General features: G+C 70.4%; 109 protein-coding genes, 1 tRNA gene, 1 pseudogene and 1 riboswitch (1 of these 112 cut by a window edge). Of the genes and pseudogenes, 70 read left to right on the top strand and 41 right to left on the bottom strand.

Going from position 1 to position 111,570, the window contains the following annotated elements; genetic code table 11:
* Positions 1 to 249 precede the first annotated feature (249 nt).
* The 7 genes from ssd to ACFVW6_RS08175 all read left to right on the top strand — a co-directional run bounded on the left by ssd (position 250) and on the right by ACFVW6_RS08175 (position 7,318).
* Positions 250 to 1,350 (top strand): septum site-determining protein Ssd, encoded by a 1,101-nt coding sequence (gene ssd, locus ACFVW6_RS08205; protein WP_378824994.1) that lies wholly within the window; start codon positions 250 to 252, stop codon positions 1,348 to 1,350.
* Positions 1,347 to 2,528 (top strand): TadA family conjugal transfer-associated ATPase, encoded by a 1,182-nt coding sequence (locus tag ACFVW6_RS08200; RefSeq protein ID WP_378824996.1) that lies wholly within the window; start codon positions 1,347 to 1,349, stop codon positions 2,526 to 2,528. The genes ssd and ACFVW6_RS08200 overlap by 4 nt, the downstream gene beginning before the upstream one ends.
* 1,853 nt (positions 2,529 to 4,381) lie before the next feature.
* The gene (locus tag ACFVW6_RS08195; protein ID WP_378824999.1) at positions 4,382 to 4,924 is read left to right on the top strand and encodes a type II secretion system F family protein; all 543 of its coding nucleotides are present in this window, start codon (positions 4,382 to 4,384) and stop codon (positions 4,922 to 4,924) included.
* A gap of 797 nt (positions 4,925 to 5,721) precedes the next feature.
* Entirely contained in the window at positions 5,722 to 6,306 is a 585-nt protein-coding gene (locus ACFVW6_RS08190; protein ID WP_378825702.1) for a type II secretion system F family protein, read from the top strand.
* A 72-nt stretch (positions 6,307 to 6,378) separates the two neighbouring features.
* Positions 6,379 to 6,588, top strand: coding sequence for a DUF4244 domain-containing protein (locus ACFVW6_RS08185; RefSeq protein WP_355280889.1), 210 nt, complete (start codon positions 6,379 to 6,381; stop codon positions 6,586 to 6,588).
* A gap of 41 nt (positions 6,589 to 6,629) precedes the next feature.
* Complete coding sequence (locus ACFVW6_RS08180) at positions 6,630 to 6,944, top strand: TadE family type IV pilus minor pilin (RefSeq protein ID WP_378825002.1); 315 nt, start codon at positions 6,630 to 6,632, stop codon at positions 6,942 to 6,944.
* Positions 6,941 to 7,318, top strand: coding sequence for an Rv3654c family TadE-like protein (locus ACFVW6_RS08175; protein ID WP_378825004.1), 378 nt, complete (start codon positions 6,941 to 6,943; stop codon positions 7,316 to 7,318). Before ACFVW6_RS08180 ends, ACFVW6_RS08175 begins: the two co-directional genes overlap by 4 nt.
* Positions 7,319 to 7,617: 299 nt before the next feature.
* On the opposite strand, the gene ACFVW6_RS08170 is transcribed toward ACFVW6_RS08175, so the two are convergent.
* Positions 7,618 to 10,008, bottom strand: a complete 2,391-nt coding sequence (locus ACFVW6_RS08170; protein WP_378825006.1) for a DEAD/DEAH box helicase — start codon at positions 10,006 to 10,008, stop codon at positions 7,618 to 7,620.
* A 434-nt stretch (positions 10,009 to 10,442) separates the two neighbouring features.
* Between ACFVW6_RS08170 and ACFVW6_RS08165 the strand changes: the two genes are divergently transcribed.
* From ACFVW6_RS08165 to ACFVW6_RS08145, 5 genes are all read left to right on the top strand, one after another.
* A complete protein-coding gene (locus ACFVW6_RS08165; protein WP_019044597.1) occupies positions 10,443 to 10,649 on the top strand; it encodes a cold-shock protein in 207 nt (68 codons plus the stop codon).
* A 312-nt stretch (positions 10,650 to 10,961) separates the two neighbouring features.
* Positions 10,962 to 13,847, top strand: a complete 2,886-nt coding sequence (topA, locus tag ACFVW6_RS08160; RefSeq protein WP_378825704.1) for a type I DNA topoisomerase — start codon at positions 10,962 to 10,964, stop codon at positions 13,845 to 13,847.
* A 240-nt stretch (positions 13,848 to 14,087) separates the two neighbouring features.
* Positions 14,088 to 15,287, top strand: coding sequence for a DNA polymerase III subunit delta' (locus ACFVW6_RS08155; RefSeq protein WP_378825008.1), 1,200 nt, complete (start codon positions 14,088 to 14,090; stop codon positions 15,285 to 15,287).
* A gap of 57 nt (positions 15,288 to 15,344) precedes the next feature.
* A tRNA-Thr gene (locus ACFVW6_RS08150) sits at positions 15,345 to 15,417 on the top strand.
* 40 nt (positions 15,418 to 15,457) lie between these two features.
* On the top strand, positions 15,458 to 15,904 hold the full coding sequence (locus tag ACFVW6_RS08145) for a hypothetical protein (protein ID WP_378825010.1): 447 nt from the start codon (positions 15,458 to 15,460) through the stop codon (positions 15,902 to 15,904).
* A 56-nt stretch (positions 15,905 to 15,960) separates the two neighbouring features.
* Here ACFVW6_RS08145 and ACFVW6_RS08140 read toward each other — a convergent pair whose 3' ends face one another.
* Positions 15,961 to 16,773: a hypothetical protein gene (locus tag ACFVW6_RS08140; RefSeq protein WP_378825012.1), complete on the bottom strand. Its 813-nt coding sequence runs from the start codon at positions 16,771 to 16,773 to the stop codon at positions 15,961 to 15,963.
* 164 nt (positions 16,774 to 16,937) lie between these two features.
* Here ACFVW6_RS08140 and ACFVW6_RS08135 point away from each other — a divergent pair, with 164 nt between their 5' ends.
* Together ACFVW6_RS08135 and ACFVW6_RS08130 are read left to right on the top strand one after the other, a co-directional pair.
* Entirely contained in the window at positions 16,938 to 17,519 is a 582-nt protein-coding gene (locus tag ACFVW6_RS08135; RefSeq protein ID WP_378825014.1) for an ArsR/SmtB family transcription factor, read from the top strand.
* Between the two features lie 9 nt (positions 17,520 to 17,528).
* Positions 17,529 to 18,893 (top strand): alpha/beta hydrolase family protein, encoded by a 1,365-nt coding sequence (locus ACFVW6_RS08130; RefSeq protein WP_378825016.1) that lies wholly within the window; start codon positions 17,529 to 17,531, stop codon positions 18,891 to 18,893.
* Positions 18,894 to 18,942: 49 nt separating this feature from the next.
* Here ACFVW6_RS08130 and ACFVW6_RS08125 read toward each other — a convergent pair whose 3' ends face one another.
* The 5 genes from ACFVW6_RS08125 to ACFVW6_RS08105 form a co-directional block, all read right to left on the bottom strand.
* Positions 18,943 to 19,305 carry a DUF1036 domain-containing protein gene (locus tag ACFVW6_RS08125; RefSeq protein ID WP_355280876.1) on the bottom strand — a complete coding sequence of 121 codons (363 nt, stop codon included), beginning with the start codon at positions 19,303 to 19,305 and terminating at the stop codon, positions 18,943 to 18,945.
* 4 nt (positions 19,306 to 19,309) lie between these two features.
* The gene (locus tag ACFVW6_RS08120) at positions 19,310 to 19,495 is read right to left on the bottom strand and encodes a hypothetical protein (protein ID WP_378825020.1); all 186 of its coding nucleotides are present in this window, start codon (positions 19,493 to 19,495) and stop codon (positions 19,310 to 19,312) included.
* Between the two features lie 43 nt (positions 19,496 to 19,538).
* Positions 19,539 to 19,799 carry a hypothetical protein gene (locus tag ACFVW6_RS08115; protein WP_355280873.1) on the bottom strand — a complete coding sequence of 87 codons (261 nt, stop codon included), beginning with the start codon at positions 19,797 to 19,799 and terminating at the stop codon, positions 19,539 to 19,541.
* Positions 19,800 to 19,827: 28 nt separating this feature from the next.
* Positions 19,828 to 20,733, bottom strand: a complete 906-nt coding sequence (locus tag ACFVW6_RS08110) for a peptidase M12 (RefSeq protein ID WP_378825022.1) — start codon at positions 20,731 to 20,733, stop codon at positions 19,828 to 19,830.
* A 185-nt stretch (positions 20,734 to 20,918) separates the two neighbouring features.
* Positions 20,919 to 21,971 (bottom strand): alpha/beta fold hydrolase, encoded by a 1,053-nt coding sequence (locus ACFVW6_RS08105; RefSeq protein ID WP_378825024.1) that lies wholly within the window; start codon positions 21,969 to 21,971, stop codon positions 20,919 to 20,921.
* A 208-nt stretch (positions 21,972 to 22,179) separates the two neighbouring features.
* Here ACFVW6_RS08105 and ACFVW6_RS08100 point away from each other — a divergent pair, with 208 nt between their 5' ends.
* Together ACFVW6_RS08100 and ACFVW6_RS08095 are read left to right on the top strand one after the other, a co-directional pair.
* Positions 22,180 to 22,641 carry a DUF2752 domain-containing protein gene (locus tag ACFVW6_RS08100; protein ID WP_355280870.1) on the top strand — a complete coding sequence of 154 codons (462 nt, stop codon included), beginning with the start codon at positions 22,180 to 22,182 and terminating at the stop codon, positions 22,639 to 22,641.
* Positions 22,642 to 22,679: 38 nt separating this feature from the next.
* Positions 22,680 to 22,865: a hypothetical protein gene (locus ACFVW6_RS08095; RefSeq protein ID WP_355280869.1), complete on the top strand. Its 186-nt coding sequence runs from the start codon at positions 22,680 to 22,682 to the stop codon at positions 22,863 to 22,865.
* Here the strand turns inward: ACFVW6_RS08095 and ACFVW6_RS08090 are convergent.
* From ACFVW6_RS08090 to ACFVW6_RS08080, 3 genes are all read right to left on the bottom strand, one after another.
* Positions 22,850 to 24,205 (bottom strand): M1 family metallopeptidase, encoded by a 1,356-nt coding sequence (locus ACFVW6_RS08090; protein ID WP_378825027.1) that lies wholly within the window; start codon positions 24,203 to 24,205, stop codon positions 22,850 to 22,852. The two genes, ACFVW6_RS08095 and ACFVW6_RS08090, sit on opposite strands and share 16 nt — an antisense overlap.
* A complete protein-coding gene (locus tag ACFVW6_RS08085; protein WP_378825029.1) occupies positions 24,205 to 28,131 on the bottom strand; it encodes a Pls/PosA family non-ribosomal peptide synthetase in 3,927 nt (1,308 codons plus the stop codon). Before ACFVW6_RS08085 ends, ACFVW6_RS08090 begins: the two co-directional genes overlap by 1 nt.
* Positions 28,132 to 28,287: 156 nt before the next feature.
* Positions 28,288 to 28,722 carry a MarR family transcriptional regulator gene (locus ACFVW6_RS08080; protein WP_355280866.1) on the bottom strand — a complete coding sequence of 145 codons (435 nt, stop codon included), beginning with the start codon at positions 28,720 to 28,722 and terminating at the stop codon, positions 28,288 to 28,290.
* A gap of 227 nt (positions 28,723 to 28,949) precedes the next feature.
* A riboswitch (SAM riboswitch) is annotated at positions 28,950 to 29,064 on the top strand.
* A 47-nt stretch (positions 29,065 to 29,111) separates the two neighbouring features.
* On the opposite strand from ACFVW6_RS08080, the gene ACFVW6_RS08075 reads away from it, so the two are divergent.
* Positions 29,112 to 30,428, top strand: coding sequence for an aminotransferase class V-fold PLP-dependent enzyme (locus ACFVW6_RS08075; protein ID WP_378825032.1), 1,317 nt, complete (start codon positions 29,112 to 29,114; stop codon positions 30,426 to 30,428).
* Between the two features lie 60 nt (positions 30,429 to 30,488).
* Here the strand turns inward: ACFVW6_RS08075 and ACFVW6_RS08070 are convergent, their stop codons facing one another.
* Together ACFVW6_RS08070 and ACFVW6_RS08065 are read right to left on the bottom strand one after the other, a co-directional pair.
* Positions 30,489 to 30,956 carry a flavin reductase family protein gene (locus tag ACFVW6_RS08070; protein ID WP_378825706.1) on the bottom strand — a complete coding sequence of 156 codons (468 nt, stop codon included), beginning with the start codon at positions 30,954 to 30,956 and terminating at the stop codon, positions 30,489 to 30,491.
* Positions 30,957 to 31,119: 163 nt separating this feature from the next.
* Entirely contained in the window at positions 31,120 to 31,596 is a 477-nt protein-coding gene (locus ACFVW6_RS08065) for a YbaK/EbsC family protein (RefSeq protein ID WP_355280861.1), read from the bottom strand.
* A gap of 107 nt (positions 31,597 to 31,703) precedes the next feature.
* Between ACFVW6_RS08065 and ACFVW6_RS08060 the strand changes: the two genes are divergently transcribed.
* The 5 genes from ACFVW6_RS08060 to ACFVW6_RS08040 all read left to right on the top strand — a co-directional run bounded on the left by ACFVW6_RS08060 (position 31,704) and on the right by ACFVW6_RS08040 (position 36,784).
* Positions 31,704 to 32,525, top strand: a complete 822-nt coding sequence (locus ACFVW6_RS08060; RefSeq protein WP_355280860.1) for a crotonase/enoyl-CoA hydratase family protein — start codon at positions 31,704 to 31,706, stop codon at positions 32,523 to 32,525.
* A 93-nt stretch (positions 32,526 to 32,618) separates the two neighbouring features.
* Positions 32,619 to 33,113, top strand: coding sequence for a MarR family winged helix-turn-helix transcriptional regulator (locus tag ACFVW6_RS08055; protein ID WP_378825035.1), 495 nt, complete (start codon positions 32,619 to 32,621; stop codon positions 33,111 to 33,113).
* Positions 33,110 to 34,879 carry an MDR family MFS transporter gene (locus ACFVW6_RS08050; RefSeq protein ID WP_378825038.1) on the top strand — a complete coding sequence of 590 codons (1,770 nt, stop codon included), beginning with the start codon at positions 33,110 to 33,112 and terminating at the stop codon, positions 34,877 to 34,879. Before ACFVW6_RS08055 ends, ACFVW6_RS08050 begins: the two co-directional genes overlap by 4 nt.
* A gap of 7 nt (positions 34,880 to 34,886) precedes the next feature.
* Positions 34,887 to 36,137, top strand: a complete 1,251-nt coding sequence (locus tag ACFVW6_RS08045; protein ID WP_378825040.1) for a sensor histidine kinase — start codon at positions 34,887 to 34,889, stop codon at positions 36,135 to 36,137.
* Positions 36,125 to 36,784: a response regulator gene (locus tag ACFVW6_RS08040; RefSeq protein WP_378825043.1), complete on the top strand. Its 660-nt coding sequence runs from the start codon at positions 36,125 to 36,127 to the stop codon at positions 36,782 to 36,784. The genes ACFVW6_RS08045 and ACFVW6_RS08040 overlap by 13 nt, the downstream gene beginning before the upstream one ends.
* A gap of 4 nt (positions 36,785 to 36,788) precedes the next feature.
* Here ACFVW6_RS08040 and ACFVW6_RS08035 read toward each other — a convergent pair whose 3' ends face one another.
* Together ACFVW6_RS08035 and ACFVW6_RS08030 are read right to left on the bottom strand one after the other, a co-directional pair.
* Entirely contained in the window at positions 36,789 to 38,294 is a 1,506-nt protein-coding gene (locus ACFVW6_RS08035) for an alpha/beta hydrolase (protein WP_378825047.1), read from the bottom strand.
* Positions 38,291 to 39,463, bottom strand: coding sequence for a serine hydrolase domain-containing protein (locus ACFVW6_RS08030; RefSeq protein WP_378825050.1), 1,173 nt, complete (start codon positions 39,461 to 39,463; stop codon positions 38,291 to 38,293). Before ACFVW6_RS08030 ends, ACFVW6_RS08035 begins: the two co-directional genes overlap by 4 nt.
* A gap of 243 nt (positions 39,464 to 39,706) precedes the next feature.
* Between ACFVW6_RS08030 and ACFVW6_RS08025 the strand changes: the two genes are divergently transcribed.
* Complete coding sequence (locus ACFVW6_RS08025; protein ID WP_218720726.1) at positions 39,707 to 39,934, top strand: hypothetical protein; 228 nt, start codon at positions 39,707 to 39,709, stop codon at positions 39,932 to 39,934.
* 108 nt (positions 39,935 to 40,042) lie between these two features.
* Positions 40,043 to 43,012: a BTAD domain-containing putative transcriptional regulator gene (locus ACFVW6_RS08020; RefSeq protein ID WP_378825053.1), complete on the top strand. Its 2,970-nt coding sequence runs from the start codon at positions 40,043 to 40,045 to the stop codon at positions 43,010 to 43,012.
* A 192-nt stretch (positions 43,013 to 43,204) separates the two neighbouring features.
* Here ACFVW6_RS08020 and ACFVW6_RS08015 read toward each other — a convergent pair whose 3' ends face one another.
* On the bottom strand, positions 43,205 to 43,693 hold the full coding sequence (locus ACFVW6_RS08015; RefSeq protein ID WP_355280848.1) for an inorganic diphosphatase: 489 nt from the start codon (positions 43,691 to 43,693) through the stop codon (positions 43,205 to 43,207).
* Positions 43,694 to 43,898: 205 nt separating this feature from the next.
* Here ACFVW6_RS08015 and dacB point away from each other — a divergent pair, with 205 nt between their 5' ends.
* The 4 genes from dacB (at position 43,899) to hpt (ending at position 48,213) form a co-directional block, all read left to right on the top strand.
* Positions 43,899 to 45,404 (top strand): D-alanyl-D-alanine carboxypeptidase/D-alanyl-D-alanine-endopeptidase, encoded by a 1,506-nt coding sequence (gene dacB / locus ACFVW6_RS08010; protein WP_378825056.1) that lies wholly within the window; start codon positions 43,899 to 43,901, stop codon positions 45,402 to 45,404.
* Between the two features lie 12 nt (positions 45,405 to 45,416).
* Positions 45,417 to 46,481: a zinc-dependent metalloprotease gene (locus ACFVW6_RS08005; protein WP_355280845.1), complete on the top strand. Its 1,065-nt coding sequence runs from the start codon at positions 45,417 to 45,419 to the stop codon at positions 46,479 to 46,481.
* Positions 46,482 to 46,542: 61 nt separating this feature from the next.
* Positions 46,543 to 47,613, top strand: a complete 1,071-nt coding sequence (gene tilS / locus ACFVW6_RS08000; protein ID WP_378825059.1) for a tRNA lysidine(34) synthetase TilS — start codon at positions 46,543 to 46,545, stop codon at positions 47,611 to 47,613.
* 48 nt (positions 47,614 to 47,661) lie between these two features.
* A complete protein-coding gene (gene hpt, locus ACFVW6_RS07995; RefSeq protein ID WP_218720732.1) occupies positions 47,662 to 48,213 on the top strand; it encodes a hypoxanthine phosphoribosyltransferase in 552 nt (183 codons plus the stop codon).
* On the opposite strand, the gene ACFVW6_RS07990 is transcribed toward hpt, so the two are convergent.
* Entirely contained in the window at positions 48,210 to 48,809 is a 600-nt protein-coding gene (locus tag ACFVW6_RS07990) for a TetR/AcrR family transcriptional regulator (protein WP_355280841.1), read from the bottom strand. The genes hpt and ACFVW6_RS07990 overlap by 4 nt on opposite strands.
* Before the next feature lie 120 nt (positions 48,810 to 48,929).
* Between ACFVW6_RS07990 and ACFVW6_RS07985 the strand changes: the two genes are divergently transcribed.
* Positions 48,930 to 49,760: an SDR family NAD(P)-dependent oxidoreductase gene (locus ACFVW6_RS07985; protein ID WP_365009925.1), complete on the top strand. Its 831-nt coding sequence runs from the start codon at positions 48,930 to 48,932 to the stop codon at positions 49,758 to 49,760.
* Here ACFVW6_RS07985 and ACFVW6_RS07980 read toward each other — a convergent pair.
* From ACFVW6_RS07980 to ACFVW6_RS07970, 3 genes are read right to left on the bottom strand one after another with little or no spacing between them, the layout of a single operon-like run.
* The gene (locus ACFVW6_RS07980; protein WP_378825062.1) at positions 49,748 to 51,646 is read right to left on the bottom strand and encodes a serine/threonine-protein kinase; all 1,899 of its coding nucleotides are present in this window, start codon (positions 51,644 to 51,646) and stop codon (positions 49,748 to 49,750) included. The two genes, ACFVW6_RS07985 and ACFVW6_RS07980, sit on opposite strands and share 13 nt — an antisense overlap.
* A gap of 31 nt (positions 51,647 to 51,677) precedes the next feature.
* Complete coding sequence (locus ACFVW6_RS07975; RefSeq protein WP_378825064.1) at positions 51,678 to 53,576, bottom strand: serine/threonine-protein kinase; 1,899 nt, start codon at positions 53,574 to 53,576, stop codon at positions 51,678 to 51,680.
* Positions 53,577 to 53,621: 45 nt separating this feature from the next.
* Positions 53,622 to 56,027, bottom strand: a complete 2,406-nt coding sequence (locus ACFVW6_RS07970; protein ID WP_378825067.1) for a serine/threonine-protein kinase — start codon at positions 56,025 to 56,027, stop codon at positions 53,622 to 53,624.
* A gap of 225 nt (positions 56,028 to 56,252) precedes the next feature.
* Here ACFVW6_RS07970 and ACFVW6_RS07965 point away from each other — a divergent pair, with 225 nt between their 5' ends.
* Positions 56,253 to 57,602 (top strand): amidase, encoded by a 1,350-nt coding sequence (locus ACFVW6_RS07965; protein WP_378825069.1) that lies wholly within the window; start codon positions 56,253 to 56,255, stop codon positions 57,600 to 57,602.
* On the opposite strand, the gene ACFVW6_RS07960 is transcribed toward ACFVW6_RS07965, so the two are convergent.
* Positions 57,599 to 58,495 (bottom strand): LysR substrate-binding domain-containing protein, encoded by an 897-nt coding sequence (locus ACFVW6_RS07960; protein WP_355280830.1) that lies wholly within the window; start codon positions 58,493 to 58,495, stop codon positions 57,599 to 57,601. The genes ACFVW6_RS07965 and ACFVW6_RS07960 overlap by 4 nt on opposite strands.
* Positions 58,496 to 58,910: 415 nt before the next feature.
* Entirely contained in the window at positions 58,911 to 60,473 is a 1,563-nt protein-coding gene (locus ACFVW6_RS07955) for an aldehyde dehydrogenase family protein (RefSeq protein WP_378825071.1), read from the bottom strand.
* Between the two features lie 106 nt (positions 60,474 to 60,579).
* Between ACFVW6_RS07955 and ACFVW6_RS07950 the strand changes: the two genes are divergently transcribed.
* Entirely contained in the window at positions 60,580 to 61,803 is a 1,224-nt protein-coding gene (locus ACFVW6_RS07950) for a PucR family transcriptional regulator (RefSeq protein WP_378825073.1), read from the top strand.
* On the opposite strand, the gene ACFVW6_RS07945 is transcribed toward ACFVW6_RS07950, so the two are convergent.
* A complete protein-coding gene (locus tag ACFVW6_RS07945; RefSeq protein ID WP_189029638.1) occupies positions 61,788 to 62,060 on the bottom strand; it encodes a DUF2277 domain-containing protein in 273 nt (90 codons plus the stop codon). The two genes, ACFVW6_RS07950 and ACFVW6_RS07945, sit on opposite strands and share 16 nt — an antisense overlap.
* Before the next feature lie 97 nt (positions 62,061 to 62,157).
* On the opposite strand from ACFVW6_RS07945, the gene ACFVW6_RS07940 reads away from it, so the two are divergent.
* The gene (locus ACFVW6_RS07940) at positions 62,158 to 63,015 is read left to right on the top strand and encodes a DUF1266 domain-containing protein (RefSeq protein ID WP_355270661.1); all 858 of its coding nucleotides are present in this window, start codon (positions 62,158 to 62,160) and stop codon (positions 63,013 to 63,015) included.
* 22 nt (positions 63,016 to 63,037) lie between these two features.
* Here ACFVW6_RS07940 and ACFVW6_RS07935 read toward each other — a convergent pair whose 3' ends face one another.
* Positions 63,038 to 63,847, bottom strand: coding sequence for a hypothetical protein (locus ACFVW6_RS07935; protein WP_357346135.1), 810 nt, complete (start codon positions 63,845 to 63,847; stop codon positions 63,038 to 63,040).
* A 402-nt stretch (positions 63,848 to 64,249) separates the two neighbouring features.
* Here ACFVW6_RS07935 and ftsH point away from each other — a divergent pair, with 402 nt between their 5' ends.
* From ftsH to ACFVW6_RS07840, 19 genes are all read left to right on the top strand, one after another.
* The gene (gene ftsH, locus ACFVW6_RS07930) at positions 64,250 to 66,598 is read left to right on the top strand and encodes an ATP-dependent zinc metalloprotease FtsH (protein WP_355270664.1); all 2,349 of its coding nucleotides are present in this window, start codon (positions 64,250 to 64,252) and stop codon (positions 66,596 to 66,598) included.
* 71 nt (positions 66,599 to 66,669) lie between these two features.
* Positions 66,670 to 67,344: a GTP cyclohydrolase I FolE gene (gene folE, locus ACFVW6_RS07925; protein WP_355270666.1), complete on the top strand. Its 675-nt coding sequence runs from the start codon at positions 66,670 to 66,672 to the stop codon at positions 67,342 to 67,344.
* Positions 67,341 to 68,213, top strand: a complete 873-nt coding sequence (gene folP, locus ACFVW6_RS07920) for a dihydropteroate synthase (RefSeq protein WP_355270667.1) — start codon at positions 67,341 to 67,343, stop codon at positions 68,211 to 68,213. The genes folE and folP overlap by 4 nt, the downstream gene beginning before the upstream one ends.
* A complete protein-coding gene (gene folB / locus ACFVW6_RS07915; RefSeq protein WP_378825078.1) occupies positions 68,210 to 68,632 on the top strand; it encodes a dihydroneopterin aldolase in 423 nt (140 codons plus the stop codon). Before folP ends, folB begins: the two co-directional genes overlap by 4 nt.
* Positions 68,629 to 69,168, top strand: a complete 540-nt coding sequence (gene folK / locus ACFVW6_RS07910) for a 2-amino-4-hydroxy-6-hydroxymethyldihydropteridine diphosphokinase (protein WP_378825080.1) — start codon at positions 68,629 to 68,631, stop codon at positions 69,166 to 69,168. The genes folB and folK overlap by 4 nt, the downstream gene beginning before the upstream one ends.
* Entirely contained in the window at positions 69,162 to 69,635 is a 474-nt protein-coding gene (locus ACFVW6_RS07905) for a DUF3180 domain-containing protein (RefSeq protein WP_355270672.1), read from the top strand. The genes folK and ACFVW6_RS07905 overlap by 7 nt, the downstream gene beginning before the upstream one ends.
* Positions 69,636 to 69,703: 68 nt before the next feature.
* Positions 69,704 to 70,858 (top strand): DUF6779 domain-containing protein, encoded by a 1,155-nt coding sequence (locus ACFVW6_RS07900; RefSeq protein WP_378825082.1) that lies wholly within the window; start codon positions 69,704 to 69,706, stop codon positions 70,856 to 70,858.
* Positions 70,859 to 71,086: 228 nt separating this feature from the next.
* The gene (locus tag ACFVW6_RS07895; protein ID WP_378825084.1) at positions 71,087 to 72,001 is read left to right on the top strand and encodes a Rossmann-like and DUF2520 domain-containing protein; all 915 of its coding nucleotides are present in this window, start codon (positions 71,087 to 71,089) and stop codon (positions 71,999 to 72,001) included.
* Positions 72,001 to 72,957 carry a pantoate--beta-alanine ligase gene (gene panC / locus ACFVW6_RS07890; RefSeq protein WP_378825086.1) on the top strand — a complete coding sequence of 319 codons (957 nt, stop codon included), beginning with the start codon at positions 72,001 to 72,003 and terminating at the stop codon, positions 72,955 to 72,957. Before ACFVW6_RS07895 ends, panC begins: the two co-directional genes overlap by 1 nt.
* A 14-nt stretch (positions 72,958 to 72,971) precedes the next feature.
* Positions 72,972 to 73,391 carry an aspartate 1-decarboxylase gene (gene panD / locus ACFVW6_RS07885; RefSeq protein WP_110041391.1) on the top strand — a complete coding sequence of 140 codons (420 nt, stop codon included), beginning with the start codon at positions 72,972 to 72,974 and terminating at the stop codon, positions 73,389 to 73,391.
* Between the two features lie 19 nt (positions 73,392 to 73,410).
* The gene (locus tag ACFVW6_RS07880; RefSeq protein ID WP_378825089.1) at positions 73,411 to 74,193 is read left to right on the top strand and encodes a type III pantothenate kinase; all 783 of its coding nucleotides are present in this window, start codon (positions 73,411 to 73,413) and stop codon (positions 74,191 to 74,193) included.
* 162 nt (positions 74,194 to 74,355) lie between these two features.
* On the top strand, positions 74,356 to 74,952 hold the full coding sequence (locus tag ACFVW6_RS07875; RefSeq protein WP_355270681.1) for a cysteine dioxygenase family protein: 597 nt from the start codon (positions 74,356 to 74,358) through the stop codon (positions 74,950 to 74,952).
* An 8-nt stretch (positions 74,953 to 74,960) separates the two neighbouring features.
* Complete coding sequence (locus tag ACFVW6_RS07870) at positions 74,961 to 75,383, top strand: rhodanese-like domain-containing protein (protein WP_378825708.1); 423 nt, start codon at positions 74,961 to 74,963, stop codon at positions 75,381 to 75,383.
* Positions 75,384 to 75,638: 255 nt separating this feature from the next.
* Positions 75,639 to 77,105 (top strand): lysine--tRNA ligase, encoded by a 1,467-nt coding sequence (gene lysS, locus ACFVW6_RS07865; protein ID WP_355271703.1) that lies wholly within the window; start codon positions 75,639 to 75,641, stop codon positions 77,103 to 77,105.
* Positions 77,106 to 77,220: 115 nt separating this feature from the next.
* A complete protein-coding gene (locus ACFVW6_RS07860; protein WP_019044650.1) occupies positions 77,221 to 77,583 on the top strand; it encodes an Lsr2 family protein in 363 nt (120 codons plus the stop codon).
* A gap of 301 nt (positions 77,584 to 77,884) precedes the next feature.
* Entirely contained in the window at positions 77,885 to 78,499 is a 615-nt protein-coding gene (locus tag ACFVW6_RS07855; protein ID WP_355270683.1) for an FHA domain-containing protein, read from the top strand.
* A 126-nt stretch (positions 78,500 to 78,625) separates the two neighbouring features.
* A complete protein-coding gene (locus ACFVW6_RS07850; RefSeq protein ID WP_378825092.1) occupies positions 78,626 to 79,228 on the top strand; it encodes a DUF1772 domain-containing protein in 603 nt (200 codons plus the stop codon).
* Positions 79,229 to 79,309: 81 nt separating this feature from the next.
* Complete coding sequence (locus tag ACFVW6_RS07845; RefSeq protein ID WP_378825094.1) at positions 79,310 to 80,248, top strand: esterase/lipase family protein; 939 nt, start codon at positions 79,310 to 79,312, stop codon at positions 80,246 to 80,248.
* Positions 80,249 to 80,528: 280 nt separating this feature from the next.
* Complete coding sequence (locus ACFVW6_RS07840; RefSeq protein ID WP_355270689.1) at positions 80,529 to 83,096, top strand: ATP-dependent Clp protease ATP-binding subunit; 2,568 nt, start codon at positions 80,529 to 80,531, stop codon at positions 83,094 to 83,096.
* Between the two features lie 60 nt (positions 83,097 to 83,156).
* Here ACFVW6_RS07840 and ACFVW6_RS07835 read toward each other — a convergent pair whose 3' ends face one another.
* A complete protein-coding gene (locus ACFVW6_RS07835) occupies positions 83,157 to 83,621 on the bottom strand; it encodes a YfbM family protein (RefSeq protein WP_378825097.1) in 465 nt (154 codons plus the stop codon).
* Between the two features lie 154 nt (positions 83,622 to 83,775).
* On the opposite strand from ACFVW6_RS07835, the gene ACFVW6_RS07830 reads away from it, so the two are divergent.
* Positions 83,776 to 84,240, top strand: coding sequence for a hypothetical protein (locus ACFVW6_RS07830; RefSeq protein ID WP_378825099.1), 465 nt, complete (start codon positions 83,776 to 83,778; stop codon positions 84,238 to 84,240).
* Here ACFVW6_RS07830 and ACFVW6_RS07825 read toward each other — a convergent pair.
* Both ACFVW6_RS07825 and ACFVW6_RS07820 read right to left on the bottom strand, forming a co-directional pair.
* Entirely contained in the window at positions 84,230 to 85,024 is a 795-nt protein-coding gene (locus tag ACFVW6_RS07825; protein ID WP_378825101.1) for an LLM class flavin-dependent oxidoreductase, read from the bottom strand. The two genes, ACFVW6_RS07830 and ACFVW6_RS07825, sit on opposite strands and share 11 nt — an antisense overlap.
* A 9-nt stretch (positions 85,025 to 85,033) precedes the next feature.
* On the bottom strand, positions 85,034 to 85,300 hold the full coding sequence (locus tag ACFVW6_RS07820) for a hypothetical protein (RefSeq protein ID WP_365009963.1): 267 nt from the start codon (positions 85,298 to 85,300) through the stop codon (positions 85,034 to 85,036).
* Between the two features lie 161 nt (positions 85,301 to 85,461).
* Here ACFVW6_RS07820 and ACFVW6_RS07815 point away from each other — a divergent pair, with 161 nt between their 5' ends.
* Positions 85,462 to 86,316, top strand: coding sequence for a helix-turn-helix domain-containing protein (locus ACFVW6_RS07815; RefSeq protein ID WP_378825103.1), 855 nt, complete (start codon positions 85,462 to 85,464; stop codon positions 86,314 to 86,316).
* 10 nt (positions 86,317 to 86,326) lie between these two features.
* Here the strand turns inward: ACFVW6_RS07815 and ACFVW6_RS07810 are convergent, their stop codons facing one another.
* Complete coding sequence (locus ACFVW6_RS07810; RefSeq protein WP_378825105.1) at positions 86,327 to 87,517, bottom strand: MFS transporter; 1,191 nt, start codon at positions 87,515 to 87,517, stop codon at positions 86,327 to 86,329.
* Between the two features lie 72 nt (positions 87,518 to 87,589).
* On the bottom strand, positions 87,590 to 88,060 hold the full coding sequence (locus ACFVW6_RS07805) for a DUF1877 family protein (RefSeq protein ID WP_378825107.1): 471 nt from the start codon (positions 88,058 to 88,060) through the stop codon (positions 87,590 to 87,592).
* A gap of 183 nt (positions 88,061 to 88,243) precedes the next feature.
* Here ACFVW6_RS07805 and ACFVW6_RS07800 point away from each other — a divergent pair, with 183 nt between their 5' ends.
* Complete coding sequence (locus ACFVW6_RS07800; RefSeq protein ID WP_378825109.1) at positions 88,244 to 88,891, top strand: VWA domain-containing protein; 648 nt, start codon at positions 88,244 to 88,246, stop codon at positions 88,889 to 88,891.
* A 9-nt stretch (positions 88,892 to 88,900) separates the two neighbouring features.
* On the opposite strand, the gene ACFVW6_RS07795 is transcribed toward ACFVW6_RS07800, so the two are convergent.
* Together ACFVW6_RS07795 and ACFVW6_RS07790 are read right to left on the bottom strand one after the other, a co-directional pair.
* Complete coding sequence (locus ACFVW6_RS07795) at positions 88,901 to 89,584, bottom strand: response regulator (RefSeq protein WP_378825111.1); 684 nt, start codon at positions 89,582 to 89,584, stop codon at positions 88,901 to 88,903.
* Positions 89,581 to 90,867: a sensor histidine kinase gene (locus ACFVW6_RS07790; protein ID WP_378825114.1), complete on the bottom strand. Its 1,287-nt coding sequence runs from the start codon at positions 90,865 to 90,867 to the stop codon at positions 89,581 to 89,583. The genes ACFVW6_RS07795 and ACFVW6_RS07790 overlap by 4 nt, the downstream gene beginning before the upstream one ends.
* A gap of 213 nt (positions 90,868 to 91,080) precedes the next feature.
* On the opposite strand from ACFVW6_RS07790, the gene ACFVW6_RS07785 reads away from it, so the two are divergent.
* A complete protein-coding gene (locus tag ACFVW6_RS07785) occupies positions 91,081 to 91,974 on the top strand; it encodes an ABC transporter ATP-binding protein (RefSeq protein ID WP_378825116.1) in 894 nt (297 codons plus the stop codon).
* A gap of 5 nt (positions 91,975 to 91,979) precedes the next feature.
* Positions 91,980 to 92,831: an ABC transporter permease gene (locus ACFVW6_RS07780; RefSeq protein ID WP_378825119.1), complete on the top strand. Its 852-nt coding sequence runs from the start codon at positions 91,980 to 91,982 to the stop codon at positions 92,829 to 92,831.
* A gap of 3 nt (positions 92,832 to 92,834) precedes the next feature.
* Here ACFVW6_RS07780 and ACFVW6_RS07775 read toward each other — a convergent pair whose 3' ends face one another.
* On the bottom strand, positions 92,835 to 93,317 hold the full coding sequence (locus ACFVW6_RS07775; RefSeq protein WP_378825121.1) for a DUF4240 domain-containing protein: 483 nt from the start codon (positions 93,315 to 93,317) through the stop codon (positions 92,835 to 92,837).
* 31 nt (positions 93,318 to 93,348) lie between these two features.
* Entirely contained in the window at positions 93,349 to 93,957 is a 609-nt protein-coding gene (locus ACFVW6_RS07770; protein ID WP_378825123.1) for a TetR/AcrR family transcriptional regulator, read from the bottom strand.
* Positions 93,958 to 94,066: 109 nt separating this feature from the next.
* Here ACFVW6_RS07770 and ACFVW6_RS07765 point away from each other — a divergent pair, with 109 nt between their 5' ends.
* The 4 genes from ACFVW6_RS07765 to ACFVW6_RS07750 all read left to right on the top strand — a co-directional run bounded on the left by ACFVW6_RS07765 (position 94,067) and on the right by ACFVW6_RS07750 (position 96,060).
* Positions 94,067 to 94,720, top strand: coding sequence for an FMN-dependent NADH-azoreductase (locus tag ACFVW6_RS07765; protein ID WP_378825125.1), 654 nt, complete (start codon positions 94,067 to 94,069; stop codon positions 94,718 to 94,720).
* A complete protein-coding gene (locus ACFVW6_RS07760) occupies positions 94,717 to 95,037 on the top strand; it encodes a multidrug efflux SMR transporter (protein ID WP_355270715.1) in 321 nt (106 codons plus the stop codon). Before ACFVW6_RS07765 ends, ACFVW6_RS07760 begins: the two co-directional genes overlap by 4 nt.
* A 55-nt stretch (positions 95,038 to 95,092) precedes the next feature.
* Positions 95,093 to 95,539 (top strand): SRPBCC domain-containing protein, encoded by a 447-nt coding sequence (locus ACFVW6_RS07755; RefSeq protein ID WP_355270717.1) that lies wholly within the window; start codon positions 95,093 to 95,095, stop codon positions 95,537 to 95,539.
* A gap of 83 nt (positions 95,540 to 95,622) precedes the next feature.
* Entirely contained in the window at positions 95,623 to 96,060 is a 438-nt protein-coding gene (locus tag ACFVW6_RS07750) for an OsmC family peroxiredoxin (RefSeq protein ID WP_355270719.1), read from the top strand.
* A 15-nt stretch (positions 96,061 to 96,075) separates the two neighbouring features.
* Here ACFVW6_RS07750 and ACFVW6_RS07745 read toward each other — a convergent pair whose 3' ends face one another.
* Positions 96,076 to 96,534, bottom strand: coding sequence for a hypothetical protein (locus ACFVW6_RS07745; protein ID WP_378825128.1), 459 nt, complete (start codon positions 96,532 to 96,534; stop codon positions 96,076 to 96,078).
* A 79-nt stretch (positions 96,535 to 96,613) separates the two neighbouring features.
* On the opposite strand from ACFVW6_RS07745, the pseudogene ACFVW6_RS07740 reads away from it, so the two are divergent.
* A pseudogene (locus ACFVW6_RS07740) lies at positions 96,614 to 97,690 on the top strand (RNA-guided endonuclease InsQ/TnpB family protein); the annotation flags it as partial.
* Positions 97,691 to 97,875: 185 nt separating this feature from the next.
* Here ACFVW6_RS07740 and ACFVW6_RS07735 read toward each other — a convergent pair.
* The 3 genes from ACFVW6_RS07735 to ACFVW6_RS07725 all read right to left on the bottom strand — a co-directional run bounded on the left by ACFVW6_RS07735 (position 97,876) and on the right by ACFVW6_RS07725 (position 99,395).
* Positions 97,876 to 98,655, bottom strand: coding sequence for a CbtA family protein (locus ACFVW6_RS07735; protein ID WP_378825130.1), 780 nt, complete (start codon positions 98,653 to 98,655; stop codon positions 97,876 to 97,878).
* Entirely contained in the window at positions 98,646 to 98,846 is a 201-nt protein-coding gene (locus ACFVW6_RS07730; protein WP_355270724.1) for a CbtB-domain containing protein, read from the bottom strand. Before ACFVW6_RS07730 ends, ACFVW6_RS07735 begins: the two co-directional genes overlap by 10 nt.
* A 225-nt stretch (positions 98,847 to 99,071) precedes the next feature.
* Positions 99,072 to 99,395: an antibiotic biosynthesis monooxygenase gene (locus ACFVW6_RS07725; protein ID WP_355270725.1), complete on the bottom strand. Its 324-nt coding sequence runs from the start codon at positions 99,393 to 99,395 to the stop codon at positions 99,072 to 99,074.
* 55 nt (positions 99,396 to 99,450) lie between these two features.
* Between ACFVW6_RS07725 and ACFVW6_RS07720 the strand changes: the two genes are divergently transcribed.
* Positions 99,451 to 100,194, top strand: coding sequence for an alpha/beta fold hydrolase (locus ACFVW6_RS07720; RefSeq protein WP_378825133.1), 744 nt, complete (start codon positions 99,451 to 99,453; stop codon positions 100,192 to 100,194).
* Between the two features lie 48 nt (positions 100,195 to 100,242).
* Here ACFVW6_RS07720 and ACFVW6_RS07715 read toward each other — a convergent pair whose 3' ends face one another.
* Positions 100,243 to 101,121, bottom strand: a complete 879-nt coding sequence (locus ACFVW6_RS07715; protein ID WP_378825136.1) for an A/G-specific adenine glycosylase — start codon at positions 101,119 to 101,121, stop codon at positions 100,243 to 100,245.
* Positions 101,122 to 101,211: 90 nt separating this feature from the next.
* Between ACFVW6_RS07715 and ACFVW6_RS07710 the strand changes: the two genes are divergently transcribed.
* The gene (locus ACFVW6_RS07710; protein WP_355270729.1) at positions 101,212 to 101,835 is read left to right on the top strand and encodes a carbonic anhydrase; all 624 of its coding nucleotides are present in this window, start codon (positions 101,212 to 101,214) and stop codon (positions 101,833 to 101,835) included.
* 81 nt (positions 101,836 to 101,916) lie between these two features.
* Positions 101,917 to 102,597: a hypothetical protein gene (locus ACFVW6_RS07705; RefSeq protein WP_378825138.1), complete on the top strand. Its 681-nt coding sequence runs from the start codon at positions 101,917 to 101,919 to the stop codon at positions 102,595 to 102,597.
* 155 nt (positions 102,598 to 102,752) lie between these two features.
* On the opposite strand, the gene radA is transcribed toward ACFVW6_RS07705, so the two are convergent.
* Positions 102,753 to 104,153, bottom strand: coding sequence for a DNA repair protein RadA (gene radA, locus ACFVW6_RS07700; protein ID WP_378825140.1), 1,401 nt, complete (start codon positions 104,151 to 104,153; stop codon positions 102,753 to 102,755).
* Between the two features lie 80 nt (positions 104,154 to 104,233).
* The gene (locus ACFVW6_RS07695) at positions 104,234 to 104,974 is read right to left on the bottom strand and encodes a hypothetical protein (RefSeq protein ID WP_378825142.1); all 741 of its coding nucleotides are present in this window, start codon (positions 104,972 to 104,974) and stop codon (positions 104,234 to 104,236) included.
* Positions 104,975 to 105,326: 352 nt separating this feature from the next.
* On the opposite strand from ACFVW6_RS07695, the gene carD reads away from it, so the two are divergent.
* The 6 genes from carD (at position 105,327) to ACFVW6_RS07665 (ending at position 109,863) form a co-directional block, all read left to right on the top strand.
* Positions 105,327 to 105,815, top strand: a complete 489-nt coding sequence (gene carD, locus ACFVW6_RS07690) for an RNA polymerase-binding transcription factor CarD (RefSeq protein WP_019044685.1) — start codon at positions 105,327 to 105,329, stop codon at positions 105,813 to 105,815.
* Position 105,816: 1 nt separating this feature from the next.
* Positions 105,817 to 106,551 (top strand): 2-C-methyl-D-erythritol 4-phosphate cytidylyltransferase, encoded by a 735-nt coding sequence (gene ispD / locus ACFVW6_RS07685; RefSeq protein ID WP_378825144.1) that lies wholly within the window; start codon positions 105,817 to 105,819, stop codon positions 106,549 to 106,551.
* A complete protein-coding gene (gene ispF / locus ACFVW6_RS07680) occupies positions 106,548 to 107,015 on the top strand; it encodes a 2-C-methyl-D-erythritol 2,4-cyclodiphosphate synthase (RefSeq protein WP_280342920.1) in 468 nt (155 codons plus the stop codon). Before ispD ends, ispF begins: the two co-directional genes overlap by 4 nt.
* Positions 107,016 to 107,147: 132 nt before the next feature.
* Positions 107,148 to 108,551: a cysteine--tRNA ligase gene (cysS, locus tag ACFVW6_RS07675; RefSeq protein WP_355270740.1), complete on the top strand. Its 1,404-nt coding sequence runs from the start codon at positions 107,148 to 107,150 to the stop codon at positions 108,549 to 108,551.
* Positions 108,551 to 109,534, top strand: coding sequence for a 23S rRNA (guanosine(2251)-2'-O)-methyltransferase RlmB (rlmB, locus tag ACFVW6_RS07670; protein WP_355270742.1), 984 nt, complete (start codon positions 108,551 to 108,553; stop codon positions 109,532 to 109,534). Before cysS ends, rlmB begins: the two co-directional genes overlap by 1 nt.
* Positions 109,535 to 109,584: 50 nt before the next feature.
* A complete protein-coding gene (locus ACFVW6_RS07665; RefSeq protein WP_355270743.1) occupies positions 109,585 to 109,863 on the top strand; it encodes a DUF4190 domain-containing protein in 279 nt (92 codons plus the stop codon).
* Between the two features lie 3 nt (positions 109,864 to 109,866).
* Here the strand turns inward: ACFVW6_RS07665 and ACFVW6_RS07660 are convergent, their stop codons facing one another.
* Together ACFVW6_RS07660 and ACFVW6_RS07655 are read right to left on the bottom strand one after the other, a co-directional pair.
* On the bottom strand, positions 109,867 to 110,667 hold the full coding sequence (locus tag ACFVW6_RS07660) for an enoyl-CoA hydratase/isomerase family protein (protein ID WP_378825149.1): 801 nt from the start codon (positions 110,665 to 110,667) through the stop codon (positions 109,867 to 109,869).
* Positions 110,668 to 110,745: 78 nt separating this feature from the next.
* Positions 110,746 to 111,570 carry the 3' portion of an acyl-CoA dehydrogenase gene (locus ACFVW6_RS07655; RefSeq protein WP_357346203.1) on the bottom strand. Its footprint extends 348 nt past the window's final position, so the window shows 825 of its 1,173 coding nt (coding positions 349-1,173); its start codon lies beyond the right edge, outside the window; it ends in the stop codon at positions 110,746 to 110,748.

The raw sequence follows: 111,570 nt of genomic DNA, 5'->3' as shown, positions 1-111,570 counted from the left end.
AAGATGGTGGCGAACGCTACTTGCGCCTGCGCCGGGGGATGGGTGTAGTATTGCTGGCACCTGGACATGGTCCAGGCGCGTTCAGCCCGACCCCCCGGGGCTGAACCCGACGGCCCCAGCCTCCTCCCCCCCGGCTGGGGCCGTCCTCTATTTCCGGGTAGGTCGAATAAGTTCTCCACACCCCCGAGTTATCCACAATCGCGCTCTGACCGCTGTTGGGAAATTTCGCGCTCGGCCACGCTGAGCTGCATGAACCTCCTCGCCGCACCCTCCGCCATCGGACTCGCCCCCGCCCTGGTGCTAGTGCGCGATCCCCGGCTGCGCGCCGAAGTGCGCCGGGTCGCGGCGGCCGCCGAACGCGTCACCGACGAACGCGGCCTGCCCGTCGGGCGGCACGCGTGGTCGGGGGCGGGGCTGGTGATCCTCGACACCGCCGCCGCCACCGCGGCCGCCGCGGCAGGGTACCCGCGACGGCCGGGGATCGTCCTCGTCACCGAGGGCGAACCCGCGGTACCCGACTGGCAGGCCGCCACCGCGGTCGGCGCGGAGCGGGTCGTCGCGCTGCCCTCGGGCGCGGTCGCGCTGGTCGAGCAGTTCGCCGAGCACGCCGAGTCGAGAACCGGGGAAGGCGTGGTCGTCGCGGTCGCCGGGGCCGGCGGTGGCGCGGGCGCGTCGACGCTCGCGGCCGCCATCGCCCTGCGCGCCGCCGCACGGAAGTTACGGCCGGACACGGTGCTGATCGACGGCGCTCCACTCGACGGCGGCATCGACCTGGTGCTGGGGATGGAGAACGTCGCGGGCCTGCGCTGGCCGGATCTGGTCATCGAGGACGGCCGGGTCTCCGCGGCCGCGCTGCACAGCGCGCTGCCTGCCGCGACCACCGGGCTGGCGGTGCTGTCGTGCGGGCGGCACGGTGCCGGGCGGCCATCGACCGAGCTCACCCCGGCCGCCGTGCGCGCGGTCATCGAATCCGGCAGGGCAGCAGGGGATCTGGTCGTCTGCGATGTGTCCGGTGAGCGTGGCCCGGCGGCGGACGCGATGGTCGATGCCGCCGACCTGGTGGTCCTCGTCGTCCCCGCGCGGCTGCGCGCTGTGGCCGCCGCCGAAGTGGTGGCGGCCTACCTGGGCGCGCGAAATCCCAATCGGGGCTTGGTCGTTCGTGGGCCGGCGCCGGGTGGACTGCGTGGCGCCGAAGTCGCCGAGGTGCTCGGCCTGCCGCTGCTGGCCGCGGTGCGCGGGCAGGCGGGCCTTGCCGCGCGCCTGGAACGGGGTGGGCTCAGTGTGCGCAGGCGCGGTCCGCTGCGCGACGCCGCCGATGCTGTGCTGTCGATGGTGGGTGCGGCGCGATGACCACCTTCGTCACCGTCGAGCTGCTCGAGCGGGTGCGCGAACGGCTCGCCGAGCACCCGGGCGTCCCCGACGCGGCGCAGCTGGCCGCCGCGATCCGCGCCGAAGCGGGCGGCGTGCTCGCCGACACCGACCTGCTGCGGGCGCTACGCCTGCTGCAGACCGAGATGACCGGGGCGGGCCTGCTCGAGCCGCTGCTGCACGATCCCCGGGTCGCCGATGTGCTCGTCACCGGACCCGACTCGGTGTGGATCGACCGTGGTCACGGACTCGAGCGAACCGAGGTCCAGTTCGCCGACGAGGCCGCGGTCCGCCGTCTCGCCCAGCGCCTCGCCCTCGCCGCGGGCCGCAGGCTCGACGATGCGCAACCCTGGGTCGACGGCAAGCTCACCGGCACCGAGGCGACCCTCGGCGACGCGTTCGGTGTCCGCCTGCACGCCGTCCTCGCACCCGTCGCGCACGACGGCACCTGCCTGTCCCTGCGTGTCCTGCGTCCCGCCACCCAGGGACTGCGCGCCCTGTCCGCCGCCGGCTCGGTGCCACCGGCCGCGCTCCAGCTGCTCACCGGCATCGTTCGCGCCCGGCTGGCCTTCCTCGTCGTCGGCGGTACCGGCGCGGGCAAGACCACCCTGCTCTCCGCACTCCTGGCCGCGGTCGATCCGGCCGAGCGGATCGTCTGCGTCGAGGACGCCGCCGAGCTGGCCCCCGTCCACCCGCACGTGGTGCGGCTGGTCGCCCGCACCGCCAATGTCGAGGGCGTCGGCGCGGTGACGGTGCGCGACCTGGTTCGCCAGTCGCTGCGCATGCGCCCCGACCGCATCGTCGTCGGTGAGGTGCGCGGCGCCGAGGTCGTCGACCTGCTCACCGCCCTCAACACCGGCCACGATGGCGGCGCCGGCACCGTCCACGCCAACTCGCCGCAGGAAGTCCCCGCCCGCCTGGAAGCGCTCGCCGCCCTCGGCGGCATGGACCGCGCGGCCCTGCACAGCCAGCTCGCCGCCGCCGTCCAGGTCGTCCTGCACGTCCACCGCCGCGCCGACGGCACCCGCGGCCTCCGCGAAATCGGCGTCCTCGACCGAGCAGGCACCGGCATCCGCATCACTCCCGCCTGGCGCTCCGACGACGCCCCCACCCCCGCCGCCGCCGAACTCGCCCGCCTGATCGAGGGGAGGCTCGGATGAGAACCACGGGGGCAGGGGCTTGGCCGGTCCGCCGCAACGGCGGTTCTTCGCACGCTCACGTCTCGGGATCGGCTCGCAGTCAGCGGGAGTGTGCGTCCGAGGGAGCGCGGGCCGACGGTCGGCCGGTTCGTGAGAAGGGTCCGTTCCCGCAGGTCGGCGATGATTCGGGCCGGGATCGTGGTGGTGCGTTGATGCCGAGTACCGGTGTCGGCATGTGGCCGGTCCGCATCGACGCGGGGTCTTCGTGGGAAGTGGACCGAAGCTCGGTGACCAGCGATCGGGGTGATGAGTCTGCTGCCGTGCGGTCCGGGATTCGGCCGGTCTGCGAGAACGACGCGCGTCTGAATGCCGATGAACCTCCTGCTCAGGACTGTGATTCTGAGCAGGAGTGCGGCGGGCCCGAGATGTCGAATGGGAGCGCCTGCTTGTGGACGATCTGCGACAACACTGCGATCGCGCATGTCAACGATCGGGTTGTGCTGCGTACCAGCGCGATTGGTGAAACTGCTCGCACGAGCACCGACGGCCGGTCGGATCGCGAGGGGGACGTATCGCCGATGACCGAGGGCGCGTGGCACGGTCCGGGTTCCGGAGCGGGCCTGCGCTCGGCGCGAACCCGAAGGGACAGCGGGGCTGCCTGTACGGGCGCTGGCGTGTGGCCGGTCCGCGAGATAGGCGCATTCCCGCAGGTCGGAGATCATCCCTTCCGGGATCGGGATCGGGATCGGGATCGGGATCGGGATCGGGATCGGGATCGGGATCGGGATCGGGATCGGGATCGGGATCGGGATCGGGATCGGGATCGGAATCGCGGCGGTGCCTGGTCTCGCCGTGAGCCTGGATTGTCGGCTACGACTACGGGCGTGTGGCCGGTTCGTACCGATACCGCCTTCGCGGTAGATGGCAAGCGAAGTCGGGTGCGGGCCAGGAGGGAGCGGGGTAGTGGCGCAGGCAGTACACATCGGTCGAGGCGATCGGTTCACCTGGGCGGCGCGGTGACGGGTGGGGTGCAGACGTTGAGACTGTTACTGCAGGAACTCTTTTCGAGTCGCGGGCGACAGGGCGGCAGGGAATCCGCTGTCGGGGTCCTCGTCGATGATGTGTGCCAGCCGCCAGCGGTACCGAGCGTAGTACTGTGTGCCACGCCGTTGGCTCGGGGAATGCGAGCACACCCAGGTGATACACCGCAGAGGTGTCGCACCGCGGCGCACACGTTCCCCGTCGCTGCGGATGCGAGCCCTCATCATCGCGGGCGCCGCTGCGCCGACCTACGCCCCCTTCGTGGCGCAGCGGCGGGATCGCAGATCGAAGCTGGACCGGATCCCTTAGGGGAGTTGGCTTTCGATGTCGCGGTCACGGTGGCAGAAGCGGTGCGGTCCGGCGGGCCTGCGAGGGGGAGGCTCCCGGCGCGGACAACCCCGCTCACTCCGCCCCCGACCTGGATGCTTGCCGGTTCGGCTGGTTCGGCGGGTTCGGCGGGTTCGGCCGCGTTGCTGTCACGACCGGACCAATGCCCTTGGCGCCGCGCGATTCACCGCCCTCGTCGGTTGGGAAGGTGACGTCAGCACCGGACGTGGAATCGACGACAGAACGGCACGGAGGTGGCGATGGCGGTCGGACTGCTCTGTTGCGCAGTGGCGGTGCTGCTGCTTCCCGCCGCGGGCGATCGGCGGCGTTTTCGGCGATTGTTCGATGCGGGCGGGACGCGCGCGATACGACGGATACCCGTGGCGTGGGGTGTGGGAATCGGCTTGGGGTGCACGGCATTCGCGCTAGGAATCGGGACGGGGCTGGCGGTGCTCATGGTGGGCGTCACCGTCGCGGTGCGGAATCGGCGCGGTCATGGTGAGCGTGTGCGCCGGACGGAGTGCGGCCATCTCCTGGCCGGTCTCGAGGCGGTCGTCGGTGAACTGCGGGTCGGCGCGCATCCGAGCGCTGCCGCCGAAGCCGCGGCCGCGGAGTCCCGTGGGGAAGCGGCCCGGGTGCTCGCGATCAGCGCGGGCCGCAGCCGGCTCGGCGGTTCCGGGGCCGACGGCTGGCTGCACCCGGAGTCGCCGGTCGCCGAGGAACTGTCGCGGGTCGCCACCGCCTGGCGGGTCGCCGAAGAGCACGGCCTCGCCCTGGCCGAACTGCTGTCCGCCGCCAGGACCGACCTGCTCGGCCGCATCCGCTTCCGCGACCGCACCGAAGCCGCCCTCGCCGGCGCCCGCGCCTCCGCCACCGTCCTGGCCGGCCTACCCCTGGTCGGCATCGGCCTCGGTCAGCTCATGGGCGCCGCACCACTGTCGGTGCTCTTCGGCTCCGCCGCAGGCGAACTGCTCCTGCCACTAGGTGCAGGCCTGGCCTGCTGTGGATTGCTGTGGACAGATGTCATCACCCGCCGAGGAACAGCGTGATGCCCCTGGCCCCGGGCTCCCGGTCAGAGGTATCGACGCAGCCCCCACTTCGCGAGAGATCGCGATGTCAGGAGGAGGACAGGCGACGATCAGCGACCACGGTGACCGGTTCCCGGCTCCCAGCCTCCGGCGCTATCGCCGACGCCGCGTCCTGGTGCGCGAGCCGGGTGCGCGTGAGCGAGGTGCGTGGGCCGGGTGCTTGCGTAGGCCAAGTGCGCGTGAGCGAGGTGCGTGGGCCAGGTGCGCGTGAGCGAGGCGCGCGTGGGCCAGGTGCGTGGGCCGGGTGCGTGCGTAGGTCGGGTGCGCTTGAGCGAGGCGGGTAGGCCGGGTGCGCGTGAGTGAGGCGCGTGGGCCGGGTGCGTGCGTGGGCCGGGTGCGCGTGAGCGGGGTGCGTGGGCTGGGTGCGCGTGAGCGGGGTGCGTGGGCTGGGTGCGCGTGAGCGGGGTGCGTGGGCTGGGTGCGCGTGAGTGAGGTGCGCGGGCCGGGTGCGTGCTTGGGCCAGGTGCGCGTGAGCGAGGTGCTTGGGCGGAAGACCGGCGATCACCAGGTGACCAGGCGATCCGGGACTACAGCGGGTGTCTTTTAGCTCCGGCGCGCGGGACTTGCCCGCACCGACCACTGGTGTGCCGCAGGCGTGTTGAGCGCTGCGTCTGCGCTTTCGACCGTCTCCGACCTCGCGTAATGCGTTGACGGAAGGAGTGTTCGGGCCCTGGGTTGATTCGGGAAACGTCGTGGGGAGGACTGCTGTGCACTACTTGGAAGGGCCGCCACCGCCTGCCGCGCTGCTGGTGGCCGCGATGGCGGTGGCCTTGCTGCCGGCGCGGGTGGCGGTCAGTCGGCGGGTGCGGGCGCTCGGGCCTGCGCCTGCGTCGGCGGCGGTGCTGGAGGCGGGTCGGGGGAAGGCGACAGTGGATCCGCTGGGGTCGGCGTCGGCGTTCGATCTGATGGCGGCGTGTCTGCGGGCGGGATTGCCGATGGCCGCGGCCGCGCGGGCCAGTGCGGGGACCGCGCCGCCGGTGTTGCGGGCCGCGCTGCTTCGGGCGGCCGATCTGCTGGCGCTCGGTGCGGATGCGGCGACGGCCTGGGAGCGAGCCGCGGCGGACGCGGTTGGGTCGGCCGGGGCGGACGAGGTGGAATCACTCGCGAGGTTGGCGCGGCGTTCCGCGCGCTCCGGTTCCTCGCTCGCGGCTGCCGTCGGCGAACTGGCGGACCAGCGGCGCGAGGCGGTGGAGGACGCCGCGGTGGCGCGGGCGGAGCGGGCGGGCGTGCTGATCGGTGGGCCGCTCGGGCTGTGCTTCCTGCCCGCCTTCGTCTGCCTCGGCATCGTTCCCGTCGTGATCGGCCTGGCCGATCGGGTCCTCGGCGACGGCGGCCTGCTGTGACCGGCCTCGCCGAGGCCGGCGAAACGTCACCACGCGGATCGGCCGGGTGGTGTGGAAGGAGAGGGGATCACGATGACGTTCGTACGCGCCGTATATATAGGAGCGCGGGCACGGATCATGCGCCTGCTGATCGACGACGACGGCATGTCCACCGCGGAGTACGCGATCGGCACCATCGCGGCGGCCGCGTTCGGTGCGGTGCTCTACGGGGTGGTGACGGGGGACAGCATCGTCAACGCGTTGACCCAGATCATCGACAAGGCACTCAACACGAGTGTGTAAATCGTTGCGGCACAGGTAGTCTCAGTGATGACGCGGGTGCGGTGACGGTCGAGGCCGCCATCGCCCTCGCCACGCTGGTGTCTGCGGTGGTGCTGTGCGTCGGAGCTCTGCTGGCCGCGTCGACCCAGGTGCGTTGTGTCGACGCGGCCCGCGAGGCGGCGAGGTTGACCGCCCGTGGCGACGCGACGAACGCTGTCGCGTCGGCTCGGACGGTCGCGCCGCCCGGGGCGACGGTCGAGATCCGCCACGAGGGTGACCGTGTGGTGGCGGTCGTCGGCGCGGGCACCGCACTCCTTCCCGGTCTGCGATTGCGCGCCGAGGCGGTCGCGGTCACCGAGCCGGGAGTCGGTCGATGACCGGGGCGCGAGCGCGGTGGCTCGCCGGGGACGCCGGCGGGGCGACGGTGTTCGCGTGCGTGGCGCTCGCCGGTCTGATCGCGCTGACCCTGGTGATCGGTCAGGTGGGTGTGGTGGTGGTCGCCCGGCATCGGGCGCAGGCGGCGGCCGACCTCGGTGCACTGGGTGCGGCGAGCGTGCTGGCCGAGGGTGCCGAGGCGGCGTGTGTCGAGGCCGCTGAGGTCGGCCGACGGATGGGTGTGCGGGTGGCGCGGTGTGTGGTCGAGCAGTGGGATGTGGTGGTCGTGGTGGAAGCGAACGCGGCATTCGGAGTGTTCGGCGTGCGCATGATCGCGGCCGCCGCGCGGGCGGGTCCGGTGGATGAGAGTGCGTGACACGGAAGTGTTATCACTGGTCGGTGGTTGTTCCGCGCCGAACTAATCCGTAATTCCGTCGAGCGCTATTCCCGGAATTCCATGCACATTCTTTTATGAGGAGAGAACTAAACGAAAATAATGATGTGGCCTACTCGCGGGCGCCCGTCGGCAATGCGTCAGTTAACAGAAGAGTCGTCCTTTTTATTCGGAGGTGACCGACCCGGGGCGGCGTCGCCGCTGGTCAACGGAAAAATGGTCGAGCGACCAGCATTCTCGCGGTGGGGTGTAGCGCCGGTCACGTCACCGGCGCGCCGGTATTACGAATCCGCTGTCGTGCCGGGGTGTGCCCGCAACTCGCCCAGGACGGCCACCAGGAGCCGTTCCGCCGCGTCCTTGTCGAGCGGGTTGTTCCCGTTGCCGCATTTGGGTGACTGCACGCACGACGGGCACCCGTCCTGGCAGCCGCAGCTGCGGATGACGCTGAGCGTGGCGGCCAACCAGGCGTCCAGCTGGGCGAATCCTCGCTCGGCGAAGCCCGCGCCGCCGGGTTGCCCGTCGTAGACGAACACGGTCGGTGCGCCGGTGTCGGGATGCTCGGCGATCGAGACGCCGCCGATGTCCCAGCGGTCGCAGCCGGCGACTAGCGGCAGCATGCCGATCGCGGCGTGTTCGGCGGCGTGGAGTGCCCCGGGGAGCTCGTCGTCGGTGATTCCGGCGGCGGCGAGCAGCGTGGGCGTGACGGTATAGAGGACGGCCTTGGTGTGCAGGGTCTGGGCGGGCAGATCGAGCTCGACCTGGTCGAGCACCTCGCCGGTGGCCAGCGTGCGGAGGTAGCCGACGACCTGATGGGTGACCGCGACCTGCGCGGATGCGGTGGTGACGGCACCGAATACGCGCTCTTCGGTCATCGCTTCGATGGTGATCGAGGTGACCTGCCGTGCGCTGGTGGTGAAGCCGGGGTCCACCTCGTTGACGAAGGCGACGCCGCCGTCGAGGTCGAGTTCGTCGACCAGGTAGGTCTCGCCCTGGTGCAGGTGGACGGCGCCGTTGTGCAGGGTGGCGGGCGCCCGGCCCGCGTCGGCGGTGCCGAGCAGACGCCCGGATTCGGCGTCGACGATGGCGATCGGCGTACCGAGGCCGCCGCGCACATCCACCGCGTCGTGTGGATGGGTGTGCGCGGTGACGTGCCACCTTCCCGGTGCGCCGCGGGGGCCGGGACGATGCCGGATCAAGCCCTCGTCGGCCAGGTCGGCGAGCACGGCACCGGCTCTGAGCTCGGTGACCTCGGCGTCGGTGAGTGGCAGTTCCATGGCCGCGCACAGCAGTTGGGGTCCGAGGACGTAGGGGTTGTACGGGTCGGTGATGGTGGCCTCGATCGGCCGGGCGAGCAGGGCGTCCGGATGGTGGACGAGGTAGGTGTCGAGCGGATCGTCGGTGGCGACCAGCACGACGAGCGAGCCCTGCAACCGCCTGCCCGCGCGCCCCGCCTGCTGCCAGAACGAGGCGACGGTACCGGGAAAACCCGCGATGACCACGGCGTCAAGACCGGCGATATCGACACCGAGCTCGAGCGCGTTGGTGCTGGCCGCGCCGAGCAGCGTGCCCTCCGAGAGCGATCGTTCCAGCTCCCTGCGGTCTTCGGCCAGATAGCCCGCGCGGTAGGCCGCGACCCGTTCCTGCAGTTCAGGAGCTCGTTCGGCGAGGACACGCCGGGCGTCGAGTGCGATCAGCTCGGCACCCCGGCGCGAGCGGACGAAGGTGAGCGTCCTCGCGCCCTCGGCAACCAGGCTCGCCATGATCTTGGCGGCCTCGCCGGTCGCGGTCCGGCGCACGGGTGCGCCGTTCTCGCCGGTCACGGCGGTACTCAACGGCGGTTCCCAGAGGGCGACGGTTCTGGCACCGTGCGGCGAGGCGTCCTCGGTGACGGCGGTGACCGGCACCCCGATCAGCCTGCTCGCCGACGCGCCGGGGTCGGCGCTGGTGGCCGAGCACAGGATGAACACCGGGTCGGCGCCGTAGAACGCGGCGAGCCGGCGCAGCCTGCGCAGCACCAGGGCGACGTGCGAACCGAACACGCCCCGGTAGGAGTGGCATTCGTCGACCACCACATAGCGAAGATTGCGCAGCACGCGCGCCCAGCGCTGATGCGAACGCAGCATCCCGACGTGCAGCATGTCGGGATTGGTGAAGATCCACCGCGCATTGGCCCGGACCCACTGCCTGATCTCGGCGGGTGTGTCCCCGTCGTAGCTCGCCGGATGGGCCTCACGCAGGGGATTGTCGTGGATCAGCGCACCGACCGCGCGCAGCTGATCGGCGCCGAGCGCCTTGGTGGGGGACAGGTACAGCGCGGTCGCCCGCGGGTCGTCGTGCAGCGCGGTGAGCACCGGCAGGAGATAGCCGAGAGATTTCCCGGAGGCGGTCCCGGTGCTGACGACGACGTGCTTTCCGGCCGCCGCCAGCTCGGCGGTCCGGGTCTGGTGATCCCACGGGCGCTCGATCCCGGCCGCGTCCAACGCTGTGACCAGCTCGGATGGCACCCAGTCCGGCCAATCGGTGGTGCGCGCGGGCCGGGCGGGCAGCTCGGCGACATGGGTCAGCGGGTTGCCGCCGGACGCCGCCTCGACCAGGACACGATTCAGCAACGATCGCCCGTAGCTCTCGCCGATAGCTGTCGGCTGGACCTCGGTCCGCTCTGCCGGATTCATCCCATAGCCCTCTCGCGCCACGCCGGAAGTGTGAAACGTGTGTGTGCGGCGAGCGCTACCTGCGATTTCGTAACCCAATAGCGACCTGGGTCACAGCAGGTTTGCTGGAAGCTCACCCGGTTATCGTGAAGCAAACAGACTGGAAGTACGGATTCACCCAATCTCTCCCTCACCTGCGCATTCGCAAGATCAAGAATTTTGCAAATTGTCGGTAACTCGACTGTTGAATTGCTCGTGGACATGGTTCACTGGGTCTCGGTCGCAAGCTTCTGTGTTCGAGGGACGGATCGAAAGTCCAAACCATCAGCAGGATCGATGTTGCGAACGCCGTGCTCAGGCTTTCCTTGCAGGGGGACCAACAGTACAGCGGTCGGAACGGACCCGGTGGACGAACCCAGTTGTCCGCCGTTCCGGTAAGAAAGAGAAGGAACAGAATGGCACAGGGAACTGTGAAGTGGTTCAACGCGGAGAAGGGGTTCGGCTTCATCGCGCCCGAGGACGGCTCCGCTGACGTCTTCGTCCACTACTCGGAGATCCAGGGCACGGGCTTCCGTACCCTCGAGGAGAACCAGAAGGTCGAGTTCGAGGTCGGCCAGGGCACCAAGGGCCCGCAGGCCACCGGCGTTCGCGCGCTCTCCTGAGCTGCGAAACGAATCAACGCCCGTCCCCCACCTCCTGTGCGGAGGTGGGGGACGAGCCATTTCAGGGGTAAGGTCGCCCAGAAGTTCTCCAGGCCGAGGAGGCCGGAAACCCGCGGCGCCAGCCGCCGTGGACGCAGCTACCCAAGTGCGCAAGGTATAAACGTCACTGGTGGCGATGTCCGAACGTCGCGCCGTCTGCCCCAGCCGCGCACCGAGCGGACCTCCCGACGCGCGGATATAGAAGGAAGGTGTTCGCCGGTGGCAACACGAGACCGCAGTTCAGCCGACCAGGGGCGTCCCCTGCGTCGTCTCGTGATCGTCGAGTCCCCGACGAAGGCCCGCAAGATCGCGCCTTACCTGGGTCGCAACTACACGGTCGAGGCTTCGGTGGGCCACATCCGTGACTTGCCGCGCGGCGCGGCCGACGTGCCCGCCAAATACAAGGGGCAGTCCTGGGCGCGCCTCGGCGTCGACGTCGATCACGACTTCGAGCCGATCTATGTCGTCAGCCCGGACAAGAAGGCCAAGGTCTCCGAGCTCAAGAGCCTGCTGGCCGACGCCGACGAGCTCTACCTCGCCACCGACCCCGACCGCGAGGGCGAGGCGATCGCCTGGCACCTGCTCGAGACGCTCAAGCCGAAGGTCCCGGTCCGCCGGATGGTCTTCCACGAGATCACCGAGCCGGCCATCCTCGCGGCCGCCGCCGATACCCGCGAACTCGACAACGACCTGGTCGACGCGCAGGAAACCCGCCGCATCCTGGACCGCCTCTACGGCTACGAAGTCAGTCCGGTGCTGTGGAAGAAGGTCATGCCCCGCCTGTCGGCGGGTCGCGTGCAGTCCGTCGCCACCCGCGTCATCGTGCAGCGTGAGCGGGAGCGCATGGCGTTCCGCTCCGCCGAGTACTGGGATATCGCCGCCAAGCTCGACGCCGGAGTCGACGAGAACTCCGATTCGACCAATCCGCGGACCTTCGGCGCGCGGCTGGTCCAGGTCCAGGGCGACCGGGTCGCCTCCGGTCGCGACTTCGGCTCCGACGGCCGGCTCAAGTCGGCCTCCGGTGTGGTCGTGCTGGACGAGGCCTACGCGCGCCGGCTGGCCGAGGCGCTCGACGGGGCCGACCTGGTGGTCTCCTCCGCCGAGGCCAAGCCGTACTCGCGCAAGCCGTACCCGCCGTTCATGACCTCGACGCTGCAGCAGGAAGCGGGGCGCAAGCTGCGCTTCACCTCCGAGCGCACGATGCGGGTGGCGCAGCGGCTGTACGAGAACGGCTACATCACCTACATGCGTACCGACTCGACCACGCTGTCGGAGTCGGCCATCGCCGCCGCGCGGTCGCAGGCGACCCAGCTCTACGGCGCGGAGTACGTCTCGCCGACGCCGCGCCAGTACACCCGCAAGGTCAAGAACGCGCAGGAAGCGCACGAGGCGATCCGCCCGTCCGGCGACACGTTCATGACCCCGGGCCAGCTGGCCGCCAAGGTCGACCAGGACGAGTTCCGGCTCTACGAGCTGATCTGGCAGCGCACCGTCGCCTCGCAGATGGCCGACGCGCGCGGCACCACGCTGACCCTGCGCATCACCGGCACCGCTCGGACCGGCGAGGAGTGCGTGTTCTCCTCCTCGGGTCGCACGATCACCTTCCCGGGCTTCCTCAAGGCCTATGTCGAGAGTGTCGACGAGGAGGCGGGCGGCCAGTCCGACGACGCCGAATCCCGTTTGCCCGCACTGGAAGAGGGCCAGGGCGTCACCGCCGTCGAGCTCACCCCGGACGGGCACAGCACCAATCCGCCCGCGCGCTACACCGAAGCGTCGCTGATCAAGACGCTCGAAGAGCTCGGCATCGGCCGCCCGTCGACGTACTCCTCGATCATCAAGACGATTCTCGATCGCGGCTATGTCTACAAGCGCGGCAGCGCGCTGGTGCCGTCGTGGGTGGCGTTCGCGGTGGTCGGCCTGCTCGAGGCCTACTTCGGGCGACTGGTCGACTTCGACTTCACCGCCGCGATGGAGGACGACCTCGACGCGATCGCCGGTGGCCGCGAACAGCGCGGAAACTGGTTGTCCAGCTTCTACTTCGGTGGCGATCACGGCGCCGAGGGATCGGTGGCGCGCTCGGGCGGCCTGAAGAAGATGGTCGGCGAGCAGCTCGACGACATCGACGCCCGCGAAGTGAACTCGATCAAGATGTTCGTCGACGAGGAGGGCCGCGATGTCGTGGTCCGCGTCGGCCGGTTCGGTCCGTACCTGGAGCGGATGGTCGTCAATCCCGATGACCCGGACGGTGATCCGGTGTCGCAGCGGGCGAACCTGCCCGACGATCTGCCGCCGGACGAGCTGACGCCCGAGGTCGCCGAGAAGCTGTTCTCGACGCCGCAGGAGGGCCGTTCGCTCGGCGTCGACCCGGTGTCGGGGCACGAGATCGTCGCCAAGGAGGGCCGTTTCGGCCCGTACGTCACCGAGATCCTGCCCGAGCCGCCCGCGCCGGACCCGGCCGCGACGCCGGCGAAGAAGACCACCAAGAAGGCGGCCGAGGTCAAGCCGCGCACCGGCTCGCTGTTCAAGTCGATGGATCTGGCGACGATCACCCTCGACGACGCGCTCAAGCTGCTCTCGCTGCCCCGCGTGGTCGGCAACGACCCGGCCTCGGGCGAGGAGATCACCGCGCAGAACGGCCGGTACGGGCCCTACCTGAAGAAGGGCACCGATTCGCGGTCGCTGGCGACCGAGGACCAGCTGTTCTCCGTCACCCTCGACGAGGCGCTGAAGCTCTACGCCGAGCCGAAGCGGCGCGGTCGGCAGGCGGCGAGCGCGGCCCCGCTGCGCGAACTGGGCAACGACTCGGCGACGAACAAGCCGATGGTGATCAAGGACGGCCGGTTCGGCCCGTACGTCACCGACGGTGAGACCAACGCCAGCCTGCGCAAGGGCGACGAGGTCGAGTCGATCACCGACGAGCGCGCGTCCGAGCTGCTCGCCGATCGCCGGGCCCGCGGTCCGGTGAAGAAGGCGGCGAAGAAGACCACCGCGAAGAAGGCGGCCAAGAAGGCGCCCGCGAAGAAGACGGCCGCCAAGTCGACCGCGACGAAGACGGCGACGAAGACGGTCGCCAAGAAGACCGCGGCGAAGAAGACCGCGGCCAAGAAGGCTCCGGCGAAGAAGGCGGCGGCGAAAACCGCTGGTACCGAAGCGGACTGACACCGAGCGGTGCGGGGCGGCACACACCCGGCGGAGGCTGGTCGATTCGCTGCCGCCCGGTGCGCGTCGGCCGTACAGCCGCTTGCCCGCTGTACGGCCGTGATGGATTGCGGTGTGTGCGGCGGGCTGGGTGAAGTTGCGGTGGCGCGGCCGGCAGTCCTGGTGCCGGATCCGCGTGTCCGGCTGCGGGCGGTCCGGCCGTTCGGATCGATGTCGGACCGCGCGGCTAGGGTGTAGCGCGTGGCAGGAGTCTTCGATCGACTGGTCGGCCAGGACGTGGTCGAGGCCGAGCTGACGGCTGCCGCGACGGCGGCCCGCGCGGGCGTCGTGACCGGGGCGATGACGCATTCGTGGCTGTTCACGGGTCCGCCCGGATCCGGTCGGTCGGTCGCGGCGCTGTGCTTCGCCGCCGCGCTGCAATGCACCGACCCCGACACCGTCGGATGTGGTCGATGCCACGCGTGCACGACCACGATGGCCGGTACGCACGGTGACGTGCGGCGCGTCGTCCCCGAGGGGCTGAGCATCAGCACCAAGGAGATGCGCGAGATCGTGCAGGTCGCGTCCCGGCGGCCGAGCACCGGACGCTGGCAGGTCGTGGTGGTCGAGGACGCGGATCGCCTCACCGAGGCGGCGGGCAATGTGCTGCTGAAGGTCGTCGAGGAGCCGCCGGACCGGACCGTGTTCCTGCTCTGCGCGCCGTCGGTCGATCCCGAGGACATCTCCGTCACCCTGCGCTCGCGGTGCAGGCACGTGCACCTGGTGACGCCGTCGGTCCCCGCCATCGCCCAGGTCCTGCGCGAGCGGGATCAGCTCGACGGCAAGACCGCCGACTGGGCGGCCGCGGTGAGCGGTGGGCACGTCGGCCGGGCCCGTCGGCTCGCCACCGACGAGGACGCGCGCAAGCGACGTCAGCGGGCACTGGCCCTGGTCGGCGCCACCGAACGGCCGGGCGCGGCCTACGCCGCCGCCGACGAGCTGGTGAAATCGGCCGACGACGAAGCCAAGCAGATGAGCGCCGAACGCGACGACCGCGAACGCGACGAACTCGCCACCGCCCTCGGCGCGGGCGGCACCGGCAAGGGCGCGGCCTCGGCGACCCGCGGCTCGGCGGGCGTGCTCAAGGAACTCGAGCGCCGCCAGAAGTCCCGCGCCACCCGCACCGGCCGCGACGCTCTCGACCGCGCCCTCATCGACGTCGCCGGGATGTACCGCGACGCCCTCGCCATGCGCTTCGCCGGCCGCGGTGTGCCCATCACCCTCACCCACCCCGACATGGCCGACGAGATCACCGACCTCGCCACCAGCATCCGCCCCGAGGGCCTGCTCCGCAGCATCGACGCCGTCCTGGCCTGCCGGGAAGCCCTCGACCTCAACGTGAAACCCCGTTTCGCCGTCGCCGCCATGGTCGCCACCCTGATCGCCGCCCGCTCCACCTGACCACCCGTTTTCGCGTTCCGGCTGTTCCCGCGATAGACTCGCGTCGCCTAACGGCACGCCGCCTTAGCTCAGTCGGTAGAGCGCTTCACTCGTAATGAAAAGGTCGGGGGTTCGATTCCCCCAGGCGGCTCCGAGGTCACAGGCCCTTTCCGGGATTCCGGGAAGGGCCTGTGTGGTTTCCGACGACAGTCGTCGAGGTCGATCGCTCGTGGCCGCGATGGACCAAGGCTCGCAGGTCGCTTAGGGTTTGTACGAGGCTGGTCGCCGCGCTGCTGCTCGCAGGCGTTCGGGCTTGGGCTGTCGTCGTCGAAACCGACTACACCTCGGGCCGATTCACGCTGTATGAGATCGTGGTGGGCGGCATCGTCGCCTTCTCGCTGATCGCCGCCACCCTGGCGCTGATGGGAATGACCGCGCGCGTACCAGCTCTTCGCGGGCTGACCGTCGCCGCGGCGGGCGTCGCCCTCGGTGAATCGTCTTCGTCCCTCGCTGCCTGGGCAGAGGTCCGGTACCTGTTCGACGGCTTGGCCTGGCTCTACCTCCCGATGACGTTGTGCGCGCTGGTGCCGACCGCTACAGCCGCACTCGCTATAGCGGTGGCCGCCCGGAAGGGTTGAGGTCGGCCACCGCGTGCCGATCAGCTCGAAGGACGAACCGGTCGACAAATCCCGGGTTACGGCCGATGAGCGCGGGGCTGGGTTCCGCCGAGGAGGGTCCAGACCGTGTCGCGTTCGTCGGCGAGGTCGATCGGGTGGCCGGCGAGGGTGTCCAGGAGGGTGGGGAGGGGCCAGGTGGCGAGGTGGCCGTAGCGGGCGGAGTAGATGCCGACGTCGGTGAGGCGGTAGCTGTCGGTGTGGTCGAAGAGGGCGTAGGCGATGACCTGGTAGAGGTCGGTGGTGGTGAGGGAGTCGGTGCGGGTGCCGGTGCGCTGGTTCTTCGGACCGAGGTGGGTTTTGAGGTCCAGGAGCAGGCCGTCGCTGATGATGTCGGCGTCGGCGTTGCACAGGACCGAGGCGTCGAAGGTGGGGCCGGGGACGGAGGGTGGGTGCAGGTGCGGGAGGAGTCGGTCGTCGGCGATGCCGCGGAGTTCCCAGAGTTGGCGGATCGCGTCGGCGGGAGCCAGGGCGAGCAGGTGGTCGGGGGTGAAGCGGTCGGTGGCGAGGAGCCTCGCCAGGGCGGAATCACGGAGCAGGCCGCGGCGGTAGACGTCGGTGCACAGGGCTGCCGATTCCCGGGGATGGCCGAAGAAGCCGAGCAGTGGCAGTACCGGGCGGTGGTCGGGGACGAGCTGGAAGCGCACGGCGAAGTCGAAGGCGGCGCCGAGGGTGGCGGGGTTGGCGCCGCCGGTGTCGACCAGTAGTGGCCCGGCCGCGCGTCGATACTCGGCTTGCACGCCGCGGGTGTGGGGAAACCGCTGACGCAGGTAGGTGCGCAGCGGCGACGACGTGTCGCGTAGCGCGGCTGAGAGGTTCGTGTAGACGTACACCGGTCTCCGTTCGACGGCCGAGTCGAGCGCTGCCTCGATGGTGCCACGGCCGATGATTCGCCCTGGTCGGCCCGTCTGTCCGCCACGATCACCGATCCCGGCGGAGTCGCCTGGTTGCACAATTCTCTTTGCATAAGAATGCATGCAAAGAGTACTGTGCAACTATGACCGACGAGGTACCGCCGAGGGAGATCACCGATCCCGCCGCGCTGCGCGCGCTCGCCCATCCGCTCCGGCAGCGCATTCTGCGCGCCCTCGCCGAGAAGGGTCCGGCGACCGCGACGGCGCTGGGGGCGCAGCTGGGTCAGAACACCGGTGCGACCAGCTATCACCTGCGTCAGCTGGCCGAGCACGGGTTCATCGAGGAGGCGCCCGAGCTGGCGAAGGGGAAGGAGCGGTGGTGGCGGTCGCCGCCGAAGGATCTGCGGTATCGGCTGGACAAGGACCAGTCGCCGGAAATGCGCGAGCTGCTGGAAGGGCTGGTCGCGCAGCACATTTCCGAAGACGTCGAGCTCTTCCGGCGGTTCCGTGCCGAGCGCGCCGAGCTGGGGGAGTGGGCCGACACGATGCCGTTCTCGCGCGGCGCGATCTACGCGACCCGCGAGGAACTCGACGCCTTCTGCGAGGAGTACCTCGCGCTGCTCAAGCGCTTCCAAGCCACCCATGCCGAAGACCGGCCGGGCGCGCGCCGGGTACTGACCCGGTTCATCGCGTTCCCGGCCCCGGGGATGAACGACAGCCAGTAGGGATCCACCGTGCTCATTCGTATCGCTCTGCTCGCCACCATGATCGCGGCGCTGGTCGCTGCCGCGCCGACGGCCACCGCGGACGACCGCGTCACCACCGACATCACCGTCACCCGCTCCGACGGCACCACCACGACCGGCACCATCCACGCACCGGCGGGTGCCACCGGCAGGCCGGGTGTCGTGCTCGTGCACGGCTCCGGGACCAGCCCCAGTCCCCAATACGCCCAGGTCGCAGATGCTTTCGCGCGGGCGGGCATCGTCGCGCTGCACTATGCGAAGCGGGCCGAGGACTACACCCCCGCCCACCGTGACTACTCCCTGCTCGCCGACGACGCGCTGTCCGGCATCGCCGCGCTGCGGAGCCGGCCCGAGGTGGACCCGTCGCGGGTCGGCCTCTGGGGGCTCTCGGAAGGCGGCTGGGTGGCGCCGCTGGCCGCCTCGCGCTCGGCCGATGTCGCCTTCCTGATCACCATCGGCGCCAATTCCGGCGCGCCCGCCGCCCAGCAGACCTGGGCCAACGAGACCAGATTCGCGGCGGCGGGCGTGCGCGGATCGATGATCGATGTGCTGGGGCGCAACGGAATCCGCCAGCTCGCCGGCGCGGGGCAGTTCGCCCAGGCCGACTACGATCCGGTGCCGGTGCTGGAACGGATTCCGCAGCCGGTGCTCGCGATCTGGGGCGACCAGGACCGGCTGACCCCGCCCGGTGACAGTCTGCGCGACTTCCGCGCGGCCTTCGATCGGGTCGGCAAGACGAACTACACGCTGCGCACCCTGCCGAATGCCCAGCACGCGGGCTTCACGACGACCGACGGATTCGACAAGGGCACCGAACTCGCGCCCGGCTACGCCGAGCTCATGGGCGACTGGGTGAACGGGCTGCCCGGCTCGGCGAACAGGCAGGTGGATCAGCCTGCGGTACAGGGGCATTCGGTGACACCGCTCGCGCCGCTGACCTGGTGGGAGTCCACCCCGGTCCAGCTGATCCTGCTGCTCGGGACCGTTCTCGCGCTCGGCGGCTACGCGGTGAGCGGGTTCAACAGGAACTGGCGCCTGTCCCATGCCCGGCCCGCGCGAATCTTGGTGGCGGCGGCCGGGATCGGCATCGTCGGCACGATCGCCCTGTTCCTGTTCGTCGCCTCCACCAGGTCGATGTCGTTCGGCCCGTTGCTGTTCGGCCGCACGCTGCCCTGGGTGGCGTTGCAACTGAGCGCGGTGTGCGCGGTGGTCGCGCTCGGCGTCGTCGTCGCGCGGCGCGGGCGGCTGCTCGACGGTGTCGGCACGGGCGGGCGGGTCCGCTGGGCGCTGCTGGTCTGCGGCGGTACCGGATTCACGCTGTGGGCGCTGTACTGGGGACTGCTGCTGCCCTGAGCAACGCGAAAGGTCCCGACCTGCTGGTCGGGACCTTTCGGATCGGGGATCAGGGATTCAGGTTCACGGTGTGCGTGTTGTGCAGATTCGAGCCGACGAACACACGTCGCATGTTCACGATGTCCCACGTGGATGTTCCGATCAGGAGGCAGGAGTCGAACCGGTCGAAGGGATTGACGTAGACCCGAGGGCCGTTCGCGTCACCCCACCACGCACCGTTGCCCGCCCTGGCGTAGTAGTACGCCGCGTCGTATTTCGTCCAGATCGCGGTCTTCGACTCTCCCGGATTCAGATTCCACCAGCCGTGCGTCGCCCAGCCGCCGTACTGGCCGGGGCAGGAATCCGGGTCGACCTGCATGACCGCGACGGACACCACCAGGTGATAGTTGTTGTGGAAGGCCAACCAAGGCATCGGACTACCCTTCCTGCTCGAGCGGCGGGGCCGGCAGACTCGCGGCCTCGTGGAACGGCGCGGCCACACTCGCGCCCGCCGATGGCTCCGGGCCGGCGGCCCGATGATCTTCCGAGGTGTGCGCGGCCGTCTCGCGGACGGCCGGTGCCTGCGCGGGGGCGACCTGCCCCGTTTGTGGTTCGGCGGTCATGGATTTCACCTTTCTTCTGCTTCGGCTACGGCGAGGCCGCTGGTCAGCCCCGCCGCACGGTCACCGATAACTCCTGTGGGGTGGCCCCGTGGAAGGGGTCGCCGGTCATCAGCCGCACGGTCGCGTCGCCGGGGGTCAGCGCGGCGAGCACCACCACGTCCGGCGGACCCTCGGGTGCGAGCACCCGTCCGTCCGGGAGCGGGGCGGCGTCCCGGTAGACGCCGAGCACCTCGACCGTCGCGCCCGAGGTCACCCGGGCGCCCGCGGCGGGCAGCAGCACGATGTCGCCGGGCTCGAGCGCCAACCGCGCTCCGATCGGATCCGCGCGCAGATCAACCAGCCGTGGCATGTGCTTGCGCGAGTGCGGATTCCACGCTGACGTCCTCGTCTTCGTCCCAGTCCGCCTGCTCGCTGAAGAAGGGCCACAGCGTCGGGTAGATGGAACGCGCGAAGCCGCGGTCGGCGGCGTTGATGTCCAGGCCGCCGCGAATCGGCTGCCCGTCGGTGGTGATCTTGCCGGGCAGTTGGTAGCACATGATCGAGTCCTGATCGGCGTTCGGCGTCGCCATGATCGAGCGTTCGTCCAGCGGGGTCAGGACATTCGACCGCGTCTGCTGCTCGCTCCACCCGTAGGTGTCGCGGAAGTGGGTGATCGTCTTGGCGACGTCGAGCCGCTCGATCAGCGCGCGGCGCAGGTGCTCGTGCGGGAAACCGAGGGTGTGCCCCGTCTCGTGGCGCACGACCCGCTTGTACTCGGCTTCCGAGGTGGCCATCGTGAAGCCCTGCAGGTTCATCGTCGGGCGGCTCTGCGGGATCAGCAGGACATCGGTGCCGAGGTAGGACCAATAGCCTTGGCCTGCACGGGAAATGCGCACCTGGCCGGTGCCGTTCGTCAGGACGAAGGTGACGCCGGTGCCCCAGGCGTTCATGTGGCCGAGGATGCGCTGCTTCAGGTCGGTGGGGGTCGCTTCCAGGAAGCTGACCGTCAGGGTGCGGCGCTGCATGCCCCAGTACTTCGAGGTCAGCACCGCCAGTTCGGCCACCTGCGGCAGGCCGCCCTCCGTCGCGGCGCTCTGGGTGAGCGGCGCGTTCACCGGATTGAGCAGCGTGGCGACTTCGGCCGCGCGCGCCAGCAGCCGGGTCGGCAGCGCGGGAATCACGCAGCCGGGGTCCTCGACGGGCGCGAATTCCTCGTGGTGGCCGTCGCCGTCGAGTGCTTGGTCGGGTGGGGTACGCATCGGATCCTCCTCATCGAATCAACCGTGGGGTTGTGACTGTGGCACGGCGGATCGATGCGGGTCCCGCGTAGTCGACTACTCGATCAGGGTCGCGAAAAAGGCCCTCGACCTGGTGGTCGAGGGCCTTTCGTTCGCGTTCCTCCCGGGTCGGGCCTCGTTGACCGACTCGGGAGAACCGACTCGGGTCAGCGGGCGGCGACGTTGCGGCGGGTGGCCCGAGAGTTGGTGGCGGAACGCAGGATCTGGTGCAGGATGGCGTCGAAGGCGGCGGTGTCCTCGACATTGCTGAGGTGCCCGTGCGGGAGCACGTGGAAGTCGGCCAGGTGGCCGGTGCGGCGCAGGATGTCGACGATCGAGCGGGACATGCGCTGCGGGAGCAGCCGGTCCTGGGCGCCGGCCAGCACCGTGGTCGGGACGTTCAGGTTGGCGGTGCCCGCCGACAGATCCATGTCGGCCATCGCGGCGGCGTGGCGGCCGCGCGCGAGCGGACGGCAGGAGCGGATGATGCCGACCGCGAAGTCGACCTCGTCGGCGGTGGCGTCCGGGGTGAGGATGCGGTAGCGGAACAGCTGCTCGGTGAACCAGCCACCCGGGATCGGCAGCGGCGCGAACAACAGCGACTCGCTGACCGGCTGCGGCATGCGCACGGGCGCGCCCATGATCGTGACCGGGTACTCGGCGACGGTGAGCTGCTTGTTCAGCACCGGCAGCAGATCGGTTTCCCAGCGGATGTCGCCATTGGCGGTGTTGGCCAGCAGGACGGCGGCGGCGCGCTCGGACACCTGCTCGGGGTGGTGCTTGGCCCAGGCCTGGATGGTGAGGCCACCCATGCTGTGCCCGGCCAGGACGGCCTTCTCGCCCGGACGCAGCGTCGCGTCGAGGACGGCGGCGAGGTCGTCGGCCAGGGTGTGCTCGCTGGGGGCGACGGTGCCGAGGGTGGACTCGCCGTGGCCGCGCTGGTCGTAGCTGACCACGCGGTACTCACCGGCGAAGGCGGTGATCTGCGGGTTCCAGTATTCGATGCTGCAGGCCCAGCCGTGGATGAGGACCAGGGTGGGGGCGGTGTCGGGGCCGTAGACGTGGACCCGGAGGTCGGCGCCGTCCGCGGTGGTCACCGGGACGACCCGGTGCGCGACGGAGGGGGTGTTGAGTTTCGCTGTCGCGAAGCTCCGGGTACGCAGCCCGGCACGGAACTGTGCGGTGAGTACGCCTACCGTCATCATCGACTTTGCAAGCATGTCGGCACTCCTTTGTGTCGTAGGCCACCGTACAGTGCGAGCTGGGGTGCTAGCTAGTGTTAGCGGGTCACAGTGTCCCATTTGTTGTGAACTGGGTCACCAGCCGCGCCGACACTGTGAAATCGCCCGAAATCGCCGGAAAATTACAGCGTGCCGTCGCGATCCGGGCATGCTGGCGGCCCCGACCTGGCGCGGCTACCGTAGGAGCGTGGACAGCACGCCCGTCATGGCCGATTTCTCCGGCGCCCCGCACCGGGAACCGGCACGCCCGGCCTGGCAGCGCTTCGCCCCGCCGCTGATCGCCGCCGGACTCGGGGTCGGCACGCTCGCGTTGCTGCACTTCCGCGATCCGCACGTCGAGGGTTCCTACGGACTGTGCCCCGTGTACGCGTTGCTCGGGGTGTACTGCCCCGGCTGCGGTGGGATGCGGGCGATGCACAACCTGACCGACGGCCGGATCATCGATTCGCTGCACAGCAATGTGCTGGTGCTGCCGCTGGTCGTGGCGTTCGCGGTGTTCGTCGTCGACTGGCTGCTGCGCGCCCGGCGCGGACAACGCTGGCGGGTGCCCGGACTGAGCCCGGTGCTGGTGTGGTCGTTCTTCGGATTGCTTGCCGTCTATACCGTTGTGCGCAACACGCCGTGGGGAACGTGGCTCACGCCCGTTTGATACTGGTGCCCGCGCGGATCGGCGGGCAGTCTGGAGGCATGCGCGATTCACTGAAGGATCGAGTCCGGCGGAAGTTGCAGCGTCAGCTCGCCGAGGACGGCCCCGACCCCGAACGCGACGACTCCCGCAGCATCTCGGTGGCCGACGATCTCGAGGCGCTCGAGATGGTGCCGTCCGACGATCCCCTCGTCGAGGAACTCGCCCAGCGCTACCTGGTCTTCTGATGCGCCTGGCCGCCCAGCGGCGGTAGCTGCGGCAGCGGCTTGGTACCGAGCCAGACCGCGAACAGCGGACGCAGCGGCGCCACACTGTAATGACCTGCCAGATCCACGAATTCCTCGGTGGTGACCGAGGCGTGGCGATAGCGCGCGGTCCACTCCCGGATGAGTTCGAAGAACAGGTGGTCGCGCAGTTCCAGCCGCAGCGCGTGCAGGGTGAGCGCGCCGCGCTTGTAGACCCGGTCGTCGAACATGTCCTTGGGGCCGGGATCGCCGACGATGATGTCCTGCGGCTGCCTGGCCAGGTTCGCCCGCGCCGCCCTGGCCAGCTGATCCGCGGTCGGTCCGCCGGCGGCCTCCGACCAGATCCACTCGGCGTAGCAGGCGAAGCCCTCGTGCAGCCAGATGTCGCGCCACTGCTTCAGGGTCAGGCTGTTGCCGAACCACTGGTGCGCCAGTTCGTGCGCGACCAGCCGCTCCGAACCACGCTTGCCGTCGCAGTGATTGGCGCCGAACACCGAGATGCCCTGTGCCTCGATCGGGATGTCGAGCTCGTCGTCGGTGACGACCACGGTGTAGTTCTCGAACGGGTACGGGCCGAACTTCTCGGTGAACAGCGCCATCATCTCGGGCTGCCGGGCGAAGTCGTGGTCGAAGGTCGCGCGCAGCCGCTGCGGGATGACGGCCTGCATCGGCACCGGCTCGCCGGGCGCGCCGATCCGGTGCTTGCGGTAGTTGCCGATCTGGATGGTCGCCAGGTAGCTGGCCATCGGCTCGGGCGCCTCGTACACCCAGGTGGTCTGGCTGGCCTTGGCCTGCTTGCGGACCAGGGTGCCGTTGGCCAGTGCGTAGAACGGGCTGTCGGTGGTGATCGAGATCCGGTACGACGCTTTGGAACTCGGATGGTCGTCGCACGGGAACCAGGAGGCGGCGCCGTTGGGCTGGCTGGCCACCAGCGCGCCCTCGGTGAGCTCCTCCCAGCCGACCTCGCCCCACGGCCCGCGCACCGGCCGCGGCGTGCCCGCGTAGTGGACGGTGATCTCCAGGACGCCGCCCGCGGGGATCTTCTGCTGCGGGGTGATCGCCAGCTTGCCCTGCTGATGGCTGAACTTCGCGGCCTTGGCCCCGTTGACCAGCACTTTCGACACCGTCAGCGCCTGCGACAGATCGAGGGTGAACCACCCACGCACGGTGGTGGTGACCGCGATGATCACCGCGCGCCCGGCCAGCCGGTTGCTGGCGGGCCGGTAGCCCAGCTCCAGCTCGTACCTGGACACGCGGTACCCACGATTGCCGTTCTGTGGCAGGTAGGCGTCGATCGGTTCCTCGTAGAACTTGCTCCGCATCAGGCGGCTCCGCGCTGCCTCGACTCCGGCGTCGAGGCGGTCCCGGACCACGGCGAGATGGGGTTGCCCCACCAGCGGGTCGACGGCGGGACCACGTCGCCGCGCATCACCAGCGAGGCCGGACCGATGGTGGCGCCCGCGCCGATGTGGGCGGCGGGCAGGGCGACGCAGTGCGGGCCGAGGGTGGCGCCCGCGTCCAGTGTCACCGTGTCCATGGACATGATGCGGTCGTGGAACAGATGGGTCTGCACCACACAGCCGCGTTCCACGGTCGCGCCGTCACCGAGTGTCACGAGGTCTGCCTCCGGAAGCCAATAGGACTCGCACCATACCCCGCGGCCGATCTTGGCACCGAGTCCGCGAAGCCACAGATTCATCACGGGAGTACCCGTGGCGGCGCGGGCGAACCAGGGCGCGGCGACGGTCTCGACGAAGGCGTCGGAGACCTCGTTGCGCCACACGAACGAACTCCACAGCGGATGCTCGACGGCCCGAATCCGCCCGACCAGCAACCACTTCGCGGCCACCGCGATGGCACCGGCCAGCGCGCCCGCCGCCATCAGGACCAGGCCGGACAGCAGGGCCGCGACGAGGTAGTCGGAGTGCTGGGCGATCAGGGCCAGCACGAACAGCACGCCGAGGCCGATGGCGAAGGTCACCATCACCGGGATCAACCGGCAGGTCTCGACGAACGCGCGCGCCACCTTCAGGCGCAGCGGCGGATCGAATGTGCGTGAGGTGTCGCTGGATTCGGCCGCCCGGCGCAGCCGCACCGGCGGGCTGCCCAGCCAGGACGAGCCTGCCTTGGCCTTGCTCGGTGCTGCCGAGAGCACCGCGACCAGCCCGTTCTTGGGCACCCGGCGACCGACCGCGGTCATGCCGGAGTTGCCGAGGAAGGCGCGCTTGCCGACCTTGGCCTCGCCGATGCGCAGCCAGCCGCCGCCGAGTTCGTAGCTGGCGATCATGGTGTCGTCGGCCAGGAAGGCGCCGTCGGCGACCACGGTGAACTTGGGCAGCAGCAGCACGGTCGAGGCTTCGACGTTCTTGCCGATCCGCGCGCCGAGCAGGCGCAGCCACAGCGGGGTCAGCAGGCTGGCGTAGAGCGGGAACAGGAAGGTGCGGGCCGAGTCGAGCAGGCGTTCGGTGGCCCACACCTGCCACCCGGTCCGGCTGCGCACCGGGTGGTAGCCCTCGCGCAGGCCGATGCCGAGCAGGCGCACGGCGATCACGGTGGCCGCGGCGTACACGGCCAGGCTGAGCAGGGTCGCCACCGGCAGGATGGCGAAGCCGCGCAGCGCGGCGGCGCCGATGGTGGTCTCCTCGCGGACCCACCAGGCGATGAACGTGCCGCCGACGGCCAGCCCGAGGACCGGCATCGCGGCCAGCGCCATCGAGGACAGGCCGAAGACGACAAGCCAGTGCCGGGCCCGCTCGGGGGCGTGGTCGGGCCAGCGGCGCGGGGCCTTGCCCGCCTTCGTCGCGGGCGAGCCCGCCCATTCCTGTTCGGCCTTGACCTTGCCGGACACCGCGGAACCGGGCGCGATCTCGGCCTTCTTGCCGATCTTGGTGCCGGGCAGCAGGATCGAGCGCGCGCCGATCACCGCGCCGTCGCCGATGGTGATGCCGCCGATGTGCACGAGGTCGCCGTCGACCCAGTAGCCGGACAGGTCCACCTCGGGTTCGACGCTGGCGCCGTCACCGAGTTCGAGCATGCCGGTGACCGGTGGCAGGGTGTGCAGGTCGACGCCCTTGCCGATCTTCGCGCCGAGTGCCCGCGCGAACGGCACCATCAGCGGTGCGCCGGACAGGCTTTCGGCACCGCTGGCCTCCGACAGGCGCACGGCCGCCCACAGCCGCAGGTGCACCAGGGAGCCGCGCGGATAGGTGCCGGGGCGCAGCCCGGCCAGCAGCACGCGCGCGCCGGCGACGCACAGCGTCATCCGGCCCAGCGGCGAGATGAACAGCACGAACGCCAGCGCGATCCACCACCAGGACAGCCGCGGCAGCCACGGCAGCGAGCCGGACCAGCCCGCGATCGCCGACACCACCGCCAGCCAGGTGACCCACTGCAATCCGGTGAGGGTGGTCAGCGGGATGGTGGCCAGCACCTGGGTGAGCTGCGCGCGCAACGGTGTCGGCGCGACGACGCGCTCGTCGACCGCCGCGACCGGCGCGCTGCCGTCGAGCAGTTCCACCAGCGAGCCGAGCCGGGGATGGTCGTAGAGATCGGCGACGGTGACGTGCGGATACCGCTCGCGCAGCGCGCCGACCAGCTGGGCCGCCGACAGCGAGCCGCCGCCCAGATCGAAGAAGTCGGCGTCGAGGTCGGTGGCCTCGGCGCCCAGGATGGCGTCCCACAGCCCGGCCACCCAGGCCGCCGTGCCGCCGAGACCGGATTCGGCCTGGTCCTCGGCGCTCGGCAGCGGCCACGGCAGCGCGTTGCGGTCGACCTTGCCCGAGGTGCGGGTCGGCAGGTCGGGGACGACCGCGAGCCGCGGCACCAGCGGGGCCGGAAGCTGTTCGGCCAGAATCTCCCTGGCCTTCTTGACGTCGAAGTCGGGGCCCGCGCCGGTGAGGTAGCCGACGAGGATCTTGTTGCCCGCCTTGGTGGTCCGGATGGCGGCGGCCGCGCCGCTGACGCCGGGCAGGTGTTGCAGCGCGTTGTCGATCTCGCCGAGCTCGATGCGCCGGCCGCCGATCTTGATCTGGTCGTCGGCCCGGCCGAGGAAGATCAGGCCCCGGTGGTCGTTGCGGACCAGATCGCCACTGCGGTAGGCGCGTTCCCAGCCCAGCGAGGGCAGCGGGGCGTACTTCTCGGCGTCCTTGGCCGGGTCGAGGTAGCGCGCCAGGCCGACACCGCCGATGACGAGCTCGCCGGTCTCGCCCTCGGGCACCGGGTTGCCCTGCGGGTCGACGACGGTCAGGTCCCAGCCGTCCAGCGGCAGGCCGATGCGGATCGGCATGCCGCCGTCGAGCAGCGCGGCGCAGGCGACGACGGTGGCCTCGGTGGGCCCGTAGGTGTTCCACACCTCCCGCTCGGCGCCACCGGCGAGACGTTCGGCCAGTTCCGGCGGGACGGCCTCGCCGCCGAAGATCAGCAGGCGCACCGAGTCGAGCGCCTCGGCGGGCCAGGTGGCGGCCAGCGTCGGCACGGTGGAGACGATGCTGATCTCGCGGCGCATCAGCCACGGGCCCAGGTCGGCGCCGGTGCGGACCAGGTCGCGCGGGGCGGGGACCAGGCAGGCGCCGTTGCGCCAGGCCAGCCACATCTCCTCGCAGGAGGCGTCGAAGGCCACCGACAGCCCGGCCAGCACCCGGTCGCCGGGGCCGATCGGGGCACGCTGCAGGAACAGCCCGGCCTCGGCGTCGACGAAGGCGGCGGCATTGCGGTGGGTGACCGCGACGCCCTTCGGCGTGCCGGTGGAGCCGGAGGTGAAGATGATCCAGGCGTCGTCGGCGGGGGTCGGCAGGGTGTTCCAGTCCGAGGCGGGCGTGCGGCCCGCGGCCGCGGTGGCCGACTCGATGCCGTCGCCGGTGGCCAGCGCGCTCACCCGGGCCTCGCCGAAGACCAGCCGGGCCCGTTCCTCCGGGTCGTCGGCGTCGACGGGGACGTAGGCGGCGCCGCAGTAGAGGACGGCCAGGATCGTGACGTACAGCGCGGCGCTGCCCGAGGGCATCCGCACGCCGACCCGGTCGCCGGGGCGGACGCCCGCCGCGGTCAGCTCGGTCATCCTGGCCTCGATCGCGGCGATCAGCTCCATGTAGCTGAGGACGACGGTGCCGTCGTCGATGGCCGGTGCGTCGGGGTGGGCCAGGGCGGTGCTGGTCAGGATGTCTACCAGGGTGCGCGGCGGCGCGGCCAAGTCGGCGCGCAGGAGTGGATCACGCAACCGGCTCGCCGGGTCCTCAGTGCGTGGCTCGAGCATGGCGCTCAGTCCACCTCTCATCGGTCGACCCCCATCGGTGGTGTTTGTTGTTTCACGGGCGGGTTACCGGAGGGCAAACAGGATGGTCACCAGATGCCAACGGTACTCGGAGAAGGTGTGGCCGGACGGCAGCGCGAGGCGTGCCGTCGGCGCCGATCACGACGGTGCGTCCGGGGACTCGCCGAGCGCGGTCAGCGTCAGCCGGTGCAGCGTGCGCTGTTCCTCGGGGTCGAGCCGCTCGAGCACGCGCGCGGTGGCCTCGGCGATCAGCCGGTCGGTGCGCTTGCACTGCTTGCGCCCGGCCTCGGTGATCCGCAGCCGGTATTTGCGCCGGTCTGTGCCGTCGCGAGTGCGTTCGACCAGGCCGGCGCGTTCCAGCGCGTCGACCAGCCGGACGACTTCGCTGCGGTCGATGCCGAGGGCGTCGCCGACCTTCTTCTGTGTCAGGTCGGCGTTCTCCTCGATGAAGGTGAGCACCCAGTGATCGCGCAACGGGACATCGATCTCGGCGTGCAGTGCCTTGGTGAGCCGTCCGAGCGCGTACACCGGATAGCGCGGCAGGCCGCGGACGGAGTTCGAGTTCGTGGACATGACGGCCACCCTAACAGATAGTGGGGGAACTCAATCATTTGGGTGATCCACAATGGGGTGTGGAGATGGTTGCGCGGTGAACACGTATGGGCAATCCGTGGGCAATCACCGGGTGTCGGTGTGGGCGTTGGGGTTCCGTGCCGCGACGTCGGCGATTCGCGTCGGGCTCGGGCGCGCCGATCGGGGGTGGTTGACAGCGCGCGGGATCGTCTGTCACTCTCGAAACAGGTCACGAGTACCAGCGACAAGCCCCGGCTAGCTGGTCGGCAACCCTCCTCCGCGGTGGGGTGCTCCGGGTGACGACCAGGCCGCCGTCCGCAGTGGGCGCGGCAAGCGCGGACTCGCAGCACCCTTTCGGGAACGAGTCCCTGAGCCGACGGGATTTCGTCATGACCGCAGTTATCGACCCCACCTGTGCCCTGGCCACCGTGTCCGGTGCGGACCTGCGTGTTCCGCTCGTGCAGGGCGGGACCGAGGCGTACGCCAACTTCGACTACGCGGCGAGCGCGCCGGCGTTGCAGCAGGTCACCGACCGGATTTCGAAGTTGCTGCCGTACTACGCCAGCGTGCACCGCGGGGCGGGGTACGCCTCGCGGATCTCCACCGAGTGCTACGAGGCCTCGCGCGGCGCGGTCGCCCGGTTCCTCGATGCCGCCGACGACCAGGTCGTCGTGTTCACCCGCAACACCACCGATTCGCTGAACCTGCTGGCCGGGTGCGTGCCGGGGGAGACCGTGGTGCTCGATATCGAGCACCACGCGAACTTCCTGCCGTGGACCGCGCACGGGCGCCGGGTGGTGCGGGCCGCCGACACCGTCGAGGAGACCATTCGGCGGGTCGTCGCCGAATTGTGCAGCAAGCCCGCCGCTCTGCTCGCGGTGACCGGGGCCTCCAACGTCACCGGTGAGGTGCTGCCGCTGGAGCGGCTCGCGACCATCGCCCACCTGTGCGGCGCCCGGATTCTCGTCGACGCCGCGCAGCTGGCGCCGCATCGCCGGATCTCCCTGCGCGAGACCGGGATCGACTATCTCGCCTTCTCCGGGCACAAGCTGTACGCGCCGTTCGGTGCCGGGGTGCTGGTCGGCAGGCGGGACTGGCTCGATGCCGGTGAGCCGCACCTGGCCGGTGGTGGCGCGGTGCGCAATGTCGGTGTGGCGCAGGTCGACTGGGCCGCGGCGCCGCAGCGGCACGAGGCCGGGTCGCCGAATGTGCTGGGGGCGGCCGCCATCGCCGCCGCCTGTGACGCGCTCGCCGCGATCGACGCGGACGATCTCGTCGCGCACGAGCGGTTCCTGGCCGACCGGCTGCGGGACGGACTGTCCGCGATCCCCGGTGTCGATCTGGTGCGGATCTGGTCCGACAGCCCGGACGCCGTCGGCATCGTCTGTTTCACCGTCGCCGGTCGCGCCCCCGGCGAGGTCGCCGCCTACCTCTCCGCCGAACACGCCATCGGCGTCCGCGACGGCCGCTTCTGCGCCCACCCCCTCCTCGCCGCCCTCGGCCTCGACGCCGCCCTGCGCGCCAGCATCGGCCTCGGCACCACCGCCGCCGACGTGGACCGCCTGATCGCCGCCATCACCACCCTCGCCGACTCCGGCCCCACCTGGACCTACGCCGCCACCGACGGCCTCTGGAACCCCACCCCCGAAACCCGCCCCCTCACCACCGACACCCTCACCGGCGCCGCCCCCTGCCTGATCGGCTGAGTTCACCTCGCATGCCCGGTCCCGCCTGGATAGCGGGGCCGGGCTCGTCTTTTCCGCCGGTCAGGTGTCGAGGGCGGTGGGGCGGTGGTATTTGCCGTTGTAGTAGAGGAGGGGGGCGGCGGTGGGGGATTCGTGGGTTTGGTCGTGGACTCGGGTGACCAGGCCTACGGCGAGGGTGTGGTCGCCGATGTCGATGAGCTGGTGGAGGGTGGTGCGGAGCCAGAGGGGGGTGCCGTGCAGGACGGGTTCGCCGGTGTCGAGGGTGGTCCACAGGGAGCGGTCGGTGAAGCGGTCGGCGGCGGTGCGGGAGAAGCGGTGGGCCAGGTGGTGCTGGTGTTCGCCGAGGAAGTGGATGACGACCGAGTCGGCGGCGCGCAGGGCCTCGATGCTCGACGAGGTGTGCGCGATGTTGAACGACACCAGGGGCGGCTCGAGGGACAGCGAGGCGAAGGAGGTGGCGGTGAAGCCGACCGGGCCGTGCTCGGCGCCGATCGTCACCACGGTGACACCGGCCGGATAGTGCCGCATCGACTCCCGGTATTGCTCGGCCGTGATCCCGCTCAGATCGTCGGGAACCACCAGCTCGGACGGAGTACGTCGCACTTCACTCACCCGCCCCAAACTACGCCCGTGCCGCGACCGCGCCCAGGGTCCGGTCGGCCGGGTGGGCGCGCATCACACCGGCTCCGGCTCAGTCGACCTCGATCGGCAGCCCGGCGGTGATCCGCACGAGTTCGCGGAAGTTGGTGCGGAACACCGTGTTCGGATGCCCGCCCGCGGCCCACACCTCGGTGTGCTCGGCCAGCGCGGTGTCGACCCAGGTGGGCAGGTTGGTGGGGTGGCCGACGGGGGCGGTGCCATCGATCGGCTGACCGGTGATGCGCTCGACCAGGGCGGTGGGCGCGGGCGTGAGGGTGCCCTCCAGGCGTTTGCCGGTGCGCGTCAGGTCGACCTGGTGATGGTCGGCGACCAGCAGCAGGACGGGATCGTCGTCGAGCAGGAAGACCTGGGAGGTGGTGATCGCGGTGGGATGGGCGCCCATCGCGCGGGCGGCATCGGCGGCGGTGGCAGCGGGCGTTTCCGGCGAAACGATGACGCCGTGATGCCCGCGGGCGATGAGCGTATCGGCGACGCGGCATGCGACCGCCGGAAGAGACGACCTGCGCATGAAATCCAGAGTAGGACGATTGCGGGAAATATGCCGGGGGAGTGGATTTTTGGGGTCGACCCCAGGGCCTGCGCGCATCCCTGGCAGCGCGCCAATAGACTCGGCACATGACTGATTGGCAGGCCTTCACCGTCGAGATCGCCGACCACGTTGCCCAGGTCACACTGACCGGGCCGGGTAAGGGCAACGCGATGGGACCCGACTTCTGGCGCGAGCTGCCGGAGATCTTCCGTGAGCTCGACGCCGACCCGCAGGTGCGGGCCGTGGTGCTCACCGGCGCGGGCAAGCACTTCTCCTTCGGGCTCGACCTGGCGGCGATGGGCGGCATGCTCGCGCCCGTGCTGGCCGACGACGCGAAGGCGGCGCCGCGCACCGAGTTCCTCAAGGTGGTCCGCGGGATGCAGGACTCGGTGACCGCGGTCGCCGAGTGCACCAAGCCGGTGATCGCGGCCGTGTCCGGCTGGTGCATCGGTGGTGGCCTGGACCTGATCGCGGCCGCCGACATCCGGCTGGCCAGCGAGGACGCCAAGTTCAGCCTGCGCGAGGCCAAGGTCGCGATCGTCGCCGACATCGGCTCGCTGCAGCGGCTGCCCGGCATCATCGGCGAGGGCAACCTGCGCGAGCTGGCCTACACGGCCAAGGACATCGACGCCGCGCGCGCCGAGCGGATCGGCCTGGTCAACGAGGTGTTCGCCGATCAGGAGGCCGTGGTCGCTGCCGCGCACGCGATGGCGCGCGAGATCGCCGAGAACCCGCCGCTGGTGGTGCAGGGCATCAAGGACGTGCTCGAGCACCGGACCGCGCCCGCGGTGGCCGACGGCCTGCGCTACGTGTCGACCTGGAACGCGGCGTTCCTGCCGTCCAAGGACCTCACCGAGGCCATCACGGCCGTCTTCCAGAAGCGCGCGCCGGAGTTCAAGGGCGAGTAAAGGTAGTTCAAACGGTTGCCCCGGTGACCGTTCTGTCTACATACTTGCATCACACAACTAATTGATTGATGCAAGTAAAGGTGAAGAGCATTGGTGGAGAACGAGCCCTCGATCGACGCGATCGCGGTCCAGCTCGTCCGGCTGCACCGGCTGCGGGACCGCACGCTGGCCCAGATCAAGGACCGCTCCGGCATCGACCCGGCGGGCTTCGTGGTGCTGTTCCGGCTGGTCTGTGACGGGCCGATGCGCTCGGGCGCGCTCGCCGAGGCGGTGCACTCGGACGCGTCGACGGTGAGCAGGCAGGTCGCCCAGCTGGTCGAACGCGGGCTGGTGCGCCGGGTCGCCGATCCCGACGACGGCCGCGCCACCGTGCTGGAGGTGACCGACCAGGGCCGGGAGGTCGCCGAACGCATCCGGACCCGCCGCCGCGAGTCCGTCGCCATCGTCACCGAGGACTGGTCGGGTGCGGACCGCGCGACCTTCGCCGCGCTGCTGACGCGCTTCGTCGACGACTACGACGCGGCCCGCCCGACCCTGCTGACCCGCTCGACCGCACTGAGCACTACCGCGATGGAGAACGATTCGTGACGACAACCGCGGCCCCGGTGGAATCACCCGCCGGCTTCACCCACCGCCAGATCCTGACCATCCTGTCCGGCCTCATGCTCGGCATGCTGCTGGCCTCGCTCGATCAGACGATCGTGTCGACCTCGATCCGCACCATCGCCGACGACCTGCACGGCTATTCGCTGCAGGCCTGGGCGACGACGGCCTACCTGATCACCGCGACGATCAGCACCCCGCTCTACGGCAAGCTCTCGGACATGTTCGGCCGCAAGCCGTTCTTCCTCACCGCGATCGGGCTGTTCGTCATCGGCTCGCTGCTGTGCACGTTCGCCACGTCGATGTACCAGCTGGCGGCCTTCCGCGCGTTCCAGGGGCTGGGCGCCGGTGGTCTGATGTCGCTGGCGCTGGCCATCATGGGCGACATCATCAGTCCCCGGGAACGGGCCCGCTACCAGGGCTATTTCCTCGCCGTATTCGGCATCTCGAGTGTGCTCGGGCCGGTGCTCGGCGGTCTGCTGGCCGGGCAGGACACCATCCTCGGCATCACCGGCTGGCGCTGGGTGTTCCTGGTGAACGTGCCGCTGGGACTGCTCGCGCTGGTCGTGGTGACCCGGGTGCTGCAGCTGCCGCGTAAGCCGCACGCCACCCACCGCATCGACTTCGCCGGCGCGCTGGTGCTCGCGATCGGCCTGGTGCCGCTGCTGATCGTGGCGGAGCAGGGGCGCGAATGGGGTTGGGGCAGTACCGCGTCGGTGATCTGCTATCTGATCGGCGCGGTGGGCGTCGTCGGGTTCGTCGCGGTGGAGAAGTACATGGGTGACGCGGCGCTGATCCCGCTGCGCATCTTCTCGAACACCACTTTCGCGCTCGGCGTGGTGATCTCGTTCGTCGTCGGCGCCGCCATGTTCGGTGGGATGCTGCTGCTGCCGCAGTACCTGCAGGTCGTGCGGGGCGCCGGGCCGACCGAGGCGGGTCTGCAGATGCTGCCGATGGTGCTCGGCCTGATGCTCGGCTCGATCCTGTCGGGCAGGCTGATCTCGAAGACCGGCCGCTACCGGGCCTTCCCGGTGATCGGCGCGATCACGCTGACCATCGGCCTGTTCCTGCTGCACCTGCTCGACGCCGACAGCCCGCTGTGGCTGGCGATGATCTTCATGGCGCTGACCGGCTTCGGTCTCGGCAATCTGCTCCAGCCGATGACGCTGGCGCTGCAGAACGCGTTGCCGCCCAAGGATATGGGCGTGTCCACCGCGTCGGCCACGTTCTTCCGGCAGATCGGCGGCACCCTCGGCGCCGCGGTCTTCCTGTCGATCCTGTTCTCGCTGCTCACCCCGAACATCACCGAGCAGATGCAGCAGGCGGCCACCGATCCCACCTACCAGCAGGCCGTGGTCACGGGTGCGCAGAGCGCCAACCCGGCCGACGCCGCGCTGGCCGAGGGGCTGCTGGCGCACGACACCTCGGCGGCGGGCCAGGTGCTCGAGGACAGTTCGATCATCCAGCAGCTGAACCCGGTGCTGGCCAAGCCGTTCCAGGTGGGCTTCGCCGACTCGATGTCGACGGTGTTCCTGGTGGCGACCGCGGTCGCGGCGCTCGCGCTGCTGCTGGTGCTGTTCTGGAAGGAGGCCCCGCTGCGGATGCAGGGCGGCATCCAGGCGGCCGGTGACACCAAGGCCGCCGATGCGGCAGGCGCGCTCGCCGATACCGCGGCCCAGACGACCGAGTCCGATGCCGATCGCAGCGACGACGCGGGTGGCCGCGTCCGCGCCGGGGCGCCCCCGGCATGATCGAGGGATGAATCGAACCGGCAGCGGCGGAGTGGGACGGCGGATACGCCGCCTGCCCGCCGCTGTCGGCTATCTGCTGGTCGGCGGGCTGACCGGGGTCGCCGCGCTGTTCGCGGTGGTCGCGCTGGCCATCGTCGCCGCGGCGAGCCTGATCGGGCTCGGGATCCCGGCGCTGCCGGAGGCGGTGAAATTGATCCGCCCGCTGCTCACCCTGGAACGGCGCAGGGCGGGGAAACGACTGGGCACCCCGATCGTCCCGGCCTACCGGCCGCTGACCGGTGCGCTGCGCGATCAGCTCGCGACCCTGGCCGCCGACCCGGCGAACCGCCGCGACCTCGCCTGGCTGCTGCTGCACGCCGTGCTCGGGCTGCCGCTGGCCGCGCTGGCGGTGGCCCTGCCGCTGAGCGCGGTGCAGCACCTGGTGATCCCGGTGCTGTGGTGGTCGGGGATCGACGGGTTGCAGGGCAGCAATGGGCTGGTCGTGGATTCCTGGCCGACGGCAGCCCTGTGCGTGGTGATCGGTCTCGTGTTCGGCGCGCTGGCCCTGCGCTCGCCCGAGGCTGCGACGGCGCAGGCGAAGCTGGCCCGCCACCTGCTGGCCCCGGACGAGCACGCGCTGCTGGCCGACCGCGTCGCCGAGCTCACCGCGACCAGGGCCGCCGCCCTCGACGCGCACGGCGCCGAACTGCGCCGCATCGAACGCGACCTGCACGACGGCGCCCAGGCCAGGATCGCCGCGGTGATCATGCAGCTCGGCCTGGCCGAGCAACTGCGCGACCGCGACCCCGACGCGGCGGCCCGGATGGTGCGCACCGCCCAGGACACCGCGTCGGCGGCGCTGGCCGAACTGCGGGACGTGGTCCGCAGCGTCTACCCGCCGGTGCTCTCCGATCGGGGTCTGGCCAGTGCCGTCTCCGCGCTGGCCGCCCGCAGCCCGATCCCGTGCGTGGTCGAGCTGAACGGGATCACGCGCAGGCCGATGGCCGTGGAGGCGGCGGCCTATTTCGTCATCGCCGAGGCCGTCACCAATGCCACCAAGCACTCCGGGGCCGGGAACCTGTCGGTCGAACTGAGCGGCCCGCCCGCCCTGCTGACCGTGGCGATCCGCGACGACGGCGTCGGCGGTGCGACGGTCACCGAGGGCGGTGGCCTGGCGGGCATCCGCCGCAGGGCCGAGGCCCTCGACGGCCGGATGACGCTCGACAGCCCCGCCGGTGGGCCTACCCTGGTGCGCGTGGAGTTGCCGTGCGGGTCGTGATCGCCGAGGACGACGCCCTCCTCCGGGAAGGCCTGGTCCTGCTGCTGAAGACCGCCGGGATCGAGGTGGTCGCCGCCGTCGGGGACGCCGAGGACTTCCTCGCGGTGGTCACCGCCGACCGCCCGGACGCGGTGGTGGTCGACGTGCGGCTCCCGCCGACCTTCACCGACGACGGCCTGCGCGCCGCCGTGCGGGCCAGGACCGTGCATCCCGGCCTGCCGGTGCTCGTGCTCTCGGCCTATGTCGAGGACAGTTACGCCGCCGAACTGCTCGGCGACGGCGCCGGCGGGGTGGGCTATCTGCTCAAGGAGCGGGTCGGCAAGGTGGACCGATTCCTCGATTCGCTGCACCGGGTCGCCGCGGGCGGCACCGCGATGGACCCGGAGGTGATCGCGCAGCTGCTGGTGCGCCGACGGGTCGACGACCCGCTGTCGACGCTCACGGCCAGGGAACGCGAAGTGCTCGCGCTGATGGCGGAGGGCCAGGACAACTCCGCCATCGCCGCCGGCCTCGTCGTCACCGAAGGCGCTGTGCTCAAACACATTCGCAGCATCTTCGCCAAGCTAGGCCTGGCCGCCGACGAGTCCGGTCACCGCCGGGTGCTCGCGGTGCTCACCTATCTCAACGCCCGGCCGGGACGGCCCTGAGCGGTCACCGCACCGCGCCGGACCCGGCCTCGTCGCGGCAGGTCAGGTCGGTAGCGGGCAGGGTCCCGTCGAGCAGGTAGGTGTTGACGGCGGCGCTGACACAGTCGTTCGGATAGTTGCCGTAGATCCAGTGGATCGGCACGTCCGGCAGGGTCACCAGCCGCGAGCCACGCAGCGCCCGGTGCATGCCGAGCGCGCCGGGGTAGGTGGTGCGGGTATCGCCGGTGGACTGCACGATCAGGCTCGGCACCGCGTTGTCGACCACCGTCTTCGGCTCGGCGGGCGGTGCCCAGAACGCGCACGGCGTGATGTTGTTCGTGAACGCCCCGAACAGTGGCTGATCGGCGCGGCTCGCTTCGATATTGCGCCAGTACCAGGCGGGATCGCGCGGTGTCGCCGCGTCGCCGCACAGTACGGCGGTGGCGGTGGACAGGTCGCGCGGCTCGGCTTTCAGCATGAAGGCCAGGGTGGCGGCCAGCTGCGGGTCCGGCGTGACGGTCGCCCCCTCGGCGGCGTCGGCGAGCTGACGCAGCTGCCCGGCCAGCATCGGATACTTGCGCGGATCGTCCAGCCCGGCGAACAGGATGTTCGGCAGGCTGTGCTGGTCGACGGTCACATCGCCGATCCGGATCGGCTGCTCCTTCGCCCGGCGCACCATCGCCTGGACGAACTCGCGCACCGCGAATCGTTCGGTGCCGAAACGGTATTCGTCGGCATGCGCGGCGGCCCAGGCTGCCCACAGATCGAAGGCGGCCTCGTTGGCCGGGCCCATGTCGCGCAGCAGATCGGTCGCGCCGTAGCGCTCGGGGTCGACGGCGCTGTCCAGCACGAAGCGGTCGGCGCGCTCGCCGAAGAGCTGGGTGTACACCGCGCCCAGATAGGTGCCGTAGGAGGTGCCGAAGTAGCTGATCCGGTCCTCGCCGAGGACCGAGCGGATGAGGTCCATGTCGCGGGCGGTGTTGCGGGTGGTGATGTGGCGCAGGCGGGCGCCCTCGGTCGTCGCGCACCGGGCGGCCAGCCCGGCCTGGCGGGCGGTGCTCGCGGCGAAGTCGACCGCGTCGAGTCCGGCCGACTCGGTCCAGAACCCTTCGTGCCAGCGGCAATTCACCGGTGTGGAGCGACCGATGCCGCGCGGGTCGAGGCCGATCAGGTCGTAGCGGGCGGCGACCTCGGGGGTCATGCCGCCGCGGATGTCGACGACGAAGTCGAGGCCGGGGCCACCGGGACCGCCGGGGTTGGACAGCAGCACGCCGCGCCGCTGTGCCGGATCGGTGGCGGGCAGCCGGGAGATGGCGACGGTCATGGTCTCGCCGCGCGGAGCCGCATAGTCCACCGGCACGGTGACATCGGCGCACTGCGCGCCCGCGGGGTCGAGGCGGGGATCGTCGCAGGACCGCCAGGACAGCGCCTGGCGGCGGAAGTCGTCGAGCGGGTCGGCCGACACCGGTGCGGCGGTGAGCAATCCGAGTGTGGCGGTGGCGGCGAGCGCGGCGGTGATCAGGCGCTTCACGACGCGCACACGATCGTGTCGAAGGCCTGGTCGACCAGCTTCGCCTGCTCCTCGCTGCGGGGCAGCTCGTTCACCGCGAGGGTGACGGCGACGCCCTCGGCGGTGACGCCGGTGTGGGTGCCGAATCCGGGGATGCTGCCGCCGTGCCCGGTCACCTGGTCGCCGCAGGAGGCGGTGCGCTGGATCAGGCCCAAACCGTAACCGGCCGTTGGCATCCGGTCGAAGGGCACGGTGCGGCGCATCTCGGCGAACTGGGCGGCGGGCAGCAGCTTGCCGTCGACCAGGGCGGTGAAGAAGCGATTGAGGTCGGCGCCGGTCGCGATCATGTCGCCCGCGGTGTCGGCCCACGAGGGATCGAGCTCGGTGAAATCGACTCGGGTGCCGTCGATCTCCTGGTAGCCGCGCGAGTGCGGGGCGCGCAGGCCGGCGTCGCCCGCGGCGGGCGCGTAGGTGTCGCGCAAGCCGAGCGGTTCGAGGATCCTGGTGGCGATCTCGGCGGCCGTCGGGCGGCCGGTGACCCGCTCGATCAGCATGCCCAGCAGCACGTAGTTGGTATTCGTGTACACCGCGCGGGCGCCCGGCTCGTACTGCGGCGGCATTGACATCGCGATGCGTACCAGCTCGGCGGGGGTGTAGTGCTGTCGCCGCGCCGCCTCCGTCGCGATATCGAGCTGCGGGGAGCCGGGATCGGTGGGCTTGCTCGGATCGCCGCTGGCCAGATACTCGGGCAGGCCGCTGGTGTGCTGGAGTAACTGCCGCACGGTGACGCGATTGCCGTCGTTGCCGTTGCCGTGCACCACGCCGGGCAGATAGCGCTCGACGGGCGCGTCCAGCTCGACCTTGCCCTCGGCGACGAGTTGCAGCAGCACGGTCGCGACGAAACTCTTGGTATTGCTGCCGATCCGGACGAACGCGCCGTCGGGAATCGGCGCGCCCGAGGCGAGATCGCCGACACCCGCCGTGACGGTCCGCTCGCCCGCTGGCGTGGTGATCACGGCCTGGGCGCCGGGGAAGCCCGCCCGCACCAGCGTTTCGAGAGCCTCGCGCACCTCGGGTCCCGGCGTGGCCTGCGGCGCGGTCTCGCTACCGCACGCGGGTACGGCGAGCAGCGCGACGGCGCAGGCTCCCGCGGCGACGAGGCGACGGGACCTGCTGCGAAATAGGGTCATGAGCTGCGCTTTCCTCCTGCTGGAACGTGCTGTGCGGTGACTGTTCCGAGCGTAGGAAGACGCGCGCGTCGCGCCCATGCCGCGCGCGCCCGAATCGAAGGTGGTGCCTGCACTACCGACCCAGGGGTGGGGAAGGTGAAACGCCCATGGTGGCGCCGGATGTCCCCCTAGGGGTGGCTGTTTCGGCGCGCTCGCGCCCATACCGTTCATCTCGTCGAAAACGAACACAGAGGAGCGAACGACATGCGCATCAAAACCACCATCGCCGCCGGACTGCTGGCTGCCGCGACCGTCGCCGGGGTGTCGACGGTCGCGGCGGGCAACGCCGCCGCGGGCCCGTACGGCACCTACTACGGCACCTATGCCACGCTGGCCGCCTGTCGCGCCGACGGCGAGTCGTCCTACACCGGCGGCTACTACTGGGAGTGCACCGAGAACTGGGACGGCTGGGACCTCTACATCTGGTACTGAGTTACCTTCACGTCCGACCCAGGGGCATCCGGCGACGCCGGGTGCCCCTTCTCGGTGTTCGGCTAGATTGTCGGTCTGAGTTCCCCCAGTGAGAGAGATTGGCCGCGCATGCTGACGTTCGCCGTGCTCGGTGAGATCCGTGCCTGGCGCGACGCGGTCGAGCTCGACCTCGGCTCCCGGCAGCAGCGGGCACTCCTGGCCGCCCTGCTGCTGCGCACCGGCCGCTCGGCCACCGTCGACGAACTGATCGACGACGTCTGGGGCGAGAACCCCACCGCCAGCGCCGTCGGCGCGCTGCGCAATCACATCCTGCATCTGCGCCGGATCCTCGAACCCGACCGGGCGGCGGGGGAGCCGCCGCGGGTGTTGGTCGCGCTCGGCGGTGGTTACGCGCTGCGGGTGCCCGCGGGCTGCGTGGACATCGAACAGGTCGACGACCTGATGGACGCCCCGCATCCCGACACCGCGGCGGCGGGCGACACCGTCGACGCCGCGCTGCGCCTGTGGACCGGCACCCCGCTGGCCGGGCTGCCCGGCCCGTTCGCCGAGCGGCAGCGCGCCCACCTCGCCGACCGCAGGCTCGTGCTGCTGGAACAGCGCGCCGAACTCGACCTGCGCCGCGGTCGCCACGCCGAGGCCGTCGCCGACCTCACCCCGCTGTGCGCCGAGCATCCCCTGCGGGAGCGGCCGCGCGCGCTGCTGATGACCGCGCTCTACCACTCCGGCCGCCAGGCCGAGGCGCTGCGCGTCTACGCCGACACCCGCCGGGAGCTCGTCGACCAGCTCGGAATCGAACCCGGCCGCGAGCTCGCCGACCTGCACCGGCGCATCCTGGCCGGTGAGCTGAGCGCGCCGCGCGAGCCGGTCGCGCCCGCCCGGCCGCAGCCGCCGCAGCGGGTCGCGCAGCTGCCCGCCGACGTCGTCGACTTCACCGGCCGCGCCGAGGTGGTCGACCGGCTCGCCGCCCGGCTCACCGCGACCGGGACCGGGGTGCCGGTCTGCGCGATCGGCGGCATGGGCGGGATCGGCAAGAGCGCGCTGGCCGTGCATGTGGCGCACCTGGTGCGCGAGCGGTTCCCCGACGGGCAGCTGCACGTCGACCTGCGCGGTTTCGCCGCGGACCGCGACGGCGGGGCCACCGCCGCCGACACGCTCGGCGACTTCCTGCGGGTCCTCGGCGTTCCGGAGGGCGAGCTGGCCGCCGGCGCCGCCGAACGTTCGGCGCAGTTCCGCAGCAGGCTGGCCGGGAAGCGGGTGCTGGTCGTCCTCGACAACGCCCGCTCGGTCGATCAGGTCGCGCCGCTGATCCCCGGGACACCCGGGTCGGCGGTGCTGGTCACCAGCCGCTCGGCGCTGCCCGAGCTGCCGGGCACCACCGCGGTGCGCCTGGACGTGCTCACCGACGCCGAGGCGCACAGCCTGCTCGCCGGCATCGCGGGCGCCGACCGGATCGCGGCCGAACCCGAGGCGGTCGCCGCGGTGCTCGGCGCCTGCGGTGGCCTCCCGCTCGCGGTCCGCATCGTCGGGGCCCGGCTGGCCGCGCGACCGGCCTGGACGGTGCGGATCGTGGCCGAGCGGCTGCGCGACACCGCCCAGCGCTTCAGCGTCCTGCGTACCGGCGAACTCGCCGTCGAGCTGGCCTTCCGGATCAGCTACGACCAGCTCGACACCGGGCACGCGCGGGCGTTCCGGATGCTCGCGGTGCCCGAGGTCGGCGAGATCTGCGTCGAGGGCGCCGCCGCCATCCTCGAGCTCGAGGTCGCCGCGGCCGAGCAGGTGTGCGAGGACCTGGTCGACCTGAACCTGCTCGAGACCACCGCGCCGGGCCGCTACACCTATCACGACCTGCTGCGCCTGTTCGCCAGGGAACTGCCGGTCACCGGTGCCGCCGACCCACCGCTGACCGCGCTGCGCAGGCTGCTCGACTTCTACCTCGCCACCGTGAAACACGCTGTCGCGATCTGCAATCCGGGGACCCGGCTGCCCGAGCACCTGCGTCCGACCGCGGCGCCCGGCGTGCGGTTCGCCGACGAGCACGCGGCCCAGGCGTGGCTGGCGGGCCAGCGACACAACCTGGTCTCGCTGTATCGCCAGTGCGCGCAGGCGGGCGGCCCGATGCTGGCCCCCGCCGCCGATATCGCCTGGGCCACCGCCGAACTCATCGACGGCGGCGCGAACTGCATCGAGGTGGCGCGGGCGCTGGAAGAACTGCTCGACGCCGCGCTGTGCGCGGGGGACCGCTCGGTGGAGTGCCGGGTGCGGGTGGCGCTGGGCGCGCTGTTCGCCTACTCGCTCGGCGCGCTGCGCCAGGGCCGCGACCATCAGCGCATCGCGCTCTCGCTGGATCGCGGCACCATCAGCGACGCCAGGCTCACCGCGTTCGCCGCGCAGCTGCTGTCGTCCTCGACCCGGCGCGGGACCGAAACGGCCGCGCCGCTGGCCCATTCGGCACGGGCGATCCGGCTGGCCCGCCGGGTCGGCGACCGGGCGATCGAATGCGCGTGCCTGGTCCACGAGGTGAAGACCTACTCCGACGCGGGCGATTTCCCGGCCGCGCGCGAGCGGGCGATCACCGCGCGGGCGCTCGCCGCCGAGCTGGGCAACCGGTCGCTCGAGGCGATGGCGACGCACGAACTCGGGGTCACCCTGGTCTACCAGGGTGAGACGGCCGAGGGCGTGCGGCTGTGCGAGGAGGCGGTCGCGCTCGGCCGGGCGGGCGGGATCGAACTGCGGCTGGGCTGGGCGCTGTCGCGGCTGGCGCACGTGCTGCTGATGGCGGGCCGGGCCGCGGACGCCGAACCCGTCGTCGACGAGGCGATCCAGGTGTTGACCCGCGCGATCGGGCCGCTGACCAGGGCCAGGGTGCTCGTGCTCCAGGGCCTGATCAAGCAGGCCACCGGGCAGCCGGGGGAGGCGGAGGAGTCCTTCGTCGCCGCGGCGGAGGCGTTCGAGTCGATGCAGGACCCGCAACTGACCCACGAGCGGCTCGACGCCGAACTGGAGGCGCCGGTGCTGGCGCTGCTGCACGACCACCTCGCCGCGCTGCGCGCTCGTCGCGGCATCATCGCCGCGTCATAGCGGCATCATCGCCGGGCACGAAAAATCCTGGGACGCTGGCGAACACAACTGTTCACGCGATAGATTGCCCTATGTACCCGGTTGTCGCGCCAGCGCGCCGCGTCGTCGCCGGGGGGTCGGCGGTTCGGACCGGGACAACGAGAACGGGATGTCCGAACTGCTCCGGACATCCCGTTCTTCGTGTACGTCAGCTCAGTGGCCGGCTTCCTTCAGGCGGGTGAAGGACTCGTCGATGACCTTCTCGGCCTCGGCGCGGCCCAGCCACTCCGAACCCTGGACGAACTTGCCCGGCTCCAGGTCCTTGTAGCGCTCGAAGAAGTGCTTGATCGCCGACAGCTCGAACTCCGAGACGTCGGCCAGTTCCTGGATGTGGTCCCAGCGCGGGTCGCCCGCGGGCACGCACAGCACCTTGTCGTCGCCGCCTGCCTCGTCGGTCATGCGGTACACGCCGATCGGACGGGCTTCCACGATCACACCGGGGAAGACCGACTCGGGCAGCAGCACCAGCGCGTCCAGCGGATCGCCGTCCTCGCCGAGGGTGTTCTCGATGAAGCCGTAGTCGGCCGGGTAGCCCATGGAGGTGTACAGGTACCGGTCGAGCTTGACCCGGCCGCTCTCGTGATCGACCTCGTACTTGTTCCGAGAGCCCTTGGGGATCTCGATGGTGACGTCGAACTCCACGCCATCTCCTTGCTCGTTCGAGTGCTTCTCTGCCGAATCGCCAGATCGTTCTGGGGAACCGTTGCGCAACGAGGATAGTGTGGTGTGCTGGTACACCGGTGCGGCAGGCGGCTCAGCGCGCAGTCGAGGCGTGTCGGGCGGAACAGTCGAGGATCGGTGAGGCGTTGATGTCGAGGTTCGAGATCCCGGTCGGCCGGGTGGCTTGATGGATCAGCGCGGAACGGGTCATCCGCCCTACGGCAACGAAGCGCCGACCGTAGCGCTCGATCGAAACGCCGAGCAGCCGGGATCGAAGAGTGGTCGATCGTCGCTGTGGATCTGGCTGTCCGCGGTGGTCGTCGCGCTGCTGGTGATCGCGGGTGGGTTCGCGGCGATCGCGAAACCGTGGACTCCGGAGTTCCGGCACGGCGGGCTCACCGTGGCCCCGCCGCCTGCCACCGAGCAGCCGATCGCCGAGGTCACCCCGGCCCGGTCGGACGCGCCCGCGCCGACGCCCGCCGGGATCGCCGCCGCGCTCGCGCCGGTCGTCGGCAGCCCCGATCTGGGCAGTTTCGCCGGACAGGTGAGCGATCCGACCAGCGGTGCGGTGCTGTGGAGCCAGGACCCGGCCAAGGCGATGATCCCCTCCTCGACCGCCAAGGTCATGCTCGTCGCGGCCGCGCTGCTCACGCTGCCCGACGATCAGCGGGTGGCGACCAGGGTCCTCGCCGGCGCGCCGGGTGAGCTGGTGCTCGTCGGTGGCGGCGACCCGACGCTGACCACCAGGGCCGACGGCGGCTACTACACCGACGGCGCCCGGATCGCCGATCTGGCCGCGCGGATCAAGGCGACGGGCAGGCAGGTCACCGCGATCGTGGTCGACACCTCCGCCTATCGCGGGCCGACGATGGCCTCGGGCTGGGACCCGGTCGACATCCCGGAGGGCTCGATCACCCCGATCGAACCGATCATGCTCGACGGCGGCCGCTTCGATCCGTCGGCCGATTACTCGCCGCGCACCTCGACGCCCGCGCTGGACGCCGGGCGCGCGCTGGCCGCGGAACTCGGCGTCGACCCGGCCGCCGTGCGGGTCGGCCCGGCCGCGCAGAACGGTGCCGAGATCGCGAAGGTGGAATCGGCGCCGCTGCGAGTCCGGTTGCACGACATGATGATCCACTCCGACAACGTGCTCGCCGAGACGATCGGGCGGGAACTGGCGGTCGCGACCGGGCACGAGGCGTCCTTCACCGGTGCCGTCGCCGCCACCACCGGGGCACTGACCAGCGCCGGATTCGATGTCGCCGGACTGCATCTGGCCGACAACAGCGGGCTGTCCGTCGACGACCGGGTGCCGCCGCGACTGCTCGACTCCATCATCGCCACCGCCGCCGAGCCCACCGGCGATGCGGCCGTGGCACCGGCCGGAACGCAGGCCAGGCCCGAGAACGACCCGCGCGCAGCGGCTCTCGCGTCGCTGCTGGACGACCTGCCGGTCGCGGGCGGCACCGGGACGCTGGCGCCGCGCTTCGTCACCCAGAATCGCCAGGGCGCGGGCTGGGTGCGGGCCAAGACCGGAACTCTGAGTGTCGCCAGCGCGTTGGTCGGATATGTGCTCGACCGGGACGGCCGGGTACTGACCTTCGCGCTGATGTCCAACGATCGGTTGCCGGAGGTCAGCAGGCCCGCCCTCGACGCGGTGGCGGGCACCCTGCGCAACTGCGGATGCTCCTGAGAGCGGGTGGCGATGACCGACGACAAGACCGGGCGCACGACCTCCGGGTTCAGCGGCGCGGTGGACTGGCGGCTGGCCGCCCGCACCGGCGCCGTGCTCGCGCCCGCCGGGCCGCGGACCTCACGGCAGACCGCCGAACAGGTCGTCGCCGAGCTGGCCACCGCGTCGGTGCGGGCCGAAGGGCCGGTGCGTGAGGTCAGCGGACTGCTCGACGACCGGCCGGTGCCCGAGGCCAGGATCGTCGACCGGCCCGGCTGGATCGGCGCCGCCGCCGAGTCGATGGCCGTGCTCACCGGCACCGAGGCCGTCTCGACGACCGGCAAGCTCGTCGGCAAGCCCGCGGGCTTGCAGGCCGGGACCATGCTGGCGTTCCTGTCGACCGCGATCCTCGGCCAGTACGACCCGTTCACCGGCGAGGACGGCACGCTGCTGCTGGTCGCGCCCAATATCCTCAGCGTGGAGCGGGCGCTCGGGGTCGACCCGTCCGACTTCCGGCTCTGGGTCTGCCTGCACGAGGTGACCCACCGGGTGCAGTTCTCCTCGGCCCCGTGGCTGGCCGACTACATGCGCGCCAATGTCGACATCCTCAGCGAGGTCGGCGAGGAGCCGATGAGCGAGATGCTGAGCCGGTTGCTCGCCGAGGTGCGCTCGCGCCGCGACGGCGACACCGCCGACGACCCGAACAGCCGCGGCGTCGTCGGCCTGCTGCGCGCCGCCCAGGCACCGCCGCAGCGCGAGGCGCTGGACCGGCTGCTCATGCTCGGCACGCTGCTGGAAGGCCACGCCGACCACGTCATGGACGCCGTCGGACCGGCCGTCGTCCCGACGGTCGCCGATATCCGGCGTGCCTTCGACCAGCGCCGCAAGAAGCCGACCAATCCGGTGCAGCGGTTGCTGCGCGCGCTGCTCGGGGTGGACGCGAAGGTCGCGCAGTACGTGCGCGGCAAGAAGTTCGTGGACGCCGTAGTCGAACGGGTGGGCGTCGCGGAGTTCAACACGGTGTGGACGAACGCGGAGACCCTGCCCCGCCTCGACGAGGTGGATGATCCGGGCCGCTGGATCACCCGCGTGCTGTGACTGTTCCGCCTCTCGGGGATGCGCGTGCCGCTGGGGTTTCGTCGGCGGCCGGCGGTGCTCGATGACGGGTCAGGTGCGGCTTCCGGAGACTCCCGCTGTGCTGGCGGTGCGGCGGGGTGTGCAGGAGTGGGTCGCGGCGCGCGGTGGGCCGATGCCGGTGGTGGTCGGGCTCTCCGGGGGCGCCGATTCGCTGGCGCTGGTCGCGGCCGCTGTCGTCGAGGCTGGAGACGTGACCGCGATCGTCGTGGATCACCGGTTGCAGGACGGGTCGGGGGAGGTGGCCGCGCGGGCTGCCGAGCAGGCGCGGGCGCTGGGGTGTGTGGCTGCCGAGGTGGTCGCGGTCGAGGTCGGGCGCGACGGTGGGGTCGAGGCGGCGGCGCGGGCGGCCAGGTACGCGGCGCTGGAGTCCGTGCGGGGGGAGCGGCCGGTGCTGCTCGGGCACACTCTCGACGATCAGGCCGAAACCGTCCTGCTCGGGCTGGCACGCGGGTCGGGCGGGCGTTCGATTCAGGGCATGGCGGCGTGGAACGAGCCGTGGGGGCGGCCGTTGCTGGGGGTGCGGCGGGCACGGACGCGACAGATGTGCGTCGACCTCGGGATCGAACCGTGGGAGGACCCGCACAACCTCGACCCGGCCTACACCCGGGTGCGGGTGCGCACCGAAGTCCTGCCGCTGCTCGAGGACGTGCTCGGTGGCGGCGTCGCCCAGGCGCTGGCCCGCACGGCCGACCAGCTGCGCGCCGACGGCGATGTCCTCGACGCGCTCACCGCCGACCTGCTGCGCGCGGCTACCGTGGGCGACGACGGCCGACGCGGCTCGGATCGGCCCGCTGGTAGCACCGGCAATCGCGGCAGTGGCCCCGGCGACAGTGATCGACCCGTGCTGTCGATCGAGATCCTGGCCACTGCGGCCCCGGCGCTGCGTCGCCGGACGATCCGGGCCTGGCTCGCCGACCAGGGCATCGGCGGCGTGCTGAACGCACATTTACAGGCGATCGACGAACTCGTGAGCAACTGGCGCGGGCAGGGCGGGGTGGCCGTGGCCGGGGGCAGCAGGGACCACAGGTTGGTCGTGACGCGCGCGCATGGCACGCTGACGGTACGCGCGCAGCCGCGAAACGATGCCACATAATGGATCGGCCCGGTCGGGATCGACACCACTGAAGGGAAACCCACTTCCGTGTACGGAGACGACATCGCATCGGTGCTGATCACCGAAGACGAGATCAAAGCCAAGATCGAAGAGCTGGCCGAGATCGTCGCCAAGCGATACCCGCCGGATTCCCCCGAGGGCGACCTCCTGCTGGTCTGCGTGCTCAAGGGCGCGATCTTCTTCATGACCGACTTCGCCAGGGCGCTGCCGATCCCCACTCAGCTCGAGTTCATGGCCGTGTCGTCCTATGGTTCGTCCACCTCGTCCTCGGGCGTCGTGCGCATCATGAAGGACCTGGACAAGGACATCGCGGGCCGCAATGTGCTGATCGTCGAGGACATCATCGACTCCGGCCTGACCCTGTCCTGGCTCAAGCGCAACCTGTCCACCCGCAACCCGGCCTCGCTGGAAGTGGTGACCCTGCTGCGCAAGCCCGACGCGCTGCGCACCCCGGTCGACGTCGCGCACGTGGGCTTCGACATCCCGAACGAGTTCGTCGTCGGCTACGGCCTCGACTACGCCGAGCGCTACCGGGACCTGCCGTTCATCGGCACGCTGGACCCGAAGGTCTACTCCTAGTCCGCCGGCCCGAAGGCACGCAGCACCGACTCGACCAGGGCGTCGGCGAAGGCCGCGTCCAGCGGGCCGGAGCGCGGTAGCCAGCGCTGGGTGATCGGTCCGTAGAGCAGGTCGACGACCAGATCCAGGTCGGCGTCAGCGCGCAGCTGCCCCGCGCGCTGTGCCGCGGCCAGCCGCCGGACCTTGGCCGCGTGCACCGGCTGTTCCAGCTTCTCGCGATAGAGCGCAGCGAGTGCCGGGTCGTTGATGACCTCGGTGAGCACCGCCCGGATCGGCGCGTCGAACGCGGGATCGGCGAATTCGGCGACCGTCGCGCGCAGCACCGTCTTCAGGTCGGCCGCGAGGTCGCCGGTGTCCGGCAGTTCGATGCCGCCGCCGTCGGGGTCCTCGCTCTGCGCGAGCAGGGCGTCGAAGACCACCGCGCCCTTGGACGGCCACCACCGGTAGATGGTCTGCTTGCCGACGCCGGCGCGCGCGGCGATGGCCTCGATGGTCAGCTTCGCGTAGGCGGTCTCGCCGACGAGTTCGCGGGTCGCGTTCAGGATCGCCGATCGGGATCGTTCGCTGCGGCGGGCGCTGTCCGGGGTTCGTGCCATGGGGTGAGTCTAGCCCGAAAATAAAACGAGACGTTTCGTCTTGACAATCACTCGATCGTGGCCCATCCTCGTAATCAGCAAGCGAGACGAACCGTCTCGTCGCACATGAAGGAGACGCACATGACCCGCGCAGACAACGAAGCCCGCACCTGGTTCATCACCGGCGCCTCGCGAGGGCTGGGCCGGGCGTTCGCCGAGGCCGCCCTGGCGGCCGGTGATCGGGTCGTCGGCGTCGCCCGTGATGTCACCCCGCTCGACGATCTGGTCGCCGCCGCCGACGGGCGACTGGTCACCTTCGCGCTCGACGTCGCCGATCGCACGGCGGTCTTCGCCGGGGTGCGGCGGGCGTACGACGCGTTCGGGCGGCTCGACGTCGTCGTCAACAACGCGGGCGGGGTGGTGCTCGGCATGCTCGAGGAACTCACCGAGCGGCAGGCCCGCGACCACCTCGACGTCAACTTCTTCGGCGCGCTGTGGGTGAGCCAGGCGGTGGTACCGCTGCTGCGTGAGCAGGGCTCCGGGCACATCCTCCAGGTGTCGTCCATGGGGTCGGCGGGCGGCTTCGCGGCGACCGGCGTCTACAGCGCGGGCAAGGCCGCCCTCGACGCGATGACCGAGGCGCTGGCCATGGAGGTGGAACGGTTCGGCATCGCCGTCACCATCGTGCAGCCCGGCGGCTACGAGACCGGCCTGTTCACCACCGGGCTCACCATGACCGAGCAGAACCCGGCCTACGCCCCGGTGCGGGCCTGGCTCGAGGAGATGTGGAGCGAGTCGAAGGACGCCGATCCGGCCTCGGCCGCCGCCGTCGTCGTCCGCCTGGTGGACATGGCCGAGCCGCCGAAGCGGATCATCCTGGGCGACGCGGCCTTCGACATGGTCGCCGACCTCGGCGCGGCCCGCACCGCGGAGCTCGCGAAGTGGGAGGAGCTCAGCCGTCAGGCGGGCTGAGGCCGGGTGCCGACCACCCGCAGCAGGGCGCGGGTATCGCCCTCGATGACGCGGAACAGCGCGTAGGAACCGGCGAAACCCAGCGCCCCGCCCACGCAGATCGCGCGGAGCGGGGTGGTGGTCGTCAGCAGGTCGGGGATGGGCAGGAAGGTCGCGCTCACGATGGCGAGCAGCGGAATCGACGCGGCCGTCATCAGATAGCGGTGACACCGCGTGATCAGGCCCGTCAGTGCCGCGCCGTCGGCGCGGAAGTCCTGTCCGTGGTGCACGAACAGCGGATAGACACAGCGCGTGAGGTAGAGCGTGATCAGGAAGAACGGGTAGGTCGTCGCGATGGCCGCGCTGATCGCGGCCGCGATGAGGAAGTGCACCGCCGTGCGCAGCGTCAGGCTGCCCGCCAGCGCGATCGTGGCGGCGAAGACGACGGCCGCCGACAACCACAGCACGACGGCCACCACCACGGCCTGGTTGCCGAACCGCAGGGAGTCGCGGCGGGCGCGATCGAGCGCACCGGGTGAGCAGCGCAGGCCCGCGCGGAGCCGCCGGGGCACGATCAGCAGGCGCCGGGCCAGGTAGATCAGGGTCGCGGCGCCCGCGGAGAAGAAGAGCACGTTCGTCACGCCCGCGACCGTCAGCAGGGTTTCCCTGGTGGCCGGGTCGAGCCGGTCGACGATCAGCGCGGTGTTCAACTGGGCGTTGTAGATCGCGGCCAGCAGATTGGGGATCGTGATCGACAGCGCCAGGATCGCGAACAGGTACGGCCGCAGCCGGATGCGCCGGCTGTCCGGTGGCGGGTCGACGAGGTCGCGGGCGTGCGGGTCCAGGCAGAGATCGAACTGCGCGGCGAGGACACCGGCGTCGGGCCAGCGGTCCGCGCGGTCGGCGGCCAGGCAGGTCAGCAGGACCCGGCGCAGCGCGGCCGGGCAGTCGGCGGGCAGCTGGGCGAGCGCGGCGGCGGTGACGCCGTCGTCGCGGCGTTCCAGGGCGGCGTCCAGGGCGATCTCCGGGCGCAGTTCGTCGAGGGGGACGGTGGTGTCGTCGAAGGGTTTCGCGCCGGTCAGCAGTTCCCAGAGCAGGACGCCGAGGGAGTAGATGTCGGCGCGGGTGTCGAGGTCGGCGGCGGTGCGCTCGTAGCCGGGGTGGCAGGCTTCGAGCTGCTCGGGCGACATGTACGACAGCGAGCCGCCGAAGTACGAGACGGGATTGGGGTCGGTCGAGTGGCTGAAGCTGATGTTGAAGTCGGCCAGCTTGGGCACGCCCTCGGCGGTGAGCAGGACGTTGGCGGGTTTGACGTCGCGGTGCAGCACGCCGTTGCCCGCCGCGTGGTGCAGGGCGGCGGCGAGCCTGCTGCCGAGCCAGGCGACGGTCTCCGGCCAGCTGAGCCGGGCCAGCTGGGCGCGCACGGCCGAGTCGGTCGGGCGGATCTCGCCCTTCTCCTCCATCGCGGCGTCGACGGCGTCGAGCAGCAGCCCGCTGGTGCGCTCGGCGGGCGGGGTCGCGCGGACCCAGCGCAGGACGTCGAGCAGGGTGCCACCGGGCAGGAACTGCATGTACAGCAGCCGCAATCGGGGGGAGCCGTCGGCGGGGTCGTCGAGCACCTGCTGGTCGAAGACGCGCACGATGTAGTCGTGGTCGAGCTGGGCCAGGGTCTGCGGCTCGCTGCCGCTGTCGGCGGAGATCTTCACCGCGACCAGCCGTTGCATCGAGCGCTGCCTGGCCAGGAAGACGCGCGCGAACGCGCCCGCGCCGAGTTCGGTGAGCAGCTCGAAGTCACCGATCCTGGTACCGACCGCGATCCGGTCGAGTCCACGCCGATCGGTCGGATGCGCCGCGCCGGTGCGGTCGAGTGCGGGCCTGGTCGCCTCGGCGGTGCGTGTGGAGCTCACGCCGGGGGTACGGGCGCGAGCGCCGGGCGGTTCATCGCGATGTCGGCGGCCCGGCGCGCGGATAGCCGGACCCGGTCACCCGCAGCAGTGCCCGGATATCGGATTCGATGATCCGGAACAGCACATAGGAGCCGACGAAACCGATCAGCCCGCCCACACAGATGGTGCGCAGCGGGGTGAGTGTGGTCAGCAGGTCCGGGACCGGCAGGAAGGTCGCGCTCGCGACGACCAGCAGCGGAATCGACGCCGCGACCACCAGGTACCGGCGGCACCAGGCGGCCAGTGCGGTGAGCGAGCCGCCGTCGCCGCGGAAGTCCTGGCCGTGGTGCAGGAACATCGGATAGACGCAGCGCAGCAGATACAGGGTGATCAGGAAGAACGGGTACGTCATGGCGACGGCGGCGCAGATCGCGGACACCAGCAGCAGGTGCACGACCGTGCGGACCGGCAGCACGCCGTCCGCGACCCCGATGGTGATCGCGTAGATCACCCCCGCGACGACCCACAGCACGAACACCACCGCGACAGCCAGATGACCGAGCCGCAGACAGTCCTGTCTGGCCCGCTCGAGGGCGCGGGGTGAACAGCGCCGGCCCGCGCGGAGCCGATGCGGGATCGTCAGCAGCCGCCTGCCCAGGTAGATCAGGGTGGCGCCGCCCGCGGAGAAGAAGAGCAGATTGGTGAGGTCGGAGACCTCGCGCTGGGTGGCGCGGGTGCCGGGGTCGAGCCTGCTGTGCAGCAGTGCGGTGTTCAGCTGCCGCTGGTAGTAGGCGGCCAGCACGTTCGGGATCGCGATCGAGAGCGCCAGGATGGGGAACAGATACGGCCGCAGGCGGATGCGCCAGCTGTTCGGTGGCGGGTCGACGAGGTCGCGGGCGTGCGGGTCCAGGCACAGGTCGAACTGCGCGGCCAGGATCGCGCCGTCGGCCCACCGGTCGGCGCGGTCGGGGGCCAGGCAGGTCAGCAGGATGCGGCGCAGCGCGGCGGGGCAGTCGGCGGGCACCTGGTCGACGGCCGTCGCGGTGGCGCCCGCGGCGCGGCGTTCCAGGGCGGCGTCCAGGGCGATCTCCGGGTGCAGGTCGTCGTCGGGGACGGTGGTGTCGTCGAATGGCTTCGCGCCGGTGAGCAGTTCCCACAGGAGCACGCCGAGAGAGTAGATGTCGGCGCGGGTGTCGAGGTCGGCGGCGGTGCGGTCGTAGCCGGGGTGGCAGGCTTCGAGTTGCTCCGGGGACATGTAGGCGAGCGAGCCGCCGAAATAGGACACCGGGCTGGTGTCGGTCGCGCGGCTGAAGCTGATGTTGAAGTCGGCCAGCTTCGGCACGCCCTCGGCGGTGAGCAGGACATTGGCCGGTTTGACGTCGCGGTGCAGCACACCGTTGCCCGCCGCGTGCTGCAAGGCCGACGCCAACCTGCTGCCCAGCCAGGCCACGGTCTCCGGCCAGCTCAGCCCGGCGAGCTCGGCGCGCACGGCCGAGTCGGTCGGGCGGATCTCGCCCTTCTCCTTCATGGCCGCGTCGACGGCGTCGAGCAGCAACCGGCTGGTGCGCTCGGCGGGCGGGGTGGCGCGGACCCAGCGCAGCACGTCTAGCAGCGTGCCGCCGGGCAGGAACTGCATGTAGAGCATGCGCAGCCGGGGTGAGCCGTCGAGTATCTGCTGGTCGAAGACGCGCACGATGTAGTCGTGGTCGAGCTGGGCAAGGGTCTGCGGCTCGGTGCCGGTGTCGGCGGAGATCTTCACCGCGACCAATCGCTGCATCGAGCGCTGCCTGGCCAGGAAGACCCGGGCGAAGGCGCCGGTGCCGAGTTCGGTGAGCAGCTCGAAGTCACCGATCCGCGCGCCGACCTCGATCCGGTCGAGGCCACGCCGGTCGGCCGGATACGCGGTCTCGGGCGCGGGCCGGGTCGCCTCGGTCGTGCGTGTCGAGCTCACCTCAGGTGGTACGGCCGCGCACCGGCGCGGGGTTCATCGCACCGGTCAGCTGACGACCCGCTCCAGGGCGGCCAGGTCGGCCTCGAGCTGACGGAACAGCAGGTAGGAGCCGACGAAGGCGATGATGCCGCCGACGCACAGGACCCGGACGGCCACGATCACCTGCGGGATGTCGGTGGGCGGCAGGAAGGTCACGCCGGCCACCGCCAGCAGCGGGATCGACGCGGCCACCGCCAGGTACCAGGTGCTGCGGCGGCTGAGCGCGCGCAGCCAGACGGCGTCGTCGGTGCTGATCTCGCCGTGTCGCAGGAAGATCGGGTAGATGCAGCGGACCAGGTAGAAGGTGACCAGGAAGAACGGGTAGGCGACCGCGATCGCGCCGCAGACCAGCAGCGAGGCCAGGAAGTGGATGACCGCGTGCATGGGGACGTCCCCGGAGGCCAGTTGCAGGGCGATCGGGAAGGTGACCCCCGACAGCGCCCACAGCGAGAACGCGACGATCACCGCGCGGTCGCCCAGGCGCAGGGTGTCGTGTCTGGTGCGGCGCAGCGTCGCCGGGTCGTAGCGTTTGCCGTGGCGCATGCCCCGCGGCACCGAGAGCACGAACCGGGCCAGGTAGATGAGCAGGACGGTGCCCGCGGGGAAGAACACGAGGTTCACCCCGGCCGTGATCACCACGAACGATTGCTGTGCCGACTCGCTGAGTCTGCTCACCACCAGCGTCTGGTTGTGCACGATGTTGTACCAGGAGGCGAGGGCGTTCGGGATGCCGATGGCGACCACCATCACCAGCAGCGGCAGCCTGCGCAGCACCATCCGCCAGCTGTGGGGCGGTGGGTCGACCAGATCGCGGGCGCGTTCGTCGAGGCACAGGTCGAACTGCTTGGCCAGCACCGCGCCGTCGGGCCAGCGCCGGGAGCGGTCGGGTTCCAGGCAGGTCAGCAGGACCCGGCGCAGGGCGGCCGGGCAGTTCGCGGGCACCCGGTCCAGCGCGACCTGGTCGACACCGCCGGTGCGGCGTTCCAGCATGGCCTCGAGGGTGGTCTCGTCGCCGCCGCCCGCCGCCTCGGCGGTGCTGTCGTCGAAGGGCTTCGCGCCGGTCAGCAGTTCCCACAGGACCACGCCGAGGGAGTAGATGTCGGCGCGGGTGTCCAGGTCGGCGGCGCTGCGGCCGAGCCCGGGATGGCAGGCCTCCAACTGCTCGGGCGACATGTACGACAGCGAGCCGCCGAAGTACGAGACCGGGCTGGTTCCGGCGACGGTGCGGCTGAAGCTGATGTTGAAGTCGGCCAGCTTGGGCACGCCCTCGGCGGTCAGCAGGACGTTGGCCGGCTTGACGTCGCGGTGCAGCACGCCGTGCGCGGCCGCGTAGTCGAGGGCCTCGGCGAGGCGCCTGCCCAGCCAGGCCACGGTCTCCGGCCAGCTCAGCTCGGCCAGTTCGGCGCGCACGCTCGAGTCGGTCGGGCGGATCTCGCCCTTCTCCTCCATCGCCGCGTCCACGGCGTCGAGCAGCAGCTTGCCGCTGCGCTCCTCGGGCGGGGTGGCGCGGACCCAGCGCAGCAGGCCGAGCAGGGTGCCGCCGGGCAGGAACTGCATGTAGAGCAGGCGCAGGCGGCGGGCCGCGGACGGCGCCGCGTCGGTGTCGAGCAGCTGCTGGTCGAACACGCGCACGATGTAGTCGTGGTCGAGCTGGGCCAGCGTCTGCGGCTCGGTGCCGCGGTCGGCGGAGATCTTCACCGCGACCAGCCGCTGCATCGAGGTCTGCCGAGCCAGGAAGACCCGCGCGAACGCGCCGGACCCGAGCCCGGTCAGCAGCTCGAAATCGCCGATCCGCTGCCCGATCTCGATCCGGTCCAGCGGTGCGAACGCGCCGGGCCCGGACGCGTCGGCGGTCGCCGCGGCGGTTGCCGCAGCGGTCGCTGTCGCGGTGAGGTCGAGCTCGGGCGTGGTCACCTGGGTAGTACGACGTGACGCGGGCGGTTGGTTCACCGTTGGGTCGGGATCGTCGGTGCGGTGGGTGCTCTGTTCGAGCTCGTCGGTGTTGAGCAGACCGCGCAGGCTCGCCGCCTGATCCGGGTATTCGCGCAGGCAGTCGCGGGGGTCGACGCGCTCGCCGCTGTGCCTGCGGATGACGAATTCCTCGAACACCAGCCCGGCGGGCAGCGTGGTGCGCGCGAGTTCGGGGAACTCCGCGCAGTAGTCGGCCAGGCGCTTGCGGGCGACGGTCTCGCCCGCGTGCTGCAGCCACCGGTGCCGCAGATCGACGCGGATCAGCTCGTGCAGCGCCTGCCTGCGCAGGGTCTGCGCATCGGGCAGGAACTCGGACATATCAGGCGGCTGACCGGTGGCTCCCCAGGCTTCGGCGAACGCGTCGACCATGCTCGCGCGCACGTTTGTACCCGGACCGGCGCTCGTGTCGGGTCCGTCACCGCTTCCGGTGTTATCGCTCATCCAAACCGACCTAAGGTTCGCGTGGAGCGTGACCGAAATTCCTTCCGCCACACCCGACACCATCGGCCCCCGAGCCGTACCCGAATGATACTTTGCGCCTCGAGAGCAGATCACCCGAATTTCGACGACCATGCGACGGGGGCGAATCCGCACATGCACGATGACCTCACAGCGGTAGCATGGGAGTCCGTCGACGACGACGGCGTGACGGACGCTGAGGTGGCGATGAACTCTTCCCACCCACCCGCCGACGAGTACCCCATCGGCGGCCCGGCGGCGGCGCTGGCCGCCCGGGTACGCGCGGGCACGATCGCGCCCGTCGACGTGGTGACCGAGGCACTGACCCGCATCTCCTCGGAGAATCGCAAGATCAACGCGTTCACCGTCGTGCGCGCCGAGCAGGCGCGCGCCGAAGCCCGCGAGCTGACCGCCCGCGACGAGCTGGACGAGCTGCCGCTGGCCGGAGTGCCGGTCGCGGTGAAGCAGAACATCGAGGTCGCCGGCGTGCCGACCAGGACGGGGTCCGCCGCGACGTCGACCGAGCCCGCGGCCGCCGATCATCCGGTGGTGGCCAGGCTGCGGGCCGCGGGCGCGATCGTGGTCGGGGTGACCGCGATGCCCGAGCTCGGCCTCTGGGCGACGACCGACGAGGACGGCACCGTCACCCGCAATCCGCGCGATGTCGGCCGGTCGGCCGGCGGGTCCTCGGGCGGGGCGGCCGCCGCGGTCGCGGCCGGGCTGGTGCCGATCGCGCACGGCAACGACGGGCTCGGTTCGATCCGGGTGCCCGCTGCGGCGTGCGGTGTCTTCGGGATCAAGCCGGGTCGACAGGTGGTGCCCGCCGGGATCGGCGCCGACTCCTGGGGTGGCATGGCCGAGAACGGCGTGCTCGCGACGACCGTGTCGGACGCGGCGCTGGCGCTGTCGGTGCTGGCGGATCGATCGGATCTGGCCGAGCTACGCGCGCCACAGCGACTACGCGTCGGACTTGCCGTGGCTCCGCCGTCGCGACTGGTCCGGGTGGATCGACACTGGACGGCGGCAGCGCGTACCGCGGGTGCGCGCGCGGCGGCGGCCGGTCACCTGGTGGAACCGGTCGAACTTCCCTACGGCGACGTGGCGCTGCTGATGCTGCTGCGCTGGCCGAGCGCGGGCCTGGCCGACGCGGCGCGGCTACCGCACCCCGAGCTGTTGCAGCGTCGCACCAAGCGGCATCTGGCGCTGGGCAGGCTGATCCGGCGGCTGCGGTTGGTGCGCCCGGATCAGGTCGACCGGACCGAGGCCCGGCTGGTCGACTTCTTCGAGAACTTCGACGTGGTGATCACTCCCACGCTCGCGGCGCCGCCGCCCAAGGCCAGGAAGTGGAGCGGGCGCGGCTGGACCTCGAACGTCCTGGCCTCGGCGCGCTACGCGCCGTTCACCGGCATCTGGAATCTGGTCGGCTGGCCCGCCGCGTCGGTGCCGATGGGCACCCATCCCGAGGCGCACACCCCGCTCGCGGCGCAGCTGGCCGGTCCGCCCGGCAGCGAGGCCACCTTGCTCGGCCTCGCCGCCCAACTGGAACTGTCGAACTAGACCGCGATCGGCTGCGGCTGCTGCTGGGGTTCGGAGAAGCCGCCGTCGACGGCGCGACCGGCGAACTCCAGGATGGTCGGCCGGGTGTCGTCGGCGCGCCACGCCACCGCCAGCTCACACGGGGTGAGGCCGGCGACCGGACGCGCGGTCAGGCCGGGCCAGCGGTACATCGGGACGTTGTTCTCGGCGAGCAGGCACACGCCCAGGCCCAGGCTCACGGCCTCGAGCTTGTCCTCGGGGGTGGCCGCCTCGGCGCCGATCTTGGCCGCGCGGCCGCCGCGGGCGTCGTTGCCGAGCCAGAAGTCGCGGACCGCGCCCGCCTCGGTCGGCAGGGCGACGAACGGCTCGTCGAGCAGATCGGCGAACTCGATCGTCTCCTGCTCGGCGAGCGGGTGGTTCTCGGGGAGCAGCACCCAGCGCGGCTCGGTGCGCAGCACCTGCCAGCGGTAGCGATTGGGGTCGGGCAGCGGCAGCCACACCAGGGCCAGGTCGGCCTGCCTGCCCGCCAGGCCGCTGGACGGGTCGTTCCACGAGGCGGCGTGCAGGGCCAGGCGGTGGCCGCTGGCGCTCTCCAGGTCGTTGAGCAGGCCGCGGCCGAGGGCGGACTGGATGCCGACGCGCAGCACCTCACCGGCTTCCTGCAGGGAGACGTTGGTCACCTCCCACAGCTCCAGGATCTTGCGGGCGCCTTCGAGCAGTTCCTTGCCGGCGACGGTCAGGGCGACACTGCGCTGGTTGCGGTCGAACAGGACCACGTCGAGCTGGCGTTCGAGCTGGCGGATCTGGCGTGAGAGCGTCGGCTGAGCGATGTGCAGCCGCTGGGCGGCGTTGGTGAAATGCAGTTCCTCAGCGACGGCGACGAAATACCGCAGATCGCGCAAATGCGGGTCCATAGCACCTTGCTATCAGAATCGGTCGGGAAATTCCAGCCAAAACGGGCAAGGAAGTTCGCGTAAGTGGATCAAAACAGTCACCAGGTTGGTATCGCACAGCATATGGCCTGACATGGTGCGCTGCATCATTGAGGCGTCATTTGTGGACAAGCACCGGGCGGCGACCGGTGGATGTGTGACTGCTGGGCGGTTGACCAGCGGAAATGCGTCCGGGCTCACACGATTCGGTGGGGTGTGGCGTGCGCCCCGGCGACGCCGTCGGGCGATGAAACAGACCGCTGACCACTGTCCGTGCGGGAAACCCTGCAATGCAGTGAGTTTCGTCACAAACAGGTTTCGGTGGGTGGAATCCGGCCGTGACGCGCGGTGCGCGCACGGCCGGATTCGCCGCCTCAGCGCATGCGGCGGGCGGTGCTCATCGACCGCTCTTGAGCCGCCAGACCGCGGGAAGGTCGATGCGGCGGATGCCGCGCGCACCGGCGGCCCGCATCGCGCCCACCGCGATGACCAGCTTGTTCATGTCGTACGGGTACCAGAACAGTTCCTTGCCCATGGTGGGCAGCTTCGGCTTGGTCATCGCCTGCGCGCGGCAGTACTTGCGCAGGCCCGCCGCCCCGCCCCAGCGCGCGCCGACGCCGGACAGGCCCCAGCCACCCATCGGCATCGCCGGGTTGAACAGGTTCGAGAACACGTCGTTGATGTTGACCGCGCCCGCGTTCAGCTGCCGGGCCACCCGTTCGCCACGCGCCTTGTCGCCGGTCCACACCGACGCCGACAGGCCGTAGATCGAATCGTTGGCCAGCCGGATCGCCTCGGCCTCGTCGGCCACCTTCATCACCGGCAGCGTCGGGCCGAAGGTCTCCTCGGCGACGCACGACATCGAATGGTCGACATCGACGAGCACGGTCGGCTCGAAGAACGTGCCGACCCCGGTGCGCTTGCCGCCGGTGGTCGCCCGCGCGCCCGCCGCGATCGCCTCGTCGACATGGCGCTGCACGATCCGCACCTGGTTCTCGTTGGCCAGCGCGCCCACGTCGTTCTTCGATTCGCGCCCGTCCTCGCCCTGGCGCAGGGCGGCGACGGCGGCGGTCAGCTTGGTGACGAACTCGTCGTAGACCGGCGCCTCCACGTAGACCCGCTCCACCGAGATGCAGACCTGCCCGGCGTTGAACATGCCGCCGAAGGCGATGCCGTGCGCGGCGCGATCGATGTCGGCGTCGGCCAGCACGATCGCCGGATCCTTGCCGCCGAGTTCGAGGCTGTAGGGCACCATCCGCTCCGCGCAGGCGGTCGCGATCTTGCGCCCGGTCGCGGTGGAGCCGGTGAACTGGATGTAGTCGGCGTTCTCGACGACGGCCGCGCCGGTCGCGCCCGCGCCGGTGACCACCTTGAACACCGGCGGCGCGCCGATCTCGGCCCAGCCGCGGGCCAGCTCGACCGCCGACAGCGGGGTCACTTCCGACGGCTTGAGGATCACCGCGGCGCCGGCCGCCAGCGCGGGGAACACGTCGATCGCGGGCATCGCGAGCGGGAAGTTCCACGGCGTGATCACGCCGACGACCGGGTACGGCCGGTAGGCCACGGTCAGCGACTTCACCCGGGCCAGCGGGCTGTGCGGGGAGGGATGCTCGTCGGCGAGGAACTTGCCGGCCCTGCGCGCGTAGTAGCCGAGCAGATCCACGGCGAAGGCCGGGTCGATGAGCGCGTCGACGCGCGGCTTGGCGGTCTCGGACTGCAGGACCGCGGCCAGATGCTCGGTGTTGTCGATCATCCAGTCCTGCATCTTCAGCAGCCACTTCTTGCGGCCCTCGGGGCCGATCGCCTCCCATTCGGGCTGGTAGAGGCGCAGTTCCCGGACCGCGGCCGCCACCTCGTCCGGCGCGACGATCGGCACCGAGCCGGTCTGCTCACCGGTCGCCGGATTGTGTACCGCGATCACCTGGGCATCGGCCGCGGCGGTCTGGTCGAGTTCGGTCACTGTCGTGCTCCCCACTGCGTTGTGTGAATCAGTTCACCAACTATCAGCCTGGCACAATGAGAGCGCGGATTCTTGGCCGTTCACGTCAACGAAATCGGGATTTTTGGTGTCTGGAGAACAAATCAGCGAACAGGTGCGCGGCTGGTTCGCCGAGTTCGTGTTCGATCTGCTGCGCACACAGTCGATGGACCGGATCCTGGCCCGGCTCGACGCGGCCGTGCTTGCCGGGTCGCCCGAACTCGACGACCCTGATCTGCGCCGTGACCTGGCCGCCAGCACCCGCGCGCACGCCAGGGTGGTCCTCGGCGGCCTCGCCACCGACAGCGACGACCTCGTCCTGCCAGAGGAAGCGCACGTCCTCGCCAGGACGATCGCCCGCCGCGGCCTCGATATCCGGGTCCTGCTGCGCGCCTACCAGGCGGGTTTCGCCGAGACGCTCGCGGTGATGACCGAGACCGTCGACGAGGGGCAGGTGCCGCCGGATCTGGAACGGGCGGTCATGCTGCGCCTGTTCGACCGCACGGCCACCTGGATGGGCCTGTCGATCGAGCAGCTCACCGGCACCTTCATGGCCGAGCGCGAGCGGGTGCTGCGCGATGCCCTCAACACCCGCACCGAGCTGGTGCGCGCGCTGCTGGCGGGCACGTCGGTCGACGTCGACCAGGCCGCGATCGTCCTGGGCTACCGGCTCGCGCAACGTCATCTGGCGTTCCTGCTCTGGACCGGCGACGCGGCGGGCGAGGAACCCGACGGCCTGCTCGACCGCACCGCGACCAGGATCGCCACCGCGCTCGGCGCCACCGGCCTGCTCACCGTCGCGGCCAGCGCCAGCGGGCTGTGGGCCTGGGCGGCGATCGAGGACGACGCCGAGCTCGCCGAGCGGATCGCGCGCTGCGAGGTGGTGGCGCCGGTGCGGGTGGCGTTCGGGCTGCCCGGCGCGCACGTCGACGGGTTCGTCGCCAGTCATCGGGAGGCCGTCGCGGCGCGCCGGGTCGCCGAACGTGGCACGGGCGCGGTCACCAGTTACCGCGAGGTCGAGATCGCCTATCTGGCCGGGATCGACACGGCCGCGATGCGTGGGCTCATCGCCCGCGAACTGCGCGGGCTCACCGGAACCGATCCGGTCGCGACGCGGCTACGCGCGACCCTGCACGCCTACCTGCGCGCGCAGCGCAGCCCGGAGGAAGCCGCGCGCACGCTCGGCGTGCACAAGAACACGGTGCGCTACCGGATCACCCGGGTGGAGGAGATCCTCGGACACCCGGTGTCCGAGCGCGCGCTCGCGCTGGAGGTGGCGCTGGATTGCGTCGCCGCCTACGGGGTCTCCTGAACCGCGCCGTCCCTGGCCGCGATCCGGCGCAGCGGCGGTTCGGTGGGCGGCGGGACCCGGCGATCGGGTAGTTCGGCGAGCAGCGTCGTCGTGGCCGCGGCGATGGCCGCGACGGCCTTGTCGACCGCGGGTTTGGTGGTGCTGCTCAGCCCGGAGATGCCGCCGACTTTGCGCACGTATTGCAAGGCGGCAGCGTAGATCTCCTGCTCGGTGGCGGCAGGCTCCAGACCACGCAAGACGGTGATATTTCTACACATGTCAGAACCATAGACCTGTGTGGCAGGTCACGGCAGGCCAAGAAAGGAGATTCGCTCCTAGGCCCAGGACGGCACCCGCCGCACTAGACTCGGCCGCATGCCTGCCAGGGGAGTACCAGCGCTGACCACCTTTCCCTACCCGGAACTGGACGGCCGCGAGGAAGACCACTGGTCCGGAGCCGGTGTGAGCGACGATGAACTTCGCGCGCTGGCGCTCGGCGCCTTCTACTCCACCCGCTGGGACGCCTTCCACGACGCGATGCTGCTCGGCCCCGAGCGCGAGCACCCGCTCGGCGATCGCCGCGAACTCGCCATCGACACCCTCACCGGCGCGTGGGGCATCACCGACGGCACCGAGGCGCGCGCGTCGATGGAACAGCTCCTCGAGGGCATGCACGCGCCGCTCTACTCCCTGGTGCACCCGCTGGTGATGGCCTCGATCAACGCCAGCGAGCGCGACCGCTTCGGCGAGCGCGCCGACCGGCACCGCGCCTTCCTCCGTCAGGTCGGTTCGTTCCGCGGCATGGACAACCCCGAGGCCCTGGTCCGCGACTACGACATCTGGGCCCAGGCCATCAAGATCGGTTTCACCGACCACCTGGCCCGCCCGCTGCCCAACGACATCTCCGCCTGGGACCTGGCCCGCGTCGTCGCGGTCGCCCGGATGGCGTTCACCGCCGGCTACATCGATGCCGATGTCGCGTGGGAGTACTGCATGCGCGCGCTCGCGCCCGCCCAGCGCCGCTACCGCAACTGGCGGCAGTTCGGCGACGCCTACCTGGCCGGCTGGACCTACTGGCAGGCCACCGAGGACCTCGCCGAGCTCAAGAACGGCGGCGTGGACCGCCGGATGGAACTGCTACGGCTGTGGACCCGCCCGACCAGCCCGTGGCGCCGGATCGAGCTGAACGAGCCCGAGCAGAAGACCGAAACCGAAGCGGCCGAACCGAACTGAACGTTCGGCCCGGCCGGTCGGGTCAGAGGCTGCGCAGGATGCCGCGGCCGTAGCGCTGGAACTGGGTGTCGTCGACCATGCCGAGCGAGTGCCGCTCGACCAGCAGCTCCCACTCCGCGTAGAGCTGGGACACGCCGGGGTCGGCGGGCCCGGCCGCGCCGTCGGCGGCCTGCCTGCGCACGGCGAAGTTGACCGCGCAGGTCACCCGTTCGGTGTCGGCGCGGTCGACGCCGGCGAAATGCAACGTCCGGTTGCCGTCGCTGACGTCCATGCCCGAGCCGCCGTGCCTGGTGTCGACCTCGCCGGGCGCCGAGCGCGCGCCGTCGACCGTGCGGGCGCCGAGGATCGCGGCGACGGCCAGTTCGTGGGCGTAGCGCTCGCCGCTGCCGATGGAGATGAACAGCAGCCGGGTGGTGGTCGCCGCGAGCAGACCGGTGCCGGTGCCCGCGGGCGGCGCGGCGACGGCGATCGCGGTCTCGAGCACGTACTCGTCGGGGGTGACGTAGCGGTGCAGCGCGTTGACCGCCGAGCGGGCCTCCTTGCGCGGCGCCATCCGGCGCACCGCGCGCTCGACATCGGCCCGGACCGGTCCCGACTTGCCCCACTCGGGCGCGGGCGGGGTGAGGTCGGGCGCGGCGACGTCGATACGCTGGGTGGCCATGATCTGGTCGTTGATCCGGTCGACGATGCCGAGCGCGGCGGGCACGTCGTGTTCGGCGATGAGGACCGGCAGCGGGGTACGGTCGGCGGGCACGCCGGTGAGCACCGGGGTGGGATAACGCAGGTAGATCTCGATCACCACCGCGTCGTCGGCGCGCCGGTTCAGACGCACTTTGAGCAGGTCGGCGATGGGAACATCGAGAACCCGTTCGCCATCGGTACCCGGCCGCAGAACGGTGAGACGTCCACGGCCGTGGCGCAGAATCGCTGTGGGTGTTCGTAGCTCGACGATGTCCATACCCCCTGCGCTGTAGTTGTGTCGTCGCCCACGATAAGGCGGGCATGACATGATTGTGGCCACTTGCAACAACGCGTTCGGAGCTTTCGGGAACCGTTCCCCAGCTCTGAACGTTGCCCAGTGCAACTGCACCAGCAGCCGAACTGCGCGATGTATCGAACTAGACCGTACGCGGTAACGTGGCATGTCCGCATCCGAAACCCGCCGATCTCGACGCTTCGCTAGGCACACCCGGAGAAATAACCGGAAAGGACTGGGCCGTCCGGCCGACGCTCTATGAACCGCAAGACAGTGTTTCGCACCCTGGCGATCATCTCGGGCATCATGCTGATGATCTGGCTGTTCAGCTTTCTCAGCGATGACACGCGCGGCTGGGAGAGTGTCGACACCTCCGTGGCGCTCAGCCAGCTGAACGACAAAGCCAACGTCAAGAACGTCCAGATCGATGACAAGGAGCAGCAGCTCCGCATCGAATTGAACAACGGCAACGAGGCGACGAACAACAACACCAAGATCGTCGCCAAGTATCCGGGCGGCGGGGAGACCTCGGCGCAGATCTTCGACGCGGTGCAGCAGTCCGGCGCGAAGTACGACACGGTGGTCAAGCAGGAGAGCTGGCTGTCGCAGCTGCTGCTGTTCATCGTGCCGATGGTGCTGCTGGTCGGCCTGTTCATCTTCGTGATGTCGCGCATGCAGGGCGGTGGTCGCGGCGGCATGATGGGCTTCGGTAAGTCGAAGGCCAAACAGCTGTCCAAGGACATGCCCAAGACCACGTTCGCCGATGTGGCCGGCGCCGACGAGGCCGTCGAAGAGCTGTACGAGATCAAGGACTTCCTGCAGAATCCGGCCCGCTACCAGGCGCTGGGCGCGAAGATCCCGAAGGGCGTGCTGCTCTACGGTCCCCCCGGTACCGGTAAGACGCTGCTCGCGCGCGCTGTCGCCGGTGAGGCGGGCGTCCCGTTCTTCACCATCTCCGGTTCGGACTTCGTCGAGATGTTCGTCGGTGTCGGCGCCTCGCGCGTGCGTGACCTGTTCGAGCAGGCCAAGCAGAACAGCCCCTGCATCATCTTCGTCGACGAGATCGACGCGGTCGGCCGCCAGCGCGGCGCCGGCCTCGGCGGCGGCCACGACGAGCGTGAGCAGACCCTCAACCAGCTGCTCGTCGAGATGGACGGCTTCGGTGACCGCACCGGCATCATCCTGATCGCGGCGACCAACCGCCCCGACATCCTCGACCCCGCGCTGCTGCGGCCGGGCCGGTTCGACCGGCAGATCCCGGTCGGCAACCCCGACCTGGCCGGTCGCCGCGCGATCCTGCGGGTGCACTCGCAGGGCAAGCCGATCTCGCCCGACGCCGACCTCGAGGGTCTGGCCAAGCGCACCGTCGGCATGTCCGGCGCCGATCTGGCCAACGTCATCAACGAGGCCGCGCTGCTCACCGCGCGTGAGCACGGCTCGGTCATCACCGGTGAGTCGCTGGAGGAGTCGGTCGACCGTGTCATCGGCGGTCCGCGCCGCAAGAGCCGGATCATCAGCGAGCACGAGAAGAAGATCACCGCCTACCACGAGGGCGGCCACACCCTGGCGGCCTGGGCGATGCCCGACATCGAGCCGGTCTACAAGGTCACCATCCTGGCCCGCGGCCGCACCGGCGGCCACGCCATGACGGTGCCCGAGGACGACAAGGGCCTGATGACCCGCTCGGAGATGATCGCCCGGCTGGTGTTCGCGATGGGCGGCCGCGCGGCCGAGGAACTGGTGTTCCACGAGCCGACGACCGGCGCGTCCTCCGACATCGACCAGGCGACCAAGATCGCGCGCGGCATGGTCACCGAGTACGGCATGAGCGCCCGCCTCGGCGCGGTCCGCTACGGCCAGGAGCAGGGCGACCCGTTCCTGGGCCGCTCGATGGGCCAGGGCTCGGACTACTCGCACGAGGTGGCCCGCGAGATCGACGAGGAGGTGCGCAACCTGATCGAGGCCGCGCACACCGAGGCCTGGTCGATCCTGAGCGAGTACCGCGAGCAGCTCGACGCGCTGGCGACCGCGCTGCTCGAGCGCGAGACCCTGCACCGCAAGGACCTCGAAGAGGTGCTGGCCGGGGTCGAGAAGCGGCCGCGGATCACCGCGTTCAACGACTTCGGTGACCGTCATCCGTCCGACAAGCCCCCGGTGAAGACCCCGGGCGAGCTGGCCGCCGAGCGCGGCGAGCCGTGGCCGCCGGTGCAGCCCGCTCCGGTGCCCGCCGGTGCCCCGCTGGAACCCGCCAACGGCTACCCGGCGCAGCCGCCGCAGTACGGCCAGCCCGCTCCGCCCGCCAGCGGCTATCCGCTGCCCGCCGCACCCACCCAGGCGATCCCGCGGCAGCAGGGCACGCACGGTTCGCGGCCCGACTACGGCGCCCCGGCAGGCTGGTCGGCGCCCGGCTGGCCGCCGCGTGACGAGCCGCAGCAGCCCCAGCCGCCGCAGGCCCCGCAGGGTCAGGGCAACGCGTGGGGTCAGCCGGAGCAGCCGCGGCACGCCGGTGGCTTCCAGCCGTGGGGTGAGCCGCCCGCCGCGCCGCCGCAGCAGCCCGGCACCGATCCGGAGAACAACGACTGGGAAGGGCCGAACGGCCGCCGCTGACCAGCGGCCAACTACGCTCGACCGTCGGATGCCGGACGATCACCGGCGTCGACATGTGGAGGTGCGGAGAAGTGTCGGCCAACAAGAAGGTCGCTGAGCCAACAGGGAACGGGTCGATCGCCGACGGCGAACTCGGCTCGACGAGCCCGACGGACCTGACGGCGCTGGCCACCGGTCGTCCGTTCGACCAGGACCGGGCCGAGCGCGCCGTCAGGGAACTGCTGCTCGCGGTCGGCGAGGATCCGGACCGTCCCGGTCTGCTCGACACGCCCGCCCGGGTGGCGCGTGCCTACCGGGAGATGTTCGCCGGGCTCTACACCGAGCCCGACGAGGTGCTGGCGACGACCTTCGACGAGGGTCACCAGGAGCTCGTGCTGGTCCGCGACATCCCGATGTTCTCGACCTGCGAGCACCACCTGGTGTCCTTCCACGGCGTCGCGCACGTCGGCTACATCCCCGGCACCCACGGCCGGGTCACCGGCCTGTCCAAGCTGGCACGCGTCGTCGACCTGTACGCCAAGCGCCCGCAGGTGCAGGAGCGGCTGACCAGCCAGATCGCCGACGCGGTCATGCGCAGGCTGGACCCGCGCGGCGCGATCGTGGTGATCGAGGCCGAGCACCTGTGCATGGCCATGCGCGGCATCCGCAAGCCGGGCGCGAGCACCACCACCTCGGCGGTGCGCGGCCTGCTGCAGACCAACGCCGCCTCGCGCGCCGAGGCGCTGGACCTGATCCTGCGCAAATGAGCGAGCACCTCGTGACCGCGCCGCGGGACGGCCGCTCGTGTGTGGTCATGGGTGTGGTGAACGTGACCGGGGATTCGTTCTCCGACGGTGGTCGCTATCTCGATCCCGAACTCGCGATCGCGCACGGTGTCGCGCTGCATGCGGCGGGCGCCGACATCATCGACGTCGGCGGTGAGTCGACCAGGCCGGGCGCCGACCGGGTCGACCCGGCCACCGAGGCGGGCCGGGTGGCACCGGTGATCCGCGGCCTGGTCGCCGCGGGGGTGCCGACCAGCGTCGACACCATGCGCGCCGAGGTCGCCGAGGCGGCCCTGGAGGCCGGTGTCTCGGTGGTCAACGACGTCTCCGGTGGGCGTGCCGACCCGAACATGGTGAAGGTCGTCGCCGAGTCCGGCGTGCCGTGGATCCTCATGCACTGGCGCGCGGGCGCCGACTACCGCCACACCGGTCCGGCCGACCACTACGACGATGTCGTCGCCGAGGTGCGCGCCGAGCTCGCCGCCCAGGTCGAGCTGGCCGTCGCCGCCGGTGTCGCCCCCGAACGGCTGATCCTGGACCCCGGCCTCGGCTTCGCCAAGAACGCCGAGCACAACTGGGAACTGCTCGGCGCGCTGCCCGAGCTGATCGCGGACGGCCTGCCGATCCTGATCGGCGCCTCCCGGAAACGTTTCCTCGGCGCGCTGCTGGCCGACGAGTCCGGCCCGCGTCCGCCGGACGGCAGGGAGACGGCCACCGCCGCGGTCTCGGCGATCGCCGCCAGCCAGGGCGCGTGGGGTGTGCGGGTGCACGATGTGCGTGCCTCGCTGGACGCGATCGCCGTTGTCGACGCGTGGCGCCGAGCCACTGCCGCCCGAGGAGCCACCCGATGACCTCACCGCTGCTGCCACCGCCCGCCGGCCGGTCCGCGACCTCGCGGATCGAGCTGCGCGGCCTGCGCGTGTTCGGCAGGCACGGCGTGTTCGACTTCGAGCGCCGCGACGGTCAGGAGTTCGTCGTCGACCTGACGGTGTGGGTCGATTTCGCCGCGGCCGCCGCCTCCGACGACCTGGCCGACACCGTCGACTACGGCGCGCTCGCCGAACGCGCGGTGAACATCGTCGCCGGTCCGCCGCGCGATCTGATCGAGACCGTGGTCTCCGAGATCGCCGACGACGTGATGACCGATCCGCGGATCGAGGCGGTGGAAGCCGTGGTGCACAAGCCGTCCGCACCGATCCCGCACACCTTCGCCGACGTGCGGGTGGTGGCGACGCGGTACCGCACGACCGAGCCGGGGCCGCGCCGATGAGTCGCGCCGTCCTGTCGATCGGCTCGAACCTGGGCGACCGGCTCGCGCACCTGCGCGACGTCGTCGCCGCGCTGGGGGAGCGGGTGCTCGCGGTCTCGCCGGTCTACACCACCGCGCCGTGGGGCGGTGTCGAACAGGACGACTACCTCAATGCCGTTGTGGTGGCCGAGGATCCGGCCTTCGACGACTACGCCTGGCTGCGGTTCGGGCAGGACCTCGAGCAGGCGTCGGGGCGGGTCAGGGAAGTCCGGTGGGGGGCGCGCACCCTCGACGTCGACGTGGTCGCCTGCACCGACGCCACCGGTGCCGCCGTCGTCCGCGCCACCGATCCCGCGCTGATCCTGCCCCATCCGCAGGCGCACAACCGGGCGTTCGTGCTGGTCCCGTGGCTCGATGTCGAGCCGTCGGCGCGGCTGCGGGTCGACGGTGTCGACGTGCCGATCGCCGAGCTGCTGGCCGGCCTCGACCCGGCCGAGCGCGCCGGGGTCGTGCGTACCGAGTTGGTGTTGCGGGACGAGAGCACTCACCCGTGCTGAAGCCGACCAGGGTGCTCGATCTGGCGCTCAATGTGGTGGTCGCCGCGGCGATCGCCTGGGTCGCCACCCGTTTCGCGTATTCGACCTTCCCGACCATCTCGGTCGCGGCGGGCGCGTCGCTGCTCCCGGTCGCCGCGATCGAGGCGGCGCTCGGGTTCGTCATCAAGGCCAAGATCGCCGACGAGAAGATCGGGGACGGCCCGAACGAACTGCATCCGATCAATGTCGCGCGCGCGGCCGCGCTGGCGAAGGCCTCGATGCAGGTTGGCTCGCTGGCGGCGGGTGTGTGGCTGGGCTTCCTACTGTGGGTATTCCCACAGCGCGGCACCCTGACGGCGGCCGCCGCGGATTCGCCGGGCGCGGTCGTCGGCCTGCTCGCCGGTTCCGCCCTGGTTGCTGCGGCTTTGTGGCTGGAGTATTGCTGCCGGGCCCCCGAGGAACCACCGGACGAACCCGCTACCACCTAGCAACTTGCGGATGGAATCACCGCCGAGTTCGGTGGGCCGACCAGCACTTTCCGGCTACCCTGGCCCACATGGTTTCACCCTCCCGTAGCACTCCGCCCCGTCGACGGCGGGACGACGCGGGAAAGCTCTTCATCGGCGTGCTCATCCTGCTCGGTCTGACAGCAAGCGTTTTCCTGATCTTCAGCGAGAACGTCCAATACGTTCGAGTAGGCCTGGTAGCGGCCCTGTGGGCGGCGGTGATCGGCGCGCTCGCGGCGACTCGGTACCGCAAGGACGCCGCGGTCGACAAGGCGAAGGTGCGCGATCTCCAGACGGTGTACGAGTTGCAGCTCGAACGCGAGATCAACGCGCGCCGCGAATACGAGATGGGTGTGGAGGCGCGCGTGCGCGCCGAAGTCGGCGCCGACGCCTCCGAGATCGCCGCGCTGCGCGCCGAACTCACCCTGCTCCGCCAGAACCTGCAGGTCCTCTTCGACGGCCCGCTGCCCGACGAGCAGCCTGCGCTGCAGGCCGACGCGGTCCGCATCGACGCCCTGCCCGCCGGTGGCTTCGACGCGTTCGACGACGCTGACCACGATTACGCCGATAGCCCGGTGGATGCCAATGCCGCCTGGTTCGGCCCGTGGCAGCAACCGCCCAGCGCGCTGAAACCCGTCTTCATGCAGCCGGTTTCGGCCAATTTCGCCGACCCCTACGACGACCCGGTCACCGCCGAGACCTCCGCCGTCCAGCTCGACGACTACGCCGAGGCCCAGCAGGCCGAGGCACCGCAGCCCGCCCCGACACCACCGCCGGCCCCGCAGCCTGCCGCGCCCGCCCCGCCGCCGTCGAACGGCAAGACCCCGCCGCCCCGCCTGTCGGCCCCGAACACCCGCAAGGTCGACGAATTCGGCGCGACGATCACCGACAACGCCCCGGCGAACACCGCCAACGGCTCGCCGACCGACAGCGCCGCGACGAACGGCACGACCACCGAGCCCACCGACACCGGCACGCCCGGTGACCCGGCGTCCGCCGAGCCCGTCGGCGTTCCGGCAGACAGCACCCCCGTCCCGCCCGAGCCCGCCGCCGAGGCCCCGGCCGCACCCAAGCCCGCCGACCCCACCCCGACCGTCGGCACCAGCTCCCGTCGCCGCCGCCGCGCCGAGGAAGAGGGCGCCCCGCGCCTATCGGTCGCCGACATCATGGCCAACCTCCAGTCGGAGTCCGGCGCACGCAGCTGACGCACCGGCATCGAACCGCTCGCGCCGCACCGGCGCGGGCGGTTTGTCGTTTTCCGGCATCGCCGCAGGTGGCGAACGAGTCGTAGATCACGCGGTGGTGCCGTGGCGGCGTGGCGGGACCGCCCGATATTCTCGATCCGTAACGTCCGGTACCCGCACTGCGGGACTGGAACGCAAATCGAGAGGACAGTGTTGACCTCGAGAAGTGTCAATTCCGATGGCGCGAACGTGGGTGTCGACCCTGCGCCCGCACGACTGACGGTGGGAATCGTCTCGGCGGGACGGGTGGGTTCGGCGCTCGGTGTCGCGCTCGAGCGAGCCGGTCACGTGGTGTTCGGTGTCGCCGCGATCTCCGATGCCTCGGTGCACCGGGCGCGCACGCGGCTGCCCGATTCGCAGATCCTGCCGGTGGAGCAGATCGCCCAGCGCAGCGAGCTGCTGCTGCTCGCCGTCCCCGACGCCGAGCTGGCCGGGCTGGTCCGCGGCCTGGCGAGTGCCGGGGTCGTGCGTCCCGGCACGATCGTGGTGCACACCGCGGGCGCGCACGGCGTCGGCGTGCTCGCGCCGCTCACCGAGCAGGGCGCGCTCGGCCTGGCCATCCACCCCGCGATGACCTTCACCGGCCACGACGAGGACATCGACCGCCTCGCCAACGCCTGCTTCGGCGTCACCGCCGCCGACGAGGTCGGCTACGCGATCGGCCAGGCGCTGGTCATCGAGATGGGCGGCGAGCCGGTGAAGGTGGCCGAGGGGCAGCGCACGCTGTACCACGCCGCCCTCGCGCACGGTGCCAATCACCTGGTCACGGTCATCGTCGACGCGGTCACCGCCCTGCGCGCGGCCATGGACGGGCCGGGCCTGCTCGGTCAGCCGGTGGTCGACGATCAACCGGGCGGCCTGCCCGAGCGCCTGCTCGCCCCGCTCGTCTCCGCCGCGCTGGACAACGCGCTGCGCCGCGGCAAGTCCGCGCTGACCGGCCCGGTCGCGCGCGGTGACGTCGACGCGGTCGCCGCGCACCTGTCCGCCCTGGCCGCGGTGGACGAGCGCCTGGCCGCCGCCTATCGCGCGATGTCGCTGCGCACCGCCGAACTCGCCCAGACCAATCCGGCCCTGCTGGACCTGCTCGCCAAGGAAGGCCACTGATGGAACCCAGAGAAGTGCACCACCACCAGGGCGGCGCGCGGGCCACCGGCGCGTACAAGCCCGGCGTGCTGACCGTCCACCACAGCCCCGAGGTCGTCGACACGGTGACCAAGGCGCTGCGCGGCGCGGGCCGCACGATCGGTTTCGTGCCGACCATGGGCGCGCTGCACGAGGGCCACCTGCAGCTGGTCCGCCAGGCCAAGCTGACCAATCAGGTCGTGATCGTGTCGATCTTCGTCAACCCGCTGCAGTTCGGCGCGAACGAGGATCTCGACGCCTACCCGCGCACCCTCGACGCCGACCTCGAACTGCTCCGGCACGAGGGTGTCGACCTGGTGTTCGCGCCGTCGGTCTCCGACATGTACCCCGAGGGCCCGCGCACCACGGTGCTGCCCGGCCCGATCGGCGCCGAGCTCGAGGGCGGCAGCAGGCCGACGCACTTCGCGGGCATGCTCACCGTCGTCGCGAAGCTGCTCAATATCGCGCACGCCTCCGAGGCGTACTTCGGCGAGAAGGACTACCAGCAGCTCACGCTGATCCGGCAGATGGTCCGCGACCTGAACATGGACGTGAAGATCGTCGCCTACCCGACGGTCCGCGAGCCCGACGGTCTGGCGCTGTCCTCGCGCAACCGCTACCTCGACGCCACCCAGCGAGAGTCGGCGCTCGGCCTGTCGGCCGCGCTGGCCGCGGGCAGGCACGCCGCCGGCCTCGGCCCGGAGGCGGTCGTGCAGGCGGCGCGCGCCGTCCTCGACGCCGTCGACGGTCTCGACGTGGACTACCTCGAACTGCGCGACAGCAACCTGGGCCCCGCGCCCACCGCGGGCAATGCCCGGTTGCTCGTCGCCGCCAAGGTCGGCGACACCCGCCTGATCGACAATGCCCCGATTGTTCTCGGCGCCCAGATCGACGGGCACCCCGACGCGAACTCCCTGCCTGCCGCGCAGGCGAACTGAGAAAGGCGACGACGATGTTGCGCACCATGATGAAGTCGAAGATCCACCGTGCCACGGTGACCCACGCCGACCTGCACTACGTGGGCTCGGTGACCGTCGACCAGGACCTGCTCGACGCCGCCGATCTGCTCGAGGGCGAGCAGGTCTGCATCGTCGACATCGACAACGGCGCCCGGCTGGAGACCTACGTCATCGCCGGCGAGCGCGGTTCGGGCGTGATCGGGATCAACGGCGCCGCCGCCCATCTCGTGCACCCCGGCGACCTGGTCATCCTGATCGCCTACGGCCAGATGGACGAGCAGGAGCTGCGCGACTACGACCCCAAGGTGGTCTTCGTCGACGACCGCAACCGCCCGGTGGAGCTCGGTTCGGACCCGGCGCACGCGCCCGAGGGTTCCGGCCTGACCTCCCCGCGCTCCCTGTCGTTCGCCTGAGCGCGGCGGGGGGACAGCGATGCTGCTGACGATCGACGTCCGCAACACCGGGATCGAACTGGGCCTGTTCACCGGCAGCGGCGAGCACGCGACACTGGCGCGGCACTGGCGCATCCACACCAATCCGCTGCTCACCGCCGACGAGTTCGCCATGCAGGTGCGTGGCCTGGTCGGTGCCGAGCTCGACCAGGTGGTCGGCGTCTCGGCCTTGTCGACGGTGCCGCCGGTGCTGCGCGAGCTGCGCACCATGCTCGCGCGCTACTGGGCGCACGTGCCGCATGTGCTGGTCGAACCCGGCGTGCGGACCGGTATCCCGCTGCTGGTGGACAACCCGAAGGAGGTCGGCGCCGACCGCATCGTCAACTGCCTGGCGGCCTACCGCCGCTTCGGCGGTCCGGCGATCGTGGTCGATTTCGGCACCGCCATCTGCGTCGACCTGGTCTCGGCCAAGGGTGAGTTCCTCGGCGGTGTGATCGCGCCCGGCGTGGAGATCTCCACCGAGGCGCTGGTCGAGCGCAGCGCGCTGCGCCGGGTGGAACTGACCCGCCCGCGCTCGGTGCTGGGCAAGAACAGCATGGAATGCATGCAGTCCGGCGCCGTCTTCGGTTTCGCCGGCCTGGTCGACGGTCTGATCGATCGCATCCGCGACGAGTTCGACGCCTTCGCTGGGACCGATGTCACCGTGGTCGCGACGGGCGCGGGCGCGCCGCTGATCGTGCCGGAATCGGAGACCATCGATCAGCACGAGCCGCACCTGACGCTGACCGGGTTGCGCCACGTCTACGAACGCAACAAGAAGTGACTGTGGCGCAGGTCATTTTCGCCGGAGCGCGCGTCAACTGCTAAACTCACGCTCGTGTCCTTCCGTGTGAGCACCCAGGAGTGTTGTCGAGGCTGACCTGCCTCGACCGTTCGAGGCTGACGTTTTCCCCTCGACCGTTTCGCACCTCCTGGAGATTCGCTCATGCGTTCTTCTGTCCTTTCCCTGACGTCCGCCCGCGACGGCTACTCGGCGACACCCCCGCTCGACCGGGCGGTGGCTTCGGCGTTGCCGACCCGGCTGCGGCCCGCTGACCTGCTGCGACTCACCGACGAGGGCGCCGAAGACGTCCTCGCCGGTCGCTACGATCACCTGCTGCCCGCCGACGGCGTCTGGCCGACGGAGGAACGGTGGGCCACCCGGCTGATCGCCGACGACGAGGTCGATGTCTGGCTGATCAGCTGGACGCCGGGGAAATCCACCGAATTGCACGATCACGCCGGTTCGCTGGGCGCGCTCACCGTGCTCAGCGGCGCGCTCTCGGAATTCCGCTGGAATGGTTCGGAGTTACGCAGGCGCACGCTCGCCGCCGGCGATCAGGCCTCGTTCCCGATCGGCTGGGTACACGACGTGGTGCGGGCGCCCGCCGCCGCCGAATCCGTCGGCCCGCTGGATCCCACGCTGAGCGTGCACGCCTATTCCCCGCCGTTGTCGGCGATGTCCTATTACGAGGTGACCGGACACGGCACCTTGCGGCGAACCAAAACCGTCCTCACCGACCAGCCCGAAGGTGACCTGTGATGAGTCGTTTGACGATTGATCAGATGCTCGAGAACGCCCGCGCCGACCTACGCAGGCTCTACGTCTACGACCTGTCCGCCGCATTGGCCAGGGGCGCGATTCTGGTGGACATCCGCCCGGCCGCGCAGCGAGTTCGTGAGGGTTCCCTACCGGGTGCGCTGGTCATCGAACGCAATGTCCTGGAATGGCGCCTCGACCCGACCTCGTCGGCGCGTTTGTCGCTGGCCGTCGACCACGACGTGGAATGGATCATCTTCTGCTCGGAGGGCTACACCTCGAGTTTGGCCGCGGCGTCGTTGCAGCAGCTCGGTTTGCACCGCGCCACCGATCTCATCGGCGGCTACCAGGCACTGAAGTCGGCGGGGTTGTTGACCGTCGCGGTGGGGGCGCCGCACTTTGCCCGTGAGGTGAATGCGCTGGCCGCACTATAGATTCGGCGCAGCTCAGTGAGATGCCTCACTGAATGAGGTGGGTACATGGGTAACTCCCCAACCACCTCCCAGCCGTGATGCGCCCGGGGTGAGACCGAGAGCAGTGGTGCGAGTTTGCGAACGGCCCGCAGAATTCGCGGGGAGGCGGCGGAGCATTTCCGGCGCACGCTACTGTTATCGGATGTGAGCACCCCTAACCCCGCCGATACCGGCCGCGCCGTCAGTTCCGCCGTGGACAGCGATGTTCCCGAGCAGATGCGGATTCGCCGGGACAAGCGGGAACGGCTGCTCGCCGAGGGCGGTGAGGCCTATCCGGTGGTGGTGCCCCGCACGCACACGCTGGCCGAAATTCGGGCCGCCTACCCGGATCTGGAGCCCGATACCCAGACCGGTCTGCAGGCCGGCATCGCGGGCCGCGTCATTTTCGTCCGCAATACCGGCAAGCTCTGCTTCGCCACCCTGCAGGAGGGCGACGGCACCAAGCTGCAGGCGATGATCAGCCTCAACGGCGTCGGCGCCGACGCGCTGGCCGCCTGGAAGTCCGATGTGGACCTCGGTGACTTCGTGTTCGTGCACGGTGAGGTCATCTCCTCGCGGACCGGTGAATTGAGCGTGATGGCCGATTCCTGGTCGATGGCGGCCAAGTCGCTGCGGCCGCTGCCGGTCGCGCACAAGGAGATGAACGAGGAGTCGCGCGTCCGGCAGCGCTACGTCGACCTGATCGTGCGTCCCGAGGCCAGGGAAATGGCCCGTACCCGCGTGAACGTGGTCCGCGCGCTGCGCACCGCGCTGGAGCGCCGCGGCTTCCTCGAGGTCGAGACCCCGATGCTGCAGACCATCCACGGCGGCGCGGCGGCACGCCCGTTCGTCACCCATTCCAATGCCCTGGACATGGAGTTGTTCCTGCGTATCGCGCCGGAACTGTTCCTGAAGCGCTGTGTGGTCGGCGGCCTGGAGAAGGTCTTCGAGATCAACCGGAACTTCCGCAACGAGGGCGCCGACTCGACCCATTCGCCCGAGTTCGCGATGCTGGAAACCTACGAGGCTTACGGCACCTATGACGACTCCGCGAAGATGACCCGGGAATTGATCCAGGAAGTCGCGCAGGAGGCATTCGGCACCCTCGTGGTGACGCTGGCCGACGGCACGGAATATGATCTCGGCGGCGAGTGGACGACGGTCGAGATGTATCCGTCGCTGTCGGAGTCGATCGGTGTCGAGGTCACTCCCGAAACCACTGTCGAGGAATTGCTGGCGCTCGCCGATCGGGTCGGTCTGGAAATTCCAACGGGCAAGGGCTACGGTCACGGGAAACTTGTCGAAGAACTGTGGGAACACGCGTATGGCGACAAGCTGTACGCGCCGACTTTCGTTCGCGACTTCCCGGTCGAGACCTCGCCGCTGACACGTCAGCACCGCAGCAAGGGCGGCGTCACGGAGAAGTGGGACCTGTATGTTCGCGGCTTCGAGTTGGCAACGGGCTATTCGGAGTTGGTCGACCCGGTGATCCAGCGGGAACGGTTCGTCGATCAGGCGAGGCTGGCCGCCGCGGGCGATGACGAGGCCATGGTGCTGGACGAAGACTTCCTCGCCGCGATGGAACACGGCATGCCGCCGACCACCGGAACCGGTATGGGAATCGATCGCTTGTTGATGGCACTGACCGGTTTGGGAATCCGGGAAACGATCCTGTTCCCGATTGTCCGCCCGACTAGTCGCTGACCAGTCGATTTGCGGGGTGAAGACCTCGTGTTGGAATTTTCGTAATTAGAGGTATTCTTGCCCTGGGTATTCGGCCTGGAGGCAGGCTTGACGATTTCGAGAGGACGTTCATCTCATGGCAAAGAAGGTCACCGTTAGCCTGATCGACGATGTCGACGGTGAGTCCATCGCGGACGAGACCATCGAGTTCGCTATCGATGGCGTGTCGTACGAGATCGATCTGTCCGAGGCTAACGCGGCGCGGCTGCGCGAAGGCTTGGACGAGTGGGTCGCCAACGCCCGTCGCGTGAGTGGCCGTCGCCGGGTGAAGGCGGCAGGGGCGCCGGCACCGCAGGGGAAGAGCCGAGTTTCCATGGACCGGGAACAGAGCGCCGCAATTCGTGAATGGGCCCGCCGCAAGGGCCACAAGGTCTCCGCGCGCGGCCGCATCTCGGCCGACATCACCGAGGCGTACAACAAGGAAGTCGGCAAGGCCTGAAGTTCGACGGCGGTCCGGGGTTGCTGACGCGGCGATCCCGGGCCGCTCTGCTGTCAACGGTGTACCCGCAGGTCGGGACATGCGTGGGTGGACTCCGGGGAACTCCTGGAGAGATAGACTGATGTTCGTGCGCAAGGTTTTTCACGTCGGCGATGGCCGACCGTCCGACCCGATTCGGCGAGTACATGGGTAACTCACCGGGTACGGGCGAACGGGCGAAGGTCTCACTGCCGCCCGCCGTAGATTCGGCCAACGCGCACGAGTCCGGCCAACATCGCGGAGAGGCGGGACTGTGACCGGCATGGCGAGTTCGTTTTTGCGGTATACCGATGACACGGGGCGGCAGCACGAGCTGGCGCTCGAACCCGCGCAGCAGCGGTTCACCATCGGCCGCAATGTGCAGGCCGACCTCGTCCTCGGCTGGGACGCCGAGGTCTCCCGTCTGCATGCCGCCGTCGAGTACCTGGGCGCGCACTGGACCATCGTCGACGACGGCCTGTCCCGCAACGGCACCTTCGTCAACGGCGAGCGGCTGATCGGCAGGCGCAGGCTGAGCCCGGGCGACCGGATCCGGGTCGGCACCACGCTGGTGCATTTCTTCGATTTCGGCGGGGTCGTCGACGACGCGACGCACACCGCGTCCGGTTCCATTCCCACCATGCGCTCGCTGACCGAGACCCAGCGCGCGGTGCTGATCGCGCTGTGCCGCCCGTACAAGCACGGCACCGGTTTCGCCACCCCCGCCTCGAATCAGCAGATCGCCGAGGAATTGTTCCTTTCCATCGACGCGATCAAGACGCATCTGCGCGCGCTGTTCGCGAAATTCGGGGTGGAGAACCTGCCGCAGAACCAGAAGCGCACCCGGCTGGCGGCGCTGGCGATGCAGAGCGGGATGATCTCCGACCACGATCTGTGAGGTCGCGACGCTCGCGCAGGTGCCTGAGCGTCTGAACCATGTCGGCGAGCCGCGTGACAAGGTTGACTTACTCGTAACACCGGAGCACAGGGATCGAGCTCCGGAACACGAGTCAGGAGACCTCACATGTTCGCACTTCGGATGGCCGCCATGGTTCTGGCGCTGCTCAGCACCGGGCTGATCGCGGGTGTGTTCTACGCCTACGCGATCTCGGTGATGCCGGCCCTGGCGCGGACCGGCGACCGCACGCTGATCGACGTCATGCAGAAGATCAACGTCGTGATCATCAACCCGTGGTTCATGCTCGGCTTCCTCGGCACGGTCGGGTTCACGGTGCTGGCCGCGGCCCTGTCGCTGGGCAAGGAGCACCGCACCACGCTGATCTGGCTCGGCGTCGCCCTCGCGCTCAACGTGATCGCCTTCGCCGTCACCTCGGGGCTGAACGTGCCGCTCAACGACGCGCTCGCCGCGGCGGGTGACCCGTCGGCGATCGCCGACACCGCGGCCGTGCGGGCCGACTTCGAGGCGGCCTGGGTGCGCTGGAACATCGTCCGCGGGGTGCTGCACACGCTGGCGTTCCTGGTGCTGTGCGGCGCGCTGTTCGCGGCGGGTGTGCAGCGGGGCGAGTCGAGCTCCGCGACCGGCGGTGCGGTTGCCGGGCAGCCGGTGCCGCAGGCGATGGGCGCGCCGCTGGCCGGTGGCTACGCGCCTGCGCCGTTCCAGCGTTGATGGCGATCTGCCAATAGGGCCACGCGATCACTAGAACGTGTTCCATGATGATCGGAACACGTTCTAGTGAGGAGTCGTTTCATGCGACGTAGTTCGAGATCGTTGCTGGTATTGGCCGCTGCCGCGCTGCTGGCCTGGGGGAATTCGGGTACCGCCGCCGCGGAGTATCCGGTCGACTACAACTTCTTCGCCGGCATCGCCCCGGAACTCGCCAACCCCGGCGGCGCGCTGCCCGGCGCGAACGATCCGGGCTGCGTCCCCTCCGCCGAGCATCCGAATCCGGTGGTGCTGCTGCACGGCACCGGCGGTGGCGCGCAGACGAATTGGGGCGTGTACGCCCCGCTGCTGGCCAACGAGGGCTACTGCGTCTTCGCCCTCACCTACGGCGCGTACGGGCTGCCATGGCCGGTCTCGGCGGTCGGCGGGATGCGGCCCATCGAGCAGAGCGCGGCCGAGGTGTCGGCCTTCGTCGACCGGGTGCTCGCCCGCACCGGCGCCGCGCGGGTCGACTTCGTCGCCCATTCGCAGGGCAATATCGTCGGCAACTACTACATCAAGCGCCTCGGCGGCGCGGCCAAGGTGGACAAGCTGGTCGGGATCGCCCCGCCGTGGCTGGGCACCAACGCGCTCGGCGCCGGCGACATCGCGGCCTACAGCCGGGCGCTGGGCGCCGGTCCCGCCTTCGACGCGGTCGCCACCTCGCTGTGCCAGGCCTGCGGGCAGATGCTGACCGGCGACGACTTCATGGCCGCGCTCAACGCCGACGGGGTGTACAGCCCGCAGGTCACCTACACGAACATCGTCTCCTCGATCGACGAGCTGGTCGTGCCCCACACCTCCGGCCTCGTGCCCGGACCGAACGCCACTTCCGTCGTCGTCCAGGACGGCTGCGCCCAGGACTACTCCGAGCACCTGGCCATCGCGGGCAGCCCGCGCGCGGCCGGTCACGTCCTCAACGCCCTGGATCCGGCCCGTCAGGCCCCGGTTCCGTGCGAGTTCGTGCCGCCGTTCACCGGCTGAGGCCGTCACCGCTCCGTCATATTTCGCTGTAGGCAAAACTCCGAGGGAAACGAATGCCGCGACGTGCGCGTTATGAGTGAATGACCATGTTGCCGCCGGTCATCAATAGGGTGGACCGGCGGCGGCGGAATCCCCTGCCAACTAGAGTGGAGGCGGGGGCCGCAACCCCCGGGCTTCATGGCAGGCTGACGGCGACAGTTGTCGGTCCGACGCCCTAGGTTGTACCGAGCACACTGCGGCGTCTGTTGCCAGAATGTCGGAGCAGGAGAGTGAGGGAGCGATGTTCGAGAGGTTCACCGACCGCGCGAGGCGTGTCGTTGTCCTGGCCCAAGAAGAGGCCCGGATGCTCAACCACAACTACATCGGCACCGAGCACATCCTGCTTGGGTTGATCCACGAGGGCGAGGGCGTGGCGGCGAAGTCGCTGGAGTCGCTTGGCATCTCGCTGGAGGGTGTGCGCAGCCAGGTCGAGGAGATCATCGGGCAGGGCCAGCAGGCGCCGTCCGGCCACATCCCCTTCACCCCGCGCGCCAAGAAGGTGCTGGAGCTGAGCCTGCGCGAGGCGCTGCAGCTCGGCCACAACTACATCGGTACCGAGCACATCCTGCTCGGTCTCATCCGCGAGGGCGAGGGCGTCGCCGCCCAGGTTCTGGTCAAGCTCGGTGCCGACCTGAACCGCGTCCGTCAGCAGGTCATCCAGCTGCTGTCCGGGTACCAGGGCAAGGAGCCCGTCGAGGGCTCCGGCTCGCGCGGTGAGGCGGGCACGCCGTCCACTTCGCTGGTGCTCGACCAGTTCGGCCGCAACCTCACCCAGGCCGCGCTCGAGGGCAAGCTCGACCCGGTCATCGGCCGCTCGAAGGAAATCGAGCGCGTCATGCAGGTGCTGAGCCGCCGCACCAAGAACAACCCGGTGCTGATCGGTGAGCCCGGTGTCGGTAAGACCGCGGTCGTCGAGGGCCTGGCGCAGGCCATCGTCAACGGCGAGGTCCCCGAGACTCTCAAGGACAAGCAGCTCTACACCCTCGACCTGGGTTCCCTGGTCGCGGGCAGCCGCTACCGCGGTGACTTCGAAGAGCGCCTGAAGAAGGTGCTCAAGGAGATCAACACCCGCGGCGACATCATCCTGTTCATCGACGAGCTGCACACGCTCGTCGGCGCGGGTGCTGCCGAAGGCGCCATCGACGCGGCCTCGATCCTGAAGCCGAAGCTGGCCCGTGGCGAGCTGCAGACCATCGGCGCGACCACCCTCGACGAGTACCGCAAGTACATCGAGAAGGACGCCGCCCTGGAACGCCGCTTCCAGCCGGTGCAGGTCGGCGAGCCGACCGTCGAGCACACCATCAACATCCTCAAGGGTCTGCGCGACCGCTACGAGGCGCACCACAGGGTGTCCATCACCGACGGTGCCCTGGTCGCCGCCGCGACGCTGGCCGACCGCTACATCAACGACCGGTTCCTGCCGGACAAGGCGATCGACCTCATCGACGAGGCGGGCGCGCGCATGCGCATCCGCCGGATGACCGCGCCGCCGGACCTGCGCGAGTTCGACGACAAGATCGCCGACGCCCGCCGCGAGAAGGAAAGCGCGATCGACGCGCAGGACTTCGAGAAGGCCGCGCGCCTGCGGGACAAGGAGAAGCAGCTCGTCGCCAAGCGCGCCGAGCGCGAGAAGCAGTGGCGTTCCGGTGATCTGGACGTCGTGGCCGAGGTCGACGACGAGCAGATCGCGGAGGTGCTGGCCAACTGGACCGGCATCCCCGTCTTCAAGCTCACCGAGGAGGAGACCACCCGTCTGCTCCGCATGGAGGACGAGCTGCACAAGCGGATCATCGGCCAGGAGGACGCCGTCAAGGCCGTCTCCAAGGCGATCCGCCGCACTCGCGCCGGCCTGAAGGACCCCAAGCGCCCCTCCGGCTCGTTCATCTTCGCCGGTCCGTCCGGTGTCGGTAAGACCGAGCTGTCCAAGGCGCTGGCGAACTTCCTGTTCGGCGACGACGACGCGCTCATCCAGATCGACATGGGCGAGTTCCACGACCGCTTCACCGCGTCGCGGCTCTTCGGTGCCCCTCCCGGGTACGTGGGCTACGAGGAGGGCGGCCAGCTCACCGAGAAGGTGCGCCGCAAGCCGTTCTCCGTGGTGCTGTTCGACGAGATCGAGAAGGCGCACCAGGAGATCTACAACACCCTCCTGCAGGTGCTCGAGGACGGCCGTCTCACCGACGGCCAGGGTCGTACGGTCGACTTCAAGAACACCGTGCTGATCTTCACCTCGAACCTGGGCACCTCCGACATCTCCAAGGCTGTCGGCCTGGGCTTCACCCAGTCCAACGCCGAGGGCTCGAACTACGAGCGGATGAAGCTCAAGGTCAACGACGAGCTGAAGAAGCACTTCCGCCCCGAGTTCCTCAACCGCATCGACGACGTGATCGTCTTCCACCAGCTCACGAGCGAACAGATCGTGATGATGGTGGACCTGATGATCGGCCGCGTCGCCAAGCAGCTGAAGAACAAGGACATGGGCATCGAGCTGACCGAACAGGCCAAGAGCCTGCTCGCCAAGCGCGGTTTCGACCCGGTCCTCGGTGCGCGGCCGCTGCGTCGCACGATCCAGCGCGAGATCGAGGACCAGCTGTCGGAGAAGATCCTCTTCGGCGAGATCGGCGCCGGCCAGACCATCACGGTCGACGTGGAGGGCTGGAACGGCGAGGGCCAGGGCGAGGACGCCAAGTTCACCTTCGCCGGCAAGGCGAAGCTGACCAAGGCTCCGGCGGGCGACGACAAGCCCGAGGTCGTCCTGACCGGCGCAGCCGAGGGCACCGCGCCCGAGGCCGCCGCCTCCGGCGAGTAAACAGCTGAACCGGCGAAGCCCGCTCCTGGAAATCCAGGGGCGGGCTTCGTCGTGTGCGAGTCAGCCGAAGTGCTGAAGGAAGCCGGATCCGCGCGCGGCGGCGTACCGGAACACCTGCTCCAGGCCGTCGTAGTGGTGCCGCAGGTAGTGCAGCGCGCTCTCACCGTCGCGGACCCAGATGTTCGGGTACACCCCGGCCGCGTCCATCGCCGCGGGGTCGTAGAACAGCGCGGGCTCGTCGAACGGGAAGCGGCTCAGGACCTTCGCCGTGGCGGACACGTCGTCCGGGGACCACGCGAAATAGTTCTCGTGGGCCAGCGGACGGCCGGTGTCGACGAGGTCGATCCCGAGGTCCGCCTGGGTCAGCAGATAGCCCAAGCCCGCCCACGCTTTGTCCAGATAGCCGCTCGGCCCGCCGTCCTGGACCACCAGACCGTCGAGGAAATCGTCTGGCCACTCGGTCGTCGTCGCCAGCCGCGCCAGCTCCTCGGCGCTCACCCTGGTGAACGACATGGTCAGTCCCATCCGGAACTCCCTTTCCTCCTGCGGATTCCGGTCGAAGCTAGCAGTGCCGACCGACAGGTCGCGGCCGAGTAGAGCTGGGCGGCGCGAACTTTCAGCGCGCCGGATTGCTAGGTTTGTCAGCGTGCTCGGGTGGGTAAAGGCGCGTGGCGCCGGAATGTTTGTTGTCGGGGTGGCCGTGGCCGGGTGTGGCGCGGAGGACGCCGGATCCGCGCCGCCGACGATCGCGTCGTCGGCACCCGCGCCCACGAAGGCGCCGGTGGTCGACGGGGTGCTGCCGAGCGGCGCCGACAAGCAGGGCTGGCTCGATCCGGGTGCGCGCTGCCTCGACGGTGAGCGGCCGGTGCTCCTGATCGGCGCGACCAGGAGCTCCAAGGAGAAGTTCGCGGTGTGCGAACGGGCCGACGCGACCCGCGTGCTGCGGGCCGCGGCGCCGGGCCTGCGTGCGCAGCCGTTCGAGGCGCCGTTCTTCACCTACACCGCCAACAGCCAGCAGTTCCTGAACGGCGACGGCATGAAGATCGACCTGTCCAAGGCGACCGTCACGGTGACCGACGACCCGCAGAATCCGCGCTACATCATCGGCATGGTCGTCGAGGCGTACTGGAGTGTCATCTACTGAGCGCCAGCTCGAGGGTCGGTGCGAACGACTCGGCGAGTTCGCCGGGGACGATCAGCTCGTCGATTCCGTAGCGCGCGCTGCGGGATTCGAGGATGTCCACCGCGGCCTGTGGATCGCTGGGAAGAAGTCCGGCGGCCTTCGCGTCGCGCAGTGCGCTCGCGGTGTAGCCGAGGCGTGCGCTCAACCAGATCGGCAGTTGTGCACCGACGCCGACCAATTGGAGCGTGAACCGGACGTCGCGGTCGGTGTGCTCGGTGACCGTGGCGACCATGGCGGCCAGTTCGTCCTCGGTGGCGTCCGGTGCGGCGGCCAGCAGGACGCGATCGGCGTTCGCGGCGGCGGTGGCCAGCATGCGCGGGCCGTTCGCCGCGATCACGATCGGCGGGGCCGGGTCGACCTGCGCCCGGACCGCTGCCACGGTGTCGATCAGCTGCTGTCGTCGTTCGCGCGCCGAACCCCAGGGCATGCCGAGCTTTTCGGCTTCGCCACGGGCATCGGGTCGGCCGGTGCCGAGACCGAGCTCGAATCGGCCGTCCGAGAGCAGTTGCAGCGCGGCGACTTCCCGGACCGTCGAACCGAGGGTGCGCAAGGGTGCCGCGAGGACATTGGGCCGCAGCCGCAGTGTCGTCGTCACCGCGGCCGCGGCGGCGAGCGCGGGGAGTGGCGACGGGGTGTAGAGGGTGTCGGGGAGCAGCACGGTGGCGTAGCCCTGCCGCTCGGCCTCGACCACCGCACGTGTCCACTGTGGCCCGGAGCTGGGCGTCAGCACGATCCCGAATCGCATCGCGGCCTCCTACTTCTTCTCGCGCCGGGGCTCGTTCAGCACCGCGAGCCTGCTGCGGTACTCGGACTCGCTGATCTCGCCCCGGGCGAACCCGGTGCGCAGTGCCCCGATCGCGCCGCCGCGCCCGACGCACCGTCGGCGCGCGAAGAACAGGACCGCGATCACGGTGATCCAGAACAGCAACGGAAAGATCCAGAAGAACGGCCAGGGGTGCCAGCCCCCGTCGTAGTGGTCGGCCAGGAAGGTCAGCGTCGTCGCGCTGTCGACAATGTTCATGACTTCAGCCTGCTCGCGACGGCGGTCGCGGACATCGGCCGCGCGACCCGATCCCGGCTACGTCTGCGCGCGTAGGGCCGGGCGGGATTTCACGGCCGCACCGCCGCCGAGCTGCCTTGGTACCGTGAATCCGTCGGAGATCCACCCGGAGGTTGTGCACGGTGACGCTGATCGAATCTGGTGCGAGCGGTCTCGACGATGTCCTCGCCGGTCTGCAATGGCGGTTCGCGGGCCGGGACGAATTCGCGCTCACCGCCGGTGGCTGGGCGCACCTCGCCGGCGAGCCGACCGCCCTGGTGGTGACCGACGGCTTGGTCCGGGTCCACTGCCCGGCGTCCGGTGACCACGACGGCGAGGCCGAGGATCTGGCGAGCGGCGATTTCCTGTTCGTCCCCCGCCCGAACCGCCTCGCGATCACCGGCCTCACCGACAGCACCGTGCTGCGGGTGCGGCTGGACCCGGTCGGGTCGGGCGGTGCGATGGACGCGCTGCCGCGCCGGGTGCTGCTCACCGAATTCGTCCGGCACGCGCCGCTGGCCGCGACGATGCTGGAGCACCTGGTCCGGGACTGCCCCGATCCGTACGGGGTGCAGGGCGACCGGGTCGCCACCTTGATCGGCTCGATGGCGGTCGAGTCCTGGCATGCGCGCGGATGCGCGCCGAAGCGGTGGTTGCTGCGGGTCAACGAGCCGGGCGTGGCGCGGGCGGTGGCCGCGATGCACGCCGAACCCGGCCGGGACTGGACCGTCGAGGCGCTGGCCCGGGTCGCGCTGGCTTCGCGATCCGGCTTCGCCGCGCGGTTCCAGACGGCGACCGGGCTCACCCCGGGGCGGTATCTGACGAAGCTGCGGGTCGAGCGCGCGCAGCTGTTCCTGGCCGAGCACAACGTGTCGGTCGGCGCGGTGGCGCGGCGGCTGGGCTACCGGTCCGAAACCGCCTTCGGCCGGGCCTTCCGCAGGCACACGGGCCACACGCCGTCGGAATGGCGACGCGCGGCCCGCTCGGTCTCGGGCTGACCCCCGACCGCTAGCGCGCCGCGCGGGCGAGCGACACCCGCACCAGCACACCGCCGAGCACGGCGGCCAGCGCCGCGAGTCCGTACGTCGCGGCCAGGCCGATGCTGTCCACCCCGCGCCCGCCGACCGCGGAACCGAGGATGATCGCCAGCTGGAAACCGCCGACCACCAGCCCGCTGCCCGCCTCCATCCGCTCGGGCAGCACCCGCGACACCCACACCTGCACCAGGTTGAGGATGCCGCCGAACGCGCCGCCCCACACCACCACGGCGACATAGCCGAGCACCGGCACCGCACCGGAGACGATGATCGCCAGCAGGGACAGCCCGATGGCCGTCGGCACCGCGACCAGCAGGACGCCGAGCCTGCGGTCGGCCAGCGACCCGAGCACGAAATTCCCGAGCAGGCCGCCCACTCCGAACAGTGCGAGCAACACCGGAATCGCCGACGGACCCGCCTCGAGCAATTCGGCGAGCGCGGGCCGGATGTAGGTGAATCCGGCGAAGTGCCCGCCGATCACCGCGACCACGCTGACCAGCCCCAACGCGACCCCCGGCGCCCGCAGGGCCGCGCCCATCGCCGCGAATCCGATGCCCTTGCTGGGCGCGATCGGCGGCAGCATCACCCGCACCGCCACCGCCGCGACCACGGTCAGCGCCGCGGTCACGACGAACACGGTCCGCCACCCCGCGTAGGTGCTCAGCAGCACCCCCAGCGGCACCCCGGCCACGGTGGCGACGGTGGTCCCCGAGTTCACGATCATCATGGCCTTGCCGAGGCGATCCGCGGGCACCAGCTGCGCGGCGATCACCAGCGCCATCGACCAGTACCCACCCACCGCTACGCCGAGCAGCAACCGCGCGACCAGCAGCAACGCGATGTTGGGCGATACCGCCACCAGCACGTTCGACCCGGCGGCCCCGATGGTCAACACCAGCAGCAGCGTGCGGCGGTCGACCCGGGGGAACAGGGCGCCCAGTCCCAGCGCGGCCAGCAGCGCGGTCAACGCGGTCGCGCTGACGGAGAGCCCGACCACTCCTTCCGGTACCCGCAGGTCGTCGGCGAGCGCGGTCAGCACGCCGGGCGGCAGGAACTCCGCCGTCACCAGCGTGAAACTGCCGAGGAACATGGTGAGCAGCGCGGGCCAGGCGCGGCGGCCGGCCTCCGGTGCCGCGGCGTCGATGGTCGATGTTGTCGTCATGCCCGGTGCAACAACGCTTCTCGCGCCGGTTCGCGACCCGGACGCCACACGGTCCGACCCAAACGCCAGGGTTCAGGCGAAGCTTTGGACGAATCCCGATCCGTGCCGGTCGGCGAAGTCGAAGACCCGCACCAGCTGGGCGTAGTGGAAGCCGAGTTCGCGCAGGCCGTCGTCACCGTCGCGCACCCAGACGTGCGGGTACACCAGGGTCGCGTCCATGCGCTCCGGGTCATAATGCGCGGCCAGTTGGTCGAAGGGGAGGGCGCGCAGCAATGCGGCGGTGTGGGACACGTCCTCCGGGCTCCAGACGCTGTAGCCCTCCGCCGCGATATCCAGCGGACGGCCGGTGAAGAACAGATCGACACCGGTGCGCGCCGCTTCGAACAAATACCTCAGGCCCGCCCAGGATTTGTCCAGATAGCCGGTGGGCTCGGTATCGGGAGTCCGCACCTGCTCGACGAATCGCGCCGCCAGCTCCCTGTCCGCGACGATCCGTTCCAGATCGGCCGCACCCACCCTGGTGAACGACATGACCGCACCCATGAATCCCCCTCTGTTCGTTCCGATTTCGGCGATACCGGCCATCGGTGCCCGACAGCCTCAGGCAGTGAATGTTCGCCGCCTTGGAGTTCGCTTTTCATCGGCTTTCGGTGGCATTTCGGGGCCGGTGAATCGGCGTACGGTGGGAATTGTTCGTCACAGCGAAAACAACACGGGGGTGTTCACATGACCGATTCCAACCGCACACTGATCGCCGTACTGCTCGACCGTTCCGGGTCGATGCAGTCGATCAAAGCCGACACCGAGGGCGGGCTGGCCGCCTATTTCGAACAGCAGCGTTCGGTGCCGAAATCCATCGAGGTGACGCTGGCGCAGTTCGACACCGCCTACGAGGTGGTCTACGCGAACCTGCCGCTGGACCAGGTGCCGCCGCCGAACCTGTTGCCGCGCGGCGGAACCGCGCTCTACGACGCGGTCGGCAAGCTGGTCACCGACGTCGGCGCCGAACTCGCGGCCCGCCCCGAGCCCGAGCGCCCCGGCACCGTGATCGTCGTCGTCCTCACCGACGGCCACGAGAACTCGAGCAGGGAATGGACCCACCCCGCGGTGAAGTCCCTGATCACCCAGCAGCAGGACGTCTACAACTGGACCTTCGTCTTCCTCGGCGCCAACATGGACGCCGTCGAAGTAGGCGCCCACCTGGGCTTCGACCGCGACTCCGCGATCACCTACGCCCCGGTCGCCGGCGGCGTCCGCGGCGCCTTCGACGCCCTCGCCGCCTACTCCGCCCGAGCCCAAGCCGCCCCCGCAGGCACCGCCCGCCGAGCCAGCTTCTCCGCCGCCGAACGCCGCAAGGCCGACCCGGGCACGTAGTCGGGACCGCTACTGCCAGCCGGGGCGGACCAGGCCGGATTCGTAGGCGAGGACGACGAGTTGGGTGCGGTCGCGGGCGTCGAGCTTGGTGAGGATGCGGCTGACGTGGGTTCGGGCGGTGGCGGGGCTGAGGTAGAGGCGGGCGCCGATCTCGGCGTTGGTGAGGCCTTCGGCGACGAGGATCATCACCTCGCGTTCGCGGTCGGTGAGGTCGGCGAGCGCGGCGGGTGGGGGTTGTTTGGCGTGGGTGGAGAACTCGGCGAGCAGGCGGCGGGTGACGCCGGGGGAGAGCAGGGCATCGCCCGCGGCGACCACCCGGACCGCGCGCAGCAGGTCGGCGGGTTCGGTGTGCTTGACCAGGAACCCGGCCGCACCGGCCCGGATCGCCTCGAAGACGTATTCGTCCAGCTCGAAGGTGGTGAGCACGACGACGCGGACAGCGGCGAGCTTGGGGTCGTCGGCGATCATCCTGGTGGCGGCCAAGCCGTCGAGGATGGGCATCCGGATGTCCATCAGCACCACATCGGGGACGAGCGCGCGGGTCATCCGGACGGCCTGTTCGCCGTTCTCGGCCTCGCCGATCACCTCGATGTCGTCCTGGGCGTCGAGCAGCGCGACGAACCCGCCGCGCACCAGCGCCTGGTCGTCGGCGACGAGCACCCGCGTCGTCGTCTTGCCGGACGGTTCGCTCATGCCGTCTCCTTGTCGCCGGACGCCGAATCCGCCACCGGCCGGGCGGGCAGCCTGGCCGCCACCCGGAACCCGCCGGACGGCCGCGGTCCCGCCGTCAGCGCGCCGCCGAGCGCGTGTGCACGTTCGCGCATCCCGATGATCCCGTTGCCGCCGGCGCCGGTGCGGACCGCGGTGCCGGTGGGCCGGGTGTTGTCGACGGTGATGTCGACGGTGTCGGGGGTGTAGCGCAGGGTGATCAGCGCGGTGGCGCCGGGCGCGTGCCGCACCACGTTGGTCAGCGATTCCTGGATGATCCTGGCCGCCGCCACATCGATCACGCTGGGCAGCTTCTTGGGTGTGCCGATGATCTTGGTGTCGACGGCGAGCCCGGTCGCGCGGGTGCGTTCCAGCAGGGTGTCGAGGTCGTCGAGCGAAGGCACCGGCGCGCGGGGCGCGGGCCGGGGCGGCGGCGCCGGCGCGATCGGCGGTGGTGAATCGGCCACGGCGGCAACGGAATCGACGGGCTCGGTGACCACCGGCGCGACCGGGGCGCCGCTACGGATGGCGTGCAGGAGCGTGTGCACCTCGGCCAGCGCCTCCTTGGAGGTCGTCTTGATGGTGGCCAGCGCGGCCGCGGCCTGCTGCGGTTTGCGGTCGAACAGCTCCAGCGCCACCGAGGACTGCACATTGATCAGCGAAAGACTGTGCGCGAGTACGTCGTGCAGTTCCCTGGCGATGGCCAGCCGCTCCTCGCTGGCGGCCCTGGCCTGCTGCGCCTCCGCGTCGCGCTGCGCGGCCTCGGCGCGCTGCCTGCGCGCGACGACGACGGCCCGCCGCTGTCGCACCCCCTCGGCGATCGCGACCAGAATCCCCATCCAGGCCAGCAGCCCGAAGACCTGCCACGCGCCGGTCTCGCGCCCGAGCAGCGCGGGCACCGGCCACACCATGGTCAGATAGCCGACCGCGACCAAGGGGTAGGTGCGCCAGCGTGATCCGTTGACCGCCGCGCTCACGAACGCGATCACCAGCGACAGGAAGATCGGCCCGTACCCGTAATCGCGCAGCACGTACGCCACCGCGGCCAGCAGCGCGACCAGCAGCACCGGCTCGGGCAGCACCCGCCGGAAGCCGAGCGCGATCGGGCCCGCGAGCAGCAACAGATACGCGAACGCGTCGAGCGAACGCACGCCGGTCTGATGCGCGTTGGCACCGGAACTCCCGGCCAGCTGGATCAGCGCGACCACACCCGCCAGACCCCAGTCCTGCAGGACCGAGCCACGCTCCCATTTCGCAGACGCTCTCACCTCCCTCACCCTATTGCGTAGGCGCGCCCTCCGCGTCGGCCTGCGCTCGTAATTCCGCCGCGAGCCCCGTCCTGGGGCCGGATCGGCCGGTCGGCGGGCCCGGCGAGGCGAATTCTCAGCGTCGGCGACGGCGTGGGTAGGTCGCGCGGCGTAGTGCGGGAGTCGCTCCGGGACGGATGCCCGGCGACCCCCGTGACGCGGATTCTGATTCGCATGAACGATTCGATCGTGGTCACCGACGGGCTGACCAAACGCTATGGCGAGCACCGCGCGGTGGACGCGGTGAGCATGCGCGTCGCCGCCGGGGAGATCTACGGCTTCCTCGGCCCGAACGGCGCGGGCAAGACCACCACCCTGCGCATGCTGGCCGGCCTGATCCGGCCCAGCGCCGGCACCGCCCTGGTGCACGGCCGCGCCCCGGGCGACCCGGCGGTCCTGCGCCGGATCGGTGTCCTCATCGAGGGCCCCGGTTTCTATCCGTACCTGTCCGGCCGTGACAACCTGCGCGTGCTGGCCCGCTATCGCGGCCACCGCCCCGCCGATGTCGAACAGGCGCTGGCCCGCGTCGGCCTGACCGACCGGGCGGACGACCGCTTCCGCACCTATTCGCTCGGCATGAAGCAGCGTCTCGGTGTCGGCGCGGCCCTGCTCGGCGACCCCGACCTGCTGATCCTCGACGAGCCGACCAACGGCCTCGACCCGGCCGGGCTGGCCGAAATGCGCACGCTCATCGTCGAACTGGCCGCCGACGGGCACACCGTGCTGCTGTCGAGCCACCAGCTCGCCGAGGTGCAGGAGATCTGTCACCGGGTCGGCGTGATCTCCGGCGGCCGCCTGCTCGCCGAATCGGCGGTGGCCGAATTGCGGGGCAGCGCAACGCTGGTCGTGCGCGCAGAGCCCGCCGACAGCGCGCTCACGGCGATCCGTTCCGTCGCGCCCGCCCGCGCCGGCGTCGACGGCATCAGGGTCGAGACGACGGCCGCGACCGCGCCCGAGGTGGTGCGCGCGGTGGTCGCGGCGGGCGTCGATCTGCTGGAGCTGCGGGTCGACGAGAAGTCCCTGGAAGAAGTGTTCTTCGAGATGACGGCTGTGGAGGTCGCGAAATGACCGGTATGACAAGGGATCTGTGGGCGAGCATGCGCGCGGAGTCGGTGCGGCTGGGTCGCTGGCCCGCGTTCTGGATCGTCCTCGGCGTCTGGATCCTGCTGAACCTGACCTTCGCCTACCTGTTCAACTACCTCGCCTACACCTCGGGCGAGAGTGGCGCCATGTCCGACGGGCTGCCCCGCGATGTGCTGCTCGGCCAGCTCCTGCCCGCCGCCGTCCCCGAGGTCTTCACCCAGGGCATGGCGATGTTCGGTGGCGCGTTGATGCTGGTCCTCGGTGCGCTCGCGGTGGGCAGCGGCTACGGCTGGGGTACCTGGAAAACCGTGTTCACGCAGGGTCCGAGCCGTCCGGCGGCCGTCGGCGGGCTGCTGGCGAGCCTGCTGGTCGTGGTGGTGGCGCTGGTCTGCGTGGCGTTCGCCGTCGACCTCGGCGTCGCCTCGCTCATCGCGGTGAGCGAGGGGCAGCCGCTCGTGTTGCCGTCGCTGACCCGAACCGTGCTCGGCCTCGGTTCCGGCGCGGCCATCCTCGGCATGTGGACGCTGGCGGGCGCTCTCATCGGCGCCATCGCCCGTGGGCCCGCGCTCGCCGTCGGCCTCGGGCTGATCTGGGTGCTCGTCGTGGAGAACCTGCTGCGCGGGGTGTCGGGCATCTTCGGCCCGATCGAGGCCGTCACCGACCTGCTGCCCGGCACCGCCGCTGGGTCGCTGGCGGGCGCGATGCGCACCGTCGGCGGCCCGGCCACCCCGGGTGTGCTCGACATTCTCAGCCGAGGCGAGTCGCTGGCCCTGCTCGGTGCGTATGTGCTGGTCTTTGCGGGCGGCACGATCGGGCTGATGACGCGCCGCGATCTGACCTGACGCTCAGTGCCACCCGGCCGGGTTCGAGGCGCTCTCCCTGGAGATGCCCGAACCCGTCTCGGGGAACCCGCCGTAGAGCTTGTCGTGCAGGTGGGCGAAGAAATAGCAGAGCTCCTCGCACTCGGCGTCCGGCACCGCGGCCGTCGGATCGGCGCGCACGGCGTCGTAGTGCTCGCGGCCCATCGCGACGATGAAGCCGCGGGCGTAGAGGAAACCGTCGTCGGAGCCGTCGGTGATCTCCTGGATGTCGGCGCGGTCGATCTCGTAGAGCGCCCGCTCGACGACGCGATCCAGCGCGGTCAGCTCGGCGCTGGTGAAATCGGTGCTCACCGAGCGCAGGGCATCGATGAACCGGCCGAGCAGGTCGTAGTCGAAGTCGCCGTCGAGCAGTGTCCGGCGGGCGGCGGCCGAACCGGTGCGCTCCCAGGCGGTTTCGATCAGATCCCAGAATCGGGCGGCTTCGGTGTCGGTCGGAAGTGTCGTCACCCGCGTGACGGTAGCGGCAGGGACCGACAGGTCAGGCGCGGCCGAGCAGCCGGTGGGCGAGCAGGGTCAGCCCGTGGATGATCTGCTCCGCCGACAGTCCGCGCTCGCGCTGCTGCAGGTAGACCTCGGCGGCCAGCGGCGCGAGGACGGTGTCGACCAGCGAATCCGGCTGGGCCACACCGGCGTCGGCCAGCAGGGCGCGCACGTGCGCCGACCAGAACCCGTACGCGCCGGTCGCGAAGCGGGCGCCGCCGGTCTCCGCCCCGAGCACCAGATGCGCGTGGGCCGAAAGCAATTCGATCATCGCCGCGTAGAACGCCGCGAGCCGCTCGGCCGGTGGCGCGCCGGGGCCCAGTGGCGGAGCGCCACGCAGGAGATGTTCCTGCAACGCTCGCTCGTGCTCGTCGAGCAGGGCGATGGCGATGGCGGTGCGGTCGGGGTAGCGGCGGTAGAGGGTGCCGCGGCCGACGCCCGCCGCCTTGGCGATGTCGTCCATGGTGACGGTGCGCGGGTCGCGGGTGGCGAAGAGTTCGGCCGCCGCGGCCAGCACCTTGGCCCGGTTGCGGGCCGCGTCGGTGCGCTCGGCGGGCTGTGGTGCGTCCAGCGCGGTACCGGTGAGCAGGTCGGATCGAGGCTCCATGGCCTCGACTGTAGCCCAGAAACGAATATGTGGACAAGCTGTCCACTTGTGTTCTATGGTCGAGTCCTCGACAAGCGGACATGATGTCCAGTTCTGGAAGGGTTCGACCATGACACACCTGCTGCACCTCGACGCCAGCGCTCGCACCCGGTCGGTCAGCCGCAGGCTCGGCGCGGAATTCGTGGATTCCTGGCGCGCCGCGGAACCGGACGGCGAGTACACCTACCGCGACCTGGCCGTCGACCCCGTGCCGTTCATCGACGAGGGCTGGACCGAACTCTGCGACGCCGTCCTCGCCGCGGGCAGCACCGACCTCGACCGGCTCCCGGAACTGGCCGCGACACCCGCCGCCAAGGTCGCTTGGGAGATCGTCGAACCGCTGCTCGCGCAGATCCTCGCCGCCGACGTGATCCTCATCGGCACGCCGATGTACAACTACTCGATTCCCGCCACCCTCAAGGCGTGGCTCGACCAGGTCACCTTCCCGCGGATGTCGTTGGGGGAGCGCCGGTTCGTGGTGGTCGGCGCGCGCGGCGGCGCCTACTCGCCGGGCGCGCCCAAGGCCGCGTTCGACTATCAGGAGCGCTATCTGCGCGACTTCTTCGCCGGGCACTACGCCGTCACCGACACCGTGTTCGTCAACGCCGAACTCGCCAACGCCGTCCAGGACCCGAACCTGGCCCACCTGCGCGACGCGCACGAGGCCTCGCTCGCCGCGGCGCTGACCGAAGTTCGCCTGCTCGCAAAGGATTACGTGAAATGAGCTGGGTAGTACTCGGCCTCGCCGGCCTCGTCGAGATCATCTGGTCGCAGACCATCAAGCCCACCGAGAACTTCACCAAACTCGGTCCCACCCTGCTCTGCGTCGCCCTCGGCTCGCTCGCGGTGTACCTGCTCTCCCGGGCCATGCACACCCTGCCCGTCGGCACCGCGTACGCGGTGTTCACCGGCATCGGCGCGCTCGGCGCGATCAGCCTCGGCGTGCTCGTCCACAAGGACCCGCTCAGCGCGGGCCGGATGCTGGCGCTGGCGCTGATCCTCGGCGGGATCGTGCTGGCCCGCGTCACCAATCCCGAGTGACGCTGTCGCACACCCGATGCGGCGAACGGCCGGTCCGAGCCGGTAAGGTCGGCTGATGGACCAGCCAGTTCGCCCCCCGGACCTGTCTGCGCGACCGCACGAGCTCACGGTCGAGCGCGTGATGAAAGCCTCGCCCAGCCTGCTCTACGCGGCCTGGACCCAGGGCCTGGACCTGTGGCTGGCCGTGCCCGGATCGGTGCTCGGGCGGCCCGGCGTCAACGAACCCCTCTACTTCGACACCGGCACGGCCGACAAGCGCAACCCGCACTACGGTCGCGTCCTGCTGCTGGAACAGGACCGCCGGGTCGAGTTCACCTGGGTCACCGCGGCCACCGACGGCGTGGAGACCGTGGTCGCGGCCGAATTCCTCAAGCAGCCCCGGGGTATCCGGCTGCGGTTGCGGCACTCCGGGTTCCCCACCGCCGCCATCCGTGACCTGCACCAGCAGGTCTGGCCGGAGATGCTGGAACGCCTGGACGAGGTCACCGGCACCGTCGCCTGAACGGCGAACCCGGGCGGGGAGCGGCCGGGATCCGAGTAGGTTCGTCATCGGACGCAACACCCAAACGAATCGAAAGGATTGTCATGCCGACTCGTAGCGCACGCACCCTCTGGGCAGGCGGACTGCAGGACGGTTCCGGGCAGGTCGAACTGGTCAGCTCCGGTGCTGGCAAGTTCGATGTGACCTTCCCGCGCCGCGTGGCCGACACCGCCGAGGGCACCAGCCCGGAGGAGCTGATCGGCGCCGCGCATTCGTCGTGCTACTCGATGGCGCTGTCGGCCGAGATCGCCAACGCGGGCGGCACCCCGGAGAGCCTGGACGTCACCGCCGACGTGACGCTGGGCCCCGACCCGGCGGGCGGCTTCCGGATCAGCAAGATCAAGCTGACCGTGCGCGCCGTGGCCGCGGGCCTGGACGCCGAGGGCTTCTACGCCGCGGCCGTCGCCGCCAAGAACGGCTGCCCGATCAGCAAGGCGCTGGCCGGTGTCGCCGAGGTCGAACTGGACGCCGAGATCATCTGATGTCCCCGCCGCGGCTCATCGCTGGGTGAACCAGCGGTGGGCCGCGGGCGTGTACATGGCCGCGATCGCGACGACCACGGCCAGGATGTGGACGGCGCGGCACCCGGCCAGCACCGCCGACGACGGTGCCAGGCCGGTGAACAGCGCGCCGAAGTCGTCGGTGGACAGCAGCACCGCCAGCGGCTCGATGATCAGCGACAGCAACCCGACCACGCCGATCCCGACGGTGAGCAGCGCCCGCGCGACCCGGCTGCCGTTCACCATGTACATCCCCACCGCCGCGACGACCAGATAGATGGCCAGCCGGGGCAGCAACCCGGACGCGGTCGCCGCGAACTCACCCCCGCCGCGCACCGCGCGCAGCAGTCCCTCGGCGGCACCGGCCGCGAGCGCGGTCACGAGACCGCCGAACGCGACATTCACCGCGCGCGGCCGGGCGTCGGAAACGGAAACGGAAAAGGCAGTGCCGGTCATGACACCGACACTGCCTTCCACTGATACCCGCGAGGATCACCCTGCGGTAGCGACCTGCCCCGCTACCGGAGGGTGAGTTATGCGGGTCCGCTGGCGTGTCATGCGGCGGGGGTATCATCGCGGCGTGCAGCTCCGGTACCAGTTCCGGCTCTACCCCACGCCAAGGCAAGAGTCGGCATTGGCTCAGGCATTCGGCTGCGCGAGAGTTGTTTTCAACGATGCGTTGGCGGCCAGGGAACAGGCGCGGCGCAACGGAATGGGAAGCATCTCGGACGGGGAACTGTCACGAGCGCTGACGGCTGCGAAGAAGACGTCAGAGCGCGCCTGGCTGGCCGAAGTGTCTTCGGTTGTGCTCCAGCAGGCATTGGCGGATCTGAACACCGCCTACCGCAACTTCTTTCAGTCTGTTTCGGGGAAGCGCAAAGGAGCCAAGGTCGGTGCGCCCCGGTTTCGGTCTCGTCGCGACTCCCGGCAGACGATCAGGTTTACTCGCAACGCTCGATTTTCGGTCACCGCCGGTGGCAAGCTGCGACTGCCGAGGATCGGCGATGTACCGGTGAAGTGGTCGAGGGAGCTGCCATCGCGGCCGTCGAGTGTCACCGTGATCAAGGACAGCGCGGGGCGCTACTTTGCATCCTTTGTTGTTGAAGCAACAAACGAGCCGCTGGCTGCCCGCAGCTCGGAAGTCGGTATCGACCTGGGTTTGGCGACGTTCGCGGTCATGTCCAACGGGAAGACCATCGCGGCGCCGCATTTCCTGCGTCAGGCTGAGCGCAAGCTGCGCAAGGCCCACCGGAATCTGTCGCGCAAGCAGACAGGTTCTTCTAATCGGTCGAAGTCTCGACTTCGACTGGCCAGGGCCTACACCAAGGTGGCCGACACGCGTAGAGATTGGGCGCACAAGCATTCCACGGCGACAGTCCGCGATAACCAAGCGATCTACGTCGAGGACCTGTGTGTGAAAGGGCTGGCGCGGACCCATGTCGCGAAGTCGGTGCATGATGCCGGATGGGCGATGTTCACGCGCATGCTGGCTGAGAAAGCCACCCGATACGGTCGATACTTCGCGAAGGTGGACCGGTACTTTCCGTCATCCCAGCTTTGCTCTGGCTGCGGAGTGATCGACGGGAAGAAGCCGTTGTCGGTGCGGTCGTGGACATGCCGGTGCGGCATGACCCACGACCGCGATATCAACGCAGCCAGAAACATTCTCGCCGCCGGGCAGGCGGAGAGACGAAACGCCTGTGGAGCGCAGATAAGTCCGAGACCAGTTCCGGCGCCGCGTGGTGAAACAGGAACCCGCCGACGGCGCCGATCGGCGCCGGGACGGATCCCTGGCCTTCAGGCCGGGGAGGGTGCCAACGGAGTGCTACGCCGCGAAGCGAATTCGGTGAGCGCGGCGAACGCCAGGCCCAGCGCGACCCACAATGTGGTGGTCTCGGCCAGCGAGGCCACCCGGAAGTTCCACAGCAGGGTCGCCGGGAAGTCGTCGGCCACCTCGTTCACGCCCGGCAACAGCACGTAGCCGACCGTGGTGACCAGGACGAACGCGAGCACGCCCGCGATCAGCCGGAGCGTGTCCAGCTGTCCGGCCAAGGCCCGGTACGCGGCGACCGAGGCCGCGACGGCGAGCAGGCCGAGCACGACGGCCGCGACCCACAGCCAGGTGCGGTTGTTGATCGTCTCCGGATCGCCCACCGCCGGTGGGTTGGCCGGGTACTTGAAGAACGGCACCGCGACGATCGCGGCCCACGCGAATCCCGCCGAGGCCAGCGACAACGCGACCCCCGACAGGGTGGTGAACCGGCGGGCGATATTGACGGCCGAGGCGAACAACGCGCCGAACGCCATGCCGGCCAGGCCCAGGGCGAGGAACTGACCCGCCTTCTGACCGGTCCGGCTGACCAGCGGTTCTTCCTCGCCGCCGTGTGAATGGCCCTGGGGCTCGGCCGCCTCGTGCGGATGATCCGCCGGAGCGGCGGCAGCTTCTTCGATGGCGATCGCGGCGTCCACCTGGGGCTCGCCGACGAAATAGCCCACTGTGGCGGCCAGCAGGCCGGCGATCAAGCCGGCCAGCAGGCCACGCAACAGCAGGGTTTTGAGTGATCCGGTCAGTGGCACGGAACACCCAGCAGGTGACGTCCGTCGTGCATCAGCTCGTGCAGGAACATCCCGCTACGCGAGACGGCCCCCTGATCGAAACCGACCAGGTACAGGGCGAGCAGTGCAAGCAGAACGACACCGACCGTGACGAGCACGGTTGCCAGGGTGTCCAGGCCGGCAGACCGGCTGGGTGAATGCGCGATAGCCATTCGGGTCCTCCTCAGGGATACGCGTCCCATGGTCGAAGTGCGGTGCGAAGGTGCCGGTGTCTGGCTCTCCGGCACCGGGGACCCGGTACGTGGATACAGTGGCGCGACCGCTCCGGAATCTCACCGGAATTACCGCGCACCCTCGCGTATGTTCCCTCGAACTGTGACAGTCACGAGGCGTCCACGTCAATACGCGCATCCGCATGTCCAGCGGAAACGCCGTCGTCAGGCCTTCGCGGGGACGTCGAGGACGACCTCGAACTCGAGCAGCGACGCACCGGTCGAGACCGGCTTCGGGCGCTCGCCCTCGCCACCGTTCCCGGCGTGCGCCGCACGGGCCGGACCGTCGCGCCACGCGGCGAAGGATTCCTCCGAATCCCATTGCGTCACCACGAAATACCGGTTGTCGCCGGCCACCGGGCGCAGCAGCTGGAAGCCGAGGAAACCGGGGGAGTTCTCCACCGCGTGCGCGCGGGCGGCGAACCGCTTCTCCAGCTCCGGGCCGGCACCTTCAGGGATCTCGATCGCATTGATCTTCACAACAGCCATGAGCCGACAATACGACCGCGCGGGAAACATCCCGGTCTGGGGCACAATCGGCAGGGTGTTGTACGACGAAGGCGGGACCGGCGTCCCGATCCTGCTGTTGCACGGGCTGATGGGCAGCGCGCGCACCTGGACCGATCAGCTGCCGTGGCTGCGCGAATACGGCCACCTCTACACCGTCGACGCCGCCGGGCACGGTCGCGTGCCGCCCGCCGAGCTCACCACCGAGGCGTTCGTCGCCGATCTCGCCGAGCTCACCGCGGCGATCACCGAGCCGATGGTGATCGTCGGCCACTCGATGGGCGCGATCCACGGCTGGGTCTTCGCCGCCACCCATCCCGAGCGGGTCCGCGCCCTCGTGGTGGAGGACATCGCCCCCGACTTCACCGGCCGCACCGCCGCGCACTGGGCCGAGCTCATCGGATCCTGGCCGCAGCCGTTCGCCGACGACCGGGCGGTGCTCGACTACTTCGGGCCCGTCGCGGGCACGTATTTCCTGCGCGCCTTCACCGCGGGCCCCGACGGCTACCGGCTGCACGGGGAGGTCGACACCTTCCGCGCCATCTCCGAGGAGTGGGGGACCAGGGACTTCTGGACCGAATGGAAGTCGCTGGAGCTCCCCGTGCTGCTCATCGAGGGCGAGCACACCATCACCCCGCCGGGGCAGATGCGCACGATGGCCGAAGTGCACCCCGACGCGGAGTACACGCTCGTCGCCGGGGCCGCGCACCTGGTGCACGACGAGCAGCCCGAGGTCTATCGCGACCACGTCGGCCGGTTCCTGCGGCGCGTGCTGGGCTGACCAGTCCGACAGTCCTGCTCGGCCGGGCGAGGGCGCGCAGCCCGGTGACTAGCCCGCCGCCCCGCCTTCACCGGCCAGTGCGAACAGCCCGTCCTCGGTCTGCTCGATCAGCCCGTCGACCAGCAGCGAGTCCAGGGCCCGCGCCCGCTGGCCGGGATCGCGGGTCCAGGCGAGGTCGAGGCGAACCCGCTCGACCGGGCCGGACGCGTCGCGCAGGACATCGAGCAGCCTGCCGCGCGCCTGCCGATCGGTGCCCTCGTACTTCTGCACCTTGCGGACCACCTCGGCGGCGGGCTTGCCCGCGTCGACCCACGCGCACGCGGGCAACGGGCACCGCGCGCAGTCGGGATTGCGGGCGGTGCAGATCAGCGCGCCCAGTTCCATCAGCGCCGCCGAGAACTTCGCGGCGCGCGGTACCGAGATCGGGAGCAGGGCAGCGGTTTCGGCGAGGTCGCGCGAGGACGGATTGCCCGGCTCGCGTCCGTGCACCGCCCGCGCGACGACCCGGCGGACATTGGTGTCGACCACCGGGACGCGCTGGCCGTAGGCGAAACAGGCCACCGCGCGGGCGGTGTAGTCACCGATGCCGGGCAGGCTCAGCAGCACGTCGACGTCGGTCGGCACCACGTCGCCGTGCTCGGTGGCCAGCACCCGCGCGCACTCGTGCAGCCGCAGCGCCCGGCGCGGATAGCCGAGCTTGCCCCAGGCGCGCAGCACCTCGGCCTGCGAGGACGCGGCCATCGCCGAGGGCACCGGCCACCGCGCCACCCACTCCCGCCAGATCGGCTCGACCCGCACCACCGGGGTCTGCTGCAACATGATCTCGCTCATCAGGATGTGCCACGCGGTCGCTTCCGGCCTGCGCCACGGCAGGTCACGTGCCGTCTCGGTGAACCAATCCAGCAGCACTTCCGCGTCGATACTCACTGTTCCCGTTCCGCCTCAGCCAGGCCATCTTTGCCGACGCGTAACGCGGCGGACTCGCTGGTAACCACAGGTCTGTGCACAATGGTCGGTATGCCTGGTTCCAATCCGATAAGCGCCTGGAAGTCGCTGCGCGAAGGCAATGAGCGCTTCGTCAACGGCACCCTGCTGCATCCTAGCCAGGGCGCCGCCGACCGAGCCAAGCTCGTCAGCGGCCAGCATCCGCACGCGATCCTGTTCGGCTGCGGTGACTCCCGGGTGGCCGCGGAACTGATCTTCGATCAGGGCCTCGGCGACATGTTCGTCGTGCGGACCGCGGGTCACGTGGTGGACAGCTCGGTGCTCGGCTCGATCGAGTACGGCGTCGAGGTGCTCAACGTGCCGCTGATCGTCGTCCTCGGGCACGACAGCTGCGGCGCGGTGAAGGCCACCATCGACGCGCTCGACGGCGGCGAGGTCCCCGGCGGATTCATCCGCAGCGTGGTCGAGCGCGTGACGCCGTCGATCCTGGTCGGCCGTCGCGAGGGCCTCAGCTCGATCGATGAGTTCGAGGCGCGCCACGTCGTGGAGACCAGCAGGCTGCTCATGCAGCGGTCGATGATCATCTCCCAGCGCGTCGCCACCGGTCAGTGCGCGATCGCGAGCGTCACCTACAAACTCGAGGACGGGCGCGTGCACCTGCGTCGCGTCGTCGGGAACATCGGCGAGGTGGTCTGAACCGGGCGATCGTCCCGGTTCGACCCCCGACACGCCGAGGTCATCGAGCGCGGGTCCGCGCGGTGCGCTTACCGTTGAGGCGTGCTGGAACCGAATGGACCGCTGCCACCGGAGATCTACTGGCGTCGCCGCGCACTCGCCATCGGCGTCATCGTCGTCGCGCTCGCGATCGTGATCTGGCTCGTCACCATGGTGGCGCGTGGTGGTGACTCGTCCGGTGACAATGCCGCGGCCACGTCGACCACCGCTCCGGCGAGCAGTGCGGCGTCGACCAGCAGTGCCGCGGAGTCGAGCAGTGCGACCGCGAGCAGCGCCGCCGCGACCTCGAGTGCCGCGGCGAGCAGTTCGCCGACGGATCAGCCCGCGGCGCAGCCGTGCAGTGATCAGTCGCTGGCGTTGAAGGTGACCGTCGGCCAGCCGACGTACCGGGTGGGCGATCAGCCCGGATTCGGCACCGTCATCACCAATATCTCCTCCGCGCCGTGTTCGCGCGATCTCGGTCCCGGCCCGCAGTTCCTGGTCTACACGCTCGACGGGCAGCGTCGGCTGTGGGCGAGCAACGACTGCAACCCGGATGGACCGCCGGAAGTGAAGACGCTCAAGGCCGGTGAGCAGCTGTCCTACAAGGGCAGCTGGTTCGGGACCACCTCGCAGCCGAACTGCGCTGGCGATCGGCTACAGGTGCCCGCCGGGGCCTACATGGTGGTGGCCCAGCTCGGCGCTGTGCGCAGCGCCGCCGAGCCGTTCAACCTCGCGACCTAGCCGCGGACGCCCGCGCGCACCCGGCATTGTGCGGGTGCGCTATAAGTCACATGTTCAACTCGGGTGGATTTGCAGGCTTCGCATGATCGGTGACTATGTCAATGGTCGTTGCCACGGGAATGGCCGATATCGGCGATATCCCGGGTTTGCCGGAGTTATTCCACGGGGACGGGCTCCCTGGCTGCGCGTGATTTGCGGAGTTCGGCCAATCGCAGCGCCGAGCGCAGATCGCCGACCTCGTGGATACGCATCGAACCGATCTTGGTTTTCTCCGATCCGGGCGGTACCAGCGCGGTGGTGAAGCCGAGTCGCTCGGCCTCGGCCAGGCGCCGCGACAGCCCGGTGACCTTGCGGACCTCGCCCGCCAGCCCGACCTCGCCCAGGATCACCCAGCCCGCGGGCAGCGCGATATCGGCCTCGGCGGAGGCGATGGCCAGCGCGATGGCCAGGTCGGCCGTCGGCTCGTTCAGGCGCATGCCGCCGACGGTGGCGGCGTACACGTCGTGCTTGCCCAGGAACACCCGCCCACGGCTCTGCAGGACGGCCAGCACCATGGCGACGCGGTTGTAGTCCAGGCCGCTCACCGCGCGCCGTGGCTGCGGGATCTCGGTCTTGACGGTGAGCCCCTGCACCTCCGCCACCAGCGGGCGTTTGCCGTCCATCGCGACGGTCACCGCGGTGCCGGGGACGGTGTCGGTGCGGTGGTGCAGGAACAGGCCCGACGGGTCGTCGACGCAGGCGATGCCGTCTTCGTGCAGTTCGAAGCAGCCCACCTCGTCGGCGCTGCCGAACCGATTCTTGATGCCGCGGATCATGCGCAGCGTCGAGTTCTTGTCGCCCTCGAATTGCAGCACCACGTCGACCAGATGCTCGAGGGTGCGCGGACCGGCGACATTGCCGTCCTTGGTGACGTGACCGACCAGCAGCACCGCGATCCCGCTGGCCTTCGCCAGCGAGGTCAGCGCCGCGGTCACCGCGCGCACCTGGGTGACGCCGCCGATCACGCCGTCCACCTCGGGCGCCAGCATGGTCTGCACCGAGTCGACCACCAGCAGTGTCGGCCGCACCTGTTCCACGTGCCCGAGCACGATCGACAGGTCCGATTCGGCGGCCAGGTACACCCGGTCGTGCACCGCGCCGGTGCGATCGGCCCGCAGCCGCACCTGCCCGGCCGACTCCTCCGCGGTCACGTACAGCGAGGTCTCGCTGCGCTGGGCGGCCCAGCGGTGCGCGACCTCGAGCAGCAGGGTCGACTTGCCGACGCCGGGCTCACCCGAGAGCAGCACCACCGATCCGGGCACCACGCCGCCGCCGAGCACCCGGTCCAGCTCGCTCACCCCGGTCGAGCGGGCCTGGGTGATCTTGGCGTCGATCTGCGACAGCGGTGCCGCCGCCGTGCTCGGCAGCATCGCGCGCCTGCCCGGCGCCGCGGCGGCCGCGGACACGGCCACCTCGTTCACCGTTCCCCAGGCACCGCAATCCGGGCACTTACCCACCCATTTGGACACCTCGTGCGAGCACTCGGTGCACCGGAAGACAGCTTTGGTCTTGGCCACACGCGCACCCTACGGACCGGCTCCGACAAAAAGAAAAGCCGCCGCGGACACGCCGCGACGGCTTTCTGTTCGGCCTGGTCTCAGTGACCGGCGCCCTCGGGGGCCGGGCCGGACTTCTCGTTCTCGACGCGGTCGACCTCGGCGGCGTCGACCGGGACCGACACCTGCACGGTGCCCGCGTCCTTGAAGTTGAAGGTGACGTTGTAGGTCAGGCCGGGGTAGATCTGCTTGCTCAGGCCGGTGATCTCGATCGAGCCGGGCTTGGCCTCGGGGTCGATCGAGGGCACGTCGTGACCGGCCGCGGAGGTGGTGGGCGCCGCGGAGGTGGTCGGGGCCGCGGAGGTGGTCGGGGCCGCGGAGGTGGTCGGCGCGGCCGTGGTGGTCGGCGTGGCGCCGTGGTGGTCGTCGGACTCGGCGGCGGCGACCTTCACCGGGCCTGCGACGACGGTCTGCTGCGGCTTCAGCACGAACTTGGGGTCGCCCGCCGGGCCGGTGAGCTTGACGGTGCCGAGGTCGGTGGTGACGCTGGTCAGCTCGTCGGTGACGGTCTCGCTGCCGTTGATGATCGACAGCGCGATCACCGCCTTGCCGCCCTTGTCGTGCTCCGCCGGGGACGCCGGGTAGATGATGTGCACGTTGCGCAGCGAGATCGGGCCCACGTTCGCGTGGTTGCCGTTGATCGCGGCGGCCTGCGACGAGGTCTGGGTGTGCTGGCCGGCACTGCAGCCGCTCAGGGCGATACCCGCGGCGGCGGCGAGCGCGGCAACCGTCGCCATGCGACGTCGCGCCGACGGGGCGGTCACAGCTTTCAGGGCAGTCACGGTTTGTCCTCCATGTCGACCGGGCTCACTCCGTCCACACAGCGGATCGGAGGGTAGTAACTAGGCAGCGTAGTAGTTCGCTTCGCGCGCGTGGCGTCCGGGCTCGCGACGCGCGGGCGCGGAAGTAACAGTTCGGTGTCTCGGACGGGGTTGCCGGATCGGTGCCGGGGGAGTGGGGCGCGGATACGGCTCGCTGTGCTGGTGGTTAACCCGTTCTGGCGCAACACAATGCACACCAATTCCGCGTTGTCAACCCCTACGATGGCCTCGTTGTGGCCCTGACCTGCACAGTTGATCGCGCCGTTATCGAGTCGCATGTTAAACTGTGAACATCGAAAGGGGCACGGGACACATGATTTTTAAGGTCGGAGACACCGTCGTTTACCCCCACCACGGAGCGGCGCTGATCGAAGCAATCGAGACCCGCACCATCAAGGGTGTGCAGAAAGAGTATCTGGTCCTGAAGGTCGCGCAAGGCGACCTGACCGTTCGGGTTCCCGCGGAGAACGCCGAATATGTCGGCGTCCGTGACGTCGTCGGCCAGGAGGGTCTCGACCGCGTCTTCCAGGTGCTGCGCGCGCCACACACGGAGGAGCCGACCAACTGGTCCCGCCGTTACAAGGCCAACCTCGAGAAGCTCGCCTCCGGCGATGTGAACAAGGTGGCCGAGGTCGTGCGCGACCTGTGGCGTCGCGAGCAGGATCGCGGCCTGTCCGCCGGTGAGAAGCGGATGCTGGCCAAGGCTCGCCAGATCCTCGTCGGTGAGCTCGCGCTCGCCGAGGGCACCGACGACGGCAAGGCCGAATCGCTGCTCGACGAGGTCCTCGCCGCGGCTTCCTAGAGTGCGACCTGTCGTAGCACTGGTCCCTGCCGCCGGTCGTGGCGTGCGCCTGGGTGAATCCACCCCGAAGGCGTTCGTCCCGGTCGGCGGCACACCTATGGTCCGGCTGGCCGTCGACGGGCTGATCGCGTCCGGTGCGGTGCACCGGGTCGTCGTGGTCGTACCCGCCGAGCTGGTCGATGCCGCGTCCGCTCTGCTGTCAACCTCCTCGCTGACCGGCGGTTCGATGCCCCCTGTGCCGGTGCAGGTCGTCGTTGGCGGCGCCGAGCGCACCGATTCGGTGCGCGCCGGGATCGCGGCCGCGCCCGACGCCGCGTTCTACCTCGTGCACGACGCCGCTCGCGCGCTCACTCCACCGGAGCTGATCGCGCGGGTGGCCGCCGAGCTGCACGCGGGCAGTCCCGCCGTCGTGCCCGCCCTGCCGGTCGTCGACACCGTGAAATCGGTCGACGACGCGGGCGTCGTCACCGGCACCCCCGATCGCGCCCACCTGCGCGCCATCCAGACTCCCCAGGGCTTCGCCGCCGATCTGCTGCGCGAGGCGTACGCCACCGAGGTCGGCGCGACCGACGACGCGGGCCTGGTCGAACGCCTCGGCGTCGCCGTGCGCACCGTCGCGGGCGACCCGCTCGCCTTCAAGATCACCACCCCGCTCGACCTGCGCCTGGCCGACGCCCTGCGCGCCGATCAGGACGCCGTCGACGCACCACGTGCCGCGCAGGCGGTCGCGCGATGAGAGTCGGCATCGGCAGCGATGTGCACCCCATCGAGCCAGGTCGTCCCTGCTGGATGGCCGGTCTGCTGTTCCCCGACGCCGACGGCTGCGCCGGGCACTCCGACGGTGACGTCGCCGCGCACGCGCTCTGCGACGCGCTGCTCTCGGCCGCAGGCCTCGGCGACGTCGGCGCCGTCTTCGGCGTCGGCCGTCCCGAATGGGCCGGGGTCACCGGCGCCGCCATGCTCACCGAGGTCCGCAGGCTGCTGGCCGAGGAGGGCTTCGCGGTCGTCAACGCCGCGGTGCAGGTCATCGGCAATCGACCGAAGATCGGGCCGCGCCGCGCCGAGGCGCAGAAAGTGCTCGGCGAATTGCTCGACGCGCCGGTCTCCGTTTCCGGCACCACCACGGACGGTCTCGGGCTGACCGGCCGCGGCGAAGGCATCGCGGCCATCGCCACCTGTCTGATCGCGGCGTGTTCGTAGCCCGCACGGGCCCCGAAATTTTCCTGCCGCACCACGCCTTCTCGCCGCTTCCTTTCGCCGGGGTACGACCACGGCGAGCCACGAACCGGCCGGTCATCTCCACCACCATCCCACCGACTAGGATCGAATGCCGTGACCTTGCGCCTTTTTGACACCGACACGCGGACCCTGCGGGAATTCACCCCGCTGGTCCCCGGCCGTGCCTCGGTGTATCTGTGTGGGGCCACCGTGCAGGGTCAGCCCCATATCGGGCACGTGCGCAGCGGCGTCGCGTTCGATGTGCTGCGCCGCTGGCTGCTCGCGCACGACTACGACGTCCGGTTCATCCGCAATGTCACCGATATCGACGACAAGATCCTGAACAAGGCCGCCGAGGCGGGCAGGCCGTGGTGGGAATGGGCCGCCACGCACGAGCGCGCCTTCGACGCGGCCTACGAGGTGCTCGGCGTGCTGCCGCCCTCGGCCGAGCCGCGCGCCACCGGCCACATCACCCAGATGGTCGGGCTGATGGAGCGCCTGATCGAGCGCGGTCACGCCTACGCCGCCGACGGTGACGTCTACTTCGACGTGCTGAGCTGGCCGAACTACGGCGAGCTGTCAGGCCACAAACTCGACGACGTGCACCAGGGCGAGACCCCGACCCGCGGCAAGCGCGACCCGCGCGATTTCACGCTGTGGAAGTCGGCCAAGCCGGGCGAGCCGAGCTGGCCCTCGCCGTGGGGCCCCGGCCGCCCCGGCTGGCACCTGGAATGCTCGGCCATGGCCGAGTTCTATCTCGGCCCCGAATTCGATATCCACTGCGGTGGCATGGATTTGATTTTCCCGCACCACGAGAACGAGATCGCTCAGTCCAAGGCGGCCGGTGACGGTTTCGCGCGTTACTGGCTGCACAACGGCTGGGTGACGATGGGCGGGGAGAAGATGTCGAAGTCGCTCGGCAATGTGCTCTCGGTGCCGAATGTGCTCAGCCGGGTCCGACCCGTCGAATTGCGTTTCTATCTGGGCAGCGCGCATTACCGCTCGATGCTCGAATACTCCGACAAAGCGCTCGACGACGCGGTCGCCTCGTATCAGCGCATCGAGGCATTCGTGCATCGCGTGCTCGACCGGGCCGGCGAGGTCCCGATCGGTAAATGGACCGACGGATTCGCCGCCGCGATCGACGACGATCTGGCGATTCCGAAGGCGCTGGCCGAAATTCACCACGTGGTGCACGAGGGCAATCGCGCGCTGGAGGCGGGCACCGTGGAGACCGCGGCCGAATTGGCCGGTCAGGTCCGCGCGATGCTCGGCATCCTCGGCGTCGACCCGCTCGACCCGCACTGGTACACCCCGGCCGACAACTCGGCGGCGCTGGAGGCGCTCGACGTGCTGGTCCGCTCCGAGCTGGATCGCCGGGCGAGCGCGCGAGCGGAGAAGAACTGGGCAGAGGCCGATGCCGCACGGGATCGGCTCGTGGCGGCGGGTATCGAGGTCACCGACACCCCGCAGGGGCCGGAATGGTCGCTGGGCGCAGCTAGCGGAAAGGCGAACTGATGGCAGGCAATTCACAGCGACGCGGAGCGATCAGGAAGGGCGGCACCAAGAAGGGCGCCGTCGTCGGTTCCGGCGGCAAGCGCCGCCGCGGCCTCGAGGGCAGGGGCGCGACGCCGCCCGCCACCGAGCGCACCAAGCATCCCGCCGCCAAGCGCGCCGCAGCCGCCGCCAAAGCCAAAGCGGCGCAGTCCCGTCCGACCGGTAAGGCCGGGGTGCCGCGGGTCGGCCGCAAGTCCGACGACGGTCCCGAGCTGGTGCTCGGCCGCAACCCCGTGCTCGAGTGCCTGCGTGCCGACGTGCCGGCCACCGCGCTCTACGTGGCCGTCGGCACCGAGAACGACGACCGCCTCTCCGAGAGCGTGCAGCGCGCCGCCGACATGGGGATCTCCATCCTCGAGGTGCCGCGCACCGATCTGGATCGGCTCAGCGCCAACGGTTTGCACCAGGGCGTCGCCCTGCAGGTGCCGCCGTACCGCTACGCCCACCCGGACGACCTGATGGACCGGGTGAAGACCTCCGGCGAGCCGGGTCTGCTGGTCGCGCTGGACAACATCTCCGATCCGCGCAACCTCGGCGCGGTCATCCGCTCGGTCGCCGCGTTCGGCGGTCAGGGCGTGGTCATCCCGCAGCGGCGCAGTGCCAGCGTCACCGCGGTGGCCTGGCGGACCAGCGCGGGCGCCGCGGCGCGCCTGCCCGTCGCCAGGGCGACCAACCTGACCCGCACGCTGAAGGACTGGGCGTCCCAGGGCTTCCAGATCGTCGGCCTCGACGCCGGCGGTGACACCCCGCTCGACGAGTTCGACGGCAGCGTGCCGACGGTGGTCGTCGTCGGGTCCGAGGGCAAGGGTCTCTCGCGCCTGGTGCGCGAGAACTGCGACTCGATCCTGAGCATCCCGATGGCCGGTCCGGTCGAGTCGCTCAACGCCTCGGTCGCCGCCGGTGTGGTCCTCGCCGACATCGCCAGGCAGCGCCGTCTGGGCTGACCCCGCGCGGTTTCCGGGCAAATCGGCTCTGTCGCCGTAGAATTCGATGCGTGGCGATACCCAACCAGCCGATCGGTGAGACGGTCGAGCACCCGCAGGCCAACCTGATCCTGACGCTCGGGCTGCTCAGCCCGTTCTGCTGCGGGATCTTCGGGCCGGTCGCGTGGGTGCTCGGCAAGCGGGCCCTCAACGAGATCGACGCGTCCTACGGCGCCCTGTCCGGGCGCTCCCAGGTGTTGATCGGGTACATCGCGGGCGTCATCGGCACCATCTTGATGGTGTTGTTCGCGATGCTCTACATCGCGGGTTCCTGCAACGGGAATTTCTGACCCTCAGTCCAGGCTGGGGCGCTCCTCGGGGGCGTCCCAGGCCGGCCATTCCGCGCTGATGCTGCCGGTCCACTTGGGCTGACGGCGCTCCTTGAACGCGGCCATCGCCTCGCCGCCGTCGATGCTCTTGGCGACGTGCGCGTTGAGCTCGGATTCGAGCTGCCCGACGACGGCGGGTGTCATCCCGAGGCTCTCCCAGATCAGTCGCTTGGTCAGCGCGACCGGCAGCGGAGCGGGCCCGTTGGCGATGTCGTGGGCGACCGCCATCGCGGTGGGCAGTACCTCGCCCGCGGGCAGGCTGGCATTGGCCAGGCCCATCGACTTGGCCTCGTCGCCGTCGAAGGTGCGTCCGGTCAGCATGATGTCGGCGGCGTTGGCCAGCCCGGCCAGGCGCGGCACGGTCCAGTGCGCGTAGCCGTCGGCGAGGACGCCGCGGCGGACCTGGCTGAGCCCGTAGACGGCGTCGCGGGCGAAGTACCGCAGATCGCATTGCAGCGCCAGGGCCAGCCCGATCCCGACCGCGTGGCCGTTGACGGCAGCGATCACCGGCTTGCGGACCTGCCACGGCGGCGGATCCAGCGTCACCTCGCCGTTGACCCGGGCGGACAGATCCGCGCCCGCGCAGAAGGCGGGCGCGGTGCCGGTGACCACGACGGCGCGAATCGAGTCCTCGCTGTCGCAGCGGCGCAGCGCCGCGCTGAGCTCGGCGGCCATCGTCGGGGTGACGGCGTTCTGCTGGGCCGGCCGGTTGAGCGTGAGCACGGCGACTCCGGCAGAGACATCGACGAGCAGTTCCGAACTCATGGGATCGAATGGTACTAGCGGGCGGGCGTCAGCGGCCGGAGACGGTGGCTTGCGTGGCCCGGCCTGCCGCGCCCGAGGTCATTCGCGGAGCAGATGCTTGCCGATGGCGTACTTGTGCACCTCGGTCGGGCCGTCGTAGAGGCGGAACGCGCGCATGTCCCGGAACAGCATCTCCACGACCGTCTCGTCGCTGATCCCGATCCCGCCGAGCACCTGCACACAGCGGTCGGTGACCTTGAACAGCTCCTCGGAGACGTAGGACTTGGCCATCGACGACTCGTGCCTGGCCTGCTGCCCCTGATCCATCAGCCAGCAGCTGTGCCAGATGGTCAGCCTGCACTGGTGCAGCGCCACCTCGTTGTCGGCGAGCATGAACGACACGCCCTCGTGCTCGCCGATCGGCCTGCCGAACGCGGTGCGGGTGCGCGCGTACTCGACGGCGATGTGCTGCGCCCGTTCGGCCGCGCCGAGCCAGCGCATGCAGTGCGTGAGCCGGGCGGGCGCCAGCCGCAGCTGGGCGTAGCGCAGGGCCTGCCCGGTGCGGCCGAGCACGGCCGAGGGCGGCAGGGTCAGGTTCTCGAACCGCACGACGGCGTGCCCGCCGACGTAGTTGCGGTCCATCGTGTTCATGATCCGCTCGATGACGATGCCCTCGGTGCCGCCGTCGGCGAGGAACAGCGTCGGCCCGGCGGGCAGGTGCGGGTTCTCGGCGAGGCGGGCCATGATGATCCAGGTCTTGGCGCCGTCGGCGCCGGTGATCAGCCACTTGCGCCCGTTGATCACGAAGTTCTCGCCGTCGAATACCGCTTCGGTGCGCAGCTGACCCGGGTCGGAGCCGGCGCCGTCGGGTTCGGTCATCGCGAACACCGAGCGCTGTTCGCCGCGGATCATCGGCATCAGGTA

Origin of the sequence: Nocardia sp. NPDC058244 (genome assembly GCF_042882065.1) — a bacterium.
Lineage (GTDB): Bacteria > Actinomycetota > Actinomycetes > Mycobacteriales > Mycobacteriaceae > Nocardia.
This window is presented reverse-complemented; position numbering and strand designations above follow the sequence as displayed.

Bases quoted from the DNA above. Each gene is read 5' to 3' on its own strand.
- ssd (WP_378824994.1), top strand. From the start codon at position 250: ATGAACCTCCTCGCCGCACCCTCCGCCATCGGACTCGCCCCCGCCCTG.
- ACFVW6_RS08200 (WP_378824996.1), top strand. From the start codon at position 1,347: ATGACCACCTTCGTCACCGTCGAGCTGCTCGAGCGGGTGCGCGAACGG.
- ACFVW6_RS08190 (WP_378825702.1), top strand. From the start codon at position 5,722: ATGGCGGTGGCCTTGCTGCCGGCGCGGGTGGCGGTCAGTCGGCGGGTG.
- ACFVW6_RS08185 (WP_355280889.1), top strand. From the start codon at position 6,379: ATGACGTTCGTACGCGCCGTATATATAGGAGCGCGGGCACGGATCATG.
- ACFVW6_RS08175 (WP_378825004.1), top strand. From the start codon at position 6,941: ATGACCGGGGCGCGAGCGCGGTGGCTCGCCGGGGACGCCGGCGGGGCG.
- ACFVW6_RS08170 (WP_378825006.1), bottom strand. From the start codon at position 10,008: ATGAATCCGGCAGAGCGGACCGAGGTCCAGCCGACAGCTATCGGCGAG.
- ACFVW6_RS08165 (WP_019044597.1), top strand. From the start codon at position 10,443: ATGGCACAGGGAACTGTGAAGTGGTTCAACGCGGAGAAGGGGTTCGGC.
- ACFVW6_RS08135 (WP_378825014.1), top strand. From the start codon at position 16,938: ATGACCGACGAGGTACCGCCGAGGGAGATCACCGATCCCGCCGCGCTG.
- ACFVW6_RS08125 (WP_355280876.1), bottom strand. From the start codon at position 19,305: ATGCCTTGGTTGGCCTTCCACAACAACTATCACCTGGTGGTGTCCGTC.
- ACFVW6_RS08120 (WP_378825020.1), bottom strand. From the start codon at position 19,495: ATGACCGCCGAACCACAAACGGGGCAGGTCGCCCCCGCGCAGGCACCG.
- ACFVW6_RS08110 (WP_378825022.1), bottom strand. From the start codon at position 20,733: ATGCGTACCCCACCCGACCAAGCACTCGACGGCGACGGCCACCACGAG.
- ACFVW6_RS08105 (WP_378825024.1), bottom strand. From the start codon at position 21,971: ATGCTTGCAAAGTCGATGATGACGGTAGGCGTACTCACCGCACAGTTC.
- ACFVW6_RS08095 (WP_355280869.1), top strand. From the start codon at position 22,680: ATGCGCGATTCACTGAAGGATCGAGTCCGGCGGAAGTTGCAGCGTCAG.
- ACFVW6_RS08090 (WP_378825027.1), bottom strand. From the start codon at position 24,205: ATGCGGAGCAAGTTCTACGAGGAACCGATCGACGCCTACCTGCCACAG.
- ACFVW6_RS08085 (WP_378825029.1), bottom strand. From the start codon at position 28,131: ATGCTCGAGCCACGCACTGAGGACCCGGCGAGCCGGTTGCGTGATCCA.
- ACFVW6_RS08080 (WP_355280866.1), bottom strand. From the start codon at position 28,722: ATGTCCACGAACTCGAACTCCGTCCGCGGCCTGCCGCGCTATCCGGTG.
- ACFVW6_RS08075 (WP_378825032.1), top strand. From the start codon at position 29,112: ATGACCGCAGTTATCGACCCCACCTGTGCCCTGGCCACCGTGTCCGGT.
- ACFVW6_RS08070 (WP_378825706.1), bottom strand. From the start codon at position 30,956: ATGCGGCACTATCCGGCCGGTGTCACCGTGGTGACGATCGGCGCCGAG.
- ACFVW6_RS08065 (WP_355280861.1), bottom strand. From the start codon at position 31,596: ATGCGCAGGTCGTCTCTTCCGGCGGTCGCATGCCGCGTCGCCGATACG.
- ACFVW6_RS08060 (WP_355280860.1), top strand. From the start codon at position 31,704: ATGACTGATTGGCAGGCCTTCACCGTCGAGATCGCCGACCACGTTGCC.
- ACFVW6_RS08045 (WP_378825040.1), top strand. From the start codon at position 34,887: ATGAATCGAACCGGCAGCGGCGGAGTGGGACGGCGGATACGCCGCCTG.
- ACFVW6_RS08030 (WP_378825050.1), bottom strand. From the start codon at position 39,463: ATGACCCTATTTCGCAGCAGGTCCCGTCGCCTCGTCGCCGCGGGAGCC.
- ACFVW6_RS08025 (WP_218720726.1), top strand. From the start codon at position 39,707: ATGCGCATCAAAACCACCATCGCCGCCGGACTGCTGGCTGCCGCGACC.
- ACFVW6_RS08020 (WP_378825053.1), top strand. From the start codon at position 40,043: ATGCTGACGTTCGCCGTGCTCGGTGAGATCCGTGCCTGGCGCGACGCG.
- dacB (WP_378825056.1), top strand. From the start codon at position 43,899: ATGGATCAGCGCGGAACGGGTCATCCGCCCTACGGCAACGAAGCGCCG.
- ACFVW6_RS08005 (WP_355280845.1), top strand. From the start codon at position 45,417: ATGACCGACGACAAGACCGGGCGCACGACCTCCGGGTTCAGCGGCGCG.
- tilS (WP_378825059.1), top strand. From the start codon at position 46,543: ATGACGGGTCAGGTGCGGCTTCCGGAGACTCCCGCTGTGCTGGCGGTG.
- ACFVW6_RS07990 (WP_355280841.1), bottom strand. From the start codon at position 48,809: ATGGCACGAACCCCGGACAGCGCCCGCCGCAGCGAACGATCCCGATCG.
- ACFVW6_RS07985 (WP_365009925.1), top strand. From the start codon at position 48,930: ATGACCCGCGCAGACAACGAAGCCCGCACCTGGTTCATCACCGGCGCC.
- ACFVW6_RS07970 (WP_378825067.1), bottom strand. From the start codon at position 56,027: ATGAGCGATAACACCGGAAGCGGTGACGGACCCGACACGAGCGCCGGT.
- ACFVW6_RS07965 (WP_378825069.1), top strand. From the start codon at position 56,253: ATGAACTCTTCCCACCCACCCGCCGACGAGTACCCCATCGGCGGCCCG.
- ACFVW6_RS07960 (WP_355280830.1), bottom strand. From the start codon at position 58,495: ATGGACCCGCATTTGCGCGATCTGCGGTATTTCGTCGCCGTCGCTGAG.
- ACFVW6_RS07945 (WP_189029638.1), bottom strand. From the start codon at position 62,060: ATGTGTAGAAATATCACCGTCTTGCGTGGTCTGGAGCCTGCCGCCACC.
- ACFVW6_RS07940 (WP_355270661.1), top strand. From the start codon at position 62,158: ATGCCTGCCAGGGGAGTACCAGCGCTGACCACCTTTCCCTACCCGGAA.
- ftsH (WP_355270664.1), top strand. From the start codon at position 64,250: ATGAACCGCAAGACAGTGTTTCGCACCCTGGCGATCATCTCGGGCATC.
- folP (WP_355270667.1), top strand. From the start codon at position 67,341: ATGAGCGAGCACCTCGTGACCGCGCCGCGGGACGGCCGCTCGTGTGTG.
- folB (WP_378825078.1), top strand. From the start codon at position 68,210: ATGACCTCACCGCTGCTGCCACCGCCCGCCGGCCGGTCCGCGACCTCG.
- folK (WP_378825080.1), top strand. From the start codon at position 68,629: ATGAGTCGCGCCGTCCTGTCGATCGGCTCGAACCTGGGCGACCGGCTC.
- ACFVW6_RS07900 (WP_378825082.1), top strand. From the start codon at position 69,704: ATGGTTTCACCCTCCCGTAGCACTCCGCCCCGTCGACGGCGGGACGAC.
- panC (WP_378825086.1), top strand. From the start codon at position 72,001: ATGGAACCCAGAGAAGTGCACCACCACCAGGGCGGCGCGCGGGCCACC.
- panD (WP_110041391.1), top strand. From the start codon at position 72,972: ATGTTGCGCACCATGATGAAGTCGAAGATCCACCGTGCCACGGTGACC.
- ACFVW6_RS07880 (WP_378825089.1), top strand. From the start codon at position 73,411: ATGCTGCTGACGATCGACGTCCGCAACACCGGGATCGAACTGGGCCTG.
- ACFVW6_RS07875 (WP_355270681.1), top strand. From the start codon at position 74,356: ATGCGTTCTTCTGTCCTTTCCCTGACGTCCGCCCGCGACGGCTACTCG.
- lysS (WP_355271703.1), top strand. From the start codon at position 75,639: ATGCGGATTCGCCGGGACAAGCGGGAACGGCTGCTCGCCGAGGGCGGT.
- ACFVW6_RS07860 (WP_019044650.1), top strand. From the start codon at position 77,221: ATGGCAAAGAAGGTCACCGTTAGCCTGATCGACGATGTCGACGGTGAG.
- ACFVW6_RS07855 (WP_355270683.1), top strand. From the start codon at position 77,885: ATGGCGAGTTCGTTTTTGCGGTATACCGATGACACGGGGCGGCAGCAC.
- ACFVW6_RS07850 (WP_378825092.1), top strand. From the start codon at position 78,626: ATGTTCGCACTTCGGATGGCCGCCATGGTTCTGGCGCTGCTCAGCACC.
- ACFVW6_RS07845 (WP_378825094.1), top strand. From the start codon at position 79,310: ATGCGACGTAGTTCGAGATCGTTGCTGGTATTGGCCGCTGCCGCGCTG.
- ACFVW6_RS07840 (WP_355270689.1), top strand. From the start codon at position 80,529: ATGTTCGAGAGGTTCACCGACCGCGCGAGGCGTGTCGTTGTCCTGGCC.
- ACFVW6_RS07835 (WP_378825097.1), bottom strand. From the start codon at position 83,621: ATGGGACTGACCATGTCGTTCACCAGGGTGAGCGCCGAGGAGCTGGCG.
- ACFVW6_RS07830 (WP_378825099.1), top strand. From the start codon at position 83,776: ATGTTTGTTGTCGGGGTGGCCGTGGCCGGGTGTGGCGCGGAGGACGCC.
- ACFVW6_RS07825 (WP_378825101.1), bottom strand. From the start codon at position 85,024: ATGCGATTCGGGATCGTGCTGACGCCCAGCTCCGGGCCACAGTGGACA.
- ACFVW6_RS07820 (WP_365009963.1), bottom strand. From the start codon at position 85,300: ATGAACATTGTCGACAGCGCGACGACGCTGACCTTCCTGGCCGACCAC.
- ACFVW6_RS07810 (WP_378825105.1), bottom strand. From the start codon at position 87,517: ATGACGACAACATCGACCATCGACGCCGCGGCACCGGAGGCCGGCCGC.
- ACFVW6_RS07805 (WP_378825107.1), bottom strand. From the start codon at position 88,060: ATGGGTGCGGTCATGTCGTTCACCAGGGTGGGTGCGGCCGATCTGGAA.
- ACFVW6_RS07800 (WP_378825109.1), top strand. From the start codon at position 88,244: ATGACCGATTCCAACCGCACACTGATCGCCGTACTGCTCGACCGTTCC.
- ACFVW6_RS07795 (WP_378825111.1), bottom strand. From the start codon at position 89,584: ATGAGCGAACCGTCCGGCAAGACGACGACGCGGGTGCTCGTCGCCGAC.
- ACFVW6_RS07785 (WP_378825116.1), top strand. From the start codon at position 91,081: ATGAACGATTCGATCGTGGTCACCGACGGGCTGACCAAACGCTATGGC.
- ACFVW6_RS07780 (WP_378825119.1), top strand. From the start codon at position 91,980: ATGACAAGGGATCTGTGGGCGAGCATGCGCGCGGAGTCGGTGCGGCTG.
- ACFVW6_RS07770 (WP_378825123.1), bottom strand. From the start codon at position 93,957: ATGGAGCCTCGATCCGACCTGCTCACCGGTACCGCGCTGGACGCACCA.
- ACFVW6_RS07765 (WP_378825125.1), top strand. From the start codon at position 94,067: ATGACACACCTGCTGCACCTCGACGCCAGCGCTCGCACCCGGTCGGTC.
- ACFVW6_RS07760 (WP_355270715.1), top strand. From the start codon at position 94,717: ATGAGCTGGGTAGTACTCGGCCTCGCCGGCCTCGTCGAGATCATCTGG.
- ACFVW6_RS07755 (WP_355270717.1), top strand. From the start codon at position 95,093: ATGGACCAGCCAGTTCGCCCCCCGGACCTGTCTGCGCGACCGCACGAG.
- ACFVW6_RS07750 (WP_355270719.1), top strand. From the start codon at position 95,623: ATGCCGACTCGTAGCGCACGCACCCTCTGGGCAGGCGGACTGCAGGAC.
- ACFVW6_RS07745 (WP_378825128.1), bottom strand. From the start codon at position 96,534: ATGACCGGCACTGCCTTTTCCGTTTCCGTTTCCGACGCCCGGCCGCGC.
- ACFVW6_RS07730 (WP_355270724.1), bottom strand. From the start codon at position 98,846: ATGGCTATCGCGCATTCACCCAGCCGGTCTGCCGGCCTGGACACCCTG.
- ACFVW6_RS07725 (WP_355270725.1), bottom strand. From the start codon at position 99,395: ATGGCTGTTGTGAAGATCAATGCGATCGAGATCCCTGAAGGTGCCGGC.
- ACFVW6_RS07710 (WP_355270729.1), top strand. From the start codon at position 101,212: ATGCCTGGTTCCAATCCGATAAGCGCCTGGAAGTCGCTGCGCGAAGGC.
- carD (WP_019044685.1), top strand. From the start codon at position 105,327: ATGATTTTTAAGGTCGGAGACACCGTCGTTTACCCCCACCACGGAGCG.
- ispF (WP_280342920.1), top strand. From the start codon at position 106,548: ATGAGAGTCGGCATCGGCAGCGATGTGCACCCCATCGAGCCAGGTCGT.
- rlmB (WP_355270742.1), top strand. From the start codon at position 108,551: ATGGCAGGCAATTCACAGCGACGCGGAGCGATCAGGAAGGGCGGCACC.
- ACFVW6_RS07660 (WP_378825149.1), bottom strand. From the start codon at position 110,667: ATGAGTTCGGAACTGCTCGTCGATGTCTCTGCCGGAGTCGCCGTGCTC.